Raw genomic sequence first — 111,217 nt, forward strand, 5'->3', positions numbered from 1 at the left:
ACCCAGAACACGATCCGCCATCCCGAATCTCCCTGCTTCGACCATCATCACAGAATCACCAATCGGCTTCTATGCAAAGGTCTCCTTGTGGGAGAAGGTGGATCGGCGCGCAGCGCCGAGACGGTTGAGGGGTGCTGGACGGATCGCCGTCGGTGCCAAGCTGGAGCACCCCTCATCCGACCGCTTCGCGGCCACCTTCTCCCACAAGTGGAGAAGGGGGAGCCTAGCCACTTGCCATCGGCCCTACCCTTGGTGTAGCCAGTTTCTACAACTCGAACGTCTTGAAAGGAGGGCTGCGTGTTATTTTCTCACCACCGTCAGCGCGGCCCTGTCCCTGCCCTGCGAGCTTGCTTGCAGGGCTGACCAGAGACGGTCCGGGTTTTTCTTCCCGCTTCGATTTTTTTGGTCCGCCCTTCGTGGTGCTGCAACGCTGAGCCTGATGGCCAGCCTGCGCACCGTCAAAGTGCATTGAACCGGAATTCACTCCGGACAGACCAGAGAAATCGACATGGCCCTGATCAGCCTCAAGTCTCTCGGCGTCACCATGAGTGCGCCGCTCTTGTCCAACCTCGACCTCACCATCGGCACCGGCGACCGGCTCGGCATCGTCGCCGCCAATGGTCGGGGCAAATCCACTTTGCTGAAGTGCCTGACCGGCGAGATCGAAGCCACCACAGGCGACATCACCCGCACGCGCGGCCTGCGCGTCGGTTATGTCGAGCAGGTCGTCCCCGCAGCCTTGGCCGGACGTAGCTTTCATGAGGTGGTGGCCGACGCCTTGCCGGCCGAGCAGGCCGAAAGCGAGCAATGGCGCGTTGACGTGGTTCTCGACTCGCTCGACGTGCCGCAGCCGATGCGAGCGCGGCCGATGCGGGCCTTGAGCGGCGGCTGGCAAAGGCTGGCGCTGATCGCCCGCGTCTGGGTCACCGACCCGGACGTCCTGCTTCTCGACGAGCCGACCAATCACCTCGATCTCGGCAAGATCAGCCAGATCGAGACCTGGCTGAACGCGCTGCCACGTGAGGTGCCGCTGGTGATTGCCAGCCACGACCGCGCTTTTCTCGATGCTACGACCAACCGGACGCTGTTCCTGCGCCCCGAACAGTCGCCGGTATTCTCGCTGCCCTATTCACGAGCCAGGGACGCATTGAGCGAAGTCGATGCCTCGACCGAGCGCAAATTCCAGCGCGACATGAAAGTGGCGCAGCAGCTGCGCCGGCAGGCCGCCAAGCTCAACAATATCGGCATCAATTCCGGCAGCGACCTTTTGACGGTCAAGACCAAGCAGCTCAACCAGCGGGCAGAGCGTCTGGAAGAAGCGGCAGCGCCGGCACACCGCGAAAGATCGGCGGGCGCGATCAAGCTCGCCAATCGCGGCAGCCATGCCAAGGTGCTGATCACGCTCGACGATTTGGTGGTCGGAACACCTGACGGCACGGCTCTGTTCAGCACCGGCAAGCGCCACATCTGCCAAGGCGACCGCATCGTCCTGCTCGGCCGTAACGGCGTCGGCAAGTCACGGCTGATCGGCCTGATCCGGAACGCCATCGTCGAGCCGGAAACGGCGGCGCGAAGCCTGAAGGTGACGCCGTCGACGGTGCTCGGCTATAGCGACCAGGCATTGTCGGGCATCGGCGGCGACGACACGCCGCTGGCGATGCTCTCGCGCAGATTCGATGTCGGCGAGCAGCGCGCCCGCTCGCTGCTGGCGGGCGCCGGCGTCAGCATCGACATGCAGGAGCGCAGGATCGGCGTGCTGTCGGGCGGACAGAAGGCACGGCTGATGATGCTGGCGCTGAGGCTCGCCAATCCCAATTTCTATTTACTCGACGAGCCGACCAATCATCTCGATATCGATGGTCAGGAAGCACTGGAAGCGGAATTGCTGGAACATCAGGCGAGCTGCCTGCTTGCCTCGCACGACCGCTCCTTCATCCGCGCGGTTGGCAACCGCTTCTGGCTGATCGAGAAACGGCGATTGACCGAGATCGACAGCCCGGAGGAGTTCTTCCGGGAGGTTGCCGAAGCCGGCGGCTGAAGGCTTGCGGAAAAAAATTCCGGCGCTCTGTCGGATGATGATCGCATGCCACGTCCTTGGGTTGCCGACACGGTGATGCCGGCGCCAATCGAGGAGAAAGCATCATGTCTATTCTGTCATCCATAGGTCACGCCGTGACGCGTTACTCGGCGGCTCGCGCCCGCTATCGCAGCGAACGCGCCATCCTTTCATTGCCGATCGAGCTGCGCAAAGATATTGGCTGGCCGGAAATCGTCGTCGACGCGCAAAACAGCCCGCGGATTCGCATCGAAGGTTGAAAGGTGGCAGTTGGCCGTCGCGGCAGGCGCCATTTCGAATCCAAAAAACCATCGGCCGTGTAGGATCGTCGCCGTTCCGTTCGTCCTGTGGTTCGCAAAGGCAAACCAGACGCAAAGAGGAGCATGACATGAATGACCAGCCGCAGACCCAGCCCGCCGCCAAAGTGCTTGGCGGATTGACGCCCTACCTTCAGCTGGACGGCGCTTTCAAAGCCGCAGAATTTTACCAAAAGGCCTTCGGTGCCGAGCAGGTCTTTGCCTATCCGCCGGACGAACAGGGCCGTACCATGCATATCCATCTCCACATCAACGGTTCGACCCTGATGCTATCCGACTTCTATCCCGAGCATGGAATGGCCGCTGTGAAGCCGCAGGGCTACACCATGCAGCTCCATCTCGGCAGCGACGACATCGACGCCTGGTGGCAGCGGGCCATCGAGGCGGGCTGCGAGGAAGTCGTGCCGTTGCAGGTGATGTTCTGGGGCGACCGCTGGGGCAATATGCGTGATCCGTTCGGCGTCGAATGGGCAATGAACGCACCGGTGAAAGCAGCTTAGCATTCCACACAGGCTGTGTCTGAAATCACCTCTCCCGCTCCAGAGGGAGAGGAAAGCGATCGCATGGAGGAAATCAGATGTCCTATGTCGACGGTTTCGTACTTGCCGTACCGAAGGCAAAGCTCGATGCTTACAAGAAGCTGGCGGAAACGGGCGGCGCCGTCTGGAAGGAGCACGGTGCTCTTGCCTACGTCGAATGCGTCGGCGACGACGTTCCTTATGGCGAGCTCACCTCGTTCCCGCGCGCCGTACAGGCCAAGGACGACGAGGTCGTCATCTTCTCATGGGTGGTCTACGAATCGCGCCAGAGCCGCGACGCGGTGATGGCCAAGGTGATGGCCGACCCGCGCCTCAAGTCGGACTGGGAGACCATGCCGTTCGACGGCAAGCGCATGATCTTTGGCGGTTTTCAGCCCTTCATCGAGCTGTAGGCGCCCCTCGATCAAGTTTGTCGTGCAGCGGCTTCAGCCGGTCGCCATAGCGCTTCCACAGGTCGACCGAGCCCTGATACATCGGCTGGCGCACTTGCGCCGCCGACGCCGTTCGCACCGGCCGGTCGGTCTGGTGGAACGACAGCACGGCGTCGTCCCACGGCAGGCCGAGATGGGCGATCAGCGCCCGCGACTGGCCTTCCTGGTCGGCGACGAAATCCTCGTAGCGAACGTCGTGCACGACATCAGGCAGCACGGCGTGCCAGTGCGCCATGATGTCGGTGTACAGATTGTGGAAATCGGCGAGCTCGTCGAGATCGTAGCCGTAGCGATGGCTGTCGCCTCGGAAGTGCACCTTGTAGATCGACAGGCAGGTCGCCGCCGCATCGCGCGCGCAATGGATGATCTTGGCCTTCGGCAGCATCAAATGGATGAAGCCCACCAAGAGGAAATTGCCGGGCATCTTGTCGGTGACGTGCCGAGAACCCGGATAGCGGGCGTGCAGCATGTCGAGATAGGCCTGGCCGGCCTCGGCATAGGCCTTGTCGGGCATGTCGGCGATGCCCCAGGGAAAGCCGCCCTTCATGCTGAGCGGAAACTGCTTGCCGACCGCCGTCTTCAATATGCTGAGCTCGCCGGCGCCATAGACCTGCGGATGGCTGGCGATGATCTGCTCGACCAGCGTGGTGCCGGAACGCGGCATGCCGACGACGAAGATCGGCGTGTCGTCGGCTATCCCGCTCGGCCTGTGCCTTTCAAAAAAGGCCTTGTCGAACACCGCCTTCATCGCCTCGAACTCGCCGCGCGTCTTGCCGGCGTCGTAGTCGATGCCCTGGCGGCGGATCGCGTTGCCTTCGGCGAAATAGTCGAAGGCGCGGCCATAATCCCTGAGGTCGTCATTGGCCTTGCCGAGGCCGAAGGAAAGCTGCATGCGCGCCAGGCTGCCTTGCGGCGCCTTGGCGTGCTCCGCCTCCATGCGGGCAAGCTCGGCGTCGCGCTCCTTCTGGCGCTTGACCTGGGTAAGCATCAGCCAGGTCCTCGCCATGCCGGGGTCCACAGCCAGCGCCTGCCTGAAAAGATCCGCAGCCTCGTCGAGATTGCCCTTTTCCATCAGCCCGACACCCAGGCCGTGCAAAAGATCGGCATCCTTCGGCCGGATCGTCAGCGCCTCGCGAAAGACAGCCAGTGCCTCATCCAGCCGGCCCGCTTCCTGCAGCGTTTCGGCAAGCCCGACGCGGGCGCGGACATGGAACGGGTTACGGCCGATCGTGCCGCGATAAATATCCTCGGCGCCTTCGAATTGGCCGAGCTGCTTCAGCGACGAGCCGAGATTGTCACGCGCCGCCAGCTGGTCCGGCCGAATCGCCACCACCTTGCGGAAGAGATCGGCGGCGGCCGCGACCCGGCCGAGGTCGCGCAGCACGGTGCCGAGATTGTTGAGGAAATCCGGATTGTTCGGTTGCAGACGCACCGATTGTTCGATCAGCGCCAGCCCCTCGGCGCTGCGCCCGGTCTGGTGCAGCAGAAGCCCGAGGAAATGCGCAGCAGCCGGGTGGTTGGCCTTTTGCGCCAGCACCTGTCGGTAAAGCGCCTCGGCTTCCTGCCGGCGCCCGGCCTGGTGCAGCTGCAGCGCCTGCTGCACGTGCTGGTCGAGCCCCAGCGGCGGCTGTCCGCCTGAGCCGTAACGTGCGCCTGCCGGTTGTCTCGGATCTCTGTTGATGGGAAACCTGCCGTGTTGTCCGCCTGCCGCGATCTAGGCCATCGCTGCGGCGCGTGCAAGAGCAGACGGCGGTCGCTAGGAAGCAAAACTTCGAACCCGGGGGAGCCTACCGAAAGTCGGCCGGCGTCAGCACATACATGTTCCTGCGGCCGTGCGAGTAGGCTTGGCGCGCAATCTCGTGGATCGACGAACGCTTGGCGTCGAAGGCGCTGAGAAATTCGGCCTCGGCTCCGCTTGCTGCCGGGTTTGCCGCCGAAAGTGCCGCGACCTCGACAAAGAACGGGACTTCGAGCATGCCGTCATGGCCGACGAAACGAATGCGCTTGGCCGCCGCGTCATAGGAGCGGCTGGGATTGGGAAAATTGAGCGTCATGGCTTGCGCGTCAAATCAGGCGGTTGCTTTCGGCAAGCTGGCGCGCCCGCCGCGCCGTGCCGTCGGTGTCGGCAATCCTTCGCCTTGCCGCCTCGTCGCTTCTTATCGTGAGACGCGGCGACAAGACCTTTATCGGCTTTGCGACAGGACTGACTGCAACTGTCGGGACATCCGGTGTTCTTGCGGAGTTCATGACTCTCTTCCTTCCATTGCTAGATAAATACAAATGCCGGAGGAATTTTTTCGGAAGTTCTTCAAACAATTTTTGAGGTGCACCGGGACCGTATCATCGTTCTGCGGATAACTATAGAAAAGTAATTTTGACGTTGGTAGGGGTAAGAGGCCGAAAACTTCTTGAATAAGCCGTATTTTCAGACTATTGGTATGAAACCGTTTTGGGCCATGCTTGGCCCCGCGGTGTCAGGGATTCTCGGCCCGCCAAACTTATCCAAATCGCCGACACCTGGTACCGCAATGCAGGCTCCGCTTCCGGGGCAGGCCGGAAAGAAACTTCAAGGCACGAGAACTTCAAGGCACAAGCGAGAACTTCGAGGCACAAGAATGTCTGCTCGCACCACCCATTCCATAGCGCATTTCGCGGCACCTTTCGTGCTTGGCGGGCTGGATGGCGTGCAGCCGGCCGGCGACTATGACATCGACCACGACGAAGAACTGATCGACGGCATGTCCTGGCCTGCCTGGCGCCGCGTCGCCACTTTCATCCATCTGCCGGCAAGGACAGTGAAAAGCGCGACCAGCCAGCTTGTCGCCATTGACCATGCCGAGCTCGACGCAGCGCTTCGGCACGACCAGGAGAATGTCACATGATCCGCTTCCAGCAGAATGCGCGGCGCACGGACACGCCGGCGCATATCTTCACCGTCGGCCAGACCGTCCGCATGAAGAGCCGCACCGGCCTTGCCCAAAAGACCGCGGAGCTGTTCCAGATCAAGAGCCGGCTGCCGGTCAAGGACGGCTCGCCGCAATATCGCATCCGCAGCGATCAGGAGACCTATGAGCGGGTCACCACGGAAGACAATCTCGAACCGGTCGACAACCCGGCCAACTGACCGATAGCACTATCCACATTTACCACCCACGCACGACGGATCAGAAATGGCCAAGGGTCAACAGCGCAGCAACCGCGAGACACGCAAGCCCAAGAAGGACAAGGTGGCTGCAAAGCCGGCCTCGCCCTTCGGCTCCGCGGTCAAGCAGGCGGACACCGGTATGAAACCCAAGTCCAAGGGCTAGAGGTTGGATCGCACGACAATCTGCTGGAGTCGTGCTTGAACTTTGTCATCGAGTTCTACCGCTCGCGCGATGCCGACGAAGCGACGCTCGATCGAGTGTCGCTGGAGGCGCCCAACCTGCGCGCCGGGCAAGCCCATATTAGGCTACAAGTAGAGCTGCGGCTGTCTTTTGCCTTTCTTTAGTCGGGCCAAAGGGCTGGGCTGCGTGATTGCCGCGAGATGATCTCACAGCCATGTCGCAAATCGCTAACGCCTGCCTCGAGATTGTTGAAGAGCGCAATATGGTGTTAGGTCACCGTAGAGATTGATTCCCATGGAAGAAAAATGCCATGAACATAAGCGTCGCCACATTGGAAGGCATGCTTCCAAATGAATTAATGAATCTCGTAAAAAACGACTCCAGCTACATCACTCATTCAATAAACTCAGCAAACCGTTTCACCGATTGGTTTCGTCAATCTGGCATACCTTTCTTCAAAGGCTACACTGACCATTCTGAAAAACATTCCCTTGAAGTTTTTGGTGCGGCAATTGATTTTGTTGGCCCATTAGCATACAAGATAATATCCGTGGAAGATATCTCTGTACTTATGACATCGTGCTATTGCCATGACTGCGGCATGCATATAACCGAGTCTCAGTTCCTCACACTGATAGACCCTGGCCATACCCAAAGGTACAATGAAATTGATTCAACAAATTGGCCGGACCAATGGCGCGATTTCTTCCAAGAGGCAAAGAGATTTAACCAAGATACCCTATTAGGAATATTCGGAGACACAGAATATATACCAGATATGCCTAAGACGGTTATTGATTTCACTGACAGGCATAGACTATTGGTTGGCGAATTCCTTCGAAGGAACCATCCTCGATTGGCGCACGATATAGCTGTGGGCCTGGACAAAAAACTCGGGCTCCCGACGCTCCTTGAAGGCTTTAACGAGAGAATTAGGGATCTGATTGGCTTCATAGCCAGAAGCCATGGCGAAAGCCTTCGATCTAATTTCGACTATATCGAAAAAGAATACAACCTTCGCGATTTCAATAGAATACATATTATATTTCTGATGGGACTTTTGAGGCTTGCTGACTACGCTCAGATACAAGCAACCAGAGCTCCACAACTTAAGGCAAAAATCCATACTATAGGCAGTCCGATATCACAACGCGAATGGCGAGTGCATCAAAGCATTATCAATATCACCCGTACTCACGACGACCCAGAGGCCATATTGGTTGAAGGCAGGCCCTCCCGGGTCACGGACTACCTCCGAGTGAAAGAATGGCTGGTCGATCTACAAGGCGAAATGGATCGAACATGGGCCGTTTTCGGAGAAGTGTATGGAAGGCAGACGACCTCCGGGCTATCCGAGCTTCAGCTATCGATCAGGCGTGTCAGAAGCAACATCCTAGAGAAATTCTCATCCGAATTATTCGTCCCCGAGCGGATCGCATTCAAGGTATCCGAACCGGAAATGCTATCTCTTTTACTCGCCCCGCTTTATGGGGATCACCCCGGTTATGGCATTCGCGAGCTCGTTCAAAACGCAAGGGATGCGGTTTTGGAAGCGAAGGCCGTGGAGGCACCACACTTAAAAAGCGCGCCAGGCAGAGTGGATATATTTATTGAGAAAGACGGCGATCTTGCGAAAGTACGCATCACAGACAACGGAATAGGCATGAGCCTTGACGTCATTACAAATTATTTCCTCAATGCCGGGGCCTCGTACCGCTCATCCTATGCTTGGCAGAATGTGCATCTTGATGATAGCGGGCGGTCTCTAGTAGCCCGAAGTGGTAGATTCGGGGTCGGCGCGCTCGCAGCGTTTTTGATCGGACCTCAGATATCGGTTCAGACAAAACACTGGGCATCCTCGACGGACGAAGGCCTCTCATTTTCGTGTAAACTACACGATAAAGAGATACAGGTAGAAAAAATTAGGTGTAATTTCGGAACAGAGGTAGAGATAGAAGCAAACGTAGATGTATTTGATAAAATCGTCAAGCTTCTTGAAGACATAAAAGGGTACTATCAGTTCGGCGAAAATGTTATAGTTGACTTCCATGTATTGGAAATAGACGAAGACGACGTCGTTATAAGCGGTAACAGGCGGGAGACTGCAGCAACAATTGGCACATTCAATACAAGAAAGTTCATCTCAGTCTCCTGGGGGCGGGCAAAATCATTAGTAGATGCAGTTAATTTTGTGAATGGGATTGCAATTAGCCCGATCTCGGATCGTCATCAAGCAGGCGGCCTGGATAGTCTATACGAGTCTCAGCCTTTGTTCAATCAGTTATCGTTTGATCATATATATTACAATAACGAGGCAAATATGGCTAGATCATTTAGATACTGGCTTAGCATCGAAGATAGGGACGCTTTTTCTCCTTTAAACCTGTCGAGGACAAAGTTCAACGCGGTAGACGAGGAGATAACTTCTCATATAAATGGCCGTCTGTTTTCATATTTCAGCGAATATGTTGACAAAAATCAAAAACAGATTTCGAAAATGATGGAGCTAAAGATGGATGAAGGACCGCTGCTTTACATCAGTCGCGGCTGCTTCATATATCGAGGAAATAGATTCCTACCCTTTGACGTTGACTTGGCAAAGAGGGCAGGCATACGGCGCTTTTTTGACGTCGGAGCCATGTACAATTCGGGAGAGAATTTAAACGAGAAATTTCCGAATGAATGTTTCACCATCCGGCAACGTCCAGACAAATCGCCAACAGCTTTATCCTGGACTTTAAGACAAAGGACAGGGCTGCTGAAAGGTGGCTATACCTACATGGCAATGTTGGTAGAAAAAAATGTTGCAGATGGCCTGAGAAACCACTCAACCGCCACTCGTTGGATGAATAATCTGATGGATAGATCCGAAATATTAGATCGCAACGGGACCGCAACTAGGTTAGTAGAGTTCGGAACGCGTCAGGATGAGGATTACAATCTTTATCGGAAACTTCTTGAACTTTCTAAATCCGAGACGATCGAAATGGCTTGCTCGTCGAACTCTGACTATTATTCAAATCAGTTTCGTAGACAACGATCTGCAGGTGTTTTTGTAGATGCATGGGAAGCTGAACAAGGTTTGTTCTAGTTATACGAACCTCCGAGTGCAACCATCCGGGCCGCGATAGAGCACGAGCTCAAGGGGCCCAGCACGGCCCACCATCAGCGGCGTGACAGTCGATAGCAGGCTTGCCCATGCGGCTGCAGTCGACGACTTCGGCACAGGTTATTCCAGCCTGTCCCATCTCGAGGGGCTGTCGCTCGATGCGCTGAAGATCGATAAGTCGTTCATCGACACCGATCGCCAAGGATTCCGCCGCCAGTTCCGTCACGCTGCATATTATCAATAAAATTAAAACGCTGAAGCTGAAGATCATTGCAGAGGCGGTGGAGAGCCAGACACAGGCGGACTATCTGACTTCATCGCGCCGCATGGCGATGCTGCCCGCGTAAGGCAGAACATGGAGCACGATCTCCCCGCAGCTCCTCAGCAGGGCCCGTCATCGACGACGCGATAATCCGCCGCGCGGGCTTCGCATTCGTTGGGGAATGTGCGCAGTTCGCCATGGCGACGGGCACAGACTGGGCGGTATTCGCGGGTGCAGAATGTCTGCTCCTCACCGCCACCACCACCGCCGCGGCACTCGCCCTCGCGAATGATGCGGTATCCGGCCCGTTCGGCAAGGCAGGCATTGGCGAAGGTCTGGCGGTCGCCGCCGCGCCGGGCACAGACCGGGTCATATTGCCTAGTGCAGAATTGCGGCCCCGGCCGTGGCGGGCGCGGCCCCGGCCCCTCATCATCCACTACGACGGTGCAGGCTGCGAGAATTACCGACAGGAACAGGATGGAAAAACCCTGCCGCGGAAAGATTGCCGCAAGAAACCGCATGAATGTTCCCTCCCTCGAAACTCCTGCCTGCACAAATGGTGCCTGGGTCAGGCCGATCCTCGTCATTCCGCTGCCAGATGCAACCCCTGTTTGCAACTGGCGAGCCAGGGCGGTATGGCGGCGCAAGCCAAGACAGCACCTGCCCCGCTTGCTGGACCATGCCTGGGTGAAGTCTGGCCGATGACCGCGCAGAGAACCGGGACTATCGGTGCGATGCGTCGGGATGCGCCTGTTGGGGCCGCCCGCGGCTGTGTCTTGCAAGCATCACGTTTCCGTGCGATAAATTTTGTGTTCGGGCATTTGCGACCCGGAGAGCGGAACGTTTTGGACGACCTTTCCCCGATACTGTGAATCTCTGACAGCCCCGTTTTCGGCGGGGGGTTTTACCATGCGCCAATGCATGACTGCCGAAGCAACCACCGGGACTTGCCCACGGCGCCAGGCGGCGGGCGGAACCACCAAGACTGACACGGGTGAAGGAGTTTCCCCAATGGCCCAGACCGGCACCGTTAAATTCTTCAACGCTACCAAAGGCTTCGGCTTCATCACGCCCGATGGCGGCGCCAAGGATGTGTTCGTCCACATCTCGGCGATCGAGGCTTCCGGGCTGCGCACGCTCGTCGACGGTCAGAAGGTCACCTTCGATGTCGAGCCCGACCGTATGGGCAAGGGTCCGAAAGCGGTCAATCTCCGCGCTGCCTGAAACCACAGCGTGCCGCGCGTCCTTTCGGGGTGAGGATGCTGCAAGGCTTTTGGAGTGAACTTGAATTCTGTAAAGGCGCGGCGGTTTTCGTCGCGCCTTTTGTGTTCCGGGATGCTTGCCCGCACCCGCAAAACTTTCTCTTGCCGATGGCACTAAAATAAAGGACAAATTTCCGTCCGGGCATTTGCCGGCCCGAGACTGGACTTGTGGGATCAAAGGAGCTTCCCATGCCGCAGACCGGCACCGTCAAATTCTTCAATCACGCCAAGGGCTTCGGCTTCATCACGCCGGACGACGGGGCAAAGGATGTCTTCGTCCATATTTCGGCCGTGCAGGCGTCGGGTCTTCCCGGTCTTGAGGATGGGCAGAAAGTGACATTCGACACCGAGCCGGACAAGCGCGGCAAGGGTCCGAAAGCCGTCAACCTGTCGATCGGCTGAACCACCCCCGGACAGAATGGACGTGGGCCGGTCTGGCCTGCGGTGTTTGCCGCACGCTTGAACCGCCCAGTTAGATGAACCGCCTGGTCAAATTTCGTTCAGCCCCCGTTCAGCCACGGTCGCATATTAATCTTCGTTAAAGCCGGACCGCATCCCCCGAAAACGACCCGGGCCGGCACGAAGGAGACCGACATGAACCGAATTTTCAAGACTGCCATCCTGTCCGCCGCGGTCGTTGCGACCACGCTTGCGACCTTGCCCGCGGCCAATGCCGACGAATGGCGCCATCACCGCCGTCACCACGGCCACGGCGACGCCGTTGCGGCCGGCGTGCTCGGCCTTGCGGCCGGTGCCCTGATCGGCGGTGCGCTCGCCAGCCCGCAGCCCCGCTATTACGACCCGGCCTATGATGATGAATACTACAGGCCTGCCCCGGTGCGCCGTTATTACGTGCAGCCGCGAGTGGCCTACGCCGAAAGCTATGCGGAGCCGTGGACCCGCGGCTGGTACGAATACTGCTCGGACCGCTACCGGAGCTTCAACGCCCGTACCGGCACGTTCACCGGCTATGATGGCGAACAGCATTTCTGCACCGCCAATTAGCGGAGGCAGTTTCCCGTCGGAAAAAAGCGCGGTCGCACAGGCCGCGCTTTTTGTTTCCGGCAAGCGGTTTCAGACCAGAAAAGGATTGCTTCGCCGCTCCTCACCAAAACGGCCGCCGGGACCATGGCCGCAGATAAAGCCGATGTCGTCGCCCAACGGCAAAAGCTTCTCCTTGATCGAGGCGATCAGCGCGGCGTGGTTGCCGCCCGGCAGATCGGTGCGGCCGACCGAACCGCGGAACAGCACGTCGCCGACATGGGCGAACTTCGCAACCCGGCTATAGTAGACGACGTGGCCGGGTGCATGGCCCGGACAATGGAGCACCTCGAACTCGTGTGAGCCGAACGAAACGGTCTCGCCTTCGGCAAGGAACCGGTCGGGGACACAGTTGCGCACGGGATCGGTGATGCCGTAGCGCTTTGCCTGGTTCTCGAGATTGGCGAGCAGCGGCCGGTCGGCGGCATGCGGACCGATGATCTCGATACCGAGCGCCTCCTTCAGTTCCATGGCCCCGCCGGCATGGTCGATATGGCCATGTGTAATCCAGATCGCGCCGGCAGTGATCGCATTGTCCTCGAGCGCCGCCAGCACCTTGTCGATGTCACCGCCCGGATCGACGACAACGCCTTGTCTGTCGTCCATGTCGAAGAGGATGGTGCAGTTCTGCTGGAACGGCGTGACCGGCACGATGCCGGCGTTGAGCTGACCCATATTCGTCCTTTCACGCTGTCGGAGTGCTGCGCGTCCCCTCGAACGCGTCAGGAGAGCTCCAACCTTGAACCAGGCCCTGATGTAGAGACACACGCGAACGGCGTCCACCGCTCCCACAAACGGCAAACGAAATGGGCGGCCGAAGCCGCCCATTTGAAAACCTGAAATGTCGAAGCTTATTTCTTCATCGCGTTCATGACCGCACCGATGATGCCGGTCAAGATGGCGCCGCCACCGGCACCGCCAACGATATTTGAAATGTTCAACGCGCTGCCGGCCCCTGCCGCCGTGGCGGCTGCTGCCGGATCGACCGCGCCACCCAGCAGACTGTTGAGGATGGCCGCACCGCCGACGCCGCCGACAGCGCCACCCAGGATTTTGGTAAGCTGCCCCATCGCCGCCGTCTTGATAGCCGCGCCAACCGCCTGACCACCGATGATACCCGTAATCACCTGAATAATGATCGGAAGAAGCGTGTTCATATCCATATTTCCAGTCCCTCCATAGCTGCCAGCCTCCCGGGCCGACCCCATCATGAGACGCCGAATTGTGTGAAAGTCAAATGCAGAAGCGCTTAAATAAAAGGGGCGGCCCGAAAACCGCCCTTACTAGTTAAAAAAGCTGTGACTTTCGTTATTCTGCAGCGATTGCGTGCTTGGGCTGAACGGCCGCAGAATAGTCATTCATCAGCGTCTTGGCGATTTCGCCGACCTCGAATCGGTATGGACCGATCTCCGAAACCGGTGTCACCTCGGCTGCCGTCCCGGTGAGGAAGCACTGCTGGAAGCCTTCAAGCTCCTCCGGCATGATGGCGCGCTCGATCACCTCCAAACCGCGGTCCTTGGCAAGGTCGATGACCGTGCGGCGGGTGATGCCGTCGAGGAAGCAATCAGGCTTGGGCGTATGGATCTTGCCGTCCTTGACGAAGAAGATGTTGGCGCCTGTCGCTTCCGCCACCTGGCCACGCCAGTCGAGCATCATGGCGTCGGCATAGCCCTTGGCCTCGGCGGCATGCTTGGACATGGTGCAGATCATATAGAGGCCGGCCGCCTTCGATTTCGACGGTGCGGTGCGCGGGTCGGGGCGGTGCCATTCGGCCATGTCGAGCCGGATGCCCTTGAGCTTCTGCGCCGGGTCGAAATAGCTTGGCCACTGCCAGATGGCGATGGCGCAGTTGATCCGGCTGTTCTGTGCGGAAACGCCCATCTGTTCGCTGCCGCGCCACGCGATCGGCCGGACATAGGCGTCCTGGAAACCTTGCTTCTTCAACAGCGTGCGGCAGGCGTCGTCGATCTCGGCGACCGAGTAGGGTATCTTGAAGCCAAGCAGGCGCGCCGATTCATGCAGGCGTTCGGTGTGGTCGGTCAGCTTGAAAATTTCGCCGCCATAAGCGCGCTCGCCCTCGAATACCGCGCTGGCGTAGTGCAGCCCGTGGGTCAAGACGTGGATCTTGGCGTCGGCCCATTTGACGAATTCGCCGTTCATCCAGATAAAGCCGTCCAGTTGGTCGAAGGGAACGGATGCCATGGTAACCTCCCGCGGGCGGCAGCCCGCACATCATTGTGTCGTTGCGTGTTTCGCCTCGGCCGCTGCGGGCGGCCATTGTCTCAAAGCTAGGCGGATATTTAAGGTCTGGCAAACTCAGGAAGTTCCGGAAAAAACGGCTTCGCTTGCCTTTTCGTTCGCAATCCGCCGAAAAGCTTGCCAAAAATTACCATCGCGCGGAAAATACGTCAATAGTGCTGACATAATTTCCTGCTTCACACGGAGAAAAGATGACGAGCCACGCAGCCGCAGAACCGATCAGGACGGCCATCACCGACGAGGACGGCATCGATTTCGCCATCATCGAGTTGTTTTTCTTCGCCTATCGCGACTTTACCTCCGATCCGGACCAGATCCTGGCCGAATACGGTTTTGGCCGTGCCCATCACCGGGTTCTGCATTTCGTCAATCGCCGGCCCGGTCTGACGGTCGCCGAGCTCCTCGACGTGCTCAAGATCACCAAGCAGAGCCTGGCGCGCGTGCTCAAGCAACTGATCGACACCGACCATATCGTGCAATTGCAGGGCCCTCGCGACCGCCGCCAGCGCGAACTCTACCCGACGGCCAAGGGCCGTGCCCTGGCGCTGGCGCTGGCGCGGCCACAGTCGCGCCGCATCCATGCTGCATTGGAAGATTCCGGAGCCACCGAACGCGCCGTTATCGAACGGTTCCTTGAAGCGATGGTCAATCCGGAACTAAGGGCGCAGATCGACATTGTGCCCGCAAAGATGTCAGGGAAAAACCATGGAGACCATTGAGAGGGTTGATCATCCGACAGCACCGGAAGACGACGCGCCGCATCTGCTGGTGGTCGACGACGACACCCGTATCCGCAATCTTCTGAAACAGTATCTGACCGAAAACGGCTTTCGCGTCACCGTCGCCGGAAATTCCGGCGAGGCGCGCCGCAAGCTCGCCGGCCTCGACTTCGATCTGATCGTGCTCGACGTCATGATGCCGGGTGAAAGTGGCGTCGACCTCACCAAGGCGCTGCGGGCGGAGAAAAACGTGCCGATCCTGATGCTCACCGCACTGTCCGAAACCGACAGCCGGATCACCGGGCTCGAGGCCGGCGCCGACGACTATCTGCCTAAACCGTTCGACCCGCGCGAGCTGATCCTGCGTATCAACAATATCCTGCGCCGCGGCGGCCCCGCGACAACGCCTAAGGTCGAACAGCTGGTCTTTGGCCCCTATACGTTCCAGATCGCCAGGCGTGAGCTGAAGCGCGGCGGCGAGGCGCTCAAGCTGACCGACCGCGAGCAGGAAATCCTGGCGATCTTCGCTGCGCGTGCCGGCGAAACGATACCGCGGCATGAGCTTGTCGGCGATGAATCCGAGGTCGGCGAGCGCACGATCGACGTCCAGATCAATCGGCTCCGCCGCAAGATCGAACGCGATCCGTCCAATCCGGTCTGGCTGCAGACAGTGCGCGGTATTGGGTATCGGCTCAGCGTGGAATAGAATGTCGCCGACAGCGGTCCTTTGCCGGGCCGCCGGTGAGCGAAAGACGAATGGCGACCACGCAACTCGAACGGCCGGGAGATGGCGGCTTGAGCGCTCGTGCGACGCGGGCGCTCAAGGCCGTGCCGCGCGCCTGGAACCGTTTCTGGCGCCTGGTGTCGCTTTACATGCCGAAGCGGCTCTATGCCCGCTCGCTGATCATCGTCATCGCGCCGATGATCATGCTGCAGTCGGTCGTCGCCTTTGTCTTCATGGAGCGCCACTGGCAGACCGTGACGCAGCGCCTGTCGCAGGCCACGGTGCGCGACATCGCCGCCATCATCGACCTGATAGAGACCTATCCTCACGACGCCGACTACGCCAACGTCATCCGCATCGCCCAGGATCGCATGCAGCTGAAAGTCGACCTCCTACCGCCCGACCCGCTGCCGCCTCCCGGGCCAAAGCCGTTCTTCTCGATCCTCGACGAGATCCTTTCGTCCGAGATCACCCGCCAGATCAACCGTCCGTTCTGGATCGATACGGTCGGCAATTCCAATATCGTCGAGGTCCGCGTCCAGCTCGAGAACAAGGTGCTGCGCGTCTTCGTGCGCCGCAGCCAGGCCTATGCATCGAACACCCATATTTTCCTGATCTGGATGGTCGGCACCTCGCTGGTGCTGCTGATGATCGCCATTCCCTTCCTGCGCAACCAGATCCGGCCGATTCTGACGCTGGCCGAGGCGGCCGAGAGCTTCGGCAAGGGCCGGCCGATGCCGCGCGATTTTCGCCCGCGCGGAGCCGAGGAAGTCCGCCGCGCCGGCTTTGCCTTCATACAGATGCGCGAACGCATCGAACGCCAGCTCGAGCAGCGTACCGCCATGCTGAGCGGCGTCAGCCACGATCTGAGGACCATCCTCACCCGCTTCAAACTGCAATTGGCGCTTGCCGGGACCAAGGCGGCCGATACCCAGGCACTCGACCAGGACATCGACGACATGCAGTCGATGCTGGAAGGCTACCTTGCCTTTGCACGCGGCGAAGCTTCGGAAGACGCCGGCCAGTTCGATCTCGAAGCCTTCTTCGACAAGCTTCGCGAGGAGGCCGCGCTGCGCAAGCGCAAGCTATCGACCGTGCTTGTCGGCGATCCGCATGTGCATGTGCGCCCCAATGCCTTTGCCCGGCTGCTGTCCAACGTCGTCGGCAATGCATTCCGCTATGCCAAGACGGTGGAGATCAATGCCAATCATGGTCGCGGTTCGCTGCTCGTCACCATCGACGATGACGGCCCGGGCATTCCGCCCGAAAAGCGGGAGGATGTATTCAAGCCGTTCGTGCGGCTGGACGAGGCCCGCAACCTCGACGCCAGCGGCACCGGCCTTGGCCTCTCCATCGCACGTGACATTGCCCGCAGCCATGGCGGCGACATCGTCCTCGAACGCAGCCCGCTCGGCGGCCTTCGGGCGGTGATCAAGGTCCCCGCTTGACAGCAGCGACACCCGGCCTTCATCGGCCCGTCATGAAACCATGGTGAAGAGCGCCAATGAAGCGCGCAATCCTGATTGATTCGGCCCTGCGGCCTCATTTCGACCCCGCACCTGCCCGGGTGCGCTGGTGCGACGCCAGAGCTGCGGCGTGGTCGCCGCTCAGGCGTCGCGGCGAGGCAATGAAGCTTGCCGCCAAGGGACCGCCATGCGCATCCTGATGGTCACCGACGCCTGGCGCCCGCAAGTCAACGGCGTCGTCCACACGCTGGAGCGCCTCTCGGAGACCCTGAAATCCTTCGATATCGAGACGGACTTCCTGACGCCGAATATCTTTCGCACCCTGCCTCTGCCGACCTATCCCGATATCAGGCTGGCGCTGACGACGCCGCACCGCGTGGCGCAGCTGATCGAGGCACGCAAGGTGGACCACATCCATATCGTCACCGAAGGACCGCTCGGCATTATGGCCCGGCGCTACTGCCGCAACGCCGGCCGCCCGTTCACGACCAGCTATCACACACGTTTTCCGGAATATCTGAGCGCGCGCCTGCCGGTGCCTGAAGCATGGGCCTATCGCTGGCTGCGTGATTTCCACAATTCAGGACAGGGCACGCTGGTTGCCACCCAGTCGCTTGCCGACGATCTTGCGGCGCGCGGCTTCACCAAGCTCCGGCCGTGGACGCGCGGCGTCGACACCGATCATTTTCGGCCGGACAAAAGAAAGGACCTGGGATTTCCCGGACCGATCTTCCTCTGCGTCGGCCGCGTCGCGATCGAAAAGAACCTGCCGGCCTTCCTCGACCTCGACCTGCCCGGCAGCAAGTTGGTCGTAGGCGAAGGGCCGGAATTGGCGAAGCTGAAGGTCAGATATCCCGATGCCCATTTCCTCGGCCATCGTCCGAACGACGAACTAGCCGAGATCTACGCCTCGGCCGATGTTTTCGTCTTCCCCAGCCGTACCGACACGTTCGGCAACGTCATCATCGAGGCGCTGGCCAGCGGCACGCCGGTCGCAGCCTATCCCGTCACCGGACCGATCGACATCGTCGGCGACGGCATCGGCGGCGCGGTATCGGACGACCTGCGGCAAGCAGCGCTCGCCGCCCTTCACATCGACCGCGCCGAGGCGCGGCAACGCGCGATGCGCTACAGCTGGAAGGCCTGCGCGGAAATGTTCATGGAAACGGTCGAAGAGGCGCTGGGTACCAGGCGTAAACTGGCTGCGTGAGCAACAGCGCAGCTAGAACAATCTGCCTCCGTCCGGCACCTTGCGCTCGATCGCGCCAAGCACCACCGCGCCCTCTTCATCGGGAAAGCCGAGCGTCAGCACTTCCGACATGAATGGCCCGATCTGACGCGGCGGGAAATTGACCACAGCGAACACCTGCCGGCCGATCAGGGTTTCGGGCGTATAATATTTCGTGATCTGGGCCGAGGATTTCTTCACCCCGATCACGGGACCGAAATCGATTTTCAATTTGATCGCCGGCTTGCGCGCCTCGGGAAAAGGCTCGGCCTCGACGATCGTGCCGGCGCGGATGTCGATGCGGTCGAAATCGGCAAAGCTGATCTCGGGTTTTCGCGCGTTGCTCGAAACCATCGACGGTCAGGCGTTTCCGTAGGTTTCGAACAGCACGCCGGCCAACGCATCCTTGGCCGAAGTTCCTGACCAGACGACGAACTGGAACGCCTGGAAATAGCATTCGCAGGCCTCCAGCGCCGACGACAGCAGCACCTCGACCTGCTGGCTCGACGGCTCGACCCCACCGGCCAGCAGCAGCGACTGGCGGAACATGATGGCGCCTTCCTGCTCCCAGAGGTCGAAATGGCCAAATAGCATCTGCTCGTTGATCAGCGAAAGCAGCCGCATCACCTCGAGCGCACGCGCCTCCGGGACCTTGATGTCGAAGGCGCAGGCCAGGTGCAGCGCCTCATAGTCCTCCATCCAGGAGAATGAAACGTGGTAGTCGGTCCAGCTTCCGGCAACAGAGATCGAGATCTCGTCGTCGCCGGCCCGCTCGAAGGACCAATCGTTGTTGTGCGCCACCTGCTCGATAACATCCACCGGATGGATTTCGCGGGAGAATTCGAGTTCGAGAAGTTCCATGAAATGCTTCCTGTCGTTCTGGGAGCGCCACCACACGCTCCGCGGGAGAGGCACACTCGAACAATTCTGCCTAGAACTCGGACGGCCAGGACTTCGTCAACGCAAAGACCCCGGACCGGACCCCACCGCCCGGCGCATGACCCTGCTCCGAATCATGCAACAAATTCAGTCTATTGATCGGGAGTCGCGTGACCAGCCAAATTTTTCGCACTGCGTCATTCGCATGTGGAAAGGCGCTGTCACAAAGATTCACGCAGTACCGGTAAGCGATTCACGACAAAGCGCTTTTTGCGATCCGGCTTTGTGGAAAAGTTTAACGATTTATTTCTTGTTATTTTTTTGCACGCGGCTTTGCCGCAGCCGCAGGCGCTGGTTGACCGGTCAATTCGGCAAGCCTGGCCTCGAGCGCCTCGATGCGAGCGGCGAGGCGGGTGTTTTCTTCCCTGGCCTTCGCCGCCATGTCGCGAGCGGCCTCGAATTCCTCGCGCTGCACCACGTCCATGGAGTTGAGTATGCGCTCGGCCTGGCCCCTGAAGGCGGTCTCCACCTCGCGCCGCACGCCTTGCGCGGCACCGGCTGCATCGGTCATCAGCTTGGCGAATTCATCGAGAATGCGGTTCGGTCCGGTCGCCATGGCAAATCCTCGCTTGGTCGAATTGACGTAGTGGCGCACGATTCGGAATGCAAGCATATGCTTGCCTTGACCCCGCCAAAAGCCTGCCGCATGGTCCGCGCCCGAACCTGATTGGGAACCCGGAGACCCTGTTGAGCGAATATTTGCTGCCGCTGGCCGCCCTGCCCTTTCCCAACATCGACCCGGTCATCGTCCGGATCGGACCGCTGGCGGTGCATTGGTACGGCGTCGGCTACATCGTCGGCATTCTGTTCGCCTGGTGGTATGCCAAGCGCCTCGTCACCAACCCAAAACTGTGGCCCGACGGCACCCTGCCGATGAAGCCCGTCGACCTCGATGACTTCATCGTCTGGGCAGCCATCGGTGTGGTGCTCGGCGGACGCACCGGCTACGTGCTGTTCTACGACCTGCCGCGCTACATTGCCAATCCGTTCGATATCGTCGCCGTCTGGCAGGGCGGGATGTCGTTTCATGGCGGCCTGATCGGCGTCATTCTCGCAATGACGCTGTTTTCCCGGTCTCGTGGCATCCGCACATGGTCGCTGTTCGACGTGGTTGCCGCCGGCGTGCCGGTGGGGCTTGGCCTCGTTCGCCTGGCAAACTTCATCAATTCCGAACTATGGGGCCGGCCGACCGACGTTCCATGGGCATTCGAATTCCCCAATGGCGGCCCATTTGCACGCCATCCGAGCCAGATCTACGAGGCGCTCCTCGAAGGGCTGGTGTTGTTCCTTGTCCTGCGCTTCCTCACCCATTCGCGGCTCAAGCTGAAGACGCCGCGCTTCGTCGGCGGCGCCTTCATCGCCGGCTATGGCGCCTCGCGCATCTTCGTCGAATTCTTTCGCGAGCCCGACCAGCAGCTTGGCTACCTCCTTGGCACGAGCTGGCTGTCCATGGGAATGGTGCTGTCACTGCCGATGGTGCTGGCCGGCATCTGGGCGATGGCTACAGCCAAGCCGGTGACAAAACCGCAGCCGGCATGACGCGGCTGAAGACCCGCATCGCCGAGCTGATCGGTGCCGTGGGACCGATCCCCATCAGCGAATACATGGCGCTCTGCCTGTTCGATCCGCAAGACGGCTATTATACGACACGTGAGCCGTTCGGCGCCGCCGGCGACTTCGTCACCGCGCCGGAGGTCAGCCAGATGTTTGGCGAGCTGGTCGCCATCTGGCTCTATCAGGCGTGGCTGGCGATCGACCGGCCGACGCCGGTCGCCATCGCCGAAATAGGCCCCGGCCGCGGCACGCTGATGAGAGATATGCTGCGCACGCTTTCGCGGCTCGATCCGACGCTTACCGCCAGCGCATCGTTCGCCTTGATCGAGACCAGTCTGCGGTTGACCGAGGTCCAGAAACGAACGCTTGCCGGGACGTCGGCCACCATCGCCTGGCATGAGGCCGTCGACACACTACCGCAGGGGCCGCTTCTGATTGTTGGTAACGAGCTGTTTGACGCGGTGCCCATCCGCCAGTTCGTCCGCGCTGGGGCCGGCTGGCGCGAGCGGATGATCGGTCTCGACGATGCGAACCGGCTGCGCTTTTTCGTCGGCGCCGGCTCGCTTGACCCGATGCTGCTGCCGGAGGGTGCCGAGAATGCGCCGCAAGGTGCCATCGTCGAGATGGCGCCAGCCCGCGCCGCCCTGATGGCGGCCATCGCCGGGCGACTTGCCGGATTTGGCGGCGCCGGCCTGTTTCTCGACTACGGTCACCTCCAGCCCGGGATCGGCGACACCTTGCAGGCCTTGCGCAAGCACGGTCATGAGGACGTGCTGGCCAATCCGGGGCAGGCCGATCTCACAGCCCATGTCGATTTCGCTGCCCTCGCGGCAACCGTTCGGGCACACAGCCTCGATGCCCACCTCTCAACGCAAGGTGAATTCCTGCTCAAGATGGGGCTTCTCGAACGAGCTGGCCGGCTCGGCGCCAATGCCGATGAGGCAGCTCGCGAAAAGATCGCGGCCGACGTCGAGCGCCTCGCCGGCCCGCTGGCCATGGGCGAACTCTTCAAGGTGCTTGCCGTCCTCCCTGCCGGCATTGCCGTTCCGCCGTTTCCAAGCACGGATTGACTTTTCGCTGCCGCCTCTCTCACTCTCCCGTCTCCGACTAGCGCCCGACATCAACTGCGCCAGCCTTCAACTGACCAGCCTTCAACTGCGCCCCTTCAACTCGCTTGACGAAATCGCCCATACGGACAACAAAGCCGCCATGCTGAATCAGACCAAACCGGATCCCGTTCGGTCGCCCTTGCTGGAAACGGCGCAAGGCATCCGCCACGGCTACTTCACGCGAGTCGGCGGCATTTCCAGCGGCATCTACCGGGGCCTCAACATCGGCACCGGCTCGAACGACGACCAGACGCTGGTGCGCGAGAATCGCCGCCGGGTCGCCGAATGGATGGGCGTGCCTGCAAACCATCTGCTGACCGCTCACCAGGTTCATTCGCCGGACGTCGTCATTGCCAGGGAGCCTTTTGCCGGCGAGCGGCCCAAGGCCGACGCCATTGTCACCGACCGGCCGGGCATTGCCGTCGGTGCCTCGACCGCCGACTGCGGACCGGTCCTCTTCGCCGACGCCGAGGCGCGTATTATCGGCGCCGCCCATGCCGGCTGGAAAGGCGCTTTCACCGGAGTGCTGGAAAACACCATCGCGGCAATGGAAAGCCTCGGCGCCAGGCGCGACCGCATCGTCGCAGTGCTCGGTCCTTCGATCGGCCGACGGAATTACGAAGTCGGACCGGAATTCGTCGCCCGTTTCGTCGACGCCGATGCCGGCAATGCTCGCTATTTCGCGCCCTCCGCAAATGCCGGACATGCGATGTTCGATCTCAACCGCTACACGGTCGACCGGCTGACCAAGGCTGGCGTCAACGCCGAAGGACTTGGCCGCTGCACCTATGCCGAGGAAGAGCTTTTCTACTCCTATCGGCGCAGCACGCATCGCAACGAGCCCGACTACGGGCGACAGGTTTCGGCAATCGTTTTGGAGGCTGACTGATGGCGCTGCATTTCGAACGCTCGGAATTCGACGCGCGGCGCGATCGACTGATGATCGAGATCGCCGAAAAGAAGCTCGACGCCGTCCTGCTGTTTGCCCAGGAAAGCATGTATTGGCTAACCGGCTACGACACCTTCGGCTTCTGCTTTTTCCAGTGCCTGGTGGTCAAGGCCGACGGCTCGATGGTGCTGCTGACGCGTTCGGCCGACTTGCGCCAGGCGCGCCACACCTCGATCATCGACAACATCGTTTTGTGGACGGACCGCAACGGCGCCAATCCGGCGGTAGATCTGCGCAATCTGCTCAATGAGCTTGACCTGCTCGGCGCCCGGATCGGCGTCGAATACGACACCCACGGCCTGACCGCCTATAATGGCCGGCGCCTCGACGAGCAGTTGCAGACCTTCGGGCAGATCGCGGATGCCTCCGGCATTGTCAGCCGGCTACGGCTGTTCAAGAGCCCGGCAGAAATCGCCAAGGCGGAAAAAGCCGCAAATCTGGCCGACGACGCGCTGGACGCAGCACTGCCGCTGATCAAGCAGGGCGGCGATGAGGCGCTGATCCTCGCCGCCATGCAAGGTGCGATCTTTGCCGGCGGCGGCGATTATCCGGCCAACGAGTTCATCATCGGCTCCGGAGTCGACGCCCTGCTTTGCCGCTACAAGGCCGGTCGCCGCAAGCTCACCAAGAACGACCAGCTGACGCTCGAATGGGCCGGTGTCTTCCACCACTACCATGCGGCAATGATGCGCACGGTGTTGACCGGCAAGGTATCGAAACGCCACCAGGAATTGTTCGATGCCGCCCGCGCCGCGCTACTTGCAGTCGAGAAGGCGATGACGCCCGGTAATACGTTCGGCGACGTGTTCGACGCCCATGCCCGCACCCTCGAAGCCCACAATTTGACCAAGCACCGGCTCAATGCCTGCGGATATTCGCTCGGCGCCCGCTTCACCCCTTCCTGGATGGATATGCCGATGTTCTATCAGGGTAATCCCGAACCGATTGCGCCGAACATGACGCTGTTCGCCCATATGATCATCATGGACTCCGAAACCGAAACCGCGATGACGCTTGGCCGCACCTATCTGACCACCGAATCCCAGCCGAAGCCGCTGTCCCGCCATGATCTCGACTTGATCGTGCAGTGAATCCATAATGGAAAGAGTGTGAGGGGCGTTCGTCGCCAAGGAGTTTTCAGGCTAATGAGACGATCGCATGTGACGACCGTGTCATTGCTCGTGGCGCTGGCACTGGCGGCCTGCACCAATGCGAAGGACGTTCTCGAACCCTCGGCCATTGCCCCGCAATCGACGCAATCGCTCTCCGGAGCCGGAGGTGCCGCGACGCCCCCCGCAACTCCGGCTCAGCCTGCCGGCACTGCGCAAACTGCAGATACAGCGCAGCCTTCCGCTGCAGCAGCCGTGCCGCCCGCCCAAAGCGCGGCTGCCATTGCGCGGACCCGGCTGCAGGTGGCGCCGATCGTCGGCGCCTCGGTAGAAGCCGCGACACCGCTGACCGCCGAGCTTCAGACACGCGCCAGGCAGCGCGGCATCACCTTGGCCGGCAGCACCGACCAGACCCCAACACATGTGCTCAAGGGCTATTTCTCGACCATGACGGAAGGCAAGGACACTACCGTCATCTATGTCTGGGACATCTATGACCCGGCCGGCAACCGGCTGCATCGCATCAACGGCCAGCAGAAGGCGCCGTCTGTTGGCGGCGGCGAAGGCTGGACGGCGGTCGCCCCGGCGACCATGCAGGCAATTGCCGACCAGACAATCGACCAGTTCGCCACCTGGCTTGGCGGCGGCGCCGGCTGACCTGGAGCATAATTCCGAAAGTGAAATCCGGTTTTCGGAAAAGATCATACTCAGACTGAAAGATAGAGCTATCCCGATTCCGTCGGCATCGAAGTGGACCTATCGCCGCATCGTCAAGCCGTAAGCGTTTATTGAGATTAGCCGGCGGATTCCCGTTCACGACGCTTGCAATACCGGCGCGGGCCGCTAAAAGCCCGACTAAGAGGCTGGAGTGCTATCGGAGTCTCTCAATCCTTCGCCAGGAACGGTGCATGAAGCTCTTCGCGGGCAATTCCAACAGGGTGCTGGCCGAATCAGTCGCCCGCTACCTCAACATTCCGCTGGGCAAGGCCAGCGTCAGGCGCTTCGCCGACCAGGAAATCTTCGTCGAGATCCAGGAGAATGTGCGCGGCGAGGACGTCTTCATCCTGCAGTCCACCTCGTTCCCGACCAACGATCATCTGATGGAACTGCTCATCATGATCGATGCCTTCATGCGCTCTTCGGCCAAGCGCATCACTGCGGTTATTCCTTATTTCGGCTATGCCAGGCAGGATCGCCGTGCCTCGGGCCGCACACCGATCTCGGCCAAGCTGGTCGCCAACATGATCACGAGGGCGGGCGTCAACCGGGTGCTGACCCTGGATCTCCATGCCGGCCAGATTCAAGGCTTCTTCGACATCCCGACCGACAATCTGTTTTCCGTGCCGGTCATGGCCCGCGACGTAAAGGCGAAATACAAGCAGCTTGCCAACGTCATGGTGGTGTCGCCGGATGTCGGCGGCGTGGTCCGCGCCCGCGCGCTCGCCAAGCGCATCGACGCCCAGCTTGCCATCGTCGACAAGCGCCGCGAGCGCCCCGGCGAATCGGAAGTCATGAACGTCATCGGTGACGTGCGCGGCAAGGATTGCCTGTTGATCGACGACATCATCGATTCGGGCGGCACGCTGTGCAATGCGGCCGATGCGCTGCTTGCCGACGGCGCCACCAGTGTCACTGCCTATACTACCCATGGCGTTTTGTCCGGCGGCGCCATCGCCCGCATCGGCGCCTCGAAACTGCAGGAACTGGTCATCACCGATTCCATCCAGCCGACCCAGGCAGTGCTGGACGCCGCCAATATCCGCGTCATCTCCATCGCCGAATTGATGGGCGAGGCGATCTCGCGCACGGCGACCGAGGAATCGGTGTCGAGCCTGTTCGATTAATGCGTGTCGCGCAAAGTGCAGCGGTTTTGCGATAACGACATGCATAAAAGCAAGAACCCAAAGCGCGTCGCATGAGGCCGGTCGAACGCGACGCCCTTCAGGGCTGCGACTCAGGCCGAGCCGGACCGCTTATTCGCCGCACACCTTCGCCAGCATCACGGGCGCCCCGCATGTAACCGCGTGGCGAGGCTCCCAGCATGCGCTTGAACATGGTGATGAACGCCGGCACGCTGTCATAGCCGAGATCGAGCGCCACCCTCGTGATCGGCTCGCCGTCGGCCAGCCGTGGCAGCGCCGCGAACAGACAGGCCTGCTGACGCCAGGTCGACAGCGACAATCCGGTCTGGCGGTGGAACGCGCGGGTGAAAGAGCGGCGGCTCATGCCAACGATAGCGGCCCACTCGTCGATCGTCGCATGCGGTGACGGTGCCGAGACGAAGCGCCGGCATAGCGTCGCCAGCCTTGCATCGGACGGGAACGGAAGGCCGAGCGGCCGTTCCGGCAGGTTCGGGATTTCGTGCAGCAGGAGCTTCATGATCAGTCCGCCCCGCCCCTCCAGCTCGGCGCCTTGCGGCAGGTTTTCCGATTCCACGATCAGGCTGTGCATCAGGTCGGTGATGCCGACGACACGCAACCCGTCCGGCAGGCCGGGAATGGCCTCCGGCATCACATAGACGGACCGCATGCTGACGTCGCCCAGCATCTCGACGGAATGTTCGGTGCCGGCGGGGATCCACATCGCGTGGTCCGGAGGCACCATCCAGCGCCCATGCCGCGTCGTCACCAGCACGACACCGACCAGCGCGTGCAGCAACTGGCTGCGGCTATGATGGTGCCGTGGCACATGGTAGCCGTCCGGATATTCGGTCGGCAGCGCCACTGCCGGCCCTACGGCCTGCTCCAGCCATTGCCAGCGACGCTCATGCAACAGCCCGAGATCGGTGTCGCCCGCTCTGAACATTTCCCTGCCATGCGGCATCAGCTATGGCCCACTTGCGAAACTATTGGACCAAACCACGAAAGAAGTCGCGTGACAAGCAACGTATAAGGCTGCGGCCTATAAGACCGCCTGCGGGAGCGCCCGCCAAAAAGACCACGGAGCCTGCCTTGACCGATACCACAGCAACCGCCGACGCCAAGCCGGCAGCGGCCAGCCACATTTCAGCTCAGGCGACGGCCTTCACCGTCATCCTGGCGGTGAGCTTCTGCCATTGCATCAACGACATCATGCAGTCGCTGCTGTCGGCGATCTATCCGCTGCTGAAGGACAATTACGGTCTCGATTTCTGGCAGATCGGCCTTTTGACTTTCACCTTCCAGGTGACGGCATCCTTGCTGCAGCCGGTGATCGGCATGATTACCGACAAGCGGCCGATGCCTTATTCGCTGCCCTACGGCATGGCTTCTTCGCTGATCGGGCTGGTCGTGCTGGCCTATGCCGGACATTACTCGCTGCTCCTCATCGGCGCCTCGCTGATCGGCATCGGCTCGGCGATCTTCCACCCGGAATCCTCGCGCATCGCCCGCTTCGCCTCCGGTGGCCGGTTCGGTCTTGCGCAGTCGCTGTTCCAAGTCGGCGGCAATTTCGGCCAGGCGATGGGGCCGCTGCTGGCAGCCTTCATCGTCGTGCCCTTCGGCCAGACTAGCATTGCCTGGTTCGCCGGGGGCTCGCTGATCGGCATCATCGTGCTTTGGCAGGTCGGCGGCTGGTACAGCCGCCTGCATGCCGCACAGGGCACCCGCAAGGCGGCAGGTTTCGTCTCGCCCTTCCCGCGCCGCAAGGTCCTGGGCGCGCTGGCGGTGCTGACCTTGCTGGTATTGACCAAGAACGCCTACATCGCCAGCCTGTCCAGCTACTACACCTTCTATGCCATCCATAAATTCGGCGTTTCGGTGCAGATGTCGCAGGTCATGCTGTTCCTGTTCCTCGGCGCCTCGGCCCTGGGCATCCTGCTCGGCGGCCCGTTCGGCGACCGCTACGGACAGAAGGCGATGATCTGGTTCTCGATCGTCGGCGTGCTGCCCTTCACGCTGGCCCTGCCCTATGCCAATTTCGAGTGGACGATGGTTCTCACCGTGCTGATCGGCCTGATCCTGTCCTCGGCCTTCTCGAACATCGTCGTCTTCGCCCAGGAACTGGTGCCCGGCCGCGTCGGCATGATCGCCGGCATCTTCTTCGGCTTCGCCTTCGGCATGGGCGGCATCGCCGCCGCCGTGCTTGGCGTCGTCGCCGACATGAAAGGCATCGATTTCGTCTTCCAGGTCTGCTCGTATTTGCCGCTGCTCGGGCTACTGACGGTCCTCCTGCCTAACATGAAGGAAGCGAGGAAGATGGAGGCGGCGGCCAGCTAAAAATCAGTTCATCTTTCGGAATTGATACGAGTGCGCGACAGTTGCCGCGCCCTCGATGATTCTTTCATCATACGCCGGGTGAAAAGCCTGTTAGAGAGGGTCACCCCTGAAGGCAAAATTTTGGTCAGCAACGCCTTCAAGTTGAACATACCGGGCTCAACCCTGATGCTGCGCAGCGCTCCGCGCCAGGAAAGGCAATTCGCTTATGTCCAGACTAAAAGGCAAGGCCGCATTGATTACCGGCGGCACCAGCGGCATCGGCCTGGTGACGGCGCGACGTTTCATCGAGGAAGGTGCGCGCGTCGCTATCACCGGAACAAATGCGAGCCGTCTCGAGGAGGCGCGCACCATCCTCGGCAGTGATGTGCTTGTCATTGCCGCCGACGCCGGAGATGCTGCTGCCCAGAACGACATAGCGCGGCGGATCGAGGAAACCTTCGGCAAGCTCGACGCTCTCTTCCTCAATGCCGGTATCGCCGACCTGCGCCCGCTTGGCGACTGGACCGAGGCCGCGTTTGACAGGAGCATCGACGTCGACCTCAAGGGGCCGTACTTCCTGGTCAAGGCGCTCGTTCCGCTGTTTTCGAACCCGTCGTCGATCATCCTCAGCGGCTCGGTCAACGCGCATATGGGAATGGCTGGAACGCACGTCTATGCGCTGGCCAAGGCCGGCATGATTTCGCTCGCCCGGACGCTCTCGGGCGAACTGATAGAACGCGGTATTCGCGCCAATGTGATCAGCCCGGGTCCGATCGACACTCCGCTCAACGACAAACTTGGGCTGGACCCCGAAGCGGCGAAGGCGCGTGCGAAAGCTGTGGTCGGCCTGGTGCCTGCCCGTCGTTTCGGAACCGCCGAGGAAATTGCCAACGCGGTGGTTTTTCTTGCTTCGGACGAATGCCCGTTCATGGTCGGTGCGGAAATGCTGATCGATGGCGGCTTGAGCATCGCCTGACATCGGCACGACCTGACACGAGATCACCCGCAGATGGCGGGTTTTTTGTTACGTTCTGAAAGGCCTTACGCCCTGAAGAAGGCCAGCATGTCGGTGTTTATAACATCGGCATGGGTGGTCGCCATGCTATGGGGGAAACCCTTGTAGACCTGTCGCCTGCCATGACTTGCACCCTTTCCCGCCTTCGGCTATAGAGCCGCCACCCGCGTAGACACCCTTGGAGGCAACGCGGCGGAAGGCTGCCTTCCCTTGTGATCCCGAACAAAGGTCCGCTTGCTTATGCGGCTGCCGGCTTTCGGATATGCAGGCCCGGCGGCTTTCGACGTTTACGGCCCAGCCACGCTGACCGTGAGCGCTCCAGAACAACGCGAAAGGAAATGCCATGAGCCACGATACTTACGAGCTCAAGGCCGAAGCGCGCGAACAGGTCGGTAAGGGGTCCGCCCGTGCAGTTCGCCGCAACGGTAAAGTGCCTGCAGTGATTTACGGCGACAAGCAGCCTCCCCTGGCGATTGCGCTGACCTATAAGGACATCTACTACAAGATCCATGGCGGCGGGTTTCTGACCACGGTCGCCACGATCGATGTCGACGGCAACAAGATCCAGGTTCTGCCCAAGGATTTCCAGCTCGACCCGGTCAAGGATTTCCCTGTCCATGTCGATTTCCTGCGCATCGGCAAGGATACCGAAGTCAATGTCGACGTGCCCGTGCACTTCATCAATGAAGACAAGTCGCCCGGTATCAAGCGCGGCGGCGTGCTCAACATCGTGCGCCACGAGGTCGAGTTCCACTGCCCGGCCAATGCGATCCCGGATTTCATCACCATCGATCTCACCGGTACCGATATCGGCGATTCGATCCACATTTCGGCCATCACCTTGCCGGCCGGCGTCAAGCCGGTGATCTCCGACCGCGACTTCACCATCGCGACCATTGCCGGCTCCTCGGCGATGAAGCCGGAGGCCGCGGAAGAGACGACTGAAGCGGCTGAGCCCGAAGCGGCCCCTGCCGCCGAAGAGAAGTAACCCCTTCCCGCCCGGAGGCGACGATGCTTGTCTTTGCAGGCCTCGGCAATCCGGGCGCGAAATACGCCAACAACCGGCACAATGTCGGCTTCATGGCGGCGGACGCGATCGCCCGCCGCCATTCCTTTTCGCCCTGGTCGAAGAAATTCCAGGGTCTGATCGCCGAAGGCACGCTTGCCGGCGAAAAGGTGATCCTGATCAAGCCGCAGACCTTCATGAACCTGTCCGGCCAGTCGGTCGGCGAAGCCTTGCGCTTCTACAAGCTCGGCCCTTCGGCGCTGACTGCCTTTTATGACGAGATCGACCTTGCCGCCGGCAAGGTGCGGGTCAAGGTCGGTGGCGGTTCCGGCGGCCACAACGGCATCCGCTCGCTCGACCAGCACGTCGGCAAGGATTTTCGCCGTGTGCGCATCGGCGTCGGCCATCCCGGCGTCAAGGAAATGGTGCACGGCCATGTGCTTGGCGATTTCGCCAAGGGCGACCGCGAATGGCTGGACGTGCTGCTCGACGCAATCGCCGATGGTGCCGGATTGCTTGCCAAGGGCGACGACAATTCGTTCATGAACCGCGTGACGCTGGCGCTGCGCGACAAGCTCACGCCGACGGACGACGACGATCGCCCGCCGCCCAAGGCGCCAAAGGCGCAAAGCCACGTCCGCCAGGCGCGGCCGCAGCAGCCGGCGGCCAAGCTGCCCGAAACCGGCCCGATGGCGGCCATGCTGAAGAAGCTTTTTGGCGGCAAGGACTGAGCCATGGATCTGGATGACATTCAGGAATTGGTCCGTCTCATCAGACAGAAGTATGTTGATTATTTCGTCGCCGCTGCCGGCGAACTTGCTCGCAACAGCCAAGGATCGCATGCGACCGAAATCAAGTTTTCGAACGTCGATTCCTTCTATCGAAATTTCATCGCGGTTGATTTCGTCAGTAATGACGGACAGCCAAATCCGCAATTCATCAACAGCGATTCCTATGTGAAATTCTCTCCGGATATTCACGCCGGGATGGGTGGAATGGATGTCCTCATCTCACCTTTCAGGTGGGATGAGGTTCATTTTAAATTCCCTATAAATGAGCTCGACGGCGATCTCTTCGACGAATGGTTTCGCGGCTGGTTCGATATCGATGGCGAGCGTGAAACATCGGAGACCGTCGGAAACGTCATTCACAGTGCGCAATTGCTCGACGGGCAACTGACCATCGATTTCGGAACCGCTGAGGTCGACGCGTTCTGGCATCTTCTGCAAATACTGAGCAGGTCCGGCGTTCGTTCGTTGGCGATAGGCACCGATGACATCGCGCAGCGTCTGAATTGAATTGCGCCTTGACGATCATCGGCGCTTTCGCCCATAGCCCTGATCAAATTTCGATTTCCCGATAGGACCAGACAAAAATGGGTTTCAAATGCGGCATCGTTGGCTTGCCCAATGTCGGCAAGTCGACGCTCTTCAATGCGTTGACCAGGACGGCGGCGGCGCAGGCCGCCAATTATCCGTTCTGCACCATCGAACCGAATACCGGAGAGGTGGCGGTGCCCGACCCGCGCCTGCAGAAGATCGCCGCGATCGGCAAGTCGAAGGAGATCATCCCGACCCGCATCTCGTTCGTCGACATTGCCGGCCTAGTGCGTGGCGCCTCCAAAGGCGAAGGGCTTGGCAACCAATTCCTCGCCAACATCCGTGAGGTCGACGCCATCGTCCATGTGCTGCGCTGCTTCGAGGATGACGACATTACCCATGTCGAGGGCCGCATCGATCCTGTCGCTGATGCCGAGACCGTCGAAACCGAATTGATGCTTGCCGACCTCGACAGCATTGAGCGCCGCATCGTGCAGATCCGCAAGCGTGCCGCCGGCAAGGACAAGGAAGCAGCGACCGTACTTCCGATGATGGAAGCGGCGCTTGAACTGCTGCAGGCCGGCAAGCCCGCCCGCATCCTGCTCAACGGCATCTCGGCTGAGGATCTGCGCATCCTGCAGGGGCTGAATCTCTTGACCTCACACCCGGTGCTTTACGTCTGCAACGTCGCGGAAGCCGATGCCGCCACCGGCAACGCGCATACCAGGGCGGTCGAGAAGATGGCCGCCGCGCAAGGTGCCCGCACCGTTGTGATTTCCGCGGCGATCGAGGCCGAGGTCGCCCAGCTCTCGGACGAAGAGGAAATGGAATTCCTGGCAACGCTCGGTTTGGACGAACCCGGCCTGAACAAGGTCATCCGCGCCGGCTACGAGCTGCTCCAGCTCATCACCTACTTTACCGTTGGCCCCAAGGAGACACGCGCCTGGACCGTGCACAAGGGCGCCAAGGCGCCGCAGGCGGCAGGCGTCATCCACACCGATTTCGAGCGCGGCTTCATCCGCGCCCAGACCATCGCCTATGACGACTTCGTCAGGCTGGGCGGCGAAGTCGCGGCCAAGGAGGCCGGCAAGGCGCGCGACGAAGGCAAGGAGTATATCGTCCAGGACGGCGACATCATGCTGTTCAAGTTCAACACCTGAACCGGCGAGGAAGCCCAATGGTCACCATTGCCGTCGCTCGATGACAAACTTCAAAGCAGGGTCGCAGTGCCTCTTGCGCTGCTTGACGGGCCATCGTGCGGGGTCTAAGGGGCCTCTGCACCGGCCTCGCGCCTCGCCTGCCCGCGTCCGTGCGATGTGACTGACGCGCCCCCTCCAAACGAACGCTCTTTGGCAACAGCAAGGGAGACCCGGCGATGATCAAGGCCTTCGTCGTCGACAATGATCGCCTGCGCCTGGTCGACGATCTCCTGCAAAACAGCGACACTGTCGTCTGGGTCGACCTCTTCAACCCGACAAAGGAAGAAGAGACGACAATCGAGACCTGGCTCGGCGTCGCCGTTCCGACCCGCGAAGAGATGGAAGAGATCGAGATCTCGAGCCGTCTCTACGTCGAGGACGGCGCCTACTTCATGACCGCCATTCTGCCGGCGCAGACCGAGGTGAACGATCCGTTGATGTCGCCGGTTACCTTCGTGCTCGCCGGCAGCAGGCTGATAACCGTGCGGTACCACGAACCGAAGGCGTTCAAGACCTTTCCGCTGCGCGCCGAAAAGGTGGCGACCGGTTGCACCAGCGGTGACACCATCCTGATCGGACTGCTGGAGGCGATCGTCGACCGCCTCGCCGACATTCTGGAGCGCGCCGGCCGCGACGTCGAGGCGATCTCGCGCGACATCTTCGAGGCACGCTCGACCAAGGTTTCCAAGCGCAACCGCGACTTCCAGGAGCTGTTGAAAGGCATTGGCCGCAAGGAGGACCTCGCCTCCTCGATCCGCGACAGCCTGATCTCGCTGCAGCGCCTTGCCGGCTTTCTCGCCCATGCCTCCACGCAAAGCAGGATGAGCAAGGACACCCGCGCTCGCATCAAGACCTTGTCGCGCGACGTGCTGTCGCTCGCCGACCACGCCACGTTCCTGTCGCAGAAGATCAGCTTCCTGCTCGACGCGACGCTCGGCATGATCTCGATCGAGCAGAACGCCATCATCAAGATCTTCTCCGTCGCCGCTGTCATCTTCCTGCCGCCGACGCTTGTCGCTTCGATCTACGGCATGAATTTCGACATCATCCCTGAGCTCAAATGGCACTTTGGCTATCCCTTCGCCATCGGCATGATGGTGCTTTCGGCAATCCTGCCCTTCTGGTATTTCCGCCGCCGCGGCTGGCTATAGGGTCGTCAATACCGCGCTGCGGCTTGGGCGCAGCGGGCTGGCGCAATAGAAATTGCTTGACCAAATGCCACGCTGCCTGCATCCGGGACCCGGACCCGTAGCGATCGTACAATCCTGAACAGGATTTCCAGACCATGACCGCAAAGACCTGGGCTTATGAGGATTTTGTCGAGGGCGCTTCGCTCGACCTCGGCACCAAGCTGGTAAGTGCCGCCGAAATCATAGAATTCGCCGGTGAATTCGATGCCCAGCCGATGCATCTCGACGAGGCCGCGGGCCAGGCCAGCATTCTCGGCGGGCTGGCGGCTTCGGGTTGGCACACCTGCGCCATGTTCATGCGCATGCTGTGCGATGCCTTCCTGCTCGACTCGACCTCCCAGGGCGCGCCGGGCGTCGACCAGGTCAAATGGAAACGGCCAGTCCTGGCCGGCGACCTGTTGACCGGCAGCACCACCGTCCTTGCCAAGCGACTGTCCAGATCGAAACCCCGCCTTGGCTTGGTGACCATGCGCAGCGAGTTGTTCAACCAGCGCGGCGACGGTGTTTTCGAGCTCGAAAACACCGTCATGTTCCTCACCCGCGAGGGCCGTGCGTGAGCCTCGACGAATTCTTCTGCATCGGTATCACCGTCACGCTCGGTTCACATCGATTCGAACCGGAGGCGATCAAGGCGTTCGCCCGCAAATACGACCCGCAGATATTCCATATCGACGAAGAGGCGGCGAGGAACAGCATATTCGGCGGGCTCTGCGCCTCGGGCTGGCACACCGCCGCCACCTGGATGAAATTGAACCTCGAGGCTGGCATAGAGGCAGAGGTCGCCCGCTGGCCCGGTCCTGGGCCGGTGCCGGAATTCGGCCCCTCGCCCGGCTTCAAGAATCTCAAATGGCCCAAACCTGTCTATGCCGGGGAAACCGTGACTTTCACCCGCACCGCGCTGGCCCATCGCCCCATCGCCTCGCGACCGGGCTGGCGGCTGCTGACGCTCCGCTCAGAGGCCTTCGATTCGACCGGCGACAAGGTCATCGAATTCGAAAGTGCCGTGCTGGTGAAGGTGGAGTGAGCGGAGTTCTTTCCCTCTCCCACAGGGGAGAAGGAAGAAACGCTCAATGCCCCTCAAACCCGATCAGCGTCCTCACCGGTACGCCGAGCGCCTCTAACCTCTCTCGGCCGCCAAGGTCCGGCAGGTCGATGACGAAGCAGGCGGCGAGGATATCGGCGCCGATCTGCCGCAATAGCTTGACGGCCGCCTCGGCCGTGCCGCCGGTGGCGATCAAATCGTCGACGAGGATTACCTTCTCGCCTGGAGAAACACCGTCCTTGTGCATCTCCATCTCGTCCAGCCCGTATTCCAGGCTGTAGGCGACGCGCACCGTCTCGTAAGGCAACTTGCCCTTCTTGCGGATCGGCACGAAGCCGGCCGAGAGCTGGTGGGCGATGGCGCCGCCGAGGATGAAGCCGCGCGCCTCGATGCCGGCGATCTTGTCGATCTTGAGGCCGGCATAGGGATGCACCAGCTCGTCGATGGCGCGGCGGAAGGCCCGCGCATTGCCGAGCAGCGTGGTGATGTCGCGAAACAGGATGCCCGGCTTGGGATAATCCGGAATGGTGCGGATCGCGGCAAGCAGCGTCTCTTCGAGCGAGGATTTCATCAAGCGGCTCTCCGGGCTATTCAGATTCGGGTGAAGACGTGAAAGGAATGGGCCAATCGTAACCCGGTGCCGCCAAGTCCGGCTACCGCCATGTGGCGCCTGACGGAAAATTGTCCGGCAATGGGACCTGCTCAGCGTCGGCTGCGATGAATCGACATGCCTGCAATGAAAAGGGCGCCTTTCGACGCCCTCGCATTCTCGTATATCGCAGGGCTCAGTGCGCCACGCCGGCCCACACCTTGCGTTTTGTCAGGTAGACCAGCGCACCGAACAGCAGCAGAAAGACCAGCACGCGAAAGCCGGTCTTCTTGCGGTCCTCGAGGTGCGGCTCGGCCGCCCACATCAGGAAGGCCGACACGTCGCGCGAATACTGGTCGACCGTCTGCGGCGCGCCGTCATCATAGGTAACCTGGCCGTCGGAGAGCGGCTTCGGCATCTTCAGCGACACGCCGGACAGGAAGTACGGATTGTAGTGCGTGCCTTCCGGTATGACCATGCCCGCCGGCGGCTGCTGGTCGTAGCCGGTCAGCAGCGAGTGGATGTAGTCGGGACCGCCCTGGGCATATTGCGTGAAGATGTCGAAGACGAAGCGCGGGAAGCCCCGTTCAACGCCGCGCGCCTTGGCCAGCAGCGACATGTCGGGCGGTGCTGCGCCGCCATTGGCCGCCGCCGCCGCTTCCGCATTGGGGAACGGCGCCGGGAAATGGTCGGACGGCTTGCCGGGGCGATCGAACATGTCGCCGGCATCGTTCGGGCCGTCGTGGATCGTGTATTCGGCCGCCAGCGTCTTGATCTGCGCATCCGAATAGCCAAGGCCTTCCAGCGTGCGGAACGCCACCAAATTCATCGAATGACAGGCCGAGCAGACTTCCTTGTAGACCTTCAGCCCGCGCTGCAGCTGGGCCTTGTCGTAGGTGCCGAACGGCCCGGCGAAGCTCCAGTCCATTTCCTTTGGTTCGTGTATCGGGAAATGCGTCGGCGCCGCCTCGTTGTGCGCCTCTTCCTGGGCGCGTGCTCCAGTGCCTGTGGCCCCAATGCCCGCGGCCACAAGGCCAAGCAGCGCCAGCGAGGTGAGAATCTTCTTCATGCAAATCCCCTTGAGATTCTCTGACGCGCTGTCATCGTCTCGAGCATGATCTTGTCCGAAAACCGGTTTCCACTTTTCGGGATCATGCTCAGCCTTTGGTTTCCGGCGCGGCCGTGGCGCCGGCGGGATGTCCACCGCCACCCTTGTTCTTCCCGAGCACCGCCTCGGTGATCGAATTCGGCAGCCGCCGCGGCGTCTCGATCAGCCCAAGTACCGGCAGCGCTACCAGGAAGAAGGCGAAGTAGAACAGCGTCGCCATCTGCGCCATGAACACATAGCTGCCCTCGGCCGGCTGCGAGCCCAGCCAGCCGAGCAGGATGGCGTCGGCCACGAACAGCCAGAAGAACAGCTTGTACCAGGGCCGGTAGACTGCCGAGCGCACCTTCGAGGTGTCGAGCCACGGCACCAGGAACAGCATAACAATCGCGCCGAACATGCAGAGCACGCCGCCGAGCTTGGAGTTGATGGGCCCGATATTGAAGGTGATCGCGCGCAGGATCGCGTAGAACGGCAGGAAGTACCATTCCGGCACAATGTGGGCCGGCGTCTTCAGGGGGTTGGCAACGGTGTAATTGTCCGGATGGCCGAGATAGTTCGGCAGATAAAAAACGAAATAGGCGAAGACGAACAGGAACACGATCATGCCGAACCCATCCTTGATGGTCGCGTAAGGCGTGAAGGCGAGCGTGTCGGTCTTCGATTTGACCTCGATGCCGGTCGGATTGTTCTGGCCGACGACGTGAAGCGCCCAGATGTGCAGCACGACGACGCCGGCGATCATGAACGGCAATAGATAATGCAGCGCAAAGAAACGGTTCAGCGTCGGATTGTCGACCGCGAAGCCGCCGAGCAAAAGCTGCTGGATCCAGTCGCCGACCAGCGGGATGGCGGTGAAGAAGCCGGTGATGACGGTGGCGCCCCAGAAGCTCATCTGGCCCCAGGGCAGCACATAGCCCATGAACCCGGTCGCCATCATCAAGAGGTAGATGATGCAGCCGAGGATCCACAGCAGCTCGCGCGGCGCCTTGTAGGAGCCGTAGTAGAGCCCGCGGAAGATATGGATGTAGACGGCGATGAAGAAGAACGACGCGCCGTTCGAATGCAGGTAGCGCAGCAGCCAGCCGGAATTGACGTCGCGCATGATCTTCTCGACTGAATCGAAGGCGAGAGTGCTGTCGGCCGCGTAGTGCATGGCCAGCACGATGCCGGTCAGGATCTGCGCCGCCAGCATGAGCGCGAGGATGCCGCCGAAGGTCCAGGCGTAATTCAGATTGCGCGGCACCGGATAGGCGATGAAGCTGTCATAGACCAGCCGCGGCAGCGGCATGCGCGAATCGAACCAGCGTCCGATGCCGGTCTTGGGCGTATAGGTCGAGTGTCCCTCGCTCATGGAAAATATCCCTTGCCTCAGCCGATACGGATCTTGGTGTCGGAAATGAACTGGAACACCGGCACCGCCATGTTCTCGGGCGCCGGCCCCTTCCGGATGCGGCCGGCGGTATCGTATACGGAACCGTGGCACGGGCAGAACCAGCCGCCGAAATCGCCTTCCTGGCCTAGCGGGATGCAGCCGAGATGGGTGCAGACCTGGACCATCACCATCCAGGCTTCCTTGCCCGGCGTGGTGCGGTTGGCGTCGGTTGCCGGGGCGTCGGCCGGCAAATTGGCGTTGCGGGCGATTGGATCCTTGAGCTCGGCGAGATTGACCGCCTCGCCGTCCTTCATCTCTTGCTCGGTGCGGTTGCGCACGACCACCGGCTTGCCCCGCCACTTCACAACGAGCGACATTCCTGGCGTCAGCGAAGATACGTCGACCTCAACCGAGGCAAGGGCCAGCGTCGAGGCATCCGGACGCATCTGATCGATGAACGGCCAGGCGACAGCGCCCGCGCCGACCACCGCCGCCATGCCAGTGGCGACGTAGAGAAAATCACGACGGTTGGGATCCTGGGTGTCGGTTGCGCTCACGGGTGCCTGATCCTTTCGCCTTTTCCGTGCCGGCGGCCGAGCCTTGTTCCCCGCTCAATCGCGCCGGCCCGACTGCGCATGGCGAACAGGCTAGCGAATTCCTCCGGCATTTGGGACTTGGGTTTATGCGTGAAGCCTGTTTTTGTCCAGACGGGTGAAGGCACAAGGGCAGATTGTCGCGGGGGCGTAATTCGCACGGCGGAACGATTGGAAAACAGCAGCAAAACCAAATGGCTGCGTTCGCCTCGACAGCTGGCGCTGGCCCGGTTTATCCTCGGCCTATGGCGCATGTCATAGACCGCGACAAATGGGCCGAAGCGCCCGACCGCTGGCAGGGCGAGCTGCAAGGCGGAGCTTACGGCTCCCGCAGCTGCCTGATCTTCAACTACCTGCCCGAGATCGGCGGCGGCCCCAGGCTGCACAGCCATCCCTATTGCGAGATTTTTATCATCCGGACCGGCACCGGCCTGTTCACCGTCGGCGACCGGCAGATCGAGGCCACCGCCGGCCAGATCCTGGTCGTACCGCCGGACACGCCGCAGAAATTCACCAATCTCGGGCCAGGCCCGCTGGAAACCACCGACATACACGAGAACGGCAGCTTCATCACCGAGTGGCTGGAATAACGCTTCCCAAACCAGTTCCGGTTCGGATCATGCGCTAGCGCCGAGCCTGGCCAGCACGGCCTTGGGAATGTTGTATTCCCGGATCACCGCGTCGTGCTTGCGCAGGCCGCAGAGTTCGCGCTGGATGAAATACCCGTGCACCGCTTCGGCTGCATCCCTGAGCAGCCGGGCACGGTCGACACTGTCGCAATTCTCGCGCAGCCTCGTCAATGTTTCCTCGACGCGCCGGCCGGCGCGGCCGAGCGCTGCCGCCTTTTCACCGAGGATTTCATGGCCAAGCAGGTCCAACGCGCTCTCCTGCGCGCCGGACCGTCCGAAATTCGATGGCATTCTCACCGCCATGATTTCACTCCGCTTTATAGAAAACTACTCCGCCGGCCGGGTCTCGGCCAGCGCGCTCTCCTCGTTGAACAGGAAGCCGCCGGACTGCCGCTTCCACAGCCTGGCATAGAGCCCGTCGAGCCCGACCAGCTCGTCATGCGTGCCTTGCTCGACGATGCGGCCCTCGTCGAGCACCACCAGCCGGTCGAGTGCCGCAATGGTCGACAGCCGATGCGCGATGGCGATGACCGTCTTGCCTTCCATCAGCCTTGCCAGATTTTCCTGGATCGCCGCCTCGATGTCGGAATCGAGCGCCGAGGTCGCCTCATCGAGCACCAGGATCGGTGCATCCTTGAGGAAGACGCGGGCGATCGCCACGCGCTGGCGCTGGCCGCCGGAGAGCTTGACGCCGCGCTCGCCGACATAGGCCTCGTAGCCGATACGATCGCGATTGTCGCGCAGGCCGAGGATGAACTCGTGGGCCTCGGCCTTCTTCGCTGCCGCGACCACCTCGGCGTCGGTCGCTTCCGGCATGCCGAGCTTGATGTTGTCGCGCAGCGAGCGGTGGAAAAGTGCCGTATCCTGGCTGACGACGCCGATATTGGCGCGCAGCGAATTCTGCGTGACCCTGGAGACGTCCTGCCCGTCAATGGTGATCTTGCCGCTCTCGAGGTCGTAGAGGCGCAGGATCAGATTGACCAAGGTCGTCTTGCCGGCGCCGGACGGGCCGACCAGGCCGACCTTTTCGCCCGGCCGCACGACGAGGTCGATGCCGTCGAGCACGCCGGACCCCTTGCCGTAGTGGAACTCGACATTGCTGACGTCGATACGCCCGCCGCCGACGACAATCTCTTTCGCGTCCGGCGCATCGGTCAGGCCGAGCGGCTGTGAGATCAGCGCCTTGGAGTTTTCCAGCACGCCGAGGTTCCGCAAGATGCCGTTGAGCTGCATCATCAGCCGGCCGAGCAGCATGTTCAGCCGCAGCACCAAAGACAGCGTGAAAGCCACGGCGCCGACTGTGATCGAACCCTCGACCCAGAGATAAACGGCAAAGCAGGCGATCGCCGTGATCATAATGCCCGACAGCATCGTCAGTGCCATGCGCACGCCGGTCAGCCTGCGGGTGAACGGGCGCAGCGCGTCGAGATAGATGTCGAAGCCGTTCCTGATGTAGCGGTCGTCGCCATCGGCCGAGAACAGTTTCAGCGTCTGGACGTTCGAATAGGAATCGACAAGGCGGCCGGTGATCATCGAGCCGGCTTCGGCGGTGGCTTCGGCATGCTTGCGGATCGCCGGCAAATAGCGCCTGGCCAGCAAGCCGAAGGCGGTAATCCAGATCACCACCAGCACCGCCAGCCGGAGATCGAGCCCGGCGACCAGCGCCAGCGTCGTTACCGTATAGACGACCATGAACCAGACGACCTCGATGAAGCTTTCCATCAGATCGCCGGTCGCCTGTCCCGCCTGCCAGACCTTGGTCGCGATACGTCCGGCAAAGTCGTTCTGGAAGAAGGCGTAGGATTGGCGCGAGACATGGCGATGCGCCTGCCAGCGCACCAGATTATAGAAACCCGGCGTGATCGTCTGCTCGTCGACCAGCGCCGACAGGCCGACGACGATGGTGCGGATGACCAGCACCACCGCGATCATGAAGACAAGTTCCGGGCCGGCGGCAGTCCACAACGTGTGCCAGCTGCGTTCGCCGGGAAGCTCGTCGAGGATGTCGACCAGCCGCCCGACGAAATAGAACAGTCCGGCTTCGACTAACGGCGCGATGCCGCCGATCAGCAGCATGGCGAAGAAGGCGATCTTCGCCTGCCCGACATAATGCCAGAGAAAACCCCTGACGCCGGCAGGTGGCCGAAGGTCCGCAGGCTCCCGGAATGGATAGACCCAGTTCTCGAACCAGCGGTAGATGGCAGTCATTCGGCGGCTTCACCCTTGACGAGTGCATCGTTGGCGGCTGCATCGTTGACAGAGGGGCCGTCGTCGAGCAGGAAGCCGCCCGACTGGCGCTGCCAGAGCTGGGCGTAGAGCCCGCCGCTGGCAACCAGTTCCTCATGCGAACCTTCCTCGATGACGCGGCCCTTGTCCATGACGACGAGCCGGTCCATGGCCGCGATCGTCGACAGCCGGTGCGCAATGGCGATGACGGTCTTGCCTTGCATCAGTCTGTAGAGGTTCTCCTGGATGGCCGCCTCGGCCTCGGAATCGAGGGCGGAGGTCGCTTCGTCGAGGATAAGGATTGGTGCGTCCTTCAGCATAACACGGGCTATGGCGATGCGTTGCCGCTGGCCGCCGGACAATTTGACGCCGCGATCACCGACATGCGCGTCGAAACCCTTTCGACCGTTAGAATCCGACAATCCGGCGATGAAATCCAGCGCCTCGGCGCGCCGCGCCGCCTCGATCAGCATCTGGTCACTGGCGTCCGGCCGGCCATAGAGGATATTCTCGCGCACCGAGCGATGCAGCAGCGAGGTGTCCTGCGTGACCATGCCGATCTGGGCGCGCAGCGAGTCCTGCGTCACCGCCGCAATGTCCTGGCCGTCGATCAGGACCTTGCCGCTTTCGAGGTCATAGAAGCGCAACAGAAGATTGACCAGCGTCGACTTGCCGGCACCCGAACGGCCGACGATGCCGACCTTCTCGCCCGGCTTCACCGTCAGCGACAGGCTTTCGATCACGCCCTTCTGCTTGCCATAGTGGAAGCGGATGTCCTCAAAACGGATCTCGCCCTTGGTCACGGCGATATCCTTGGCGCCAGGCCGGTCTTCGACGAGGCGCGGCAGCGAGATCGAGGCGATGCCGTCCTGCACCGTGCCGATATTCTCGAACAGCGTGGACATCTCCCACATGATCCATTGCGACATGCCCCAGAGCCGAAGCACGAGGCCGATGACCAGGGCGACGGCGCCGATCGTCACGGCTTGGCCGAGCCACAGCCATAGCGAGATTGCGGTGACCGAAAACAACAGCAGCGAATTCAGGACGTAGAGCAGGCCGTAGAGCTGTGTCACCAGCCGCATCGACCGGTAGACTGTATCGAGAAAGCCGGCCATACCGTCCTTGGCGAAGGATGCCTCGCGCCGCGCATGCGAGAACAGCTTGACCGTCTGGATGTTGGAGTAGCTGTCGACGACACGGCCGGTCATGGTTGAGCGCGCATTGGCCTGCTCCTCGCCGACCTTGCCCAGCCGCGGGATGAAATAGCGCAACAGCAGGACATATCCGGCAAGCCAGACGGCAAGCGGCGCAGCCAGCCGCCAGTCTGCCGAGCCGACAATGAACAGCATGCCGAGAAAATAGACGACGATATAGTTGAGCACATCGATGAGCTTGATGACGCACTCGCGCACCGCGAGCGCGGTCTGCATCAGCTTGGTCGCGATGCGCCCGGCAAACTCGTCCTGATAGAAGCTCATCGACTGCTTGAGCAGGTAACGATGCACCTGCCAGCGGATACGCATCGGATAATTACCCATCAGCGTCTGCTGGTTGAGCAGCGAATGGAACCAGACCGTCGCCGGCAGCGCGAAAACCACGATGAATGCCATGCCGACCAGCTTCAAGCCTTCGGTCTGCAGGAACGTCTCGCGATTCTGTCCGGACAGCCAGTCGACGATCCGGCCCATGAAGCCGAACATCCACACCTCGGCAAGGGCGATGGCCGTCACCAGTACCGCATCGAGAGCGATGTAGGGCCACGCGCCGCGCGTATAATGCACGCAGAAGGCGATCAGTGTCCGCGGCGGCTCGACCGGCTCCTTGGCAGGGAACGGATCGAGCCTTTTTTCAAACCAGCTAAACATAGAGATGCTCACAATACTGTTTCCGCTCACGCGGCACGCGAACGGACGAGGTGCCCAGACCGCATGGCGTCAAGGACCGGCGATACGGAATCGTCCGCCTCGCCGGTCCTGCTTCGCGCTATATAGGTTGTCGCGGGCCCTTCGCCGACAGTCTCGTTTGACGATGCTGACGACGTTTTGACGATCCGGATTTTCGCGCCGGTTTTTGCACCAGGCCGGATCAGCCTGATGATCCGGCGCACCAGCGACGGCCGGCTATAGTCCGGAACGGCGCGCGAGAAATCGACGTCCGGCAGCATGCCGCGATGCGGACGCCGGCGGGTCTCGGCGTGAACCGCCGACGAGTAGGTCTCGCCGATCAAAAGCGCCCAGGTCGCAGTCTTGCGCTCGTGCAGGCTTCTTGAGCCGGGTATTCTACAGGGATCGAACATCGGTCCGTTCTCCAGTTGAAGATGCAGGTAGAAGGGTGAACCAACCCAGGCCGCGGGCACGCGCGGCGCGGCAAAGGTGGCATCGGTCGAAGCGTGTTCAGGTGGGGCGTTCAGCCCCTTCCACAGCTTGAAAAACATCGCAGGATTCCTTCAAAGGCCGAAAAGGTTTCGGCGGGAATCGGTGCGATTGAAGTCTAGAAGGTCAGGAGAATCGTCGTACCGAAACCGCCGTCGGGCTGGTAAGCCCACGAGAGGGGTGGTGGATGTGCATGGCCATCATGAATTACCCCTCCATCGGTTCGGGTTGACAATGCTGGCCGTATAACCGACTTCGCAGAAAATGACCACCCGCCAGTCCAGGAATTTCCAAAACCGCGAGAGCTCTGTGGCTGATCTGCCACTTATTAGAAAGACGCGGAAATGAACGACCGTCTCCGCATCGCGCTCTACCAGCCTGATATCGCCGGCAACACCGGGACAATCCTGCGCTTCGCCGCTTGCCTCGGTCTCGGCGTCGACATCATCGAACCGGCGGGCTTCCCGCTCGGTGACCGGGCGCTGAAACGGGCCGGCATGGACTACCTCGAAATGGCGGCGCTCACCCGGCATGTCGACTGGCACGCCTTCGAGGACTGGCGCAAGCTTGCCAAGCGGCGGCTGGTGCTGCTGTCGACCAAAGCAGCTGCCGCCTACACGGATTTCGCCTTTGCCGGCGACGACATTCTCTTGTTCGGCCGTGAATCCGCAGGCGTGCCGGACGCCGTTCATGAGGCGGCGGATGCGCGACTGATCATCCCGATGCAGCCCGGCGCGCGCAGCATCAACGTCGCGCTTTCCGTTGCGATGGTGGCGGCCGAGGCGATCCGGCAGCTCCGCTAGGATGTGTACGCGATCGCCGGCCGCAGCGACCAAGGCGTCGTCCTCACGCAACACTGCGTCCTCTCCGGTCATTCTCATCCAGACGCCCATCGCCTTCTCCTGCCGTTTGCATCTTCGAGGCTTCTTCGCTACAAGCTCAACTTAACTTGAGGTCAAGCGGAAAATCGGAGATGGCTGCGGCAACGGAATTAACAGTCGGCCAGGTGGCGATGCGCAGCGGCGTGGCGGTGTCGGCGCTGCATTTCTACGAAGCGCGCGGGCTGATCCGCAGCCACCGCACATCAGGCAACCAGCGGCGTTACGGCCGCGACGTGCTGCGACGGGTGGCGATCATCAAGGTAGCGCAGGAGGTCGGCATTTCGCTGGCCGAGATCGGCACAGCCCTTCGATCATTGCCTGAAGGCCGGACGCCGACGCGCGAGGATTGGAACCTGCTTTCGACGGCTTGGCGCGACGACCTCGACCAGAAAATTAGTCAGCTCAAGAAGCTGCGCGACGGGCTGAGCGACTGCATCGGCTGCGGCTGCATGTCGATCGACAAATGTCCGCTGCGGAATAAGAACGACAGGCTGGCAAGGGACGGCGCGGGCGCCCGCAGGCTGGTCGTGCGTTGAAGCCATGACGGGTCTGGACGGGTTCAGCGAACTTATCCTGTCCGTTAGTCACTATACAGTCTTGTGAAGTTCATGTGCCCGTGCTTGATACGCCCCTGCAACTAACCTTGGGGGGCAGAATTGAAATTTGCATACAAGACTTACGCCGCGTTGCTTGGCGCCATTGTGTTGGCTGGATGCATGCCGAGCGAAGGTGAATGGAATACGGCAAGGACTTTGGTTCAGGGCAGTCCTGCCATGTATAAGAAAGTGCTTACGGAATGCATCAGGCATTCGGAGCAATCGCCTCTCAGTTCGAAGCAGGAAGCTGGCAAGATCATGAATGTCAGCGCAGCCGCGGCGCCACGTGTCTGGTGCGGAAGAACCGTGCGGGCCTTCGCGAATGGGCGCCTGACGTATGCCGAGATGAAAAGAGCGCATCTTGGAACGGGCGACAGAAGCGTGTTTATCAAGATCGTTCAGGGCAGATGAACTAGCCCTGATACGTTCAGCCTCGAGACCGGAGCGTTAATCCGCCGCCGGCAGCCGCCTGATGGTGAATTCGATGACGTCGCCCGGCCGCTCGAACCAGCTTTCGATCTCGGTCCAATAGGCCTGCTTAGGAAAGCGCTCGAACCATTCCTTCGCCTTGAGACGAGCATCGGTGCGCGGCAGCACGAAGGTCTCGCGCAGGAAGCCGTCGCGCGGCATGCGCGCGTTCTCGGCGCGCGAACGGTCGAGCCTCTTCTTCAGACCATCCAGCGGCGGTCTTGCCGGGGTGCGCACGAAAGAACTCCATTCACACTTGACCCTTGCACCCAAGAGATTAGGGATCGCGGCCGGAAAAGACGAGTCATTTGTCGGGCGCGCCCGCAACCGGAGACAGGATTTGCAACGACCCGAGATACCGGCGGGGCTGCCAGCCGACATCGAACAGAAGAAGACGAAGGCACGGCTGTGGTTCGAGACGTTGCGCGAGCGCATCTGTGCCAGCTTCGAGCAGATCGAGCAGGACCTGCAGGGGCCGCAGGCTAGCTGGTCGCCCGGCCGCTTCGAAAAGACGCCGTGGCAACGCGATGCCGGCAAGGGCGGCGGCGGTATCATGTCGATGATGCACGGCCGCGTCTTCGAGAAGGTCGGCGTCCACACCTCGACCGTCCACGGCGAGTTCTCGCCCGAATTCAGGAAGCAGATGCCGGGCGCCGAAGAGGACCCCTCCTTCTGGGCAAGCGGCATTTCGCTGATCGCCCATCCGTGGAACCCCAACGTGCCGGCCGTGCATATGAACACGCGCATGGTCGTCACGTCGCGCCAGTGGTTCGGTGGCGGCGCCGACCTGACACCGGTGCTCGACCGCCGCCGCAGCCAGGACGACCCCGACACGATCGCCTTCCACAGAGCGATGCAATTTGCCTGCGAGAAGAACGCGGCGATCGCCGACTACGTGAAATTCAAAGCCTGGTGCGACGAGTACTTCTACCTGCCGCACCGCGACGAGCCACGCGGTACCGGCGGTATCTTCTTCGACTGGCTGCATTCGGATGAGGACAAAGGCGGCTGGGACGCCGATTTCAACTTCGTCCAGGACGTCGGGCGATCTTTTCTCGTCGTCTACGGACATCTGGTGCGCGCCAACTTCAATGACAACTGGACCGATGGCGACCGTGACGAGCAGCTCATCCGCCGCGGCCGTTATGTCGAATTCAACTTGCTTCACGATCGCGGCACCATCTTCGGGCTGAAGACCGGCGGCAATGTCGCCTCGATTCTGTCCAGCCTGCCGCCAGAAGCGAAATGGCCGTAAAATCTCGGTGAGCACGACGTGAGCCGCAATCGGGTCCAAATCCCCAGAATTTGACGGCGAATGTGGCGCAAGGCGCGCCAGAAAATATCTTTTTCGTCTAATATGCCATTGTAAAGATTGGGCTATTTGTCGCGTCGGGCCGGGAAACGCCGGCGGTTCTTTACTCCCGAGAACCGCGACCCGACGTGACCGGACGGCCCATGATTGAATGGGGCACCTTTCCCAAGCGGTGCCCGCATTTTCCAGGAGAGCATGCCATGCGCAAGCTTATTATGACCGCAGCCGCCGCTGCCGTTCTCGCCTCTGGTACTGCCGCATTCGCTGCGGTCAAGCACACCACCGGCACGATCAAAAGCTTTGATGGAACGGCGATGAGCCTAGTTCTGGATAACGGAGCCACCTTTACGTTGCCCCAGACCTTCAAGGATCCTGGCCTGAAGGTCGGCGAAAAGGTCCGCGTCACGTGGGATATGAGCGGCAAGGATAAAATTGCCGAGGCAGTCAAGATCGTGAAGTGATGTCCTGCCCGCTGGAGCAAGACGAGGTCTTACTCCTGGGTAGCGTAAGAGGGCGGAGCAGCGATGCTCCGCCTTTTCGCAACAACCCGATCACTAGAGGGTCGCGTGTCGGCTTGGACGCACGGCACTCTAAGGCAACCAAAACCGTTCGATCGTGTTATGCTTAGCTGGCCAGCGTGTAGCCCGGATACCGTACGCGGTTTCCGGATCGCGCAATCAAAGGTCTGGAGCTTCCGTGTCAGTGCGCTGTGCGGCGCTCCAAGGAGGAGATGAGGAGAAGCCGATGAAGGAATTCCATTGCGGGTCGCTCGTACCCGGCTGCGAGTGGCACACACGCGCCGAGGAGGAGGCTGAGGTCATGCGCCGTGCCGTCGAGCATCTGCGCGAGACGCACGGCGAGACGGTGATCCGCGAGACGATGATCGAAGCGATCCGCTCGCGCATCGAAAAGGTCCGCGACGCAGCGTGACAGTCAGGATTCGAGTGCCTCCGCGGCGCGCTTGAGCAGTGCGCCGCGATCAAGCGCAAAACCGGACTCGACCCATTCCTTTTCGAGATTCTTCAACGTTGCACCAAGCTTCGGCCCCGGTGATGCGCCAAGCGTCGTCAGATCGGCGCCCTTGACCGGAAAAACAGGGTTTTGCCATTTTGCAGCGAAGGCAAGCAGGCGCGAGAAGCCGCCGGCTTCGAGCAGTGCGTCATTGTCCTCGATCGCGCGGGCTCGAGCGGAAGCGAGCAACAGCCGCAACCGATCGACAAAGCCTTGGCGGTCGCCAAAATAGAGCCTTTTCGCCAACTCTCCTTCGGTCGTTTTCGGATCGACGGCAGCTGTGATCGCCCAATTCCGCAGCCGGCTTGCTTCGCTCACGGAAAGCCTCAATCTCTCGGCAAGCGTTTTCATGCGCGCGGCATCCGGCGGCACGATGGCTTCCAGCCTGAGCAGCGGGTCCGGCGCCCAGGCCAGATCCTTCTCGGTCTTGGTCAGCCCGTGGATGGCATCGATGCCCCATTTCTCGCTTTCCGGCAAAACGGCGGTCAGAACGCCGGCCTGGCGCATCCACAGCAGCGCCCGCGACGGATCCGGCGCCGACAGCAATTTCTTCAATTCCCACCAGACGCGCTCGACCGAAAGCTGGTCGAGCCCCTGCTTCAGCCGGGCACAAGCCTTCAACCCTTCGGCATCCGGCCTGCCGTCGCCATACCATGCGAAGAAACGGAAGAAACGCAGGATGCGCAGATAATCCTCGCGGATACGCGCTTCCGGATCGCCGATGAATCGCAGCCTCCGCGCTTCGATATCGGCGATACCGCCGACCAGATCGACGACCGTTCCATCGGCCTCGGCATAGAGTGCATTGATAGTGAAATCACGCCGCTCAGCGTCGGCTTTCCAGTCGCGGCCGAACGACACTTTGGCGCGCCGGCCGTCGGTTTCGATATCGGCACGGAGCGTGGTGACCTCATAGGCCTTGCCGTGGCCGACCGCGGTGACTGTGCCATGCTCGATGCCGGTCGGTACCGTCTTGAAGCCTGCCGCCTCGGCGCGCCGGATGGTTTCCTCGGGCACCGTGGTGGTGGCGATGTCGATGTCGGCGACCGGCTGGCCGATGAGCGCGTTGCGCACCGCACCGCCGGCGATACGCGCCTCCTCGCCGCCATCAGTCAGAGCGGCGAGCAGGCGCTGCAGGTGGTGTTCGCCGAGCCACCCGGCCTTGCCCGCGATCGACACTGGATCGCTCACGAATAGAGCCTTTCATAAAGCGTACGGATGATGCCCGCGGTGACGCCCCAGATGCGCTGGCCGCCATAGGGCATCTCGTAATAGAACCATTCGAGGTCGTTCCACATGCGACTGTCTCTGGTGTGGTTGGCGGGGTCCATCAGAAAGCCCAGCGGCACCTCGAAGACGGCATCGACTTCGTCGGAATTCAGCGTCAGGCTGAAACCGGGCCGTACAATCCCGAGCACCGGGGCGATGCGATAGCCGCTGCCGGAAACGTAGTCCGGCAGACGGCCGATGATCTCGATGTAATCACTATCGAGACCGATCTCCTCGGATGTCTCGCGCAACGCCGCCGTTTCCGGGCTCGCATCGGTTGGATCGATGGTACCACCGGGGAAAGCCACCTGCCCCGAATGGTTGCGCAGCTTTTCCGCCCGCCTGGTCAAAAGGACCGTGGCTTCATGGCCATGATCGACCACCGGGATGAGCACGGCGGCATCGCGCAGCGCCTTGGCCAGCTTCAGCCTGGGATGGCCCGGATTGAAGCGGTGGTCGCCAAAATCGTCGCCGGCATGCGCCAGCGGCTGTGCCGCGACGCGCTGGCGAAACCCGGCAGCGGAAAACGGCAACGGCATCACCTGATCCATCATAGGCGGTCCATCATGCGCTCAGCCGTTTCAGTTTCTCAGCCGGCATGATTGGATAGACCTCGCCTTTGGAACGGACGGCAAACATCGTCTTGCCACCGATGTCGATCTCTTCGCCGTGCTCGACCAATTCGTACATCACCGGCCGTGCCACCAGCGCCTCCAGCCGCCCGCGCACCAGCACATAAGGCTTCAGGCCACCTGTCTCGTCCTCATCGACGAAGCGCAGCGGGTGTCCCGCCCCAGCCTCTACCACGTCGCCGACATTGGTGCGAAAGGTGACGATTTGTCCGTCGCCGGCGCCCGACACGTCCATCTCGACGGCAATGAAGGGCGCGTCGGCGACGCGGATGCCGACCTTTTCCACCGGCGTCACCAGGTAGGTTCTACCGTCCGCGTCCTTGCGCAGCACTGAGGAAAAAAGCTGCACCAGCGGCATCCGGCCGATCGGCGTTCCCAGATAGAACCAGGTGCCGTCCTGCTTGATTTCCATGTCGAGATCGCCGCAAAATGCCGGATTCCAGCGTTCCACCGGCGCCGGCCCCTTGCCAGCGCGCGTCGCGCGCGAGACCAGCGCCTCCAGCCCGCGCGCCTCGGTCGCGGCCGTCAGCCTCTCTTCACGATGGTCGGCGGCTTCCGTCATGGTCACGAAATAGTCACTGTTGTTCCGCTTGTCAGCCTAAGTCTGTGATTTAAGTTCATTGCAGGCGCCATGCGAGGCCGAATCGCGGCATTCTCTGCGGCACCAAGGTGCCAAGCGGAATTTCCAACCAGAAGGATCGATGCTGCATGAGCGTTATGATCAAGGAAAGCCCGATCAGCGAAAAGGACATGGTGGCGCAGGCCGAGAAAGCGCTGGCCGACATTTCGAGGGTCCGTGACGGCGTCGGCCGGGTCATTTTCGGCCAGGAAAGCGTCGTCGAGCGCACGCTCGTCGCATTGCTGGCGGGCGGCCATGCACTGCTGGTCGGCGTGCCCGGCCTCGCCAAGACCAAGCTGGTCGAAACGCTGGGCATCGTGCTCGGCCTCGATTCGCGCCGCATCCAGTTCACGCCCGACCTGATGCCATCGGACATTCTCGGCTCCGAGGTGATGGAGCAGGATGAATTCGGCAAGCGCTCCTTCCGCTTCATTTCCGGGCCGATCTTTGCGCAACTGCTGATGGCCGACGAGATCAACCGCGCCTCGCCACGCACCCAGTCGGCGCTGCTGCAGTCGATGCAGGAATACCACGTCACCATTGCCGGCGTGCGCCATGATCTGCCGTCACCGTTCCACGTCCTGGCGACGCAGAACCCGCTGGAGCAGGAAGGCACCTATCCGCTGCCGGAAGCGCAGCTCGACCGCTTCCTGATACAGGTCGATATCCTCTACCCCGAGATCGAGGCGGAGCGCCGCATCCTGCTGGAAACCACCGGTATCGAGGATGCCAAGGCTGAAAACGTGCTGCAGCCGGCGCGGCTGAAGGACATCCAGACGCTCATCCGCCGTATGCCGGTGCCGGAAAGCGTCGTCGAGGCGATCCTCAAGCTGGTGCGCTCAGCGCGCCCCGGCCAGGGCAACGCCGATACCGACAAGTACGTCGCCTGGGGCCCAGGCCCGCGCGCCAGCCAGGCGCTGACGCTGTGCACCCGCGCCCGCGCCCTCTATGACGGCCGGCTGGCGCCGTCGGTCGACGACGTCCGCGCGCTCGCCGAGCCGGTGCTGCAGCACCGCATGGCGCTGACCTTCGCCGCCCGCGCCGAGGGCACCACGGTTCGCGATGTTGTGGCGAAGCTCGCGAAAGGGATTTGATGGCGCGCATCGGTGAAGCGCAGGCACCGGCAGCGACGCGCGATGCGCTCGCCAGAGGCCGGTTGCGGGCTTCGTTGGTGCCCGACCTGCTGGTCGAGGCGCGCCGCATCGTCAACACGGTAATTGCCGGCTGGCATGGCCGCCGCAAGCGCGGTATCGGCGAGAATTTCTGGCAGTTCCGGCCCTATGTCGAAGGCGATTCCTCGCGCATTGACTGGCGCCGTTCCGCCCGCGACGATCACACCTATGTCCGCGACCGTGAATGGGAGGCCGCCCACACGGTGTGGCTTTGGGCCGATCCCTCGCCTTCCATGCTCTACAAATCGACCGGAGCCAGCGTTTCCAAGGAATCGCGCGCCCTGGTGCTGGCGCTGGCCATGGCCGAGCTTTTGTCGCGCAGCGGCGAGCGCATTGCCTGGCCGGGCCTGACCGACCCGTTCACCGCCCGCAATGGCGCCGAGCGCATCGCGGCGCAACTGATGCACGCCGCCGACCTGCCGGCAAAGCCCGACCTATCCGGCATTCGCCGGTTCTGCGACATCGTCCTCGTCAGCGATTTCCTCGACCCGGTCGAGGACACCATGGCGTGGCTGGACGTGCTCGCCCGCCACGGCGTGCGCGCCCATCTGGTCGAGGTCGCCGATCCGGCCGAGGAAAGCTTCCCCTATGCCGGGCGCACCGAATTCACCGATCCTGAGACCGGCGACAAGCTGACCGCCGGCCGCGCCGAAATGCTGGGCGAGGAATATCGCCTGCTTTATGCCGCCCGCCGCCAGGAACTGGCCGCCTGGTGCAAACGGCTTGGCTGGAGCTTTACCGTCAATCATACCGATCGCCTTGCCTCCGAGGCGCTGGTGCGCATCCACATGGCGATGACCGCCGAGGGCAGCTTTGCCGGGAGGGCCCGCGCATGAGTTGGCTGCCGCTCTCCTTCGGGGCGCCGATGGTGCTGTGGGGCCTGCTGGCGCTGCCGGTGATCTGGTGGCTTCTGCGGCTGACCCCGCCCAGGCCGCAAGCCGAGGTGTTTCCGCCGCTCAGGATTCTCGCCCGCGTGCTGAGGCGCGAAGAAACGCCGCAGCAGAGCCCTTGGTGGCTGACGCTGCTTAAGCTGCTGATGGCCGCGCTTGTCGTGGCAGCACTTGCCGAACCGGTCTTCAATCCGCGCGAAAAGCTGCCGGCCGAGGGCGCTGCCCTGGCGCTGGTGATCGACAATGACTGGGCAAGTGCCGCCGACTGGGGCAAGCGCGTCGCCACCGCCGAGCGGCTGATCGCCGATGCCAATTCGAACGGCGTGCCGGTGCTCATCGCTTTCACCGCCGAGAAGCCGAATGCCGAGATCGGTCCCTTCGATGCCGCTGCCGCGCTCGACCGGCTGCGCGCGGCAAAGCCGCGGCCGATCCCGACCGACCGCCCCGCCGTCTATGCCCGCGTCGCTTCAGCCTTGGAGTCGCTGCCTGGCGCCAGCGTCGCGGTGCTCGCCGATGGTCTGGCGGCGCAAGGCGACGAAGCCGCGTTCAACACGCTGTTGTCGAAGAACGCAGCACGCGTTGTCTGGGCCGTCTCCGACCGGCTGTCGCTGACCGGCCTGACCGGCGCCGACAACCAGGTCGACGGCTTCGCCCTGACCGCCATCCGCGCGCCCGGCGACCCGGCGCCTGCACAGGTCACGGCCGGCGCTTTCGACGACAAGGGCCGCCGCATCGCCGACGCGACGCTGACCTTTGCCCCGGGCGGATCCACCGCCACCGGCACGATGGCCGTGCCGTTCGAACTGCGCAACGACTTCGCCTACGTCGCGCTCGACGGCGAGCGCCAGGCCGGTGCCGTCCGCGTGCTCGATGAGAGCTCAAAACGCCGCCGCGTCGGGCTGTTGTCGCAGGCCGAGGCCGACCAGGCGCAACCGCTGCTGTCGCCGCTCTACTACATCCGCCGCGCCCTGCAGCCGTTCGCCGATCTGGTCGAGCCGTCGAGCGTCGATCTCGCCGACGCGATCCCGCAACTGCTCGACCAGAAGCCGGCGATGATCGTCATGGCCGATGTCGGCACCATTCCGGAACAAGCGCGGCAAAGGCTGGTTGACTGGGTCGACAAGGGCGGCACGCTGGTGCGTTTTGCCGGTTCGCGGCTGGCCGCTGCCGGCAATGACGACGACCTGCTGCCAGTTCGGCTGCGCACGGGCGAACGATCGCTTGGCGGCGCGCTGTCATGGACGGCGCCGCAGCCGGTCACCGAATTCCCGAAAACCGGTCCCTTCGCCGACCTCGCGCCGCCCACCGAGGTCACCGTCACCAGGCAGGTCCTAGCCGAACCGACGCCCGACATCGTCGAGCGCACCTGGGCTACGCTTGCCGACGGTACGCCGCTGGTGACCGGGATGAAGAAGGACAAGGGTACCCTCGTGCTGTTCCACGTCACCCCCGAGGCGACGTGGTCCAACCTGCCGATCTCCGGCAGCTTCGTCGAGATGCTGCGGCGCATCGTGCAATTGTCGCGCAACCAGGGCGCGGCTGTCGCCAATGCCGAGGCCGCCGCCACGTCGCTGGCACCCTATCGTATGATCGCCGCCGACGGCACGCTGGTGCCGCCGACGCCGGATGCCAGGCCGCTGGTGCCCGGCGCCGGCCCGCTGCCGGTGACGCTGGAAAATCCGCCCGGCCTCTACGGCTCCGAGACAGGAGTGTTCGCTCACAATCTGCTCGGCGGCGACAGCGCATTCACGCCGCTGGCCCGGCCTGAAATCACGGTGCCGGTCACCACCATCCAGTATGCCTTCGACGAGCAGCACAACCTCAAAGGTCCGCTTGTCACGGCCGCCCTGGTGCTGATGGTGCTCGACACGCTTGCCGTATTCTGGATGGGCGGCCTGTTGTCGCGCCGGCCGCGCCGTGCCGGCGCTGCGGCGACGGCAGCCGTCCTGCTGATTGCGCTCGGCGCCTTGATTGGCCACGCGGACGTCGCGCGCGCCGACGACGCCAAACCGGGAGATACGGAGGCCATCGGGGACATTTCAAAGACCCGGATCGCCTACGTGCTGACCGGCGAGCCGGGTGTCGATTCGATCAGCCGCGCCGGGCTCGAAGGCCTGACCCGCTTTCTTATCGAAAAAACCGCGCTCGAACCCGGAGCACCGGCCGGCGTCGACATCTCGAAGGACGAACTGTCCTTCTACCCGCTGATCTACTGGCCGATCGATCCCTCGGCCCCGACGCCGAGCGAGGCCGCCATCGCCCGCATCGACGCCTACATGCAGCAGGGCGGAACGGTCTTGTTCGACACCCGCGACCAGTTCGCCAATGGCATTGGTGCGGATTCGACCAGCCCGGCGACGGAGCGGCTGCGCGACATCCTCGGCAACCTCAACGTGCCACCGCTGGAGCCGGTGCCGTCGGACCACGTGCTGACCAAATCCTTCTACATTCTTCCGGAGTTTCCTGGCCGTTTTGCCGGCAGCCCGCTTTGGGTCGAGGCATCGCTCGAAGCCAGCAACACCGAGAACCGCCCGGTGCGCACCGGCGACGGCGTTTCGCCGATCATGATCACCGCCAATGATTTCGCCGGCGCTTGGGCCGTCGACGAGAATGGCGACCCGCTATTGCCGACGGTGCCTTCGGATCCGATGCAGCGCATCTATGCGCTGCGTGCCGGCGTCAACATCATGATGTACATGCTGACCGGCAACTACAAATCCGATCAGGTGCACGTCCCGGTGCTGCTCGAACGGCTGGGGCAATAGACCATGAACTGGTCGCTCTCCTTCGAACCGCTCATCACCTGGCCACTGCTCGCAGTGGTTCTGGTACCGCTGCTGCTGCTGGCGCTGGTCGGCCTTTGGTTTCGCCAGCGCGGCGCGGTCTTCCGCCTGGCAGCCCTGATTGCCCTGGCTGCGGCGCTGCTCAATCCGGTGTTCCTCGACGAAGAACGTGAGCCGCTGAAAAGCATCGTCGCCGTCGTCGTCGACCGCAGCCAGAGCCAGGATATCGACGACCGCACCAAGCAGACAGACGCGGCGTTGGCCGGGCTTCAGCAGCGTCTCGGCCGCTTCAAGCAGTTCGACGTCCGTGTCGTCGAGGCCGGCAAGTCCGAAGCCGCCGACGAGCGCACCGAGACGCGGTTGTTTTCCGCGCTCGAAAATGCTTTCCGCGACGTGCCGCCGTCGCGCATCGGCGGCGCCATCATGATCACCGATGGCGAGGTCCATGACGCGCCGCCCGGCGCGCCCGACTTCAATGCCCCGCTGCATGCGCTGATTACCGGCAACGACCATGAGAAGGACCGCCGCATCCGCTTCGAGAATGCGCCGCGCTTCGGCCTCGTCGGCAAGCCGCTCGACATGACCTATCGCGTCATCGCCACCAACAACGAAACCGGCCCGGTCGATGTCCGCGTATCGGTCAATGGCGAGCAGGTATCGGTCGAGCACGCCAACATCGGCCAGGCGATGCCGCTGCAAGTGACCATTCCCAGCGCCGGGCGCAACATTGTCGAACTCGCCATCAACCACGAGCCGGGCGAACTCACCGACACCAACAACCGCGCCATCGCGCTGATCGATGGCATTCGCGAAAATCTGCGCGTACTGCTCGTTTCCGGCGAACCGCATGCCGGCGAGCGCACCTGGCGCAATTTGCTGAAATCCGACGCTTCGGTGGACCTCGTGCACTTCACCATCCTGCGCCCGCCGGAAAAGCAGGACGGCACGCCGATCAACGAATTGTCGCTGATCGCCTTCCCGACGCGCGAGCTGTTCGTCGAGAAGATCAAGGATTTCGACCTGATCATCTTCGACCGCTATCAGCACCGCGACGTGCTGCCGATCCTCTATTACGACTACATCTCCGAGTATGTCGAAAAGGGCGGCGCGCTGCTGATCGCGGCAGGCCCCGAATATGCCGGCGAAAGCTCGATCGCCCGCACGCCGCTGATGTCGGCGCTGCCGGCAATGCCGACCGGCGAGGTCATCGACAAGGCCTTCTATCCGCGCCTCACCGATACCGGCCAGCGTCATCCGGTAACGCGCGGGCTCGACGGCTCCGCGACCGAGCCGCCGCACTGGAGCCGCTGGTTCCGCACCATCGGCGTTGAGAACCCCGAGGGCGAGGTGGTGATGAAGGGCGCCGACAACCGGCCGCTGCTGCTGCTCGATCGCAAGGGCGAAGGCCGCGTCGGCATGCTTCTGTCCGACCAGGGCTGGCTGTGGGCGCGCGGCTTCGAGGGCGGCGGCCCCCATGTCCAGCTCTACCGGCGTATCGCCCACTGGCTGATGAAGGAGCCCGAACTCGAGGAAGAGCGGCTGACCGCCGACGGCCGGGGCATGGTGCTTGAAATCCGCCGCCAGACGATGAGCGACGACCCCGGCCCGGCGCAAGTCATCACGCCGTCCGGCAAGGCACTGATCGTCAGGCTCGAGAAATCCGAACCAGGCGTCTTCCTCGGTAGCGTCGAGACCAGCGAAATCGGTCTCTATCAGGTCGGCAATGGCGACCTGACGGCATTGGCCCATGTCGGGCCGGTCAACGCCCCGGAATTCACCGACGTCGTCTCCACCGAGAACCGGCTCAAACCACCGGCTGAGGCAACCGGCGGCAGCGTTCGCCGGCTGGCGCCGGCCTCGGCACTTGGCACTCTCACCAGCACGGTCACGCTGCCCTCGATCGTTCCGGTCCGTTCCTCGGGCGCTGCCTCCGGCGATGACTGGATCGGCCTGCGCACCACCGACGACAGCGTACTCAAGGCCGTCTCGCGCGTGCCGCTGTTCGGCGGCTTCTTGGGGCTCGGCCTGCTGCTTCTGGCGATGGGCTCGATGTGGTACCGCGAAGGGCGGTAACGCGGTTTATCCTTCTCCCCTTGTGGGAGAAGGTGGATTGGCGCGCAGCGCCAAGACGGTTGAGGGGTGCTGGACGGAGTGCCGTCCTTGCCAAGGTGGAACACCCCTCATCCGACCGAGCTTCGCTCGGCCACCTTCTCTCACATGGGGAGAAGGAAGAACGCGAACCGCCCTACTCCTCCGGCTCCGTCGTGAACATCAGCGGGTAACCCTTGGCCTTGCCGGCATCGGTTGCCCGCGCCGCCTTGGTCTCGGCGACATCCCTGGTGAAGACGGCGACAACGCAGACGCCGCGCCGGTGAGCGGTGATCATTATTCTATGCGCCTGGTCTTCGCTGAGCTTGAACTCGGCCTTCAGCACCGTCACGACAAACTCGCGCGGAGTGAAATCGTCATTGACCAGGATGACCTTGTAGAGCTTCGGCCGTTCGACTTTCGGCTTCGTGCTGGTACGGGGTTTTGTCGTGATTTCAGGCATTGGACCGGCAATTGCGTACGACAGCTTTGCGGTCATTTTGACATGGGCAAAAGCGGTCGTCCATTCAACCGCGCGCGATCGGCTTCCCGGCAGGCGCAGTTCAAAAGTCTGTGCCTATGTGGGAACTGCCGTCTGGCGTTCAACGGGGGGTGTGGGCCGGGACTGGCCCTACTGTCTGCACGCAACAAAAAAGACGACCGCTCCAGGCAAATCGCAACTGGAGCGGTCTTCTCATAGGGTAGAAAGATGTCGCTTGATCAGGCCTTGGGAGCTGCCTTGACCGCGTGCTTCTTGTGCTTCTTGACGGTCTTCTTGGCAGCGACCTTCTTCACGGCCTTGGCCGGCGCAGCGGTCGTCGTTGTCGTCGCAGCCGGGGTGGTGGTCGCGGCATTGGCGCTGCTGGCGCCGAGAACCGGCATCGAGACGGCCAGCGCGATGGCGAGACCGAGGGCGGAGAGGAGGGACTTTTTCATGGCTTCACTTCCTTTTTGTGCAGATCGGATTGAGTGTCACTGAACGGGATCGATCGGTGTCACTCCAAGCAGCTTCAAAGCGTTCGCGAGCATCCGGATTCCCTGTGCCTGTTTCTTGTTGGCGCAGAACCGGTTTCCCTTTCTTTGAAGTGCTTTCGCAGCGGTGACCTGCGTTGCCGCGGCATGGGTTTCGAGGGCTTCGTCAAACTGCCGGTTCAGATCGATGCAACGCTCGCTGCGGGTGGTCGCCACCTTTGCATCGGCCGCCTTTGCATTGGCCACCTTCGCATCGGCCAGTTTTGCGTCGGCATGTTCGACCGCGGCCGTGACGAGCGAAATGGAAAGCAACGCACCCATCAGACTGATCGAGAACCTTTGCATTCGTCTGTCCGTAATCCCGTAACGCGTGTCGCAGCCGATGACCTGACCGCCACGGCACCACTTATGCCTTTGATTTTTTTCGGCAGTTTTTCCGGATTGTAGAATTTTGTTTCTGGATTGTTTCTGGGCAGCCCGGATCGGGCCGCCGATCTCCACTGGCCAACTTATGGCCTGAATTCTATCGTCTGGCTGACGGCCGAAGCAGCGCTTGGGCGATCCACAAATGACAGGTTCCCTGTGAAATCCGACCCCCACATACTGATCGTCGACGACGACAAGGGCATTCGCGACCTCCTTCAGGAATTTTTCCAGAAGCGAGGGCTGCATACATCGATCGCCGCCGACGGCACCGAGATGGAGACCATCCTGCGCCGCGCCCAGGTCGACCTGATCGTCCTGGACGTCATGCTGCCCGGCAAGAGCGGGCTGGAGCTCTGCCGCGAGTTGCGCGCCAATTATTCGACGCCGATCATCATGCTGACCGCGGTTACCGAAACTACCGACCGCGTGGTTGGGCTGGAGATGGGCGCCGACGACTACGTGCCGAAACCCTTCGATCCGCGCGAGCTGCTCGCACGCATTCGTGCCGTCTTGAGACGCAATGGCGCCGCCGAACCGCGACGCGCCGCCTCGCGGCAGATCTACCATTTCGCCGGCTGGACGATGGACTGTTCGCGCCGCCGGCTGATGGCGCCCGGCGACGTCAGGATCGAGCTGACGATGGCCGAATTCAATCTCCTGCAGACCTTCGTCAAGAGCGCGCAGCGCGTACTGAGCCGCGAGCAGCTGATCGAGCTGTCCGGCGGCGACAGCGGCTACAGCTTCGACCGCAGCGTCGACATTCTGGTCAGTCGGCTGCGGCGCAAGATGGAGGACGACCCGAAAACGCCGAAGCTGATCTTGACCGTGCGCAGCGGCGGCTACCAGTTCCTGCCTGAGACGACCTCCGAATGAGACGCATCCTGCCGCAAACGCTGCCGGTCTGGGTGCTGCTCATCGTCATCGCCGGCCTGCTGATCAGCCAGATCGCGACCCTTTACATCGTTTCGCGCGACCGTGCCGCCGCCAATGACGTCGTCGATCTCTATCGGCTGAACGACCGCGCCTTCTCGCTGGTGCAGCTGATGCATGATGCTAAGCCGGAACAGCGCAAGGCGACGGCCTCCGGCCTGTTCAACGCCACTTATGCGCTCACCGTCTCCGACACGCCCGCCGTTACTTCGTCGATAGCCGGCGACGACGAGCTGGCCGAATTGGAAGACATATTGGTCGGTCGGCTATCGAAGTTCGGCATCACCGACGCGCGGGTCCGCCGCGACCCGGCAACGCACGAAGCCGACGCTCCCGGTGGGACGGTCGCCGGTCCCGATATCGGCCAGGTCGAGCGCGACCTGCTGGTGCTGGCGGCCGATTTCGCCCAGAGCGACAAGCTGACCGCTTCGCTTCGCTTTGCCGACGGCCAATGGCTGAACTTCACCGAGCCGAACACACCGGCCGGACCGATACTGAGCTTCGATAGCGTGCCGCTCTATGCCTTGATCGCCGGGCTGGTGGTGGCTTCCTCGATCTGGTCGTTGCGCCGGCTGACGGCGCCCTACCGGATGATGGAGACCGCGGTGAAGCGGATCGGCGAGGACCTGAAAAGCCCGCCAATCGCCGAGAGCGGCAGCCGCGAGGTGCGTACCGCGGCAAAGGCGGTCAATGCCATGCAGGCGAGGCTGCGCGCCTACGTCGAGGACCGCGAGCATCTTGCGGCCGCACTGGCGCACGACCTGCGCACGCCGCTGACCAGGATGCGGCTGCGCCTCGAACTGCTGAGGAATTCGTCCGTGCGCGCCGCACTGGCGCACGACCTCGCCGACATCGAAGGCATTGCCAGCTCGGTCATCGACTTCGCCACTTTCGAGGTGACCGAGGAGAAGAGCGAGAGGATCGATTTCTGGTCGCTGGTAGAATCGATCGCCGACGACTTCGACGAGGTCTCCTTCGACAATGAGGACGCGCGCTCGCGCGGCCTGATCTGCGTCGCGCGGCCGGTCGCGCTACGGCGCTGTGTCACCAACCTCGTCCAGAACGCGGTGACCTATGGCAAGAGGGCGCATCTCAGCCTGCGTCAATCAGGCAAGACAATCACGCTGGCGATCCATGACGAGGGTCCGGGCATACCGCAAGCCGAGCTCGACGCCGTGTTCGACTCGTTCGTGCGCCTGGAACAGTCGCGCAACCGTCAGACCGGCGGCCTCGGCCTCGGCTTGACCATCGCCCGCAACATCGCCCGTAGCGCCGGCGGCGAAGTCAGCCTGTCCAACCATCCCGATGGCGGCCTGATGACGGAGCTGCGCCTGCCGCTGGCGGTTTAGCTTGCGGTATCGGGCTAAGCCGGCGTTCCTTCGCGCCCCCTCTGTTCTGCTGGACACCTCCTCCACAGGTGGGGAGATTGGCCGTCGTCGCCGATTTCGCCAATTACAAACGTTGGAATGTGAGAGCCGTCCGCGAAACCGCCGATCTCCCCCCAAGTGGGAGAGATGTCCGACAGGACAGAGGGGGGCGCGACAGAACTCGGCGTTTGGTCTTGGTTCTCTCCCCAAGGAGAAAAACTATCTTCGCAGGACCGCGCTCAGCACATCCCTGACGCCAATGGCGCCGACGAAGCGCGACTGGTCGTCGAACAGCGCCACCGGTGCGGTCTGCGAGCGATGCATGGCCAGCATCACGGTCTTCAGCGAGGTGCCGGGATTGGCCCAGAATACCTGAGCCGTCTCCTCCGGCTGGGCTTCGACATCGGCGCAGGACACCCAGACCGCCGGCTTGCCGTCGCGCTCGGCCGCCGCCACCAGCCCATGCTCGTCGATCTTGAAACGCGTCGTCCTGCGCCGGTCGAGCCACACCCAGCCGTTCTCGCCGTGTTCGAGGTCGCGGCGGTCGCGCATGACGTTCCACGCAGTCAGCACCGAGAGCGGGTTCACATTGGCGATGAAGTCGCGGACATAGTCGTTGGCGGGCCGCAGCACGATGTCTTCCGGCGCGCCGGTTTGCACGATGCGCCCGCCTTCCATGATGGTGATATGGGTGCCGATCTTCAGCGCCTCCTCGAGGTCGTGGCTGACGAAGATGATGGTCTTCTTCAGCTCGGCCTGGAGCTGCAGCAACTCGTCCTGCAGCTTGGTCCGGATCAGCGGATCGAGCGCCGAGAACGGCTCGTCCATGAGCAGGATCGGCGCCTCGGTGGCAAAGGCGCGCGCCAGGCCGACGCGCTGCTGCATGCCGCCGGAAAGCTCATGCGCATATTTCTTCGACCACTGGTCGAGATGAACCAGCTTCAGTTGCCTGTTCACCCGCTCCTTGCGCTCGGCTTCGGGTACGCCGGCGAGCTCGAGGCCAAGGCCGACATTCTCCTCCACCGTGCGCCACGGCAGCAGGCCGAACTGCTGGAACACCATCGCCACCTGCTTCTGCCGCAGCCGCCGAAGCGTCGCCTCGTCGCAGGTGACGACGTCGACCGTACCGTCGCCGTCCTTGACCAGCACCTGGCCGCGCGAGACGACGTTCAGCCGGTTGACGGCTCTGAGCAGCGTCGATTTGCCGGAGCCGGAAAGCCCCATCAGCACCGAGATCTCGCCCTCGTTCACGGTGAGGCTGGCGCCGGCGCAGCCCAGCACATTGCCGGTCTGTTCGAGGATCTCGGCTCGGGTGGCACCACTGTCGATCAGCGCCAGCGAGCCTGCCTGGTCGGCGCCGAAGACGATGTCGACATTCCTGAAATCGACGGCGACGGTCATTTCTTGCCTCCCACGCCGATGCGCGTCATCCGGTCGAGCACGATGGCGAGCACGACGATCGCCAGCCCTGCCTCAAGCCCGAGGTCGATCCTGCGCGAACCAAGCGCCCGGTTGATTTCCGTACCGAGGCCGCCGGCGCCGATCAGGGCGGCGAACACCACCATCGACAGCGACAGCATGATCGACTGGGTCAGCCCAGCCATGATGGTCGGCAGCGCCGAAGGCAGCTCGACCTTCCACAGCAGCTGGCGCTTGGTGGCGCCGAACGCCTCGCCCGCCTCGACGATCGATTTCGGCACCGAGGTGACGCCGAGATGGGTGAGCCGAACCGAGGTCGGGATGACGAAGATGATGGTGACGATCAGGCCGGGCGCGTTGCCGAGGCCGAACAGGGTCAGCACCGGGATCAGGTAGACGAAGGTCGGCAATGTCTGCATCAGGTCGAGCACCGGCAGCATGACGCGATACACCTTCGGCTTGTGCGCGGCCCAGATGCCGAGCGGCACGCCGATGGCCATCGACACGGCGGCGGCGGCGACCACCAGCACCAGCGTCTCCACCGTCTGCTTCCACAGGTTCTGGTTGAGGATGAACAGCAATCCGATGAATACCGCCAAAGCCAGGCCTTTCGAGCGCTGCAGGAAATAGGCGAGCAGAGCGATCAGCGCGATCAGCAGAACCGGCGGCAGCAACAGCAGCCCGTCGACGATGCCGTCGAGCAGGAAGTTGAGGCTGTTGGAAAAAGCCCTGAAGATGGTGTCGAAATTGTCGGTGAGAAAGCCGAAAAACGCCTTCCCCCATGCCCCGATGGGAATCTTGTAACTGACCAGGAATTTGGAGATCGGATCCATCTAGCCCCTCTTCTGCCGGCGCCGTCCTTCGCCGGACGGTCATCTTGTCACAGGATATGAAAAAGGGCAGCCATTTCTACCGTGGCTGCCCCTTGTCTCGTCATACCAGATGGTCGGGTCAGCTTCCGAGCGCCGTTTTTACCGCAGCCGCCGCATCGCCGCCGTCGAAGGTGGTGACGCCGGCGATCCAGGGAGCGACCGCGTCCGGGTGCTTCTTCAGCCAGTCGGTCGCGACCGTATTGGCATCGCCGCCCTTCAGGATCGCGTCCATCATCTCGCCTTCCATGTCCAGGTTGAACTTCAGATTGGCGATGAACTTGCCGGCGTTCGGGCATTCGCTCATGTAGCCCTTGCGTACATTGGTATGCACGGTGGCAGCACCAAAGCCGCTATCTCCCATCCCCTCGAGATAGGTGATCTTCATGGCGCCCATCACCGGATGCGGCGTCCAGCCGAGGAAGGCGATCCATTCATTGTTCTTCATCGACTGGTCGGCCTGGGTGAGCATGCCGGCCTCGGAAGATTCGACCAGTTCGAAGCCTTCGAGATTGGTCTTCGGATCCTTGATCATGTCGAGGATGATCCGGTTGCCGTCATTGCCGGCTTCAATGCCGTAGATCTTGCCGTCAAACTTGTCCTTGAACTTGCCGAGATCGGTCAGCGTCTTGACACCGGCATCGGCGACATAGGTTGGCACGACAATGCCGTAGCCGGCACCGCTGAGATTTTCGCTGACGGTCTCGACCGAGCCTTCGGCGGCATAGTCTTTGATGTCGTTGGTCATCGACGGCATCCAGTTTCCGAGAAACACGTCGAGGTCTTTGTTCTTCAGCGACGCATAGGTCACTGGCACCGAAAGCTGGATCACCTGCGGCTCGTAGCCGAGCGCGGTGAGCAGCACCGAGGCTATGCCTGTGGTCGCCTGTATGTCGGTCCAGCCGACATCGGACAGACGCACCGTTTTGCAGCTTTCCGGATCGCCGGCGAAGGCCCCAGTCGTGGATAGAAAAACCGCCAGGCCGAGGCCGGCGACGAATGAACTCATACGCGACATGAAAATTCTCCCATTTCAGTTCTCGGTGAAGCGAAGCGACGGTTTTATCTCCGCCTTTGTTCCGTCAGCCAAACATCATTCTGCTGCGGTTTCAAGCACTAAGGCAATCACGAACAACGGCGCAGGCTGGCCGATCAGCGACACGCCCGCCGCTTTCCGGATGGAAGTCGCCTTTTCCCGGTGGAATGTAGGCGCTCCCCCTCCCCGCTTTGTTGCAACTCGGCTTAAAAGGACGGCATGGCCAAGCTGTACTTCCATTATGCGACGATGAATGCCGGCAAGACGACGATGCTGTTGCAGGCCTCTTATAATTACCGCGAGCGCGGCATGACGACGATGCTGTTCATCGCCGGCCACTACCGCAAGGGCGATACCGGGCTGATCTCGTCGCGCATCGGCCTGGAGACGGAAGCCGAGATGTTCCGCGACGGCGACGACCTGTTCGCCCGGGTCGCCGAGCATCACGACCACGCCACGGTCCATTGCGTCTTCGTCGATGAGGCGCAGTTCCTCGAAGAGGAGCAAGTCTGGCAACTCGCCCGCATCGCCGACCGGCTGAACATCCCGGTCATGTGCTACGGCCTGCGCACCGATTTCCAGGGCAAGCTGTTTTCCGGATCGCGCACCCTGCTGGCAATCGCCGACGACCTGCGCGAGGTGCGCACCATCTGCCGTTGCGGCCGCAAGGCGACGATGGTGGTGCGCCTCGGCGCCGACGGCAAGGTGGCGAAACAGGGCGAACAGGTGGCGATCGGCAAGGATGTCTATGTCTCGCTCTGCCGCCGCCATTGGGAAGAAGAAATGGGCCGCGCCGTGCCCGACGATTTCATAGGCTTCACCAGAACCTGACCAGCGCTATTGCTTTCATCCGACCTCCCGGCCGACATTCGTTCGCCAATCGCGCCATCGTGCGGCGCTTGTTTAAGGCCTGCTTCCTATTTCAGAACCTCTCAGCCAGAGCCGTCGGGGAGTTCCCATGCTTCGAGCCATTTCGTCTGCCGCTGCTTTCCTCATCGCCGGCGCTCTTGCCGCGCATGCCGACGGCGATGCCGCTCTCGGCAAGAAAGTCTTCAACAGATGCGTGGCCTGTCATGAGGCAACGAGCGACCACGACAAGGTCGGCCCGCATCTGCTGGGTGTCGTCGGCCGCACCGCCGGCACCGCGGACAGTTATCTCAGCCGCTACTCGCAGGGGATGAAGGACGCCGGCGCCGCCGGCCTGGTCTGGGACGAAGCAAACCTCGCCGAATACCTGCGCGCGCCGCGGCAGAAGGTCCCCGGCAACAAAATGGCCTTCTCCGGCCTGACCAGCGACGACGACATCGCCAATGTCATCGCCTACCTCAAGGCCGATCCCAAGCCCTGAGCGTCGCTCCCGACCTAAAGTCCAGCCGCGGTTGAAGCGGTGTCTGACCGGACGGCAGTTACACCGTAATCATTGCCTGACTATCCTGCGGTCGGCCTCCTGAAATTCTTTTGTTTTCCTGTAATCCCATGGCTTCCGTCTTTCATTCGCCAAACCCGGCACATATATTCGCGGCGGTTTGCGAAACGAAACCGATGCCGAAGCGGGAGGCCCCAATGGCGACATTGCAGAATTTCGATGCCGAGATTGCCAAGACCAAGCAGGTCGTAGAGGACATGCGCACCAAGATCGAGCAGTCCGGTACTGTGCTCGACACGCTCGCCACCGCCGACAAGAAGATCGGCGACGCCAATTTCGACATCGAGAATGCCCGCATTGAGGATGTGCTGAAGCAGCAGAAGGTGATGGAAGGCAATATCGCCGACCTGATTATCGGCCTCGAGGACGCCACCAACGTCTTCGGCGCCGAATTCGAGAGCATGAAGAACTACACCGGCTGGGAAAATTTCGTCGGTGTCTTCTCCAGCCAGCGCAAGCAGCGCCTGCGCACCGACCGCGTCCGCAACATGTCGCTGGCCGGCAATCTGCAGGAGCTGCTGGCGAAATCCGACACCATCGTCGGCATCCTCAAGGCGCAGAAGCAGGTTCTCGACACGCGCTACAAGACCTCCGAGGCCAGCCTGTCGCAGGTGATCGAGCGCCGCAAGACCACCATGTCCAATCTCGAGACCGTGCAGAAGCGCATCGAGGAGCTCAACCCGATGCTGCTCGACATCGAGAACAAGATCGCCGCCTCGACCAGCCAGAAGGTGCGCACGCAGCTGGAAGGCGAACGCTCGAAACTGGCCACGGAATACAACGAGAAGCAGGCCAAGGAGCAGGAATTGCTGGCCGAAAGCCAGACGCTGGAGCGCTACACCTCGATTTTCCAGACCTTCGTCGATTCGCTCAACAACCAGATCGCGGCGCAATCGACGCTGATCAACAAGCTGACCATCGATACCGAGCAGCGCATCGTTCTGTACAAGGCGCTGGAAGATTCGCTGAAGACCGCCGCCCAACAGGATGTCGCCCACAAGATCAACACGCTGGGCAGCCAGGTCGACAACACCGCCGAAGAGACCATGGCCGGCATTGGTGCCGCCTCGCAAAAGCACATCGGCGATCTGCTTGAAATGCACGAGAAGAACATGGTCGCCACCGCCGACATCCAGCGCCGCAAGAAGCTCGCCGACGATGCCTTCGCCCGCCGCTTCGACGATGTGATGAAGAAGCACAATTCGGCAAATTACGTGCAGTCGTAATTGCTGCACGTGCACTGCTCCCAGGGGCTGGCAGCATGACCCCCGAAAACGAAGCTGCGGCGCGCTATTTCTCGGCGATCGCGGCGGCACTTGGCGGCCTCGAAGTGTTCATGCGCGACGATCGCTCGCCGCTCTACCGGCACGGCATCGTCGCCAAGGTCGTCGCCGAATATATTGCGCGGCTCGACAAGTCGTTCTCGTGCTGGCGCAACCGGCTGGGCTTCACCGAGACATTCCGCATCTCGCGCGCCGAAAGCGGTTTCCCGGTCTTCCAGAACCTGCTGGAGCTGGAAAACGACCGACTCCAGGCCGATGCGCGCCTCGCCAATCTCCCGCTGGCCGATGAGCTGCGCGAGGAAATGGCGGACTTCATCCTGCGCCACAAGGAATTTCCCGAAGCGCTGCAGAAGTCGATGGCCGAGCGGCTTTACCTCGAGGACGTCAAGAGCGAGACCACCTTCGGCCCGTTCACGCTGGCCCAGACGGTCAAGGTGTCGGTCAATCCGAAGACGTTGCGCCCCTATTATCTGGTCCACTGGGCCTGCTTCGACGGCAGCGCCAACCTGCCGCTTGTGTATATGGTGACGGTCGAGGATTCCTCGGACGACATGATCCGGCAGCTTGTCGACTCCAGTGGCAAACTTAATGAGAGGGTCGACATTCCGCTGCCGGTCGACGGCTTGCTCAATCCCGAGCTTGCCCACCGTTTCGACGATTTCACCGAGAAGAATTCCGCCTACGCGCTGTCGCCGGCGACCATCGCGGTCAACCTCGACAAGGATTTCGAGCCGCTGCATCCCAAGCAACTGCGTCGCGTCGTGCTCGGCCCGTTCTATTCTGCAGGGATTACCGACAACAATTCGACGGTGAGCGAAGTGCTGGCCAAGGTGCGCAAGCCGGAAAACGCCTGGCTGCTGACCTGGACCATCCAGGAGGTCTTTTCCAAGGCCGAAAAGCCAGGCCGCAAGGGGCTGTTTTCGAGCGAAAAGACGACGCAGGAATTCTTCATCAATACCGACGATCTCGAAGCCGCGCGGCAAGGCGTGTCGAGCTATGAGAACCATGCGCTGATTCCGCACGAGGCCTATCAGGCGCTCTATGCCGCCGGCGAGGCGCAGAAGATCTTTTCGGGCTACAAGGTCCACATCCTGTCCAAAGGGCAGGTCATCAGCGACGTATGACCGTCAAATCGCGGAGCATCCTCCATGGACACCGGCCTGACCACCATCCCGGAAGCGGCAATTGAAAAGCACCGTGCCACTGCGCAAAGTTTCATCACTCGCATCGTCGTGCTGGAGGACCCATCGCGCGAGTCCGGCACCGCGCTTGCCGGCACCAACCGCCGCTTCGTCTCTACCGTCTCGGTCGGCTCGGTGCGCCGCACGCGCGAGGTCGAGCTCTCCAAAACCGTCGCCGCCGTCCATTCCGACGACCAGTTGCTGACTATCCCGCAGCACACGCTGTTGTTTCGCGCCCGGCGCGGCACAGCGATAGCGCTGGCCATATCGGATGTCTTCGCCGAGGGCTCGGACCTCGAAAGTCTGCAGGCGAAAAACGCCCGCGCGCCGCTCGAAGGCGATGAAGCTGCCACCTTCAAGAAGCTGCTGTCGGCCTCTGCCTACATCTCCGCCTTCAGCCTTGCCTCCTATTTGTTCCAGCTGATCGACAGCGACGGCGAGGCGCCGAACGACACGCCCGAGCCGGACTTTCTGTTCGACACGCCCCAGGATGCGGTGAAGTCGATCGTGGCCGGGCTCGACAGGGCGATAGCAGGTTCGAAGGACGATGCCGACCTGATGACCCGCGCCCGCGCCTTTGCCCGTGTCGCCATCGACGGGCTGTTGGCGCGAAAGGGCCGCTTCGACGGCATCGGCCCGTTCGAGAACGCGCATATCCGCATCGACGTCGACGATTTTACCCTTGACGGCTTCGACGTCGCGCCGGGTAAGCGGGCAAAGCCGCTGGTGATGACCTTCAAAAAACCGGAAGAGGTCGTCGGCAACCACATCGCCAAATACCAGTCGGTCAAGCTTGCCAAGATGCTGATGGCCTATGACTTCGAGCGCGAGCTGAACCCGTTCGTCGAGCTCGGCGGCTTCCTGTTCACTTTTATCGGCGATGGCGCGCCCGGCACCGGCAAGACAACCTTGATCCAGATGATCGCCGGTCTTCTCAATGGTTATTGCCAGGTCGCCGGCTATCCCTTCGCCTACGAGAATTTCGGCGTCGACCAGATCTCGTCCTACCAGGGCAAGTCCGGCCAGAACTGCCGCCAGTTCGTCAACAATGTGCTGAACCCGCGCGTCATCGGCTTCGGCACCATCGACGATATCGACCAGGTGGCGGCACGCCGGTCCGACGACCGCGCCTCGGCCGGCCAGCAGGAAATCACCGGCGTCCTGATGGACGCCTTTGGAGGTGCGGCGACCGTGGTGCGCGGCAACTGCTCGTTCGGCATGTTCTCCAACTATCCCGAAAACGTCGACGACGCGCTACGCCAGCGCGCCGGCGCGCGCTGGCTGGTCGATGGCCCGCAGAGCCGCGACGACTACATCGACATCTTCGTTCTGCTCGCCGGCAAGAACCACAAGATCCCTCTCGGCGACCACAAGCTCTATGCGGCGCAAGAGATCCAGCGCGCGGTGACGGAAGCTTACGAGGAACATGAGAAGCCACAGGAAGACGGGTTGATGAAGGTCTATGAGCGCTACATGAAGGAGAATGGCGCGCCAAAGACGATGGCCGACATCGGCACTTATCTGCATATGATCAAGGATGCCGAGCCGCGCTTTACCGGCCGCGCCATCAAGAACGTTACCGATGCCATCAAGATGCGCGCCATGGACATCGAATTGCCGGACGAGTGGTTCGAAAAGCCGGAAGCCTTCATGCACAAGGGTTACGACGACAAGAAAGCGATGATCGAGGAGCTGCGCGGGCCATTCTCGATGGACATGGTCATGCAGGAGATCAACCGCTACGCGGATTCCGAGTTCCGCTATTCCGACAAGTCCGATGATGCGGCGGTGACCAAGATGATCCGCGACACCCGTCTGCGGGAGCGTGCCGTGCGCGAGATCGAGGAGTTGAAGAAAAAGGGGCTGTGGAATGCGTGAGATGCGCCGACGCCCCCTTCTCCCCTTGTGGGAGAAGGTGTCGCCGAAGGCGACGGATGAGGGGTATTCGTCAAGCTGGAACACCCCTCATCCGACCGAGCTTCGCTTGGCCACCTTCTCCCACAAGGGGAGAAGGAGCGTTCGCGCCCCTCATCCGCCCTTCGGGCACCTTCTCCCCGTGAACGGGGAGAAGGAATAATGGCCAAGAAACCCGATCTGTTGCGCGACAACGAACTGATCTACGGCCGGCTGCTGACGATCGACGAGCCGCACCTGATCCAGCGCTACAACAAGGCGATGGTCGCGTTCGGCTTGAAGCCGACCAAGCTGAAAAGCTTCGAGATCGACCGCACCGGCTTTTCGCCGCAGGTCGCCGAGGAATGCGGCGACTACAGCTACCTCGATCCGAACGAGGTCAACCGCCGCTTCATCATCCTGACGCCGTCGCAGATCGACCTGCCGGTGGTGCACACGGCGTTCTCCAACACTTCGCTGCTGATGTACGAGTTCATGTCCAAGAACCAGCGCGCCATCGATGCGCTGACGATCAAGGACGTCATCTACGGCGAGATCGAGGATTCGGTCCCCAAGGTCGACGACATCGAGGACCTGCTGTCGATCAATCAGGTCGAGTTCAAGGTGTTGTCGGCGGAGGATGTGCTCGGCAAGGCCGCCGAACTCGGCAAGCTGGTCGACCGGCTGAAGCAGGAGCCGGATGCCTGGCGCGACAACGCCATGCTGGCCCACATGGTCGAGCTGGCGAAGATCTGCGGCGACATCCGCGAGAATGCGCTGGTGCCGGACCAGGTGATCTTCCGCCACAATGCCTATTGGACCAGCCATTTCGGCGGACTTTATGTGTTCGTCGATCCCGACGTGACGACGGTGATCAGCGACCCGGCAGCGCCCGGTTTCCGCCGCTCGCGGCCATGGCAGGTGAGTTACCTTTCGATCCACGATGCCGACAAGGTATTCAAGTTCCTCGCCTCGACCGGCCGCATCGAGCTGCCGCGCGCCTCATGGATCGAAACCTCCGGTTATCTCGAGCATCGCGCCGAAATGGTGGTGCGCGCGCTGATCCGCGACGCCGATCCCGACCGCAATCTGACCGACGTCGACAAGGTCTGGCTGCAGACCTGGATCCACGGCCATACCGATCTGATCACCAGGGACGGCAATTTTCCCTTCCTCAACGCCGCCAAGCGCGAGATCGCCCAGCTCGGCCATCTCAAGATAGAGGACGTGTTCCCGCAGCAGCGCTTCCTGGTCATCCGCGCCAAGCCGGACCATCCCGACGCCTGGCTGACCAACCAGCTGATCTCGGACTTCGTGCCGCAGGACTTCGTTTCGCGTTACGTCTTCAACAAGCCGGGCTTCTACAGGGACTATGAAGGCTTCAGCGACGCCTGGCGATCGCATGTTGTGGACGTTCTGAAAACCACATATCTGAAGGACAAGGTGGCGTTTCGCACACGCCTCTACGGCTTGACTGACTGAGGGGTGACATCGCCATGCTTGATCCGATCGTGAATTTCTTCACCCGGATTTTCCAGTGGATTGGCCGCGGCATCGGCCTGCTCATCGGCGCGATCCTGTGGCCGTTCCTGTGGGCGGGGCGCTGGTACACGCAACGCGGCTGGATCCTGAAGGCGGTGCTCGGCCTGGCTGTGCTCGTGCTGATCGGTCTCTATGTCAACTTCTTCTACGCCACCCAGTGGTGGAACAATTTCGACCCGAATTACGTCGACAAATACACGTTCGAAAAACGCAACAGCTCCGCCGGTGAACAGGTTTCCGCGGGCGCCGGCACCGACACGGCCAAGACCTGCGGAAATTCAGCCATTGCCCAGGTCGCTGCCGACCTGACCGACTTCAACGTCAACCAGAATGCCTGGGTGTCGTCGATGATCCTCTACAAGCTCGGCCTGTTCGGCATCGACTGGGACCACACGCCGTTCATGGACAACAAGGCTTCGTTCCAGCGCGGCATCAACCAGGCGGTGCGGCGCACGGCGACCGAACTTGCCGATAATCTCGGCCGCGTCCGCACCACTTCGCAGATCGACGCCGACCTGCAGGACGCCCGCGGCAATCTGCAGTTTGATGAGGAAACCTGGTACTTCGGCTTGAACCCGTTCGGTCCCAAGACGCCGACGCCGAGCTACTATCGCGACGCAGTGCGCAAGCTGCGTTCCTTCAACGCCCGCCTCGCAGCCTGCCAGGCGACGTTCGATGCCCGCGCCGACAATCTCAAGCAGTATATCGACCGCATCTCGTCCGACATCGGTTCGACCTCGGCGATCCTCAAGGAGCGTGCCGAAAACCACAATAATGGCTGGTTCGACACTCGCGCCGACGACCGCTTCTGGTTCGCCTATGGCCAGCTCTATGCCTATTACGGGCTGATGAAGGGCGCACAGGCCGACTTCGAGGACGTCATCAAGGAAAAGCACCTGCAGAACCTGTGGGATACGATGGACGCGCAGTTCGTCTCGGCGCTGCGCATCCAGCCCTTCATCATCGCCAATGGCCGCGAGGACGGCTGGCTGTTGCCGACACATCTGACGACGATGGGTTTTTACATACTCAGGGTGCGCTCGAACATGGTCGAGATCAGCAACGTGCTGACGCAGTAGCGGATCGTCCCGCACAGCCGGCGCTGGTGAATTTGCGCCGTTGCTTCTGTCGCTTTTCGCGTATTACGCGGCTGTTTTGAGACGGCGGAACCGCGCCTGCTCTGGCTTCTATACGGCGCGGCAACCGGCGCGAAAAGAACCTGTAGCAGGGCAGCCGGCCGCAGAGGCATTTTCTTCGTAGGAAACATAGTTGCATGAAAGTTGACGCCGCGGCAGCGACAGGGGTAGAACATGCCCGCGCCTGCAATGCCGGGCTATTCTTGCGACCACACTAGTCAAATCCGTCCAATTCAGAGGGAAGTCGTCCATGGCCGAAGTGAAGTCCGACATCGAGATCGCGCGCGGCGCCAGGAAGAAGCAGATCCAGGAGATCGGCCAGAAGATCGGCATTCCGAGCGAACATCTTCTGCCCTACGGCCACGACAAGGCGAAGATCTCGGCCGAGTTCATCAAGTCGGTGAAGGGCAACAAGGATGGCAAGCTGATCCTCGTCACCGCCATCAACCCGACACCGGCCGGCGAAGGCAAGACGACGACGACGGTGGGCTTGGGCGATGGCCTCAACCGCATCGGCAAGAAGGCCATCGTCTGCATCCGCGAGGCTTCGCTCGGACCGAATTTCGGCGTCAAGGGCGGTGCCGCCGGCGGCGGCTACGCGCAGGTCGTGCCGATGGAGGACATGAACCTCCACTTCACCGGCGATTTCCATGCCATCACCACCGCGCATAATCTGCTGTCGGCGCTGATCGACAACCACATCTATTGGGGCAACGAGCTCGGCATCGACACCCGCCGTGTCGTCTGGCGCCGCGTCATGGACATGAACGACCGGTCGCTGCGCGAGATCATCTGTTCGCTCGGCGGCGTCGCCAACGGTTTCCCGCGCGAGGCCGGTTTCGACATCACAGTCGCCTCGGAAGTCATGGCCATCCTGTGCCTGTCGACCGACCTGAAGGACCTGGAAAAGCGCCTCGGCGACATCATCGTCGCCTATCGTCGCGACAAGTCGGCCGTCCATGCGCGCGACCTCAAGGCCGACGGCGCCATGGCCGTACTCTTGAAGGATGCCATGCAGCCCAATCTCGTGCAGACGCTGGAGAACAACCCGGCCTTCGTGCATGGCGGCCCCTTCGCCAACATCGCGCATGGCTGCAACTCCGTCGTTGCCACGACGACGGCGCTGAAGCTTGCCGACTACGTCGTCACCGAAGCCGGTTTCGGCGCCGATCTCGGTGCCGAAAAGTTCTTCGACATCAAATGCCGCAAGGCCGGCCTGAGGCCCGCCGCGGCGGTCATCGTCGCCACGGTTCGCGCCATGAAGATGAACGGCGGCGTCAAGAAGGAGGACCTCGGCAAGGAGAACGTCGAGGCGGTCAAGAAGGGATGTGCGAATCTCGGCCGCCACATCGAGAACATCCGCCAGTTCGGTGTGCCGGCAGTGGTCGCCATCAACCATTTCTACTCCGATACCGAGGCCGAGGTCCAGGCGATGAAGGACTACGTCGCCTCGATGGGCGAAGAGGCGATCCTGTGCAAGCACTGGGCTCAGGGATCGGCCGGCATCGAGGAACTGGCCAAAAGAGTCGTGGCGTTGGCCGAATCCGGCGCGTCGCAATTCGCCCCGCTCTATCCCGACGCCATGCCGCTGTTCGAGAAGATCAACACCATCGTCCAGCGCATCTATCGCGGTTCCGAAGCGATCGCCGACAAATCGGTGCGCGACCAACTCCATGCCTGGGAGCACGCCGGCTACGGTCATTTGCCGGTCTGCATGGCCAAGACGCAATATTCCTTCTCCACCGATCCGAATCTGCGCGGCGCGCCGACCGGCCACACCGTGCCGGTGCGCGAGGTCAGGCTGTCTGCCGGCGCCGGCTTCGTCGTCATCATCTGCGGCGAGGTGATGACCATGCCCGGCCTGCCCAAAGCGCCATCCTCGGAAAAGATTTTCCTGAATGAAATGGGCCAGATCGAAGGCCTGTTTTAGGGATAATCAATGCTCGAACGGCAAAGGGCGCCGCAACGCTGCGGCGCCCTTTTTGGCGACTTCGCGACGAGCTCGTCCCTAAGCCGCGCTTCGCGCCAGCGCGCGCTGGTTGGAGGCATAGGGTGTGTCGTGCTGGGGTACCACGCCGGTCTTCAGGCAATCGATCCACTCGGCGGTTTTGAGAACGGCCGCGAAGCGCGACTGCAATACGACCGTCACGACGCGATGGATTTCCTCCCCCGAAGCGTAGCCGGCGCTGTTGGCGTACGGCAACGATCCCGTTGCGTCCGACAGGAACTCGACCTCAAAACCCATATGCACGGCGTGGATGACCGTCGACAGGTCGCAATTATGCGTCATGTAGCCGATGACTGTGATCGTATCGATAGAGTTGGCGCGCAGCCACTCCTCGAGGTCCGTGCCGGTGAAGGCGCTGGGCAAGTTCTTTTCGATGTAGTGGTCGCGGTTTCGCCTGGCGATTTCCGGGTGCAACTCGGCGCCATGGCTGCCCTTGGCGAACACCGGTGAGGTTTCCGGCGCCAACTGTTTGATGACCACCACCTTGACGCCTGCCTCGGTGGCCGCATCCATCGCTCGCGCCACATTGACGACGCTATCGCGGAAGGGCGGATGCTGGATGGCGAGGTTGCCGCCGTCATAGTCGTTTTGAACATCGATGACGATGAGGGCGCGGCGTGGAGCTTTGCCTTTGGCTGGTTGCGACATGGGGTTTTCCTTTCCCGTTGGACATTGACGGGTGCACGATAAGCTCGGCACCGGATTGCAAGAAGTGTCCCGATTGACATTATTCGAAAGAATTGGGACAATCGGCCTCACCCGTTGCTGGAGCTCCCATGACCGATCCTGCCGTTGCCGCCATCGCCTTCGATGGCATCAGCCCGTTTCATCTCTCCGTGCCGTGTCTCGTGTTCGGCGCGGATCGCACGGAGCTCGGCCTGCCGCGCTTCGACTTCCGGGTCTGCGCGATTGAGGACGGGCCGATCCGCACCGATGCCGGGCTGACCATCAGCGTCCCGCACCGGCTTTCCGCGCTCGATGACGCCGACATCGTCATCGTGCCAAGCTGGAAGGATCTCGGGAGCTCGCCTCCAGCCGCATTGATCGACGCGTTGCTTGGCGCGCACGAGCGCGGCGCGCTGATCGTCGGACTGTGCTTGGGAACGTTCGCTGTTGCGGCGACCGGACTGCTTTCGGGGCGGCGAGCGGCGACGCACTGGGCCTACGCGGATCAGCTGCAGGAACTCTATCCCGACATTCTCGTCGAACCGGAAGTGCTCTACATCGACAATGGCGATGTCGTGACATCCGCCGGTGTCGCCGCCGGGCTCGACTGCTGCCTGCACGTCGTACGGGCTCGTTACGGCGCGGAGGCGGCACTTCGCCTTGCCCGGCAGATCGTGCTTTCTCCGCACAGGCAGGGCGGGCAGGCGCAATTCATCGAACGTCCCATCGCCAGGACCGGCAATGCGGACCGCTTCACCCAGGCTCTCGAAACGGTGCGCAAAACCCTGGGTGGTCCGCACAGTCTGGACAGCGTTGCCGGTCTCGCCGGCCTCACCCGCCGGACGTTCACGCGCCGTTTCCAGAAAACGATCGGCACCAGTTTCGGCGACTGGCTGACCGACCAGCGTGTCCAGCTGGCGCAGCAGCTGCTGGAAGCAACGGAAAAATCGATGGACACGGTTGCCTTCGAGGCCGGCTTCGGCAGCGCTACCTCGCTGCGCCAGCACTTCGCAGCGCGCCTCAGAACCTCGCCGGCGCAGTACCGGCGCGAATTCTCGAGGAGTGCTCAGGAGCAGCGCGTGGCGCACATGCCGAGGTGAAATTCGGCTCGCGCTCGATTCCAGGGCAATCGCTTCAGTGCCGACGTTGGACTGCCAGCTGGCCCGAGTAGGCTATCTTTTCTCTCGAAGCGATTGCCCTGCTCTCGATCCTGTTCGTGCTTGAAAGGCTCTGCGTCATCTGTCATATATTAAAGCGACAGATGACGCGAAGAGGGCTCGCCGTGGCGATGGCATTGGAAAAGGCTGCGCCAGCAGCAAAAAACAATGAACTTCAGAAGGTGGCGAGATTGCTAGGCGGCAGCCGCATTCTGGCAAGGCGCCTCAGCAGCGCTTTGGATGCCCACGAGTTGCTTCTGCACGGCCTGCCGGCGTCAGCGCTGGACCATCTTATCGGGCAACTCGTCTTCATCCAGAAGACCGATTCGCTGGAGAAGGCCGTCGGCATGAGTCTGCGCACCTATCAGCGCCGCAAGGATGCTCCTTCCAAGCCTCTCAGTCAGGACCAGAGCGGACGCACCTGGAAGTTCGCGGAGATCCTGTCGAAAGCTACCGACGTGTTCGGTTCGCAGGCGGAGGCAGAGCAATGGCTGGAGCGCCCGGCGATTGGGCTCGACCAGCGTCGTCCAATCGACCTTCTAGCGACGCCGGCGGGGATCGAGCTTGTAGAAGACTATCTGGAACGGCTTGAATATGGCGTTTATGCATGACGCCGCTGCCGGCGGCGCTTGGTGGCTCCGACCTCATCGGATGGCGCCTCGATCAAGCCGCGTTTGCGCCTACATGGGATAGTGGCGAGGGCGCATGCAGGGTGGGCGGACGCTGGAACAGCAAGGGCGTGCGCGCCGTCTACTGCTCGATCGATCCGTCGACTGCGATCCTCGAAGTTGCGGTCCATAAGGGCTTCAGGGCGCTCGACACGATAGCGCATGTCATGACGGCAGCGATCGTCAGCGATGTCGCGGATGTGCATATCGTCGACCCCGCCGCCGTGCCCAACCCCAACTGGTTGCGCCCGGGCATTCCGAGCTCCGGGCAACAGGCGTTTGGCGACGATCTTCTGCAACGGCACCGGTTCGTGGTAATTCCGAGCGCCGTATCGCAGCATAGCTGGAACCTGATCTTCGACGCGAGCCTCGCCAGAGGGGCATACGCCATGAAGACCCAGGGGGCGTTTGCGCTCGACACACGGTTGCATCCACCTCCGGCCAAATGACACAGCCGCCCATGTCCATCAGAACGAGGACATGACCGGCGACAGAAGCACGGTGCTCAGCTGTTGCTGATTATCCGTGCCGGATTGCCAACCACCGTGGTGTTCGCCGCGACGTCGCGCGTAACCACAGAACCGGCGCCGACGATAGCGCCATCGCCGATCCTGACTCCGCCGAGGATGACGGTACTGCCGCCGATCCAGGCATTGTCGCCGATCTCGACCGGCTTGGCGATCTCCAGCCCTGCCCGTCGCCCGGCAGCCTCCTTGTGGTGCTCGGCGCAATAGATCTGCACATTCGGGCCGAGCAGCGTTCCCTTGCCGATGCGCACTGGCGCCGTATCGAGAATGATGCAGCCGGCATTGAGAAAAACGCGGTCGCCGAGAAAGATGTTGAAGCCATAAGCGCAGTGGAACTGCGCCTCGATCCGGGCGCCCTCGCCCGCAGCGCCGAGCAGCGTCCGCAATTCAGGCCCGATGTCGCGACGCTGCCGGGGCGGCAGGCTGTTGTGCTCGAACACCGCGTCTCGCGCCGTGATGCGCAACGCCTCCAGTTCCGGATCGAGGCAGCAATACCACTCGCCCGCCGCCATTTTCGTGCGTTCGCTTTCGGCCATGGCCGCAACTCCAGTCTCAATCTTTGCCAAAGCACAAGTGCTGCAAATACGGAAGCGCCGGCGGCGACACCACCTCTGGTCAAATACCGGACCTATGGTAGCTTGCTCTCTCGGACCTGTCCCAAGCCGGCCATCGAGGGGATCAATCATGCTGTACATTTTTGCACTCCTGATTGGCATCGTTGCCGGGCTTCGCGCCATGACCGCGCCCGCCGCCGTCGCCTGGGGCGCCTGGCTTGGCTGGTTGCCGGTCGCGGACACGTGGGCGAGCTTCATGGGCCACTGGATCGCCGTCGGCATCTTCACCATCCTGGCCATCGCCGAACTGGTCACCGACCAGCTGCCCTCGGCGCCGAGCCGCAAGGTCCCGCAGCAATTCGGCACGCGTATCGTCTTGGGCGCTTTCACCGGCGCGGTGATCGGAGCGACCGGCGGCGCCACCATCGGCGGCCTGATCGCCGGCGCCATCGGCGCGGTGATCGGCACGCTGGGCGGCGCCGAGGCGCGTAAACGCCTGGCCGCCGCCTTCGGCAAGGACCCGCCCGCCGCCTTCATCGAGGACGCGGTGGCGATCGTCGGCGGGCTTCTGATCGTGGCGGCGGCGGCATGACGGCAAAGACATTCGACGCCATCATCGTCGGTGCCGGGCAGGCCGGGCCACCGCTCGCCGGCAGGCTGAATGCGGCCGGCATGAGCGTGGCGCTGATCGAGCGAAAGCTGGTCGGCGGCACTTGCGTCAACACCGGCTGCACGCCGACCAAAACGATGGTGGCAAGCGCCTATGCCACGCATCTCGCCCGCTCCGCCGCGGATTACGGGGTGACGCTATCCGGTCCCGTCGGCGTAAACTACAAGGCGATCAAGGCGCGCAAGGACAAGGTCTCCAACGACGCCCGCGGCAATCTCGAAGACTGGATTGCCGGCATGGACAAATGCACGCTCTATCGCGGCCATGCGCGCTTCGTAAGCGCCAACACGGTGCGCGTCGGCGACGATCTGCTGAGCGCCGAAAAGATATTCCTCAACACCGGCGGGCGCGCCTCGGTGCCCGACCTGCCCGGCATCGACGGCATTTCTTACCTGACCAATTCCTCGATGATGGATCTCGACGTGCTGCCGCGCCATCTCATCGTTGTCGGCGGCAGCTACGTCTCGCTCGAATTCGCGCAGATGTTCCGCCGCTTCGGTTCCGAAGTCACGGTCATCGAAAAAAGCCCGCGTCTGATCGGTCGCGAGGACGAGGATGTCTCGGACGCCATTTTGTCGATCCTCGAAAACGAAGCCATTGCCGTCCATCTCGGCGCCGACGACATCCGCTTCGCCAGGCGAGGCAACGAAATCGCCGTGACCTTCTCGCCAGGCAAGGCGGCTGCGGTCGGCTCGCATGTGCTGCTGGCGCTCGGCCGCACGCCAAACACCGACGATCTCGGCCTCGACAAAGCCGGCGTCGAGGTCGACAAACGCGGCTTCATCGTCGTCGACGACCAGTTGCGCACGAGCGTGCCCGGCATCTGGGCGATGGGCGACTGCAACGGCAAGGGCGCCTTCACCCACACCTCGTACAACGATTACGAGATCGTCGCCGCCAACCTGCTCGACAATGATCCGCGCAAGGTCAGCGACCGCATCGAGGCCTATGCGCTCTATATCGACCCACCACTCGGCCGCTGCGGCATGACCGAAGCCGCGGTAAGGAAATCCGGCCGCCGCGCCCTAGTCGGCCAGCGGCCAATGACCCGCGTCAGCCGTGCAGTCGAAAAAGGTGAGACGCAAGGCTTCATGAAGATCCTGGTCGATGCCGACACCAGGGAGATCCTCGGCTGTTCGGTGCTCGGCCCGGGCGGCGACGAGGCGGTGCACTGCGTGCTCGACCTGATGTATGCCAAAGCGCCGGTCAGCACGCTGGCGCGCGCCGTGCACATCCACCCGAACGTCTCGGAGCTTCTGCCGACCATCGCCCAGGAACTCAAGCCGCTGGTGTGACGGCCGGGTAGAATCGTGCGCCCATGGCGGCGCCGGCTGGACCAATCGACAGCCCAGCGGCAAAAGGGCATGTGTTCCGCCTCTTCTCCCGGAGGCATCCCATGCAGAAGTCCATCGAACGCGTCGCCGGCGACAGCGAAGGCGTTTCCTACGAATTCCCCGTCTTCCGCTTCGCCGGAACGGACAAGACGGCGCCTTCCGTCTATCTGCAGGCGGCACTTCATGCCGGCGAATTGCCGGGCGTCGTCGCCATCGACACGCTGATGCCGAGGCTCAGCAAGGCGGAAGCCGAAGGCCGCATCACCGGCAACATGACCATCGTGCCCTGGGCTAATCCGATCGGCCGCGCGCAATATCTTTACGGCGACCATCAGGGCCGCTTTCATCTGGGCACGCGCACCAATTTCAATCGCGGCTTTCCGCGGCTCGCCGCGCCCGACCTCACGCTGCTGCCGGCGCACGGCACAGTCGACCAGCGGCTGAAAACGCGGCTGCTGCAGCTCTCCATCGGCCACGACATCGTGCTCGACCTGCATTGCGACGATGAGGGCCTCGCCTATCTTTACGTCCACACCAGCCTGTGGCCGGCCATGGCGGATTGTGCAGCGGCCATGGGCGTCGATGCGGTGATGCTGTGGGACGAAGACCCCGACGGCACCTTCGAAGGCGCCTCGATCATGCCGTATCAGAACGTTCCCGCCGACGTCGCGTGCCTCGACCGGCGCGTCGCCACCACCGTCGAATATCGCGGCATACTCGATGTCGACGGCGCCCTCGCCGGCGCCGATGCCGAAGGGCTCTACCGGCTGCTGGTGGCGCGCGGCGTCATCCAGGACCAGGCGCTGCCCGCGCCTGGCAGCTTCGTTGGGCTCGTCGCGCCGCTCGAAAACATCGAGATGATGCCGGCGCCCCGCTCGGGCGCGATCCTTTACGACGTGAAACCGGGCGACCGCGTCACCAAGGGTGCGCGCCTTGCCACCATCGTCCACGCGCCCGGCGAGCCCGACGGCCGCACGGAAGTGTTGGCGCCGCAGGCGGGCCTCATCCTGACGCGGCGTTCCCGCCGCATCATCCGCGCCGGCGAAGACCTCTTGAAGCTGGTCGGCGACGGGACGAGCGCCGATGCAAGGTCGGGAACGCTGGAGGACTGACGCACCCCGCCAGGCTACCCCGAAATCGCCTGTCGCGCCTTGGCCTCCAGCCATTCGGCCATCTGCCGGTACGGCACCGGACCATGGCTCACGCGGGCGACGCCGAGTTCGGCAAGCCTCTGGCGCGGCGGCACATGCGCCAGGGCAATGATGTTGACCGGCAATGCCGTTGCCTCGCAGAGCGACTCGATCAGGCCTTCATCGGCAAGCCCCGGCGCAAAGAAGCCATGCGCTCCGGCCCTTTCGTAGGCGTGCGCCCGCTCGATCGCCTGATCGAGAAGAGCCTTGTCGTGCGCATTCGGTTTAGTCTTCAGGAAAATGTCGGTTCGGGTGTTAATGAAGGCCGGAATACCCGACGTCTTCACCGCCGCTGCAGCCGCTTCGATCCGCCTCACCTGTATGGCGATGTCGTGCAGCCCACTGCCGCCGACGATCTGATCCTCGAAATTAAAGCCGACGGCTCCAGCCTGCACGGCGAGCGTCACGCTGCGGGCGACAACCTCCGGAGCGACCCCGTAACCCCCCTCGAGGTCCATGGTTACCGGCACATCCACCGCCGCAACGATGCGTTTGATGTTTTCGAGCGCCAGTTCCAACGGGATTTTCTCGCCATCGGCGAATCCGAAAGCGGCCGCGACCGGCCAGCTTCCGGTGGCGATGGCCTTGGCCCCTGCTTTCTCGATGATCTTGGCGGAGCCTGGGTCCCAGGCGTTGTAGAGGACAATCGGGTTTCCCTTGACATGGAGGGAATGGAACGTCCGTGCGCGGTCGAACTGCTGGGTCATTTGATGTTTTCCCGTCTTCCTGCTGTTTGATGCAGAGTCTAGGCAGGACTGCCGGTCTTGGCCATGTGCCATGGGTTGCGAAAGCGGCAGCCACCCCACAGACTTTCAAACCTGTTGCGCATACCGCTTTTCGCGGCTATGGATTTCGCCATGAATATGCGTTCGATCAAGACCATTTGGTGGTGGGCTCGCTGACAGCGGCCTGTTCGAACGCGTTCGCGTGACAATAGAGGGTGGCCGCAGCGGAATGTCCGGGCGGCCATTTGTTTTTTCAAGCCATTCCCGGGTCCGTTGCCCCAAAGACGCTGATGGAGACGGCAATGACGACGAAAATTCTGGAGAATGGCGCCGAGCGCTTGGTCACGGCGGGTGGCGTGGCGATTACCCGCCAGCGCCATGACCGGCCTTACGAGGGGGCGATCGACGGCTATGTCGATGGGCTGAATTCGCGCCGCGGCGCCGTGTTTTCCTCGAATTACGAATATCCCGGCCGCTATACGCGCTGGGACACCGCCATCATCGATCCGCCGGTGGTGATCTCGGCACGCGGCCGCGCCATGCGCATCGAGGCGCTGAACCGTCGCGGCGAGGTGCTTTTGCCGGTGATCGGCACGGTGCTTGCCGGCCTTGACGACGTAACGATCGCCGAGACGTCCAACAAACTCATCCGCCTCGAGGTCGCCAAGCCCGATCGTATCTTCACTGAAGAGGAACGCAGCCGCGTTCCCTCCGTCTTCACCGTGCTGCGCGCCATCACGGCTTTGTTCAAGACCGAGGAAGACGCCAATCTCGGCCTCTATGGCGCCTTCGGCTACGACCTCGCCTTCCAGTTCGATCCGGTCGACTACAAGCTCGAGCGCAAGCCAAGCCAGCGCGATCTCGTGCTGTTCCTGCCCGACGAGATCCTCGTCGTCGACCACTATTCGACCAAGGCCTGGACCGACCGCTACGACTATTCCGGCGATGGCTTCTCGACCGAAGGCCTGCCGCGCGACGAAATCGTCGAGCCGTTCAGGACCGCCGACCGCATCCCGCCGCGCGGCGACCACGAGCCCGGCGAATATGCCAAGCTGGTGCGCAAGGCGATGAAGAGCTTCGAGCGCGGCGACCTGTTCGAAGTGGTGCCGGGGCAGATGTTCTACGAACGCTGCGAAACCCAGCCCTCCGAGATTTCCCGCAAGCTGAAGAGCATCAACCCTTCGCCCTATTCCTTCTTCATCAATCTCGGCGAGGGCGAATATCTGATCGGCGCCTCGCCGGAAATGTTCGTGCGCGTCAACGGCCGTCGCGTCGAGACCTGCCCGATCTCCGGCACCATCAAGCGCGGTGACGACGCCATCTCCGACAGCGAGCAGATCCTGAAGCTGCTCAATTCGAAGAAGGACGAATCCGAACTCACCATGTGCTCGGACGTCGACCGCAACGACAAGTCGAGGGTCTGCGAGCCGGGCTCGGTGCGCGTCATCGGCCGCCGCCAGATCGAAATGTACTCCCGCCTGATCCACACCGTCGACCACATCGAGGGGCGGCTGCGCGAAGGCATGGACGCCTTCGACGCCTTTCTGTCGCATGCCTGGGCGGTCACCGTCACCGGCGCGCCGAAATTATGGGCCATGCGCTTCATCGAGCAGAACGAGAAGAGCCCGCGCGCCTGGTATGGCGGGGCGATCGGCATGGTCAATTTCAACGGTGACATGAACACCGGCCTGACGCTTCGCACCATTCGCATCAAGGACGGCATCGCCGAGGTGCGCGCCGGCGCCACGCTGCTCTTCGACAGCATTCCCGAGGAAGAAGAAGCCGAAACCGAACTGAAGGCATCCGCCATGCTCTCCGCCATCCGCGACGCCAAATCAGGCAATGCCGCCAGCACCGAACGCAGCACCGCGCGTGTCGGCGACGGCGTCAACATCCTGCTGGTCGACCACGAGGACAGTTTCGTCCATACGCTCGCCAACTATTTCCGCCAGACCGGAGCCAACGTCTCGACGGTGCGCACGCCGGTGCCGGACGAGATCTTCGACCGGCTGAAGCCAAACCTGGTCGTGCTGTCGCCTGGCCCCGGCACGCCGAAGGACTTCGACTGCGCCGCCACCATCAAGCGGGCCCGTGCGCGCGACCTGCCGATCTTCGGCGTCTGCCTCGGGCTGCAGGCGCTGGCCGAGGCCTATGGCGGCGAGCTGCGCCAACTGCACATCCCGATGCATGGCAAGCCGTCGCGCATCCGCGTGTCGAAGCCGGGCATCATCTTCTCCGGCCTGCCCAAGGAGGTGACGGTCGGCCGCTATCATTCGATCTTTGCAGATCCGGTGCGGCTGCCCGATGGTTTTGTCGTCACCGCCGAGACCGAGGACGGCATCATCATGGCCTTCGAGCACCGCAAGGAGCCGATCGCCGCAGTGCAGTTCCACCCGGAATCGATCATGACGCTCGGCCACAATGCCGGCATGCGCATCATCGAGAACATCGTCGCGCACCTGCCGCGCAAGGCCAAGGAAAAGGCCGCTTAATTCGAGGGCTCAGTGTTGGGATCTTTTCCCCAGTGACCGCGGCGGAAATCAAAGCCGCCGCCAGGCAGAAGGTCGCCAGCCTCGCCTTCTGGTCGATCGTCGTCGCCTGCGTCGTGCTCGGCCTGAAGCTGGTGGCCTGGTACGTCACCGGTTCGGTCGCGCTTTATTCGGACGCGCTGGAATCGATCGTCAACGTCATTGCCTCTGCCGCCGCCTATTGGGCGATCCAGGTCAGCTACAAGCCAGCCGACCAGGACCATCCGTTCGGCCACCACAAGGCCGAGTATTTCTCGGCCGTCCTCGAAGGCGTGCTGATCGTGCTTGCCGCCTTGCTGATCCTCAATGAGGTCTGGTGGTCCTGGCAGCATCCCGCCCTGCTGGAACAGCCATGGACCGGCCTTGCCGTCAATGGCGTCGCAACGGTCATCAACGCTGTCTGGGCTCTGACGCTGATCCGCACCGGCCGACGCGAAAAATCGCCGGCTCTCGTTGCCGACGGCAGGCACATCATGACCGACGTGGCGACCTCGGTCGGTGTGTTCATCGGCCTGGTCGGCGCCGTACTGACCGGCTGGCAGGTTCTCGATCCAGCTCTTGCGGTGATCGTGGCGCTGAACATTCTGTGGCAGGGCTGGCACGTCATCGGCTCGTCGATGAACGGGCTGATGGACCGCGCCGTCGACACCCAGGAACATATCCGCATACGCGACATCATCTCGGCCAATTGCAAGGGCGCGCTCGAGGTCCACGACCTGAAGACGCGCATCGCCGGCCGCGCCACCTTCATCGAGTTCCACCTGGTCGTCGACGCCGACATGTCGGTCGGCGCCAGCCACGTCATCTGCGACCGCATCGAAGACGCGCTGCAGGCCGAAATCCCTTCCGTGCGGGTCATCATCCATGTCGAACCCGACGACGAAGCGAAACTGCCCAAAGGCACGACGGCCGTGCCGTTCGCGTGAGGTGGCGTCGCGGAGAAAAATCGCTCAGTGGTGATCCTTCGCGCCCCCCTCTGTCCTGCCGGACATCTCCCCCTCAACGGGGGAGATTGGATGTCGCTTTGGCTTTCGCCAATCTTCAAAGAAGAACGCTGTCGGTGAAGCTGCCGATCTCCCCCCTTGAGGGGGAGATGTCCGGCAGGACAGAGGGGGGCGCGAAGGATCGCTGCAGCTCTCATTCCGAGCCGCTGCACGCCATGGATTCCAGGGCCTGATCCGACGAACTTTCCAACGCTGCCTCCGCGAAATCGTCGTCAACCGGACCTATCACTCTGTCCAGCCAAGCCCAATCCTGGGCAAGAGGCTCGAATATGACGCTCTGGCCGTGGCGGCGGATCAAAACCTCTTCGGTGTCGAAACGGTACTCCTTCGGCAAGCGCACCGCCTGCGAGCGGCCGGACCAAAACCCCTTTGTCTTGCGCATTGCATCCACCTCCTCGTCACATTCGGCTAATTTCGAACCGGGGATCCGAACTACGATCAAGGCCCGCAGGCAGCCTGCGGCATCGGCTCCAGCCGGTAGACCTTGTCGTCGGACATTGTGTCGCCCTCCGCCGAACACAGATCGATGATCGGCAGGCCGCTGTTCGGGTTGGCCAGCATCATCGTGCCGTTGGCGCCGCGGCGAAGGAAGACCTCCCTTTGCGCGATATCGCAGGACGCAGCACCCGTCTTCGCGCTCGCCGCGCAGCGCCACTGGTCGCCCTCGCCCTGACAGTTATAGACCTGCGTGACCTTGGCCGATTTCTGCCGCGTGGTAACCGAAACGGCGATATCGGCGCCGCTTGGCCAATTGGCCGGATCGCCCTCCTTGGCGAAAGACGCCAGCTCGACCGGTCCGCGGAACACCCTGATCGACTGGGTCAGCTGGTCTGGATGCGAGCCGAGATGCGCGGCATCGTAGTCGCGTCCGTAGCAGAAGGGCTGGTCCGGCTTCAGCCGCTCGCGCAATGGCGCGCCAAGGGCCGGGTCGATCGGGTCGATGCGCGCGAACTCCGCCTTGCAGGTGGCGGCCGGCATCGGGTCGAGCCTGAAGCCGTTGTCGTCCTTGCCCAGCGCCTGCCTTTCGTACTCCGCCTTGCCGAGCTCGTCTTCCGACCCGGCGTCGAGATAGAGATCGGGCTGCACGTCCGAGACGATCAGCCGGCCTTTGTCGTCGACCTTCAGCGAAGCCATGGTGCGATCGCAGTCCATGCCGCAGCGGATCGGGCCGGACTTGCCGTCCTCCGACTCATGACTGCACCAGCCGCCGAGCCATTCCGGCGCCTCGGCGCCGCGCACCGTCGTCGCCATGAAGCCATTGTAGGAGGAATCGATGCCGGTGCTTGGCTCCTCGTTTGGTCGGCTGACCGGATCGCGGCCGTAATAGAAGAAGATGCGCGCCACCTTCTGCTGCGGATGCGACTTGAGATGCGCGGCGTCGTAGACGCGGCCGAAGCACGCGTCCTTGCCGTCGGGGCTGAGCTCGGTGAGTTTGAGCGTGTCGTCCGCGAAAGCAGCACCGGCGACGGCGGCAAGCAAGGCAACCCCAACTCCGGCGCCCATCACGGTCCTTGATATCATGCTGGCTCCCCCTGCCCCGACAAGACGTGGCTTCAATTTATGCTAGGATCGAGGTCGAGGCCACGCAAATTGCGCCGGCCGGCCAAATGGGAGATGAAGCCATGCGACGCCGCGATATTTTCCGCGTCGGTCTTGCCGGAGCCGCCGGGCTTTTCGGGCTGCGCCCCACCAAGGCGGCAGCCATTGAAGTCAAGGCCGTCGAAGAGGAAAGGCAAAAGGTCGCCTATCACCTCAGCGATCTCGACAAGGTCAATTTCGTGCTCGGCAACATCAAGAACCACTTCGAAGGCACCGACGGCAAAGTCGACATCGCGCTTGTCGTGCACGGCCCGGCACTTGCCGCCTTCAAGTCGAAGGGTATATCGGCCGCCATTTCCGGGCGGTTCGCCGGCCTTGTCCAGGATGGGCTCAGCCCGCACGCTTGCGCCAACACCATGCACGGCATGGATATCGGCCTGGCCGACCTGCTCGACGGCTTCCATGCAGCCGACAGGGGCGGCGTCGTCAAGCTCGCCGAATTGCAACGCCAGGGCTACGCCTATCTCAGGCCATAGGGCAATTCCAGGAAAAGTGTGAAACGGTTTGCCGTCCGGAATTGCGTCAAGACAAAGAGGGAGCGGTTCGCCGTTTCCGTGAAACGGTGAACCGCCCTAAACTTTTACGGACTTGAACGCGAGGACTGCGAGGGCCTACGAAGAGCAGGCAGAGTCCCCGGAGGAATAGACGTGCCAGCCACCACCACCCTTGTCAGCCCCTCTCTCGTCATCCCCGACCTTGCCGGAAAGGCGGTCCTGGTCACCGGCGCCTCGACCGGCATCGGCGCGGCGCTCGCACTCGCCTACGCCGCGCAGAAATGCCGCGTCGCACTGCATTACAATTCGAGCCGCGCGGCTGCCGAAAACCTGGCCGCGACCATTCGCAACGGCGGCGGCGACGTGTTCCTCGCCCAGGGCGATTTCTCGATTCCCGCCGATGTCGAGCGCGTCGTCGAGGACAGTGCGCAACATTTCGGCCGGCTCGACGGCCTCGTCAACAATGCCGGCGGCATGCTCGGCCGCGTGGCCTATGCCGAGCAGACCGAGGCGCATTACGACGCGGTGATGGACCTCAACGCGCGTTCCGTGCTGACAGCTTCGCGCAAGGCAATCCCATGGCTGAAGCGGCAGGGTGGCTTCATCGTCAACACCTCCTCGATCGCCGCGCGCAACGGCGCCGGCGGCGGCGCCGGCCTGTACGGCTCGGCCAAGGCCTTCGTCTCCAACGTCACGCGCGGCATGGCCAAGGAGCTGATCGGTTTCAACATCCGCGTCAACGCGGTGGCGCCCGGCACGATCGCGACACCTTTCCACGAGCGCTACTCGACCGACGACCAGATGAAGGGCATGATCGCCACCATCCCGCAGGGCCGCGCCGGCACCGCCGAGGACTGCGTTGGCGCCTATCTGTTCCTCTCCTCCGATCTGTTGAGCGGCTACATCACCGGCCAGGTGATCGAGGTGAATGGCGGGCAGTTGATGCCGTAGACGGCGAACTGCATACTCCTGGTTGCGTCATCTCAACGGAGCAAAGCGAATGTACGGACTGATCGGCAAGATGCGGGCGATGCGCGGCCAGCGTGACGCAATGATGGATATCCTGCTCGCCAGCACCGGCGCCATGCCCGGCTGCCTGAACTACATCATCGCCACCGACCCGGCCGATGCCGACGCGATCTGGGTGACCGAAGTGTGGACCGACGCCGAAAGCCACAAGGCTTCGCTGCAGCTGCCCGAAGTCCAGGCGGCAATCGCCAAGGCACGGCCGATCATCGCCGGCTTCGAGTTCCAGGTGGAGACGCATCCTGTTGGCGGGTTCGGGTTGCCGGCGGTGAAGGCGGGATAGAGGGAGAGGCCTATGGGACAGTGCCCCCCTCTGGCCTGCCGGCCATCTCCCCCTCAAGTGGGGAGATTGGCAGCTTCGCCGACAGCGCTCTTTTTTGGAGATTGGCGAAGGCCGACGTGACATCCAATCTCCCCACTAGAGGGGGAGATGTCCGGCAGGACAGAGGGGGGCGCGAAGGATCGCTGCGGATGGTTGGTGCCATTACCACCCAAGCCCTTTTCCGCGCAAAAAGGGTTCGCATTTTTTCGCCACCGGTCTAAGAGCCCATCTATGGATTCTTCCCCGAACCCGCCGGCCATCGAGCATCTGGCGCGGATCCACAGGGCCTGGCAGTGGCCGGTCCTGGTGGTGGTCTCGGTGCTGTTTGCCGGCGCGCTGGAACTCGCCGCCCTGCCCGCCGCGCTCTTGATCGGACCGATGCTGGCGGCCATCGCTGCCGGCACCAACGGCGCCACGGTGCGCGTGCCGCGGGTTCTGTTCGGCTCAGCCCAGGCGGTCGTCGGCTGCCTCGTCGCCAGTTCCATCTCGGCCGATATCTTTCCCGTCTTCTACAAGGAATGGCCGCTGTTCCTTGGCGTCGTGATGGCGACGGTCGCGGCATCCAGCCTGCTCGGCTGGCTGATCAGCCGCTGGCGCATCCTGCCCGGCACCACCGCGGTCTGGGGCTCGTCGCCGGGCGCCGCTACCGCCATGGTGCTGATGGCCGGTGCCTTCGGCGCCGACCAGCGCCTCGTCGCCTTCATGCTTTATTTGCGCGTCATCTGCGTCTCGATGACGGCAGCCCTGGTGGCCAAGCTTTGGGTCGACACCTCAGGCATCGAGGTGCCGGCCATCGTCTGGTTCCCGCCGGTCGACCCGCAAGGCTTGGCCGCAACATTCGGCGTGGCGCTGGTCGGCGGCCTCGCCGGAAAGCTTTTCCGGCTGCCGTCGCCGTTTTTCCTCGGCACCTTCATTTTCGGCACCGTGATCCATCTCGGGCTCGGCGTGACCATGCAGTTGCCACCCTGGCTGCTTGCCTTGAGCTATACGATGATCGGCTGGAGCATCGGCCTGAATTTCACCAGGGCCATTTTGCGCCACGCGGCCCGCGCGCTGCCGCAGATCGTCGGCTCGATTATTGCCCTGATCGTCTTTTGCGGCGGCCTCGCCTTCCTGATCAGCCGCCTGCTCGGCATCGATCCGCTGACCGCCTATCTGGCAACCAGCCCCGGCGGCATGGACAGCGTCGCCATCATCGCCGCCGCCGCGCAGCATGTCGACATCTCCTTCGTCATGGCGCTGCAATCGGCACGCTTCCTGATCGTGCTTCTGGTCGGCCCAAGCGTGGCGCGGCTGGTGGCGAGAAGCCTCAAACCATAGCAGCTTGCCTCTCCCTGATTGGCAGCTGGTTTTCCTGAAACCGGTCGCACTTTGCTGTCGCCGACCGTATCGGGCCAGCACCCGCACGAGCTCAAAAAATAACTTGACTCAAATACTCAGATTTGAGAGCCCCTTCCGTCAATGTACGGAAGAGTGGAGACGAGTTGATGCGGAAACGGACGATGACATGGCTCCTGGGGATATCACTGCCGGGCAGCATGGCCCTGCTCGGCCTGTCCGGGCCGGCTCACGCCCAGGACCAGGGCGGCGTCACCGTTCTCAACAAGATCGAGGTCGATGCCGAGAGCGACGAGATCCTCGTGCAGGACGGCTACGTCGCCAAGAAGGACCGCATCGGCACCAAGACCGACACGCCGATGGTCAAGATTCCGCAAGCCGTTTCGGTTGTGACGCAAAAGCAGATCGAGGACCAGAAGCCACGCGCGCTGAACGAATCGCTCGGCTATGTCGCAAGCGCCAATCCGAACAGCTTCGGCTTCGACACCCGCTATGATGCCTTCTTCCTGCGCGGCTTCCAGGCCTTTTACAACGGTATGTTCCGCGACGGGCTGCGCCAGTACAACGGCCCCTCGGCCTGGTTCAAGACCGAGCCCTACGGCATCGAGGGCATCACCATCCTGAAGGGTCCGGCCTCCTCGCTTTACGGCATCAGCGGTCCGGGCGGCATCGTCAATCTGGTCACCAAGCGCCCCAAGGAAGAACAGTTCCGCGAAGTCGAAATGCTGCTCGGCGCACACAATCGCTTCCAGGCCGCACTCGACGCTTCCGGCCCGGTGAACGAAGATGGCAGCGTCCTCTATCGCTTCACCAGCCTCGGCCGCACCAGCGACACCGACCTGGTCGGTTATCCCGACGACAAGATCTATCTGGCGCCGGCAGTCACCTTCAAGCCGGATGAGGACACCAAGCTGACCATCCTCGGCGAATATTCGAAATCCGTCACCGGCGCCACCGCTGCATTTTACAATTCGGGCGGCGCTCTGACGCACCTCTATGAGGGCGATCCCGCCTGGAACGACTTCGACCAGACCCAGGGCCGCATCGGCTACGAATTCGAGCACCGTTTCAACGACGTGCTGACGGTCCGGCAGAACCTTCGCTACAGCGCCGTCGACGCCGACATCGAATATAGCGGTCATTACCCGGCCGGCGTGGATCTGAAACGCTATTGGGGCCACTACACCGAGACCATGAAGAACTTCGTCGTCGACAACATGGCGCAGTTCGAATTCGATACCGGCCAGGTCAGGCATACGGCGGTAGCCGGCATCGATTACGCCTGGTCGAACTATGACGCCGGCAACGGTATCTCCTACGTTTCCGTCGACGACATCAAGGCCGCTCCGGTTCCTTACTCTGGCGGGCAGGAGATGAACCAGCTCGGCGCCTACCTGCATGACCAGATGGAGTGGAACGATTTCACCCTGTTCGCCAGCGGTCGCTACGACTGGGCCGATACCACCTCGACCGCCGCCGACTTCACCAAGTCCAAGCAGGACGACAGTGCCCTTTCCGGCCGGCTCGGCCTGTCCTACCAGACCGAATGGGGCATCACGCCCTATGTCAACTATTCGACGTCGTTCTCGCCCAATATCGGCTTCGTCTATGACGATGTCAGCAGCCCCATCGGTCGCGTCGCCCGTCCGACCATCGCGACGCAAAAGGAAATCGGCGTCAAATACGAGTTTGCCGATTACAACGCCGCCGTCAGCGCCGCTCTGTTCGACATCGACCAGAAGGATGGCGTCGTCTTCGACGCCTCGACCGGCATCAACAAGCAGCGCCAGCTCGACCTGAACTCGCGCGGCGTCGAACTGGAAGCCAGCGCCTCGCTCGACAACGGCCTCAGCATACTCGCCTCTTACACCTATCTGCGCGTGAAAATCGAACGCGGCGCCACGGGAACCGCAGGCAAGGAACTGTCGGCGACGCCAAATCACATCCTGTCGCTCTGGGCGCAGTACCAGTTCGAGGACGGCACGCTGCAGGGGCTCGGGCTGGGCAGCGGCGTTCGCGTTGCCGGCTCGAGCTATGGCGACGACACCAACACCTTCAAGAACGACGCGCGCGCCTTCGTCGACGCCTCGCTCTCCTACGATTTCGGCTACCGCAATCCCAAACTCGAGGGCGTGAAGCTGCAGGTCAACGCCAAGAACCTGTTCGACACTCAAAAATCCATCTGCTCGGCCGGCTATTGCTACCGCGACGAGGGCCGCTCGCTGTTCGCCAGCCTGCGCTACCGCTTCTGATGTCGATCGCCGTTTCCAGCCGGGCATCGACGCCTGTCGCGATCGTCCTGGCGATCGGCGGGCTCTACGTCGCGCAGAGCGTAATCGGCGGCATCACCTGGGCGGGCCTGCCGGCGGTGATGCGCGACCAGGGCCTGCCGCTCGACCGGATCGGCCTGGTTTCGCTGATCGCGCTGCCATGGGCGCTCAAGTTTCTATGGGCGCCGGCCGTCGAGCGCTATCGGCTGCCGCCGGTCGGCAAGAACCGCACCGGCACGATCGTCGCCGCCGGTGGGCTCGTGTCCATCGCCGGGCTGTGGGCCGTCGGCGCGCTCGGCCCGGAGGCCTGGTGGCCTGTCCTGGCCTGCCTGACCATCGTCGCCTTCGCCGCCTCGACGGTCGACATTGCCTGCGATGGTTTCGCCGTGCAGAGCCTGGCCAGGGAAAACCACGGCTGGGGCAATGCCGCGCAGGTCGGCGGCGCCTACCTCGGCTCGGCCATCGGCGCCGGCCTGTTTCTGCTTCTGGTCGACGCTTATGGCTGGCGCATCGCCGTTTGGGCGATGGCCTTGCTGCTCCTGCCGCTCGGTCTGCCCTTCCTGCTCGGCGCGGCCAGCCGCGCGCGCGAGGAGACGCGCGAGCATGTTCCCAGCCTCCTCGACGCGCTGAAGCGTCCCGAAATTCGGCGCGGCCTGGCAGCGTCGGCCATCTATGTCCTGGCCCAGAAGGCGGCACTCGCCATGCTCGGACCATTCCTGATCGACGCAGGGCTAGACCTCTCGATGGTCGGACTTGTCAACGGCGTCGGCAGCATGTTCGTCGGCCTGGCTGCCGCACTCGCCGGCGGCGCTCTCGTCAAATGGTTCGGCCCGCGCAACGTGCTCGTCCTGGCGCTTTTCCTGCAGGCCGGATCGCTGTTCTTCTTTTCGGTCTTCGATTTTCTTGGTGGCTTCTCGACCACCGCTTTGATGGCCATCGCGGTGCTCAGCTCGTCCGGCTTCATGGCTCTCGGTTTCGTCGCGCTTTACGCGCAGTTCATGCGCTGGTCAGATCCAAGACAGGCGGGCGTCGACTTCACGCTGTTCCAGTGCATGGACGCACTGATGAGCATGGCCGGCGGGATCGCGGCCGGCTACGCCGCGCAGTATTTCGGCTATGGCGCGTTCTTCGCCGGCGCTGGCCTCGTCGCGCTGCTGGCGGCCCCGGCGATCGCCTTCTTATCCGACCGCCGCTGACCCCGCCGCCCTCGTGCAGCAGGGGAATCGCATATGGAAGTTTGGGGCATTTGCCAGGCCGCGTACCCCCACCCCTAACCCCTCCCCACAAGGGGGAGGGGGACGATGCCGCTGCTGTTTCGGCTAGAATCGTCGAAGTTTGCCGCTGAGTGGCGCTGCCGCAAAAGTTCCCCTCCCCCTTGTGGGGAGGGGTTAGGGGTGGGGGTCTTCTTCGCAAGAATCCATATGCGATCCTCTGCCCCCGAGGGACGGTGCACTATTCTTCGCCACCGTCCGCCGCTTGCGCCCCGCGGCGCCAGTAGGCGGTGACCAGGTGCCGGTCGCGCGGCACACCCCATTCCTTGCGGACGATCCTGCGGATCTCGCGGAAATCGCCGAACTCGCATCCGGCCCAGACATAGAGATTGTCGGCAAGCGCGGTCCGGCTCCGCTGCCGCAGCACCGCCGGTAACAGGCTGGCTGTGCCAGCCTCGCGCCCATGCCGATAGAGCCAGGTGACAGCGACGGTCTCGCCTGCGGCCAGCGCGATCCGGTCGTCCGGGCCGTCGACCTCGATGAACGCTTCGGCGCGGGTTGACGGCGAAAGCTGCTCCAGCATCCTGCCGATCGCCGGAAGCGCGGTGTCGTCGCCGAGCAGCAGCAGGTTTTGCGCCTCGGGCACGCCGCCGCCACCGGGTCCGATCATGGCGATTACCTCGCCGGCAACCGCCTTTTCGGCGAAAGCGGCCGCCGGCGTATCCATACCGGGGTGGAGGACGAAATCGACATCCAGCCAGCCACTTGCGGCATCCAGCGCCCGGATCGTGTAGACCCGCACGACGAGCGCGTCCTCGCCCGACGGCCAGACCATCAGGCCGTCGGCGCCCATCGACGGCCACACCGGCAGCCTGCCGCGCGGCGGCAGCAGCAGCCGCACATGCAGGCCGCCACGGCCAAAGCGGCCGAGATCGTTGCCGGTGAAGCGGACGCGCTGCATATGCGGAGAAATCCGCGTCGAGGACAGCACCGTGATCTCGCGGAAGAACACCGGCGTAGCGGCATCGCTGCCGTCGCCCTGCCAGGCGATGCCCCTGGTCGTGCCGAGATGTTGCGAAAAATGGCCGGCGACCGCCATCTTCATGTAGGACAGGCAGGTCTGGTCCTCGGCCGCGACGCTGATCAGCACGCTGTCGTCACCGAGCGTCGCCTTCAACGAGCCGTAGTGCGTGCGAAATTCCCAATGATCGGCAAGGCCGGTATCGATCTCGGATTCGCCGTGCTCGGCGCGCAGCCTGTCCATCACCGACCGGATGGCGGCACCGCTGATCCGGGTTTGCGCACTCAATTGCTCCATCGCTCAGCCTTTCGGTGCCATTTGAACCGCCATACGGCGTCCTCGCCACGCCGGAATGCCACAGCCGGCCTGGCGTTTCCACTAAAAGATGATAAACAGAGTCATGTTTTTTGCATCAAGCCAATGAGTCCCGCGCGAGCAACGGCGGCCGTGTCGGCGAGGTGGCCTAAAGAGCCTTCAAAATATCCTTCAGCTGATCACCAGGCTTGAGATGCGGTCGCCGTCCAGGGTGAACGCCATGTCGCCCTCGCCGTCGAAGCCGTTGCCTGTGACGGCAATGCGGACGTGATAGGTCTCGCCCGCCGGTTCGATACGAATGATGCTAAGTTTGGACTGCACGCCGATATTGTCCGACTGGTTCCAGCGCGCAATCTGCTCGCGGCCCTTGAACGACCGGCCCCAGTCGCTCAGGAAGGCATCGGGCGTGAACGTCTCGAGGAAAGCTTTGGTGTCGCCGGCATTGGTGGCTTCGACAAAGCGGCGGATGGCATCGGGCGTAGTCATTTCCTTCCCCCAGGTGGCCTAATCCAGCCGGTGCATCAGATCGTCGTCCAGCCAGCGGGCGAAGAAATAGACCAGTTGCTTGTGCCACCACGGCCAGTCATGGGCGACATCGCCGCCCCAATAGTCGACCCAGGCCGGAATCGACTTGTCACGCAGGATCTGTTCCAGCGCCTGCGTATCGGCCAGCATCCGTTCCTCCCAGGCACCCTGCCCGCAACAGAAGATCAGCCGCAGCGCCTTCAGCCTGACAAGCAGCCCCGGATCGACGATACCCGGCAGGTAGTCGAGCGGCGAGTTGAAGAAAATCTGTCCGTCGAGCGCGCTGCCGAAGAAGTCGTGGGTCGAGTAAACCCCCGACAGCGCGATGACGCCGCTGGCCAGTTCCGGAAAGCGGAAGACGAAATTCGACGAATGGTAGCCGCCCATCGAGCAGCCGCAAAACAGCGGCTTCAGCGTACGCCCGCCATTGGCCTCGGCTGCGACAGACAGGAGTTCCGGCAGCGCCTCGTCGCGCACATAGCGGAAATACGCTTCATGCCGGGCGATGCGATGGGCCGGCTCGGCATGGCGGTCGAAGAAGGATTCCGCATCGATGCCGTCCAGCGTGAACAACTGGATGCGACCGGTGTCGACGAACTCGGCGAGAGCCGAGACCGCGCCGGAATCCTCGAATTGGTAGAACCGCCCTTGCGAAGTCGGGAACACAACCACGGGTCGGCCGGCATGGCCGTAGCGCTTGTATTCCATGTCGCGGCCGAGGTTGCGGCCAAAACCCTTGTGGTAGGAAACGTCCATCGCCTCACGCCTTTTCCGCATGGATGTAGTCGACCGCCCGGCGCAGCGCCTTCGGGTCCTTGGAGCGCAACTGATAGGCGTAGTTTCCCATGGCGCGGCTGAAAACCTCCTCGATGGCGTGATGATGGACGATCATGTCGCCATGGGCGGCCAGCACGTCGGCATGGCTGTGCACATAGTTGAGATGCCGCTTGCGGCTGGCATAGGCGGTGAAATACTTGCCCCTGTAAGGGCCGCCGGCGGCGTCCTTGACCACCATGTCGGCCCAGGCGGCATAGACATCGATATCGAAGGTGTAATTGATGGCATCGGTCATCCAGGCGCCAGGCGGCCGCATGTTGACCTCCAGCGCGATGACCCGGTCGTCCCTGGTTTCGAACAGCTCGATGTGGAAGAAGCGCTCGCGCACGTCGAACGCCTTGAGGATTTTCCTGCCGGCCTCCTCGACCGCCCGGCTGATCTCGGGAAAACAGACATAGCTCATATGGCGGTCGCGGTTGACCACCTCCATGACGCTCTGGTCGTAGCGGTGGCTGGCGGCCAGCACCACCTCGCCGTCGCGGTTGACCAGCCCGTCATAGGTCACCACCAGTCCTTCGATGAATTGCTCCATGACGAAGCTGACGCCTTCCGGCTTGTCCCTGAAGAAGCTGTCGAGTTCGCCGGCGTTGGAGATTTTGAAAGTGTTCGAGGCGCCGGAGCCGGAATCCGGCTTCACCACCACGGGATAGCCGACGCGGCGGATGAAGGTCATGGCGCCGGCGCGGTCGGAGCACTTGCGTTGCGGGATGGTTTCGACGCCGCTCTTGCGGAAGAACGCCCGCATGCGGCTCTTGCGTTTCAAATTCTTGACGAAGTCGAGCTTGGTGCCGAAGATGTTGAAGTCGGTGCGGATATTGGCTTCCAGCTCCAGCCAATGCTCGTTGAGCGATTCGAACCGGTCGACGCGGCCCCATTTGTGGATGAAATGGCCGATCGCCCGGAACACCGGCTCGTACTCCTCCATGTCGTCGATGCGGTAATATTCCGAAAGGGCTGCCTTCAATTTGCCGTCCAGCGCATCGAACGGGGCGTCGCCAATGCCGAGCACAGTGGCGCCGGCCTTCTTCAGCCGGTCGCAGAAATCGGCGCCATTGGCTGGAAAATGCGGCGAGAAGAACACGAAGTTCATGGACGATCCCTCCCGGCGGCGAGCCATCGCACCCCCGCCGACAATCGACTCTGGCGCATTTGCCGGGCTCGGGGAAGAGCAACTGGATCAGGTGAGCGGCTGGGCCCGCGAAAGGTGACGCCAAAACCGCAAAATAAAAAACCCGCCTCGACAGCGGGTCCTCGGCGCCAGTCAGCACCATACCCAAATTAGTAGCATAGCTGCCGGCACAAAGCAAGAACAAAGTTGCTGTAATCAGGAAAAATCGCTTCATGTCGGCGCCGCGCCTTCATTGCAGCTTGGGTTCCTCGCCCCACGAAATGGGGATAGGTGGCTCGGCGAAGCCGAGACGGAGAGGGGACTGCGCCCTGCGAAGGCCCCCTCTCCGGCCGCGGAGCCTGTCCTTGGGCTTGCCGAAGGCAAGACCCGTGGACAGCCACCTCTCCCCCGTTTCGCGACGGCGAGGAACGCAAGTCTTGAGGCTGGATCGGCAGCTTCTGCGACAGCGAGGCTCCCACTTGCCTCGCTTTGCCCGCTCCTGTATGAAATCCGCCATGAGCCCGCGCGCCACCTCTTTTGCGTCCCGTCAGACCGGCATTGCCGGCCAGACCGTTCGCGCGCTTGCCTCCACCCTGCTGCTTCTCGGCCTTATCGGCGATCGCCGGGTTCGCTGAAGGAGCGCCCGGCGGTCGAATTCGCCGCTCACGCGCACGCTCCTTGGCCAGTCACAAATTGGCACGTCACATCAAGCGAACGAAATTCTGGTAAAGGCGCCGCTCGCCACCAATCCGCCTGAAGCTGGATTCGCGAGCCGCCGGGAGAAAAGACGATGAACGCACGAGAAGATATCCGTCTGAATGTAGAGGAAACCGCCAAGCCCGCGAAGGGCATGCCGGACGCCGCCCGCAAATACCAGCCCTATCCGACCGTCGGTCTTGCCGATCGCACCTGGCCTTCGAAAGTGATCGACAAGGCGCCGATCTGGTGCTCGGTCGACCTGCGCGACGGCAACCAGGCGCTGATCGATCCGATGGGCCAGGAACGCAAGGCGCGCATGTTCGCCCTGCTGCTCGACATGGGCTTCAAGGAGATCGAGATCGGCTTCCCGTCGGCCTCGCAGACCGACTTCGATTTCGCCCGCTGGTGCATCGAACAGGGCAACGTGCCCGCCGACGTCTCGCTGCAGGTGCTGGTGCAGTGCCGGCCGGAACTGATCACCCGCACTTTCGAGGCGCTGAAGGGCGCCACCAACCCGATCGTCCATTTCTACAACTCGACCAGCGAATTGCAGCGCCGCGTCGTCTTCGAGAAGGACGTCGCCGGCATCAAGCGCATCGCCACCGATGCGGCCAAGATGATCACCGACATGGCGGCCAAGGCCGGCGGCGGCTACCGTTTCGAATATTCGCCGGAGAGCTTTACCGGCACCGAGCTCGAAGTGGCGCTGGAGATCTGCAACGCCGTCACCGAGATCGTCAAGCCGACGGCGGAGAACAAGCTGATCATCAACCTGCCCTCCACGGTCGAGATGTCGACGCCCAACATCTATGCCGACCGCATCGAATGGATGTGCCGCAATCTCGACGAACGCGAGAACCTGTTGATCTCGCTGCATCCGCACAATGACCGCGGCACCGGCATCGCCACCACCGAACTCGGCCTGATGGCGGGCGCCGACCGCGTCGAAGGCACCCTGTTCGGCAACGGCGAGCGCACTGGCAATGTCGACATCGTCACGCTGGCGCTCAACATGTACACGCAAGGCGTCGATCCCGGGCTCGACTGCTCCGACATCAACCGCATGAAGGACGTCTACGAATACTCCAACCAGCTGAAGATCCCCGAGCGCCATCCCTATGTCGGCGAGCTCGTCTACACCGCCTTTTCCGGCTCGCACCAGGACGCCATCAACAAGGGCATGAAGGCGCTGCGCAAGGCCAACACGCCGCACTGGGAGGTGCCCTATCTGCCGATCGACCCGGCCGATGTCGGCCGCAGCTATGAAGCCATCATCCGCATCAACTCGCAGTCCGGCAAGGGCGGCATCGCCTATGTGCTGCATGCGGATTACGGCCTCAACCTGCCGCGCAACCTGCAGATCGAGTTCAGCCAGGCCATCCAGGCGATCACCGATGCCGAAGGCAAGGAGGTGCCGGCCAGGCGCATCTACGAGCGCTTTCTCGACACCTATGTCGACCAGCCCGGCGCGCGGCTGAAGTTCCTCGACCACCACACCTATCCCGACGCCGAGGTCAAGGGCCGGCGCGTGGTCGAAGCGGTGATCCTCGACAAAGGCAAGGAGGTGACCATATCAGGCACCGGCACCGGCCCGATCGACGGCTTCGTCGATGCGCTGTCGCGCCATGTCGGGGTGCCGATGTCGGTGCTGGATTATTCCGAGCATTCCATGCAGCGCGGCTCGAATGCCTCGGCCATTTCCTATGTCGAGATGGAACATCCGGGCGGCAAGCTGTTCGGCGCCGGCATCAACACCAACATCGTCGCCGCCTCGCTCGAAGCCGTGGTTTCGGCGGCCAACCGCATCGTCGGCCGAAAGGGCGGCTAGCCGAGACCGCCAGGCCCGCGCATCAGCCCACCGGAAATTTTATCCGGTGGGTACGCTATCGCACCATAAGCAGATGCTTGTATGGCGGCGCCAGCGCGATATGATTGTACCTCAACCTGTGCCGAATTCGAAGGGATCGACACTTGCAGCATACCACGCCTGCCGCCCCCGCAGTGCGCGAAACGTTGGAGCGATTGCTTGCCAGCGAAACGTTCGGACGATCCGAGCGCGCGCGCAAGCTGCTCCGCTACCTCGTCGAGCGCGAGCAGGCAGGCGAAGCCGATAGGCTCAAGGGCTTCTCCATAGCGATGGACGTTTTCGGCAAGGACGGCGATTTCGACCCGTCGACCGATGCGGTGGTGCGGGTGCAGGCCGGCAGGCTGCGCGAGCTTCTGCAGCAGTATTTCGCCAATGAGGGCGTTGCCGATCCGGTCCGCATCGCCATTCCGCGCGGCGGCTATGTTCCGTCCTACGAGCTCAACGCCATTCGCTTGCCGGCAGAGGCTGAGGCAGAGAGCAAGCCGCAGCCGGCGACAGAGGAGGCGGCGACCGCCCCGCTCGGCTCGCCGGAAGATGCCCGCAACCGGGCACATCCGGCTGCATTGCTGAGCGTTCCAGCCGTCGCCCCTGCTGCACCTTCGCTGCAGCGGCATTTGCAGTTCTTCTGGCTGGCGATCGCGCTGGTCATTCTCATGCTGGGTGTGCTGATCCTTCGCCAGGGCAGCGTGGTATTGCTGACCGGCGGCGACACGGCGGTCGAGACCGCTGTGGCGACCGGCAGCATAGCAGCGCCTCCGGTTGAAAACCTCCCCCAGGTCTACATCGCCATCAAGGCCGACAGCGACCTGGCTCGCCGTGTCGCCGCATCGCTGCGCGCCGGCCTCAGCGGCTTCGATACCATCAATTTCATCGGCCGTGATGCCGACAGCCCGCCCGATCCAGTAACCGACGCCGCCAGCTTCGTATTCGATGTCCTGCCCGGGCCGCGTAGCGGCGACATCATGCTCGAGCTGCAAAGCGTGGCGACCGGCCGCGTGCTGCTCTCACGCAACCTGACCGCCGGCGACAGCGCGAACACCGCCATCGAGGACCAGATCTCCGGCATTTTGAGCTCGGCTCTTCCCGCCTCGGGCACGATCTACAACTACATCGAGCAGAGCGGCATCCAGACCGGGCTGACGGCGTGTCTGGTGCTCAACGGCAAATATTATCTCGACCAGAACGCCCAGACGCACGGAGCCGCTTACCGCTGCCTCGAAGATCTTGCCAACCGGGAGGCAAAGTCGTCGCTCGTCTATTCGGAACTCGCTTCCTTGCATCTCGAAGCGGTCACCGACCACTATCCCTACCCCGCCGACGCGACGATCGACAAAGCGATGACGTTTGCCCATCGCGCCATCCAGATGGGCCCGACCAGCCCCTACGCGCACCGCGCCCTTGGTTATCTCAATTCGCGCATGGGCGATTCCGCGGAATCGATCCGCTGGATGCGCAAGGCCTATGAGCTCAATCCCTACGATCTCGCAATGGCCGCCGCCTATGGCTACGGGCTGGTTTTCGCCGGCAGGTACAGCGAGGGCACCCCGATCATCGCTCACGCGGTGGACATCGCCAGCGCCCATCCGACATGGTGGGATTACGGGCTGTTCGCCGGAGAGTTCATGATGGGCGACATTCACAAGGCCACGCTCGCCAGCGACGGCTTGCGAACGACGGAAATGAAATCGCATTATCTGGCGGCGCGGCTGATCGGCGCCAAGGCTGCCGGCCGCGAGAAGCTGGCGAGCAGGCTGCTGCAGGAACTGACCGCCAAATTCCCGAAATTCGCAGCCGATCCGCGCGCAACTTTCGTCGAACGAAGATATCCCGCCGATCTGACCAACCGGCTGGTGGAAGCCCTGCGCGCCGCCGGCCTTGGCGGCGCCAGCTGACGTCTCCCGGCGCGTGCACGACGTCAGGTGATCGCGAAGATTTTACTGGCCATCCGGACGGCCAAAGCGCAATTCAGACACAATTTGAACCGGCCAATCTGATCCCACATAGGTCTGATCCCGCATAAGACTGATCTCCGCATAAGTCTGACCTCCCGCAAAGACTGATCCGCATAAGACCGCCCCCGGCATCCTGACTGATCCCGGCACCAAGCCATAAAGTTTGCATGACCCCATCCCTTTACGCTGCCGAACGGGGCACCGGCCCGACAACGATCGCCTTCCTGCATGGTTTCGGTGGCTGCCACGACGACTGGCGCGACGTGGCCGAGTCTCTGGCGCCCGGCGCGCGGACCCTGGCCTATGATCTGCCGGGACATGGGCTGTCGCTCGATTTTCCGGGCGGCGGTCCGGCCAGGATTGCAGCCAGTGCCGTCCTTGCCGATCTTTCCGCTCGCGGGATAAAGCGGGCTCATCTCGTCGGTCATTCGATGGGCGGCGCCGTGGCCGCCCTGATGGCATTGAGCGAGCCTGAAAAGATGGCCTCGCTGACGCTGCTGTCGCCGGGCGGTTTTGGTCCTGAGATCAATGGTCCGCTGCTGCGTCGCTACGCCGCCGCTGCCGGCACGGATGAAATCCGCGCCTGTCTTGCCGCCATGTCGGGACCGCAAAGCCGGCCCTTGCAGCATAGGGTCGATCTCGTCAACGAGATGCGCCGGCGTCCCGGCCAGTCGCGGACACTTGTCGAGTTCGCAGCCGCCATGACCAGGGATGATCGGCAAGGCGTCATTCAGCGCGAACGGCTGGAAACGCTGAACATGCCGGTCATGGTGGTTTGGGGAACCGACGACGCGGTGCTGCCCGTCAGCCAGGCGGACGGCGTGCCGAAGCATTTTCATCTGCACCACGTGCTGGAAGCCGGCCATATGCTGGTCGAGGAAGCGCCCGGCCTGGTCGTCGAGGCTGTCCGTCGCAATATGCGACGCCGCAGCAGGCGGCTTCGTCCGGGATTCGCCGCTGCGGCGAGCTGATCGGTCTTCGCGCAGGCACGGCGGCGGCGCTGGTGCTGCTCCAGCGAACCCTTGCCCGCTCATCGATCTCGCAAGTGCATTTTGGCGGCGGCTGTGTTAATTCGGTGTTAACCAAACCCCGCGAGGCAACGCCGATGAAGGACGCAGGCGAGAACATCACCCAGATCGATCAGTCGCGAAAACTGTCCGATGCCATTCGCGACGTCAAGAACGCCTTCGCCGACCGCGATGACGTCGTCGTCGAGATGCGCGAAGCGCATCGCATGCGGCTCGATCTGCTTGCCGCCGAACTCGCGCCGGTCTTCGGCGACGTACCCACCGACATGGACAGTTTCGACTTCGCCGTCTCGTCCGGCCTGCAACCACGGCTGTGGATCGACGCGGTCAGCCATGTCGCCATGGGACGCGACCGCCGCACCTACCGCTTTCTCAAGGACACGCGCATCGGCCGCGTCGTGCTCGCCGAGTCGACCGAGATGAAGGTCGTTGCCGATCAGGTGACGCGCTATGTCGCCGAGCGCGTCGTCGAACGCCAGAGGATGATGGAAGGCGGCATCGAGCAGGCCGTCGCCGGCCTGAAACGCGCCCTGGTGGCGGAGGCTGAGCCGCCGCTGCATGTCCCTGCGCGCAGCAACGGCTGGTCGGCGTTCTTCTCGGGCCTCGGCCTGATCGCCGCCGGCGCCCTGGTCGGCCTGGCGATTTCGCTCGTGCTGTTCTGGGACCGCATCGTCGCGATGAAAATCAGCTTTTAAAGCATTTGCAGCCAAGTGATGTCACTTGGCGTCGCAGAGTGCGGCTGACGACCGGCGAGACGCTCCCATCTGAGTTCACCGCGCCCCGGCAAGCGTGGCCTCGGCCCCCACGCCAAGCTCCATTGTCTGCAGGTCGCTGGGCGGCAATGCCGGCCCGGTCAGGCCGCGGCGCGTCAGCCTGATCCGCCAATTGTCCTTTTCACCGTCGATGTCGAGCAGATTGTATTGCGCCGGCGCATGCGAACTGCCGGGCGCCTGCCCCGCGGCGGCGACCCCGACCACCGGAATTTTGATCTTGCGGGCGCCGATGAAGAACAGCGACGGCACATGCGAATGGCCGTGCAGCACAAGCTCGGCGCCGTGCCGGTGAAGAACCTTGTGGAAGCGCGAGATGCCGAACAGCCGCTTGTTCTGCGAAACGGCGCCGCGCACCGGCGGGTGGTGGATCATGATCACCCGGAACAGGCCCTGCTTGCCCGTGGCGTCGAGGATGCCGCGCAGCCTTTCCGCCTGGCCTTCCAGAAAGAAGCCGTTGGCCATGAAGGGAGCCGTGGCGCGCGCCGTGGAGACGCCGATCAACGCAACATCGCCGCGCACGCGCAGATACGGAAAGGTGTTGCGGTCGACCGGCGTATTGACGCCGTCGCCGGTCATCCACGCCGCCCAGGACCGGCAGGTCTTGTCGAAGGCGCCCGGCACATAGGCGTCATGGTTTCCCGGCACGACCGACACGTCATTGGGCGAGCCCAGCGTCTCCAGCCAGTGCTTGGCCATCTCGAGCTCACCGTCGAGCGCCAGATTGACCAGGTCACCGGTGATGGTGAGATGGTCCGGCCCGCTGGCCTTCATGTCGGCGACGATCGTGTCGATGACGGCATCGTGCATGTAGCGGCGGCGGTTGCGCTGCCAATTGACGTAACCGACCACGCGCTTGGAGGCGAGATCGCGATAGGTTACATCGGGAAGCGGCCCCAGATGGACATCGGAAATATGCGCGAGCCTGAACATCTTTTCTTCATAGGCGAGGCGCGCGCGGCTTTCCACTCACGGTTTCGCGGACGATGACGACGCCGGATCCGGAGCAAGCCCTGCGTCAGACCGGCTGGCCGGGCTTCAGGGCAAGGCTGTTTCACCTGTACTTCGTACTGCGGCGGCCGATGACGCTCGGCGTGCGCGGCTTGATCCACGACCGCCGCTCCAATTCGGTCTTCCTCATCCGCCACACCTATGTCCCGGGCTGGCACCTGCCCGGCGGTGGCGTCGAGTTGGGCGAGACGATGATCGAAGCGCTGACACGCGAAGTCTTCGAGGAAGGCAACATCGCGCTGACCGGACCGCCGGTGCTGAAATCCCTGCATTTCAACCGCCGCGCCAGCCGCCGCGACCATGTCGGCCTCTATCTGGTCGAGGAGTTCGACCAGCCAAGCCCTAAGCTGCCCGACCGCGAGATCGCCGAAGCCGGCTTCTTCTCGCTCGACCGCTTGCCGGTGGGCACGACACCGGCAACTTTGCGGCGGATTGCCGAGGTTTTTGATGGCGCGGCGATATCGCCCTACTGGTAGATCACGCCGCCTTCCTGAACCTGTCGCGGTCATGCAGCGCGCCATAGTCGAGCTCAGGCCCGACCGGCACGATGCGTGTCGGGTTGATCGTCTCGTGGCTGCCGTAATAATGCGACTTGATGTGGTGCAAATTCACCGTGCCGGCGACGCCCGGCACCTGGTAGAGATCGCGCAGGTAATTCGACAGGTTCGGATAGTCGGCGATGCGGCGCAGATTGCACTTGAAATGGCCGACATAGACCGGGTCGAAGCGGACCAGCGTCGTGAACAGCCGCCAGTCCGCCTCGGTGATGCGGCTGTCGACGAGATAGCGCTGCCTTGACAGACGGTTTTCCAGCATGTCGAGCGTCGAGAACAATTCGCCGAACGCCTCCTCGTAGGCCGCCTGCGTGGTGGCGAAGCCGGCACGGTAAACGCCGTTGTTGACCGCGGGATAGACCAGCGCATTGATCGCATCGATCTCGCCGCGCAACGGTTGCGGATAAAAATCGAGCTTGGCATCGCCCCATTCGTCGAAGGCCGAATTGAGCATCCGGATGATCTCGGAGGATTCGTTGGAGACGATGGTCTGCTCGCGTTTGTCCCACAGCACGGGAACGGTGACCCGGCCCGAATAGCCGGGATCGGCCCTGGTGTAGATCTGGTGCAGGAAATCGAGGCCGTAGAGCGTGTCGCCGGTGGCGCCGTCCTCGGCCAGGAACGTCCAGCCGTCGTCGCCCATGAAATGATGGACGACCGAGACGGAAATCACGTCCTCGAGTTTTTTGAGCACGCGAAAGATCAACGTCCGATGCGCCCACGGGCAGGCGAGCGAGACATAGAGGTGGTAGCGGCCGGGCTCGGCCTTGAAGCCGCGTTTTCGCCCTTCGGCCGGCGCGCCGTCGCGGGTCACCCAGTCGCGCCACTGCGACTGCGCGCGCACGAATTTGCCGCCGCTCTCCCCGCTATCATACCGGCGGTCCTGCCATTGGCCTTCGACTAGCAATCCCATGCAATATCCTTTCGCGTTCCTGCTCGATGTAGGGCACCAAGCGGCGCCGCGGAAATCCCCGATGCTGAACAGATCGTCAACGGCTGCGTCGTCGAGTGCGGTCGGCTGCGCCGGCCGATTGCGGCGGCTGAAAATTGGTGCTAGCGGACATCCGCATGTTCGACTTTGCCATGATCCGGTTCGACCGACGACGAAAGAGCGCCCGCGCCTGATGAAGCGCTGACTGGCGAACGCTGCCGCTTGCAGCAAACCTTTCCTCGTATACCGGAACGCAAAGACCATGAGCCTTGCCGACTTGAAATACCTGGCCGACATGAAATACCTGCCGGAAACTCCGGCGCACGATCCTGAAATCGAAGCCATCAATGACGAGGCCTTCGGGCCGGGCCGTTTCGTGCTTGCCGCCTACAAGATCCGCCAAGGTGGCCCGCATGAGCGGGCTTTGTCCTTCGTGGCTGTCGATGGCGCAATCGTCGTCGCCTCGGTACGGATGACGCGCATCGCCGCCGGTGCCGGCCGCGCGCTGATGCTCGGGCCGCTCGCTGTGCGGCCGGCCTTCAAAAATCTCGGCATCGGCCGCCGGCTGGTGGCAATCGCGCTGGAAGCCGCCGCCAAGGCCGGCGCGCCGGCGGTGATGCTGGTCGGCGACGAACCCTACTACGGCCCGCTCGGCTTCAGGAGGCTGCCGCGCGGGCAGATCTCGATGCCGCGTCCGGTCGACCCCGATCGGCTTTTGGCGCACGAGATCGTGCCGGGCGCGTTGGCGAGGCTGGCGGGCGAGGTTTGCCACGCCGACCAGGCAAGGATTGCCGCGCACATCGCCGCGATGGCATGACCGTGCCGGCGCTGTCGCACGGTGGCTTGGCGGCATAGTCTGGACACGGAGGAGGACGTCGAGATGAACCCGAACGGCCAGATTGCGATCGTCACCGGTGGCGGCTCCGGCCTTGGCGAGGCGACGGCGCGCGCTCTTGCCGCCGGCGGCGCCAGGGTTGCCGTCCTCGATCTCGGTATCGAGCGTGCGGCCAAGGTGGTGGCCGACATCGGCGGCATCGCCGTCCGATGTGATGTGAGCGACGCCGAGAGCGGTGCCGTCGCAGTCGCGGAAGCGGCAGAGACGCTCGGCGCACCGCGCATCCTGGTCAATTGCGCCGGCATCGTTGTCGGCATGAAGACGATCGGCAAGGACGGACCGCATCCGCTCGATCAATACCGCAAGTTGATCGAGGTCAATCTGATCGGCACCTTCAACATGATCCGCCTGGTCGCCGACCGGACCGCCAGGCTCGAGCCGCTGCAGGGCGGCGAGCGCGGTGTCATCGTCAACACCGCGTCGGTCGCGGCCTATGACGGCCAGATCGGCCAGGCCGCCTATTCAGCGTCCAAGGCCGGCGTCGTCGGCATGACGCTGCCGGTGGCGCGCGATCTCGCCCGCTCCGGCATTCGCGTCTGCACCATCGCACCCGGCATCTTCAGGACGCCGATGATGGCCGGCATGCCGCAGGAGGTGCAGGATTCGCTCGGCGCCGCTGTGCCCTTCCCTTCCCGTTTGGGCGAGCCTTCGGAATACGCGGCACTTGCCTTGCACATCATCGAGAACCAGATGCTCAACGGCGAGACCATTCGCCTCGACGGCGCCATCCGCATGGCGCCGAAATAAACGCGACGGTGGTGCTTTGGACAAACCAAAAAAGGACGTGATCCGCGCGACCGATCCCGAGGCGATCAGGCTGGCAAAGACGCTGATCCGCAGCGCCCGTTTCGGCGCGTTGGCAGTGCTCGAACCAGGAACCGGTTCGCCGCTGGCCAGCCGGGTCGGCGTCGCCACAGACATCGACGGCACGCCATTGATCCTGGTATCGATGCTGTCCGCCCATACCGGCGCCATCCTTGCCGACCCGCGCTGCTCGTTGCTCGTCGGCGAACCCGGCAAGGGCGATCCGCTGGCGCATCCGCGATTGACGCTCGTCTGCCGCGCCGTGCGGCTCGAACGCGGATCGAACGAACACGCCCGCGCCGAGCGGCGCTACCTCAACCGCAACCCCAAGGCAAAACTCTATGCCGGGCTCGGCGACTTCTCGATCTTCCGGCTCGAACCGGAGCGCGCCAGCCTGAACGGCGGCTTCGGCAAGGCCTATCTGCTCGACCGCACCGATCTGGTCGCGACGGGAGCGATCGTCGAAGAGCTTGCCGCCGGGGAGCAATCGGCGGTCGACCACATGAACGCCGACCATCTCGATGCGATTGCCCTCTACGCAAGTCATTTCGGCGGGGCCGAGAGTGACGGCTGGATCGTCACCGGGTTCGACGCCGACGGGATGGATCTCATATCGGGCGACAATGTCTGTCGGGTTTTCTTCCCCGAGCCGCTGAGAGCGGCGCGCGACCTCAGGCCTGTCCTGGTCGACATGGCCAAGGCTGCCCGATCGGCAAATTAATCACAGCCGCGCGGTTAATCGGCTTGCATGGAAAGCAAGCCTTGAGATTTGAGCGAAATGTTCTACCTTTGCGAGTGACGCTGAATCGCTGGCGTGCATCTATAGGGAAAGTCTATGGAATCCGACGCTATTGCCCCCATAGCGGCGGATGAGCAAGAAGGCATGGGGGATCTATGGTCTCGAACAAACTAGTCGCCAACGCCGGAACCGCGGCTGCGTTTCTGACGCTGATGGGCAACGAAAAACGTTTGTTGATCATGAGCTATCTGGCCGAGGGCGAGATGTCGGTCGGCGCCATAGCCGAGAAGGTGTCGCTCAGCCAATCCGCCCTGTCACAGCATCTGGCCAAGCTGAGGGCTTCCGACCTTGTCGAGACCCGCCGCGACCGGCAAATGATCTATTATTCCTGCAAGTCCGCGGCGGTGCGCGAATTGCTGCACATGCTGGACGGCATTTTCGGCGAAGGTGAACTGTCGCAGATGGCTCACCGGCTGCGTCGCGCCGGGACCTGAGCGGCCGGAGCGGAGAACGCCCCGCGAAATCCGCTTTGCTGCCAAGTCCGCCTTGCTGCCAAGTCCGCTTTGCTGCCAAGTCAGGCTTGCTATTGAACGCGCTCGTCCGCGGCCTGCGCAATCTCGTCCTTGAACTCGACATTCGTGCCCGGCTGCACCATGGAGGCAAGGTCTTCGGCATCCCAATTGGTCAACCGGATGCAGCCATGCGAAAAGGTCGTGCCGATCTTGCCCGGTTCGGGTGCGCCGTGGATGCCGTAGCTTTCGATGGAGAGATCGATCCAGACTGATCCCACGGGATTGTTCGGCCCGGCAGCGATGGTGAAGGGCCGCTTGGTCTTGACCCCCTTGAAAGCGAAGTCCGGATCGTAGTGATAGGTAGGGTTGTGCACCACGCGCCTGACCTCCGCCATGCCGCTTGGCGCCGGCTTCTCCTCGCTCCCAATCGAGGCGGGGTAGACCGCCAGCCATTTGCCGGCACGGTCGAGCACACGCACCAAGCGGGCGCCCTTGTCGACCTCGACGGCGGCAACGCCGGCGGGAGGGTCGCCCCTGCTGACATCAGGCACAACCAACGTCCTGCCTGGTTTCCTGAGGCTGGTGCCCGGATTGAGCATTCGCAGCAATTGTTCGCTGACGTGGAAGCGCTCGGCCAACCTCTCCACCGCATTGCGGTAGCCAAGCCGCCGCAAGCGGGCCATCCTCTCCAAGCGAGCCGGAATACGCCTGGTGAAAGGTCCGCGCACATCCTTGCGCACCACCTCATAGGTCACCAGCACCGGCTTGGCGGAGGTTGCGATGAGTTTGCTCCAGGTTTGTGGACTGAGCTTGCCATCGGGCGGAAGTCCGTTTGCCGCCTGAAACGCGGCGACGGCTTTGGCGAAGTTCTGGGAAAGGCGACCGTCGATGAGGCCCGGCGAGAAGCGGGCGCGATCCAG

Annotated in this window: 117 protein-coding genes and 1 pseudogene (1 of these 118 cut by a window edge); 76 read left to right on the top strand and 42 right to left on the bottom strand. The window is 62.5% G+C overall.

Going from position 1 to position 111,217, the window contains the following annotated elements; all coding sequences use genetic code 11:
- Window positions 1-508 precede the first annotated feature (508 nt).
- The 4 genes from NKJ23_RS15225 to NKJ23_RS15240 all read left to right on the top strand — a co-directional run bounded on the left by NKJ23_RS15225 (window position 509) and on the right by NKJ23_RS15240 (window position 3,304).
- Complete coding sequence (locus tag NKJ23_RS15225; RefSeq protein WP_352680814.1) at window positions 509-2,038, top strand: ABC-F family ATP-binding cassette domain-containing protein; 1,530 nt, start codon at window positions 509-511, stop codon at window positions 2,036-2,038.
- A gap of 104 nt (window positions 2,039-2,142) precedes the next feature.
- Window positions 2,143-2,316 (top strand): hypothetical protein, encoded by a 174-nt coding sequence (locus NKJ23_RS15230; RefSeq protein WP_023719167.1) that lies wholly within the window; start codon window positions 2,143-2,145, stop codon window positions 2,314-2,316.
- 128 nt (window positions 2,317-2,444) lie between these two features.
- Window positions 2,445-2,873 (top strand): VOC family protein, encoded by a 429-nt coding sequence (locus NKJ23_RS15235; protein WP_352469762.1) that lies wholly within the window; start codon window positions 2,445-2,447, stop codon window positions 2,871-2,873.
- Window positions 2,874-2,950: 77 nt separating this feature from the next.
- The gene (locus NKJ23_RS15240) at window positions 2,951-3,304 is read left to right on the top strand and encodes a DUF1428 domain-containing protein (protein ID WP_023678403.1); all 354 of its coding nucleotides are present in this window, start codon (window positions 2,951-2,953) and stop codon (window positions 3,302-3,304) included.
- Here NKJ23_RS15240 and NKJ23_RS15245 read toward each other — a convergent pair.
- The 3 genes from NKJ23_RS15245 to NKJ23_RS15255 form a co-directional block, all read right to left on the bottom strand.
- On the bottom strand, window positions 3,291-4,946 hold the full coding sequence (locus NKJ23_RS15245) for a tetratricopeptide repeat-containing sulfotransferase family protein (RefSeq protein WP_023678404.1): 1,656 nt from the start codon (window positions 4,944-4,946) through the stop codon (window positions 3,291-3,293). The two genes, NKJ23_RS15240 and NKJ23_RS15245, sit on opposite strands and share 14 nt — an antisense overlap.
- Window positions 4,947-5,130: 184 nt before the next feature.
- Window positions 5,131-5,397, bottom strand: a complete 267-nt coding sequence (locus NKJ23_RS15250; protein ID WP_023678405.1) for a DUF1488 family protein — start codon at window positions 5,395-5,397, stop codon at window positions 5,131-5,133.
- Between the two features lie 10 nt (window positions 5,398-5,407).
- Entirely contained in the window at window positions 5,408-5,590 is a 183-nt protein-coding gene (locus tag NKJ23_RS15255) for a hypothetical protein (protein WP_023678406.1), read from the bottom strand.
- Window positions 5,591-5,958: 368 nt separating this feature from the next.
- On the opposite strand from NKJ23_RS15255, the gene NKJ23_RS15260 reads away from it, so the two are divergent.
- The 6 genes from NKJ23_RS15260 to NKJ23_RS15285 all read left to right on the top strand — a co-directional run bounded on the left by NKJ23_RS15260 (window position 5,959) and on the right by NKJ23_RS15285 (window position 10,022).
- Window positions 5,959-6,225: a hypothetical protein gene (locus tag NKJ23_RS15260; RefSeq protein ID WP_023678407.1), complete on the top strand. Its 267-nt coding sequence runs from the start codon at window positions 5,959-5,961 to the stop codon at window positions 6,223-6,225.
- Complete coding sequence (locus NKJ23_RS15265; protein WP_023678408.1) at window positions 6,222-6,467, top strand: hypothetical protein; 246 nt, start codon at window positions 6,222-6,224, stop codon at window positions 6,465-6,467. Before NKJ23_RS15260 ends, NKJ23_RS15265 begins: the two co-directional genes overlap by 4 nt.
- A 46-nt stretch (window positions 6,468-6,513) precedes the next feature.
- Window positions 6,514-6,651 carry a hypothetical protein gene (locus NKJ23_RS15270; RefSeq protein ID WP_352680816.1) on the top strand — a complete coding sequence of 46 codons (138 nt, stop codon included), beginning with the start codon at window positions 6,514-6,516 and terminating at the stop codon, window positions 6,649-6,651.
- 35 nt (window positions 6,652-6,686) lie between these two features.
- Window positions 6,687-6,833, top strand: coding sequence for a hypothetical protein (locus NKJ23_RS15275; RefSeq protein ID WP_352680818.1), 147 nt, complete (start codon window positions 6,687-6,689; stop codon window positions 6,831-6,833).
- Window positions 6,834-6,979: 146 nt separating this feature from the next.
- A complete protein-coding gene (locus tag NKJ23_RS15280) occupies window positions 6,980-9,760 on the top strand; it encodes an HD domain-containing protein (protein WP_352680820.1) in 2,781 nt (926 codons plus the stop codon).
- An 82-nt stretch (window positions 9,761-9,842) separates the two neighbouring features.
- Window positions 9,843-10,022 carry an EAL domain-containing protein gene (locus NKJ23_RS15285; protein ID WP_502902539.1) on the top strand — a complete coding sequence of 60 codons (180 nt, stop codon included), beginning with the start codon at window positions 9,843-9,845 and terminating at the stop codon, window positions 10,020-10,022.
- A gap of 137 nt (window positions 10,023-10,159) precedes the next feature.
- On the opposite strand, the gene NKJ23_RS15290 is transcribed toward NKJ23_RS15285, so the two are convergent.
- The gene (locus NKJ23_RS15290) at window positions 10,160-10,561 is read right to left on the bottom strand and encodes a Kazal-type serine protease inhibitor family protein (protein WP_352680822.1); all 402 of its coding nucleotides are present in this window, start codon (window positions 10,559-10,561) and stop codon (window positions 10,160-10,162) included.
- 490 nt (window positions 10,562-11,051) lie between these two features.
- On the opposite strand from NKJ23_RS15290, the gene NKJ23_RS15295 reads away from it, so the two are divergent.
- The 3 genes from NKJ23_RS15295 to NKJ23_RS15305 all read left to right on the top strand — a co-directional run bounded on the left by NKJ23_RS15295 (window position 11,052) and on the right by NKJ23_RS15305 (window position 12,307).
- A complete protein-coding gene (locus NKJ23_RS15295; protein ID WP_006202520.1) occupies window positions 11,052-11,264 on the top strand; it encodes a cold-shock protein in 213 nt (70 codons plus the stop codon).
- Window positions 11,265-11,491: 227 nt separating this feature from the next.
- Window positions 11,492-11,704: a cold-shock protein gene (locus NKJ23_RS15300; RefSeq protein WP_006202521.1), complete on the top strand. Its 213-nt coding sequence runs from the start codon at window positions 11,492-11,494 to the stop codon at window positions 11,702-11,704.
- A 192-nt stretch (window positions 11,705-11,896) separates the two neighbouring features.
- Window positions 11,897-12,307 (top strand): BA14K family protein, encoded by a 411-nt coding sequence (locus tag NKJ23_RS15305; protein WP_023678410.1) that lies wholly within the window; start codon window positions 11,897-11,899, stop codon window positions 12,305-12,307.
- Window positions 12,308-12,376: 69 nt separating this feature from the next.
- On the opposite strand, the gene NKJ23_RS15310 is transcribed toward NKJ23_RS15305, so the two are convergent.
- From NKJ23_RS15310 to NKJ23_RS15320, 3 genes are all read right to left on the bottom strand, one after another.
- Entirely contained in the window at window positions 12,377-13,018 is a 642-nt protein-coding gene (locus NKJ23_RS15310; protein WP_352680824.1) for an MBL fold metallo-hydrolase, read from the bottom strand.
- Window positions 13,019-13,194: 176 nt separating this feature from the next.
- Window positions 13,195-13,506 (bottom strand): hypothetical protein, encoded by a 312-nt coding sequence (locus NKJ23_RS15315; protein ID WP_352615707.1) that lies wholly within the window; start codon window positions 13,504-13,506, stop codon window positions 13,195-13,197.
- 145 nt (window positions 13,507-13,651) lie between these two features.
- Complete coding sequence (locus NKJ23_RS15320) at window positions 13,652-14,545, bottom strand: branched-chain amino acid aminotransferase (protein ID WP_352680826.1); 894 nt, start codon at window positions 14,543-14,545, stop codon at window positions 13,652-13,654.
- 248 nt (window positions 14,546-14,793) lie between these two features.
- Here NKJ23_RS15320 and NKJ23_RS15325 point away from each other — a divergent pair, with 248 nt between their 5' ends.
- The 4 genes from NKJ23_RS15325 (at window position 14,794) to NKJ23_RS15340 (ending at window position 18,721) form a co-directional block, all read left to right on the top strand.
- A complete protein-coding gene (locus tag NKJ23_RS15325) occupies window positions 14,794-15,321 on the top strand; it encodes a MarR family winged helix-turn-helix transcriptional regulator (protein ID WP_023678414.1) in 528 nt (175 codons plus the stop codon).
- Window positions 15,308-16,027 carry a response regulator gene (locus tag NKJ23_RS15330; RefSeq protein WP_023678415.1) on the top strand — a complete coding sequence of 240 codons (720 nt, stop codon included), beginning with the start codon at window positions 15,308-15,310 and terminating at the stop codon, window positions 16,025-16,027. Before NKJ23_RS15325 ends, NKJ23_RS15330 begins: the two co-directional genes overlap by 14 nt.
- Before the next feature lie 50 nt (window positions 16,028-16,077).
- A complete protein-coding gene (locus NKJ23_RS15335; RefSeq protein ID WP_023678416.1) occupies window positions 16,078-17,493 on the top strand; it encodes an ATP-binding protein in 1,416 nt (471 codons plus the stop codon).
- Between the two features lie 205 nt (window positions 17,494-17,698).
- Window positions 17,699-18,721: a glycosyltransferase family 4 protein gene (locus tag NKJ23_RS15340; protein WP_352680828.1), complete on the top strand. Its 1,023-nt coding sequence runs from the start codon at window positions 17,699-17,701 to the stop codon at window positions 18,719-18,721.
- 12 nt (window positions 18,722-18,733) lie between these two features.
- On the opposite strand, the gene NKJ23_RS15345 is transcribed toward NKJ23_RS15340, so the two are convergent.
- The 3 genes from NKJ23_RS15345 to NKJ23_RS15355 all read right to left on the bottom strand — a co-directional run bounded on the left by NKJ23_RS15345 (window position 18,734) and on the right by NKJ23_RS15355 (window position 20,234).
- Entirely contained in the window at window positions 18,734-19,093 is a 360-nt protein-coding gene (locus NKJ23_RS15345; protein WP_023678419.1) for a tRNA-binding protein, read from the bottom strand.
- A gap of 6 nt (window positions 19,094-19,099) precedes the next feature.
- A complete protein-coding gene (locus NKJ23_RS15350; protein ID WP_023678420.1) occupies window positions 19,100-19,600 on the bottom strand; it encodes a type III secretion system chaperone family protein in 501 nt (166 codons plus the stop codon).
- A gap of 331 nt (window positions 19,601-19,931) precedes the next feature.
- Window positions 19,932-20,234, bottom strand: coding sequence for an accessory factor UbiK family protein (locus tag NKJ23_RS15355; RefSeq protein ID WP_352681125.1), 303 nt, complete (start codon window positions 20,232-20,234; stop codon window positions 19,932-19,934).
- A gap of 131 nt (window positions 20,235-20,365) precedes the next feature.
- On the opposite strand from NKJ23_RS15355, the gene lgt reads away from it, so the two are divergent.
- The 6 genes from lgt (at window position 20,366) to NKJ23_RS15385 (ending at window position 26,243) form a co-directional block, all read left to right on the top strand.
- The gene (lgt, locus tag NKJ23_RS15360) at window positions 20,366-21,217 is read left to right on the top strand and encodes a prolipoprotein diacylglyceryl transferase (protein WP_352680831.1); all 852 of its coding nucleotides are present in this window, start codon (window positions 20,366-20,368) and stop codon (window positions 21,215-21,217) included.
- Window positions 21,214-22,302 (top strand): class I SAM-dependent methyltransferase, encoded by a 1,089-nt coding sequence (locus tag NKJ23_RS15365; protein ID WP_352680832.1) that lies wholly within the window; start codon window positions 21,214-21,216, stop codon window positions 22,300-22,302. The genes lgt and NKJ23_RS15365 overlap by 4 nt, the downstream gene beginning before the upstream one ends.
- A 139-nt stretch (window positions 22,303-22,441) precedes the next feature.
- The gene (pgeF, locus tag NKJ23_RS15370; protein ID WP_352680834.1) at window positions 22,442-23,230 is read left to right on the top strand and encodes a peptidoglycan editing factor PgeF; all 789 of its coding nucleotides are present in this window, start codon (window positions 22,442-22,444) and stop codon (window positions 23,228-23,230) included.
- Window positions 23,230-24,381 carry a M24 family metallopeptidase gene (locus NKJ23_RS15375; protein ID WP_023678425.1) on the top strand — a complete coding sequence of 384 codons (1,152 nt, stop codon included), beginning with the start codon at window positions 23,230-23,232 and terminating at the stop codon, window positions 24,379-24,381. The genes pgeF and NKJ23_RS15375 overlap by 1 nt, the downstream gene beginning before the upstream one ends.
- A 54-nt stretch (window positions 24,382-24,435) precedes the next feature.
- The gene (locus NKJ23_RS15380) at window positions 24,436-25,056 is read left to right on the top strand and encodes a hypothetical protein (protein ID WP_352680836.1); all 621 of its coding nucleotides are present in this window, start codon (window positions 24,436-24,438) and stop codon (window positions 25,054-25,056) included.
- Window positions 25,057-25,307: 251 nt separating this feature from the next.
- Window positions 25,308-26,243: a ribose-phosphate pyrophosphokinase gene (locus tag NKJ23_RS15385; RefSeq protein ID WP_023678427.1), complete on the top strand. Its 936-nt coding sequence runs from the start codon at window positions 25,308-25,310 to the stop codon at window positions 26,241-26,243.
- A gap of 97 nt (window positions 26,244-26,340) precedes the next feature.
- On the opposite strand, the gene NKJ23_RS15390 is transcribed toward NKJ23_RS15385, so the two are convergent.
- Window positions 26,341-27,222 carry an AraC family transcriptional regulator gene (locus NKJ23_RS15390; protein WP_352680838.1) on the bottom strand — a complete coding sequence of 294 codons (882 nt, stop codon included), beginning with the start codon at window positions 27,220-27,222 and terminating at the stop codon, window positions 26,341-26,343.
- A 128-nt stretch (window positions 27,223-27,350) separates the two neighbouring features.
- On the opposite strand from NKJ23_RS15390, the gene NKJ23_RS15395 reads away from it, so the two are divergent.
- Both NKJ23_RS15395 and NKJ23_RS15400 read left to right on the top strand, forming a co-directional pair.
- Entirely contained in the window at window positions 27,351-28,595 is a 1,245-nt protein-coding gene (locus NKJ23_RS15395) for an MFS transporter (RefSeq protein WP_352680840.1), read from the top strand.
- A gap of 205 nt (window positions 28,596-28,800) precedes the next feature.
- The gene (locus tag NKJ23_RS15400) at window positions 28,801-29,550 is read left to right on the top strand and encodes an SDR family oxidoreductase (protein ID WP_352456918.1); all 750 of its coding nucleotides are present in this window, start codon (window positions 28,801-28,803) and stop codon (window positions 29,548-29,550) included.
- A gap of 65 nt (window positions 29,551-29,615) precedes the next feature.
- Here NKJ23_RS15400 and NKJ23_RS15405 read toward each other — a convergent pair.
- Window positions 29,616-29,711 (bottom strand): annotated as a pseudogene (locus NKJ23_RS15405) (alpha/beta fold hydrolase); the annotation flags it as partial.
- A gap of 221 nt (window positions 29,712-29,932) precedes the next feature.
- Here NKJ23_RS15405 and NKJ23_RS15410 point away from each other — a divergent pair.
- The 7 genes from NKJ23_RS15410 to NKJ23_RS15440 all read left to right on the top strand — a co-directional run bounded on the left by NKJ23_RS15410 (window position 29,933) and on the right by NKJ23_RS15440 (window position 35,327).
- Entirely contained in the window at window positions 29,933-30,577 is a 645-nt protein-coding gene (locus tag NKJ23_RS15410; protein WP_023678438.1) for a 50S ribosomal protein L25/general stress protein Ctc, read from the top strand.
- 23 nt (window positions 30,578-30,600) lie between these two features.
- Window positions 30,601-31,326, top strand: coding sequence for an aminoacyl-tRNA hydrolase (gene pth, locus NKJ23_RS15415; protein ID WP_352680842.1), 726 nt, complete (start codon window positions 30,601-30,603; stop codon window positions 31,324-31,326).
- Between the two features lie 3 nt (window positions 31,327-31,329).
- A complete protein-coding gene (locus NKJ23_RS15420) occupies window positions 31,330-31,893 on the top strand; it encodes a hypothetical protein (protein WP_352645069.1) in 564 nt (187 codons plus the stop codon).
- 77 nt (window positions 31,894-31,970) lie between these two features.
- Window positions 31,971-33,074 (top strand): redox-regulated ATPase YchF, encoded by a 1,104-nt coding sequence (gene ychF / locus NKJ23_RS15425; RefSeq protein WP_352680844.1) that lies wholly within the window; start codon window positions 31,971-31,973, stop codon window positions 33,072-33,074.
- 215 nt (window positions 33,075-33,289) lie between these two features.
- The gene (gene corA, locus NKJ23_RS15430) at window positions 33,290-34,264 is read left to right on the top strand and encodes a magnesium/cobalt transporter CorA (RefSeq protein WP_352680846.1); all 975 of its coding nucleotides are present in this window, start codon (window positions 33,290-33,292) and stop codon (window positions 34,262-34,264) included.
- Between the two features lie 134 nt (window positions 34,265-34,398).
- A complete protein-coding gene (locus tag NKJ23_RS15435) occupies window positions 34,399-34,860 on the top strand; it encodes a MaoC family dehydratase (protein WP_352680848.1) in 462 nt (153 codons plus the stop codon).
- Window positions 34,857-35,327 (top strand): MaoC family dehydratase, encoded by a 471-nt coding sequence (locus tag NKJ23_RS15440; RefSeq protein ID WP_023678444.1) that lies wholly within the window; start codon window positions 34,857-34,859, stop codon window positions 35,325-35,327. The genes NKJ23_RS15435 and NKJ23_RS15440 overlap by 4 nt, the downstream gene beginning before the upstream one ends.
- 43 nt (window positions 35,328-35,370) lie before the next feature.
- Here the strand turns inward: NKJ23_RS15440 and NKJ23_RS15445 are convergent, their stop codons facing one another.
- The 4 genes from NKJ23_RS15445 to petA form a co-directional block, all read right to left on the bottom strand.
- On the bottom strand, window positions 35,371-35,916 hold the full coding sequence (locus NKJ23_RS15445; RefSeq protein ID WP_254819181.1) for an adenine phosphoribosyltransferase: 546 nt from the start codon (window positions 35,914-35,916) through the stop codon (window positions 35,371-35,373).
- A 214-nt stretch (window positions 35,917-36,130) separates the two neighbouring features.
- Complete coding sequence (locus NKJ23_RS15450; RefSeq protein WP_023679477.1) at window positions 36,131-37,003, bottom strand: cytochrome c1; 873 nt, start codon at window positions 37,001-37,003, stop codon at window positions 36,131-36,133.
- A gap of 88 nt (window positions 37,004-37,091) precedes the next feature.
- A complete protein-coding gene (locus tag NKJ23_RS15455) occupies window positions 37,092-38,393 on the bottom strand; it encodes a cytochrome b (RefSeq protein WP_352450515.1) in 1,302 nt (433 codons plus the stop codon).
- A 17-nt stretch (window positions 38,394-38,410) separates the two neighbouring features.
- Window positions 38,411-38,971, bottom strand: coding sequence for a ubiquinol-cytochrome c reductase iron-sulfur subunit (petA, locus tag NKJ23_RS15460; RefSeq protein ID WP_023719206.1), 561 nt, complete (start codon window positions 38,969-38,971; stop codon window positions 38,411-38,413).
- 281 nt (window positions 38,972-39,252) lie between these two features.
- Between petA and NKJ23_RS15465 the strand changes: the two genes are divergently transcribed.
- The gene (locus NKJ23_RS15465) at window positions 39,253-39,597 is read left to right on the top strand and encodes a cupin domain-containing protein (RefSeq protein WP_352680850.1); all 345 of its coding nucleotides are present in this window, start codon (window positions 39,253-39,255) and stop codon (window positions 39,595-39,597) included.
- 27 nt (window positions 39,598-39,624) lie between these two features.
- On the opposite strand, the gene NKJ23_RS15470 is transcribed toward NKJ23_RS15465, so the two are convergent.
- Genes NKJ23_RS15470 through NKJ23_RS15485 form a run of 4 tightly spaced genes read right to left on the bottom strand, consistent with a single transcriptional unit; the run spans window position 39,625 to window position 44,299 of the window.
- A complete protein-coding gene (locus tag NKJ23_RS15470; protein ID WP_023679480.1) occupies window positions 39,625-39,939 on the bottom strand; it encodes a DUF6665 family protein in 315 nt (104 codons plus the stop codon).
- A gap of 24 nt (window positions 39,940-39,963) precedes the next feature.
- Entirely contained in the window at window positions 39,964-41,844 is a 1,881-nt protein-coding gene (locus tag NKJ23_RS15475; RefSeq protein WP_352680852.1) for an ABC transporter ATP-binding protein, read from the bottom strand.
- On the bottom strand, window positions 41,841-43,730 hold the full coding sequence (locus NKJ23_RS15480) for an ABC transporter ATP-binding protein (protein WP_352615537.1): 1,890 nt from the start codon (window positions 43,728-43,730) through the stop codon (window positions 41,841-41,843). The genes NKJ23_RS15475 and NKJ23_RS15480 overlap by 4 nt, the downstream gene beginning before the upstream one ends.
- A gap of 26 nt (window positions 43,731-43,756) precedes the next feature.
- Window positions 43,757-44,299, bottom strand: a complete 543-nt coding sequence (locus NKJ23_RS15485; protein ID WP_352680854.1) for a hypothetical protein — start codon at window positions 44,297-44,299, stop codon at window positions 43,757-43,759.
- A gap of 282 nt (window positions 44,300-44,581) precedes the next feature.
- Between NKJ23_RS15485 and NKJ23_RS15490 the strand changes: the two genes are divergently transcribed.
- From NKJ23_RS15490 to NKJ23_RS15500, 3 genes are all read left to right on the top strand, one after another.
- The gene (locus NKJ23_RS15490) at window positions 44,582-45,040 is read left to right on the top strand and encodes a tRNA (cytidine(34)-2'-O)-methyltransferase (RefSeq protein ID WP_352450521.1); all 459 of its coding nucleotides are present in this window, start codon (window positions 44,582-44,584) and stop codon (window positions 45,038-45,040) included.
- Window positions 45,041-45,210: 170 nt separating this feature from the next.
- Window positions 45,211-45,654: a redox-sensitive transcriptional activator SoxR gene (gene soxR, locus NKJ23_RS15495; protein WP_023679485.1), complete on the top strand. Its 444-nt coding sequence runs from the start codon at window positions 45,211-45,213 to the stop codon at window positions 45,652-45,654.
- A 120-nt stretch (window positions 45,655-45,774) separates the two neighbouring features.
- A complete protein-coding gene (locus NKJ23_RS15500) occupies window positions 45,775-46,125 on the top strand; it encodes a hypothetical protein (RefSeq protein WP_156937440.1) in 351 nt (116 codons plus the stop codon).
- Window positions 46,126-46,161: 36 nt separating this feature from the next.
- Here NKJ23_RS15500 and NKJ23_RS15505 read toward each other — a convergent pair whose 3' ends face one another.
- Window positions 46,162-46,419, bottom strand: coding sequence for a hypothetical protein (locus NKJ23_RS15505; RefSeq protein WP_352680856.1), 258 nt, complete (start codon window positions 46,417-46,419; stop codon window positions 46,162-46,164).
- 103 nt (window positions 46,420-46,522) lie between these two features.
- Between NKJ23_RS15505 and hemF the strand changes: the two genes are divergently transcribed.
- The 3 genes from hemF (at window position 46,523) to NKJ23_RS15520 (ending at window position 48,424) form a co-directional block, all read left to right on the top strand.
- Window positions 46,523-47,437 carry an oxygen-dependent coproporphyrinogen oxidase gene (hemF, locus tag NKJ23_RS15510; protein ID WP_023679488.1) on the top strand — a complete coding sequence of 305 codons (915 nt, stop codon included), beginning with the start codon at window positions 46,523-46,525 and terminating at the stop codon, window positions 47,435-47,437.
- Between the two features lie 257 nt (window positions 47,438-47,694).
- Window positions 47,695-47,955 carry a DUF1344 domain-containing protein gene (locus NKJ23_RS15515; RefSeq protein ID WP_023679489.1) on the top strand — a complete coding sequence of 87 codons (261 nt, stop codon included), beginning with the start codon at window positions 47,695-47,697 and terminating at the stop codon, window positions 47,953-47,955.
- Window positions 47,956-48,238: 283 nt separating this feature from the next.
- Entirely contained in the window at window positions 48,239-48,424 is a 186-nt protein-coding gene (locus tag NKJ23_RS15520; protein ID WP_023679490.1) for a DUF1059 domain-containing protein, read from the top strand.
- 3 nt (window positions 48,425-48,427) lie between these two features.
- Here NKJ23_RS15520 and NKJ23_RS15525 read toward each other — a convergent pair whose 3' ends face one another.
- From NKJ23_RS15525 to NKJ23_RS15535, 3 genes are read right to left on the bottom strand one after another with little or no spacing between them, the layout of a single operon-like run.
- Window positions 48,428-49,696: a CCA tRNA nucleotidyltransferase gene (locus NKJ23_RS15525; RefSeq protein WP_352568017.1), complete on the bottom strand. Its 1,269-nt coding sequence runs from the start codon at window positions 49,694-49,696 to the stop codon at window positions 48,428-48,430.
- Window positions 49,693-50,325 carry a CoA pyrophosphatase gene (locus tag NKJ23_RS15530; RefSeq protein ID WP_023679492.1) on the bottom strand — a complete coding sequence of 211 codons (633 nt, stop codon included), beginning with the start codon at window positions 50,323-50,325 and terminating at the stop codon, window positions 49,693-49,695. The genes NKJ23_RS15525 and NKJ23_RS15530 overlap by 4 nt, the downstream gene beginning before the upstream one ends.
- A gap of 13 nt (window positions 50,326-50,338) precedes the next feature.
- A complete protein-coding gene (locus tag NKJ23_RS15535) occupies window positions 50,339-50,968 on the bottom strand; it encodes a DUF1285 domain-containing protein (protein WP_023679493.1) in 630 nt (209 codons plus the stop codon).
- Window positions 50,969-51,114: 146 nt separating this feature from the next.
- Here NKJ23_RS15535 and NKJ23_RS15540 point away from each other — a divergent pair, with 146 nt between their 5' ends.
- The 4 genes from NKJ23_RS15540 to NKJ23_RS15555 are packed head-to-tail and all read left to right on the top strand — an operon-like array spanning window position 51,115 to window position 57,943.
- Complete coding sequence (locus tag NKJ23_RS15540) at window positions 51,115-52,119, top strand: AAA family ATPase (RefSeq protein ID WP_023679494.1); 1,005 nt, start codon at window positions 51,115-51,117, stop codon at window positions 52,117-52,119.
- Complete coding sequence (locus tag NKJ23_RS15545; protein ID WP_352568018.1) at window positions 52,119-53,033, top strand: DUF58 domain-containing protein; 915 nt, start codon at window positions 52,119-52,121, stop codon at window positions 53,031-53,033. Before NKJ23_RS15540 ends, NKJ23_RS15545 begins: the two co-directional genes overlap by 1 nt.
- On the top strand, window positions 53,030-55,852 hold the full coding sequence (locus NKJ23_RS15550) for a DUF4159 domain-containing protein (RefSeq protein ID WP_352680859.1): 2,823 nt from the start codon (window positions 53,030-53,032) through the stop codon (window positions 55,850-55,852). Before NKJ23_RS15545 ends, NKJ23_RS15550 begins: the two co-directional genes overlap by 4 nt.
- Before the next feature lie 3 nt (window positions 55,853-55,855).
- The gene (locus NKJ23_RS15555; protein WP_352680861.1) at window positions 55,856-57,943 is read left to right on the top strand and encodes a hypothetical protein; all 2,088 of its coding nucleotides are present in this window, start codon (window positions 55,856-55,858) and stop codon (window positions 57,941-57,943) included.
- Between the two features lie 172 nt (window positions 57,944-58,115).
- On the opposite strand, the gene clpS is transcribed toward NKJ23_RS15555, so the two are convergent.
- The 3 genes from clpS to NKJ23_RS15570 all read right to left on the bottom strand — a co-directional run bounded on the left by clpS (window position 58,116) and on the right by NKJ23_RS15570 (window position 59,275).
- A complete protein-coding gene (gene clpS, locus NKJ23_RS15560; RefSeq protein ID WP_023679498.1) occupies window positions 58,116-58,421 on the bottom strand; it encodes an ATP-dependent Clp protease adapter ClpS in 306 nt (101 codons plus the stop codon).
- A 257-nt stretch (window positions 58,422-58,678) separates the two neighbouring features.
- Window positions 58,679-58,894 (bottom strand): hypothetical protein, encoded by a 216-nt coding sequence (locus NKJ23_RS15565; protein ID WP_352450529.1) that lies wholly within the window; start codon window positions 58,892-58,894, stop codon window positions 58,679-58,681.
- Window positions 58,895-58,930: 36 nt separating this feature from the next.
- Window positions 58,931-59,275 (bottom strand): hypothetical protein, encoded by a 345-nt coding sequence (locus NKJ23_RS15570; RefSeq protein WP_023679500.1) that lies wholly within the window; start codon window positions 59,273-59,275, stop codon window positions 58,931-58,933.
- 237 nt (window positions 59,276-59,512) lie between these two features.
- Here NKJ23_RS15570 and NKJ23_RS15575 point away from each other — a divergent pair, with 237 nt between their 5' ends.
- On the top strand, window positions 59,513-60,229 hold the full coding sequence (locus tag NKJ23_RS15575) for a response regulator (protein WP_352568020.1): 717 nt from the start codon (window positions 59,513-59,515) through the stop codon (window positions 60,227-60,229).
- Window positions 60,226-61,635 (top strand): ATP-binding protein, encoded by a 1,410-nt coding sequence (locus tag NKJ23_RS15580; protein ID WP_352680863.1) that lies wholly within the window; start codon window positions 60,226-60,228, stop codon window positions 61,633-61,635. The genes NKJ23_RS15575 and NKJ23_RS15580 overlap by 4 nt, the downstream gene beginning before the upstream one ends.
- Before the next feature lie 237 nt (window positions 61,636-61,872).
- Here NKJ23_RS15580 and choV read toward each other — a convergent pair whose 3' ends face one another.
- The 3 genes from choV to NKJ23_RS15595 all read right to left on the bottom strand — a co-directional run bounded on the left by choV (window position 61,873) and on the right by NKJ23_RS15595 (window position 64,959).
- Window positions 61,873-63,054 carry a choline ABC transporter ATP-binding protein gene (choV, locus tag NKJ23_RS15585; RefSeq protein WP_023679503.1) on the bottom strand — a complete coding sequence of 394 codons (1,182 nt, stop codon included), beginning with the start codon at window positions 63,052-63,054 and terminating at the stop codon, window positions 61,873-61,875.
- Entirely contained in the window at window positions 63,051-63,905 is an 855-nt protein-coding gene (choW, locus tag NKJ23_RS15590) for a choline ABC transporter permease subunit (protein ID WP_254819158.1), read from the bottom strand. The genes choV and choW overlap by 4 nt, the downstream gene beginning before the upstream one ends.
- Before the next feature lie 118 nt (window positions 63,906-64,023).
- Window positions 64,024-64,959: a choline ABC transporter substrate-binding protein gene (locus tag NKJ23_RS15595; protein WP_352575760.1), complete on the bottom strand. Its 936-nt coding sequence runs from the start codon at window positions 64,957-64,959 to the stop codon at window positions 64,024-64,026.
- Between the two features lie 237 nt (window positions 64,960-65,196).
- Here NKJ23_RS15595 and NKJ23_RS15600 point away from each other — a divergent pair, with 237 nt between their 5' ends.
- From NKJ23_RS15600 to NKJ23_RS15635, 8 genes are all read left to right on the top strand, one after another.
- A complete protein-coding gene (locus NKJ23_RS15600; RefSeq protein ID WP_352680866.1) occupies window positions 65,197-65,808 on the top strand; it encodes a thymidine kinase in 612 nt (203 codons plus the stop codon).
- Window positions 65,809-65,935: 127 nt separating this feature from the next.
- Complete coding sequence (locus NKJ23_RS15605; protein ID WP_352450535.1) at window positions 65,936-66,325, top strand: c-type cytochrome; 390 nt, start codon at window positions 65,936-65,938, stop codon at window positions 66,323-66,325.
- 215 nt (window positions 66,326-66,540) lie between these two features.
- Window positions 66,541-67,629, top strand: a complete 1,089-nt coding sequence (locus NKJ23_RS15610; protein WP_352680869.1) for a hypothetical protein — start codon at window positions 66,541-66,543, stop codon at window positions 67,627-67,629.
- A gap of 35 nt (window positions 67,630-67,664) precedes the next feature.
- Window positions 67,665-68,810 carry a hypothetical protein gene (locus tag NKJ23_RS15615; protein ID WP_352565770.1) on the top strand — a complete coding sequence of 382 codons (1,146 nt, stop codon included), beginning with the start codon at window positions 67,665-67,667 and terminating at the stop codon, window positions 68,808-68,810.
- A 24-nt stretch (window positions 68,811-68,834) separates the two neighbouring features.
- Window positions 68,835-70,745: an AAA family ATPase gene (locus NKJ23_RS15620; protein WP_352680872.1), complete on the top strand. Its 1,911-nt coding sequence runs from the start codon at window positions 68,835-68,837 to the stop codon at window positions 70,743-70,745.
- 198 nt (window positions 70,746-70,943) lie between these two features.
- Window positions 70,944-72,242, top strand: a complete 1,299-nt coding sequence (locus NKJ23_RS15625; RefSeq protein WP_352680874.1) for a DUF6638 family protein — start codon at window positions 70,944-70,946, stop codon at window positions 72,240-72,242.
- A 14-nt stretch (window positions 72,243-72,256) separates the two neighbouring features.
- Window positions 72,257-73,381 carry a DUF2333 family protein gene (locus NKJ23_RS15630; protein WP_023679513.1) on the top strand — a complete coding sequence of 375 codons (1,125 nt, stop codon included), beginning with the start codon at window positions 72,257-72,259 and terminating at the stop codon, window positions 73,379-73,381.
- Window positions 73,382-73,688: 307 nt separating this feature from the next.
- On the top strand, window positions 73,689-75,368 hold the full coding sequence (locus NKJ23_RS15635) for a formate--tetrahydrofolate ligase (protein WP_352680876.1): 1,680 nt from the start codon (window positions 73,689-73,691) through the stop codon (window positions 75,366-75,368).
- Between the two features lie 78 nt (window positions 75,369-75,446).
- On the opposite strand, the gene NKJ23_RS15640 is transcribed toward NKJ23_RS15635, so the two are convergent.
- Window positions 75,447-76,094 carry a cysteine hydrolase family protein gene (locus tag NKJ23_RS15640; RefSeq protein WP_352568024.1) on the bottom strand — a complete coding sequence of 216 codons (648 nt, stop codon included), beginning with the start codon at window positions 76,092-76,094 and terminating at the stop codon, window positions 75,447-75,449.
- A gap of 128 nt (window positions 76,095-76,222) precedes the next feature.
- On the opposite strand from NKJ23_RS15640, the gene NKJ23_RS15645 reads away from it, so the two are divergent.
- The 3 genes from NKJ23_RS15645 (at window position 76,223) to NKJ23_RS15655 (ending at window position 78,386) form a co-directional block, all read left to right on the top strand.
- Entirely contained in the window at window positions 76,223-77,212 is a 990-nt protein-coding gene (locus NKJ23_RS15645; RefSeq protein WP_352680878.1) for a helix-turn-helix domain-containing protein, read from the top strand.
- A 188-nt stretch (window positions 77,213-77,400) separates the two neighbouring features.
- Window positions 77,401-77,880, top strand: coding sequence for a type II RES/Xre toxin-antitoxin system antitoxin (gene parS / locus NKJ23_RS15650; protein ID WP_502901439.1), 480 nt, complete (start codon window positions 77,401-77,403; stop codon window positions 77,878-77,880).
- Window positions 77,877-78,386 carry an RES family NAD+ phosphorylase gene (locus NKJ23_RS15655; protein ID WP_352680885.1) on the top strand — a complete coding sequence of 170 codons (510 nt, stop codon included), beginning with the start codon at window positions 77,877-77,879 and terminating at the stop codon, window positions 78,384-78,386. The genes parS and NKJ23_RS15655 overlap by 4 nt, the downstream gene beginning before the upstream one ends.
- 56 nt (window positions 78,387-78,442) lie before the next feature.
- Here NKJ23_RS15655 and NKJ23_RS15660 read toward each other — a convergent pair whose 3' ends face one another.
- The gene (locus NKJ23_RS15660) at window positions 78,443-79,000 is read right to left on the bottom strand and encodes a sugar O-acetyltransferase (RefSeq protein ID WP_352680887.1); all 558 of its coding nucleotides are present in this window, start codon (window positions 78,998-79,000) and stop codon (window positions 78,443-78,445) included.
- A 148-nt stretch (window positions 79,001-79,148) separates the two neighbouring features.
- On the opposite strand from NKJ23_RS15660, the gene NKJ23_RS15665 reads away from it, so the two are divergent.
- The 3 genes from NKJ23_RS15665 to NKJ23_RS15675 all read left to right on the top strand — a co-directional run bounded on the left by NKJ23_RS15665 (window position 79,149) and on the right by NKJ23_RS15675 (window position 82,134).
- Window positions 79,149-79,610, top strand: a complete 462-nt coding sequence (locus tag NKJ23_RS15665; protein ID WP_352680889.1) for a DUF4126 domain-containing protein — start codon at window positions 79,149-79,151, stop codon at window positions 79,608-79,610.
- Window positions 79,607-80,983, top strand: coding sequence for an FAD-containing oxidoreductase (locus tag NKJ23_RS15670; RefSeq protein WP_352680891.1), 1,377 nt, complete (start codon window positions 79,607-79,609; stop codon window positions 80,981-80,983). The genes NKJ23_RS15665 and NKJ23_RS15670 overlap by 4 nt, the downstream gene beginning before the upstream one ends.
- A 101-nt stretch (window positions 80,984-81,084) precedes the next feature.
- Window positions 81,085-82,134: a M14 family metallopeptidase gene (locus NKJ23_RS15675; protein WP_352680893.1), complete on the top strand. Its 1,050-nt coding sequence runs from the start codon at window positions 81,085-81,087 to the stop codon at window positions 82,132-82,134.
- Between the two features lie 14 nt (window positions 82,135-82,148).
- On the opposite strand, the gene NKJ23_RS15680 is transcribed toward NKJ23_RS15675, so the two are convergent.
- The gene (locus tag NKJ23_RS15680) at window positions 82,149-82,919 is read right to left on the bottom strand and encodes an isocitrate lyase/PEP mutase family protein (RefSeq protein ID WP_352680896.1); all 771 of its coding nucleotides are present in this window, start codon (window positions 82,917-82,919) and stop codon (window positions 82,149-82,151) included.
- A gap of 320 nt (window positions 82,920-83,239) precedes the next feature.
- On the opposite strand from NKJ23_RS15680, the gene NKJ23_RS15685 reads away from it, so the two are divergent.
- Both NKJ23_RS15685 and NKJ23_RS15690 read left to right on the top strand, forming a co-directional pair.
- Entirely contained in the window at window positions 83,240-85,429 is a 2,190-nt protein-coding gene (locus NKJ23_RS15685) for an anthranilate synthase (RefSeq protein WP_352680898.1), read from the top strand.
- Window positions 85,430-85,461: 32 nt separating this feature from the next.
- Window positions 85,462-86,391 (top strand): cation diffusion facilitator family transporter, encoded by a 930-nt coding sequence (locus NKJ23_RS15690; RefSeq protein ID WP_023679526.1) that lies wholly within the window; start codon window positions 85,462-85,464, stop codon window positions 86,389-86,391.
- Window positions 86,392-86,602: 211 nt separating this feature from the next.
- On the opposite strand, the gene NKJ23_RS15695 is transcribed toward NKJ23_RS15690, so the two are convergent.
- Entirely contained in the window at window positions 86,603-86,851 is a 249-nt protein-coding gene (locus NKJ23_RS15695; protein ID WP_352680900.1) for an antitoxin, read from the bottom strand.
- 56 nt (window positions 86,852-86,907) lie between these two features.
- On the bottom strand, window positions 86,908-87,990 hold the full coding sequence (locus NKJ23_RS15700) for a hypothetical protein (RefSeq protein ID WP_352680902.1): 1,083 nt from the start codon (window positions 87,988-87,990) through the stop codon (window positions 86,908-86,910).
- A gap of 101 nt (window positions 87,991-88,091) precedes the next feature.
- Here NKJ23_RS15700 and NKJ23_RS15705 point away from each other — a divergent pair, with 101 nt between their 5' ends.
- The 6 genes from NKJ23_RS15705 (at window position 88,092) to NKJ23_RS15730 (ending at window position 94,714) form a co-directional block, all read left to right on the top strand.
- Window positions 88,092-88,544 (top strand): DsrE family protein, encoded by a 453-nt coding sequence (locus NKJ23_RS15705; protein WP_352450551.1) that lies wholly within the window; start codon window positions 88,092-88,094, stop codon window positions 88,542-88,544.
- Between the two features lie 171 nt (window positions 88,545-88,715).
- Complete coding sequence (locus tag NKJ23_RS15710) at window positions 88,716-89,513, top strand: SDR family NAD(P)-dependent oxidoreductase (RefSeq protein WP_352450552.1); 798 nt, start codon at window positions 88,716-88,718, stop codon at window positions 89,511-89,513.
- Window positions 89,514-89,562: 49 nt separating this feature from the next.
- Complete coding sequence (locus NKJ23_RS15715) at window positions 89,563-89,871, top strand: putative quinol monooxygenase (protein ID WP_352450553.1); 309 nt, start codon at window positions 89,563-89,565, stop codon at window positions 89,869-89,871.
- A 270-nt stretch (window positions 89,872-90,141) separates the two neighbouring features.
- Window positions 90,142-91,230: an AbrB family transcriptional regulator gene (locus NKJ23_RS15720; protein ID WP_352450554.1), complete on the top strand. Its 1,089-nt coding sequence runs from the start codon at window positions 90,142-90,144 to the stop codon at window positions 91,228-91,230.
- Window positions 91,231-91,412: 182 nt separating this feature from the next.
- On the top strand, window positions 91,413-93,500 hold the full coding sequence (locus NKJ23_RS15725) for a TonB-dependent siderophore receptor (protein WP_352680905.1): 2,088 nt from the start codon (window positions 91,413-91,415) through the stop codon (window positions 93,498-93,500).
- Window positions 93,500-94,714 carry an MFS transporter gene (locus NKJ23_RS15730; protein WP_352680908.1) on the top strand — a complete coding sequence of 405 codons (1,215 nt, stop codon included), beginning with the start codon at window positions 93,500-93,502 and terminating at the stop codon, window positions 94,712-94,714. The genes NKJ23_RS15725 and NKJ23_RS15730 overlap by 1 nt, the downstream gene beginning before the upstream one ends.
- 256 nt (window positions 94,715-94,970) lie before the next feature.
- Here NKJ23_RS15730 and NKJ23_RS15735 read toward each other — a convergent pair whose 3' ends face one another.
- From NKJ23_RS15735 to NKJ23_RS15750, 4 genes are all read right to left on the bottom strand, one after another.
- Entirely contained in the window at window positions 94,971-96,047 is a 1,077-nt protein-coding gene (locus NKJ23_RS15735; RefSeq protein WP_352680910.1) for a siderophore-interacting protein, read from the bottom strand.
- Window positions 96,048-96,236: 189 nt separating this feature from the next.
- Entirely contained in the window at window positions 96,237-96,551 is a 315-nt protein-coding gene (locus NKJ23_RS15740; RefSeq protein ID WP_352456430.1) for a nuclear transport factor 2 family protein, read from the bottom strand.
- An 18-nt stretch (window positions 96,552-96,569) separates the two neighbouring features.
- Complete coding sequence (locus NKJ23_RS15745) at window positions 96,570-97,346, bottom strand: esterase family protein (protein WP_352680912.1); 777 nt, start codon at window positions 97,344-97,346, stop codon at window positions 96,570-96,572.
- Window positions 97,347-97,350: 4 nt separating this feature from the next.
- Window positions 97,351-98,517: an ATP-grasp domain-containing protein gene (locus NKJ23_RS15750; protein WP_352680913.1), complete on the bottom strand. Its 1,167-nt coding sequence runs from the start codon at window positions 98,515-98,517 to the stop codon at window positions 97,351-97,353.
- An 808-nt stretch (window positions 98,518-99,325) separates the two neighbouring features.
- Here NKJ23_RS15750 and leuA point away from each other — a divergent pair.
- The 4 genes from leuA (at window position 99,326) to NKJ23_RS15770 (ending at window position 104,776) form a co-directional block, all read left to right on the top strand.
- On the top strand, window positions 99,326-101,062 hold the full coding sequence (gene leuA / locus NKJ23_RS15755; protein ID WP_352680915.1) for a 2-isopropylmalate synthase: 1,737 nt from the start codon (window positions 99,326-99,328) through the stop codon (window positions 101,060-101,062).
- Between the two features lie 143 nt (window positions 101,063-101,205).
- A complete protein-coding gene (locus NKJ23_RS15760) occupies window positions 101,206-102,993 on the top strand; it encodes a tetratricopeptide repeat protein (protein ID WP_352680918.1) in 1,788 nt (595 codons plus the stop codon).
- 227 nt (window positions 102,994-103,220) lie between these two features.
- A complete protein-coding gene (locus tag NKJ23_RS15765; RefSeq protein ID WP_352680920.1) occupies window positions 103,221-104,024 on the top strand; it encodes an alpha/beta fold hydrolase in 804 nt (267 codons plus the stop codon).
- A gap of 134 nt (window positions 104,025-104,158) precedes the next feature.
- Window positions 104,159-104,776 (top strand): hypothetical protein, encoded by a 618-nt coding sequence (locus NKJ23_RS15770; protein WP_352452908.1) that lies wholly within the window; start codon window positions 104,159-104,161, stop codon window positions 104,774-104,776.
- A gap of 75 nt (window positions 104,777-104,851) precedes the next feature.
- Here NKJ23_RS15770 and NKJ23_RS15775 read toward each other — a convergent pair whose 3' ends face one another.
- On the bottom strand, window positions 104,852-105,784 hold the full coding sequence (locus tag NKJ23_RS15775) for a metallophosphoesterase family protein (protein WP_352452937.1): 933 nt from the start codon (window positions 105,782-105,784) through the stop codon (window positions 104,852-104,854).
- Window positions 105,785-105,837: 53 nt separating this feature from the next.
- Between NKJ23_RS15775 and NKJ23_RS15780 the strand changes: the two genes are divergently transcribed.
- Window positions 105,838-106,338: an NUDIX domain-containing protein gene (locus NKJ23_RS15780; RefSeq protein WP_352452909.1), complete on the top strand. Its 501-nt coding sequence runs from the start codon at window positions 105,838-105,840 to the stop codon at window positions 106,336-106,338.
- Window position 106,339: 1 nt separating this feature from the next.
- Here the strand turns inward: NKJ23_RS15780 and NKJ23_RS15785 are convergent, their stop codons facing one another.
- Window positions 106,340-107,329 carry a glutathione S-transferase family protein gene (locus NKJ23_RS15785; RefSeq protein WP_352680923.1) on the bottom strand — a complete coding sequence of 330 codons (990 nt, stop codon included), beginning with the start codon at window positions 107,327-107,329 and terminating at the stop codon, window positions 106,340-106,342.
- A gap of 280 nt (window positions 107,330-107,609) precedes the next feature.
- On the opposite strand from NKJ23_RS15785, the gene NKJ23_RS15790 reads away from it, so the two are divergent.
- From NKJ23_RS15790 to NKJ23_RS15805, 4 genes are all read left to right on the top strand, one after another.
- Entirely contained in the window at window positions 107,610-108,164 is a 555-nt protein-coding gene (locus NKJ23_RS15790) for a GNAT family N-acetyltransferase (RefSeq protein ID WP_352680925.1), read from the top strand.
- A 63-nt stretch (window positions 108,165-108,227) separates the two neighbouring features.
- On the top strand, window positions 108,228-108,989 hold the full coding sequence (locus NKJ23_RS15795; protein ID WP_352680927.1) for an SDR family NAD(P)-dependent oxidoreductase: 762 nt from the start codon (window positions 108,228-108,230) through the stop codon (window positions 108,987-108,989).
- Between the two features lie 16 nt (window positions 108,990-109,005).
- Window positions 109,006-109,767: a HugZ family pyridoxamine 5'-phosphate oxidase gene (locus NKJ23_RS15800; protein ID WP_352680929.1), complete on the top strand. Its 762-nt coding sequence runs from the start codon at window positions 109,006-109,008 to the stop codon at window positions 109,765-109,767.
- A gap of 173 nt (window positions 109,768-109,940) precedes the next feature.
- Complete coding sequence (locus tag NKJ23_RS15805; protein WP_023679553.1) at window positions 109,941-110,279, top strand: ArsR/SmtB family transcription factor; 339 nt, start codon at window positions 109,941-109,943, stop codon at window positions 110,277-110,279.
- Window positions 110,280-110,368: 89 nt separating this feature from the next.
- On the opposite strand, the gene NKJ23_RS15810 is transcribed toward NKJ23_RS15805, so the two are convergent.
- Window positions 110,369-111,217: the 3' portion of a L,D-transpeptidase gene (locus NKJ23_RS15810; RefSeq protein ID WP_352680932.1), read on the bottom strand. The gene runs 156 nt beyond the window's last position; 849 of the gene's 1,005 nt are visible here — the last part of the coding sequence; the start codon falls outside the window, past its right edge — the gene reads right to left on this strand; its stop codon occupies window positions 110,369-110,371.

The sequence above is a fragment of the Mesorhizobium sp. M0184 genome (genome assembly GCF_040322215.1).
Taxonomy (GTDB): domain Bacteria; phylum Pseudomonadota; class Alphaproteobacteria; order Rhizobiales; family Rhizobiaceae; genus Mesorhizobium.

Coding starts and splice junctions, on each gene's coding strand:
- NKJ23_RS15225 (WP_352680814.1), top strand. CDS start 509: ATGGCCCTGATCAGCCTCAAGTCTCTCGGCGTCACCATGAGTGCGCCG.
- NKJ23_RS15230 (WP_023719167.1), top strand. CDS start 2,143: ATGTCTATTCTGTCATCCATAGGTCACGCCGTGACGCGTTACTCGGCG.
- NKJ23_RS15235 (WP_352469762.1), top strand. CDS start 2,445: ATGAATGACCAGCCGCAGACCCAGCCCGCCGCCAAAGTGCTTGGCGGA.
- NKJ23_RS15240 (WP_023678403.1), top strand. CDS start 2,951: ATGTCCTATGTCGACGGTTTCGTACTTGCCGTACCGAAGGCAAAGCTC.
- NKJ23_RS15250 (WP_023678405.1), bottom strand. CDS start 5,397: ATGACGCTCAATTTTCCCAATCCCAGCCGCTCCTATGACGCGGCGGCC.
- NKJ23_RS15255 (WP_023678406.1), bottom strand. CDS start 5,590: ATGAACTCCGCAAGAACACCGGATGTCCCGACAGTTGCAGTCAGTCCT.
- NKJ23_RS15260 (WP_023678407.1), top strand. CDS start 5,959: ATGTCTGCTCGCACCACCCATTCCATAGCGCATTTCGCGGCACCTTTC.
- NKJ23_RS15265 (WP_023678408.1), top strand. CDS start 6,222: ATGATCCGCTTCCAGCAGAATGCGCGGCGCACGGACACGCCGGCGCAT.
- NKJ23_RS15270 (WP_352680816.1), top strand. CDS start 6,514: ATGGCCAAGGGTCAACAGCGCAGCAACCGCGAGACACGCAAGCCCAAG.
- NKJ23_RS15280 (WP_352680820.1), top strand. CDS start 6,980: ATGAACATAAGCGTCGCCACATTGGAAGGCATGCTTCCAAATGAATTA.
- NKJ23_RS15290 (WP_352680822.1), bottom strand. CDS start 10,561: ATGCGGTTTCTTGCGGCAATCTTTCCGCGGCAGGGTTTTTCCATCCTG.
- NKJ23_RS15295 (WP_006202520.1), top strand. CDS start 11,052: ATGGCCCAGACCGGCACCGTTAAATTCTTCAACGCTACCAAAGGCTTC.
- NKJ23_RS15300 (WP_006202521.1), top strand. CDS start 11,492: ATGCCGCAGACCGGCACCGTCAAATTCTTCAATCACGCCAAGGGCTTC.
- NKJ23_RS15305 (WP_023678410.1), top strand. CDS start 11,897: ATGAACCGAATTTTCAAGACTGCCATCCTGTCCGCCGCGGTCGTTGCG.
- NKJ23_RS15310 (WP_352680824.1), bottom strand. CDS start 13,018: ATGGGTCAGCTCAACGCCGGCATCGTGCCGGTCACGCCGTTCCAGCAG.
- NKJ23_RS15315 (WP_352615707.1), bottom strand. CDS start 13,506: ATGGATATGAACACGCTTCTTCCGATCATTATTCAGGTGATTACGGGT.
- NKJ23_RS15320 (WP_352680826.1), bottom strand. CDS start 14,545: ATGGCATCCGTTCCCTTCGACCAACTGGACGGCTTTATCTGGATGAAC.
- NKJ23_RS15325 (WP_023678414.1), top strand. CDS start 14,794: ATGACGAGCCACGCAGCCGCAGAACCGATCAGGACGGCCATCACCGAC.
- NKJ23_RS15330 (WP_023678415.1), top strand. CDS start 15,308: ATGGAGACCATTGAGAGGGTTGATCATCCGACAGCACCGGAAGACGAC.
- NKJ23_RS15335 (WP_023678416.1), top strand. CDS start 16,078: ATGGCGACCACGCAACTCGAACGGCCGGGAGATGGCGGCTTGAGCGCT.
- NKJ23_RS15340 (WP_352680828.1), top strand. CDS start 17,699: ATGCGCATCCTGATGGTCACCGACGCCTGGCGCCCGCAAGTCAACGGC.
- NKJ23_RS15345 (WP_023678419.1), bottom strand. CDS start 19,093: ATGGTTTCGAGCAACGCGCGAAAACCCGAGATCAGCTTTGCCGATTTC.
- NKJ23_RS15350 (WP_023678420.1), bottom strand. CDS start 19,600: ATGGAACTTCTCGAACTCGAATTCTCCCGCGAAATCCATCCGGTGGAT.
- NKJ23_RS15355 (WP_352681125.1), bottom strand. CDS start 20,234: ATGGCGACCGGACCGAACCGCATTCTCGATGAATTCGCCAAGCTGATG.
- NKJ23_RS15365 (WP_352680832.1), top strand. CDS start 21,214: ATGACGCGGCTGAAGACCCGCATCGCCGAGCTGATCGGTGCCGTGGGA.
- pgeF (WP_352680834.1), top strand. CDS start 22,442: ATGCTGAATCAGACCAAACCGGATCCCGTTCGGTCGCCCTTGCTGGAA.
- NKJ23_RS15375 (WP_023678425.1), top strand. CDS start 23,230: ATGGCGCTGCATTTCGAACGCTCGGAATTCGACGCGCGGCGCGATCGA.
- NKJ23_RS15380 (WP_352680836.1), top strand. CDS start 24,436: ATGAGACGATCGCATGTGACGACCGTGTCATTGCTCGTGGCGCTGGCA.
- NKJ23_RS15385 (WP_023678427.1), top strand. CDS start 25,308: ATGAAGCTCTTCGCGGGCAATTCCAACAGGGTGCTGGCCGAATCAGTC.
- NKJ23_RS15390 (WP_352680838.1), bottom strand. CDS start 27,222: ATGCCGCATGGCAGGGAAATGTTCAGAGCGGGCGACACCGATCTCGGG.
- NKJ23_RS15400 (WP_352456918.1), top strand. CDS start 28,801: ATGTCCAGACTAAAAGGCAAGGCCGCATTGATTACCGGCGGCACCAGC.
- NKJ23_RS15410 (WP_023678438.1), top strand. CDS start 29,933: ATGAGCCACGATACTTACGAGCTCAAGGCCGAAGCGCGCGAACAGGTC.
- pth (WP_352680842.1), top strand. CDS start 30,601: ATGCTTGTCTTTGCAGGCCTCGGCAATCCGGGCGCGAAATACGCCAAC.
- NKJ23_RS15420 (WP_352645069.1), top strand. CDS start 31,330: ATGGATCTGGATGACATTCAGGAATTGGTCCGTCTCATCAGACAGAAG.
- ychF (WP_352680844.1), top strand. CDS start 31,971: ATGGGTTTCAAATGCGGCATCGTTGGCTTGCCCAATGTCGGCAAGTCG.
- corA (WP_352680846.1), top strand. CDS start 33,290: ATGATCAAGGCCTTCGTCGTCGACAATGATCGCCTGCGCCTGGTCGAC.
- NKJ23_RS15435 (WP_352680848.1), top strand. CDS start 34,399: ATGACCGCAAAGACCTGGGCTTATGAGGATTTTGTCGAGGGCGCTTCG.
- NKJ23_RS15445 (WP_254819181.1), bottom strand. CDS start 35,916: ATGAAATCCTCGCTCGAAGAGACGCTGCTTGCCGCGATCCGCACCATT.
- NKJ23_RS15450 (WP_023679477.1), bottom strand. CDS start 37,003: ATGAAGAAGATTCTCACCTCGCTGGCGCTGCTTGGCCTTGTGGCCGCG.
- NKJ23_RS15455 (WP_352450515.1), bottom strand. CDS start 38,393: ATGAGCGAGGGACACTCGACCTATACGCCCAAGACCGGCATCGGACGC.
- NKJ23_RS15465 (WP_352680850.1), top strand. CDS start 39,253: ATGGCGCATGTCATAGACCGCGACAAATGGGCCGAAGCGCCCGACCGC.
- NKJ23_RS15470 (WP_023679480.1), bottom strand. CDS start 39,939: ATGGCGGTGAGAATGCCATCGAATTTCGGACGGTCCGGCGCGCAGGAG.
- NKJ23_RS15475 (WP_352680852.1), bottom strand. CDS start 41,844: ATGACTGCCATCTACCGCTGGTTCGAGAACTGGGTCTATCCATTCCGG.
- NKJ23_RS15480 (WP_352615537.1), bottom strand. CDS start 43,730: ATGTTTAGCTGGTTTGAAAAAAGGCTCGATCCGTTCCCTGCCAAGGAG.
- NKJ23_RS15485 (WP_352680854.1), bottom strand. CDS start 44,299: ATGTTTTTCAAGCTGTGGAAGGGGCTGAACGCCCCACCTGAACACGCT.
- NKJ23_RS15490 (WP_352450521.1), top strand. CDS start 44,582: ATGAACGACCGTCTCCGCATCGCGCTCTACCAGCCTGATATCGCCGGC.
- soxR (WP_023679485.1), top strand. CDS start 45,211: ATGGCTGCGGCAACGGAATTAACAGTCGGCCAGGTGGCGATGCGCAGC.
- NKJ23_RS15515 (WP_023679489.1), top strand. CDS start 47,695: ATGCGCAAGCTTATTATGACCGCAGCCGCCGCTGCCGTTCTCGCCTCT.
- NKJ23_RS15520 (WP_023679490.1), top strand. CDS start 48,239: ATGAAGGAATTCCATTGCGGGTCGCTCGTACCCGGCTGCGAGTGGCAC.
- NKJ23_RS15530 (WP_023679492.1), bottom strand. CDS start 50,325: ATGGATCAGGTGATGCCGTTGCCGTTTTCCGCTGCCGGGTTTCGCCAG.
- NKJ23_RS15535 (WP_023679493.1), bottom strand. CDS start 50,968: ATGACGGAAGCCGCCGACCATCGTGAAGAGAGGCTGACGGCCGCGACC.
- NKJ23_RS15540 (WP_023679494.1), top strand. CDS start 51,115: ATGAGCGTTATGATCAAGGAAAGCCCGATCAGCGAAAAGGACATGGTG.
- NKJ23_RS15545 (WP_352568018.1), top strand. CDS start 52,119: ATGGCGCGCATCGGTGAAGCGCAGGCACCGGCAGCGACGCGCGATGCG.
- NKJ23_RS15550 (WP_352680859.1), top strand. CDS start 53,030: ATGAGTTGGCTGCCGCTCTCCTTCGGGGCGCCGATGGTGCTGTGGGGC.
- NKJ23_RS15555 (WP_352680861.1), top strand. CDS start 55,856: ATGAACTGGTCGCTCTCCTTCGAACCGCTCATCACCTGGCCACTGCTC.
- clpS (WP_023679498.1), bottom strand. CDS start 58,421: ATGCCTGAAATCACGACAAAACCCCGTACCAGCACGAAGCCGAAAGTC.
- NKJ23_RS15565 (WP_352450529.1), bottom strand. CDS start 58,894: ATGAAAAAGTCCCTCCTCTCCGCCCTCGGTCTCGCCATCGCGCTGGCC.
- NKJ23_RS15570 (WP_023679500.1), bottom strand. CDS start 59,275: ATGCAAAGGTTCTCGATCAGTCTGATGGGTGCGTTGCTTTCCATTTCG.
- NKJ23_RS15580 (WP_352680863.1), top strand. CDS start 60,226: ATGAGACGCATCCTGCCGCAAACGCTGCCGGTCTGGGTGCTGCTCATC.
- choV (WP_023679503.1), bottom strand. CDS start 63,054: ATGACCGTCGCCGTCGATTTCAGGAATGTCGACATCGTCTTCGGCGCC.
- choW (WP_254819158.1), bottom strand. CDS start 63,905: ATGGATCCGATCTCCAAATTCCTGGTCAGTTACAAGATTCCCATCGGG.
- NKJ23_RS15595 (WP_352575760.1), bottom strand. CDS start 64,959: ATGTCGCGTATGAGTTCATTCGTCGCCGGCCTCGGCCTGGCGGTTTTT.
- NKJ23_RS15600 (WP_352680866.1), top strand. CDS start 65,197: ATGGCCAAGCTGTACTTCCATTATGCGACGATGAATGCCGGCAAGACG.
- NKJ23_RS15605 (WP_352450535.1), top strand. CDS start 65,936: ATGCTTCGAGCCATTTCGTCTGCCGCTGCTTTCCTCATCGCCGGCGCT.
- NKJ23_RS15610 (WP_352680869.1), top strand. CDS start 66,541: ATGGCGACATTGCAGAATTTCGATGCCGAGATTGCCAAGACCAAGCAG.
- NKJ23_RS15615 (WP_352565770.1), top strand. CDS start 67,665: ATGACCCCCGAAAACGAAGCTGCGGCGCGCTATTTCTCGGCGATCGCG.
- NKJ23_RS15620 (WP_352680872.1), top strand. CDS start 68,835: ATGGACACCGGCCTGACCACCATCCCGGAAGCGGCAATTGAAAAGCAC.
- NKJ23_RS15625 (WP_352680874.1), top strand. CDS start 70,944: ATGGCCAAGAAACCCGATCTGTTGCGCGACAACGAACTGATCTACGGC.
- NKJ23_RS15630 (WP_023679513.1), top strand. CDS start 72,257: ATGCTTGATCCGATCGTGAATTTCTTCACCCGGATTTTCCAGTGGATT.
- NKJ23_RS15635 (WP_352680876.1), top strand. CDS start 73,689: ATGGCCGAAGTGAAGTCCGACATCGAGATCGCGCGCGGCGCCAGGAAG.
- NKJ23_RS15640 (WP_352568024.1), bottom strand. CDS start 76,094: ATGTCGCAACCAGCCAAAGGCAAAGCTCCACGCCGCGCCCTCATCGTC.
- NKJ23_RS15645 (WP_352680878.1), top strand. CDS start 76,223: ATGACCGATCCTGCCGTTGCCGCCATCGCCTTCGATGGCATCAGCCCG.
- parS (WP_502901439.1), top strand. CDS start 77,401: ATGGCATTGGAAAAGGCTGCGCCAGCAGCAAAAAACAATGAACTTCAG.
- NKJ23_RS15655 (WP_352680885.1), top strand. CDS start 77,877: ATGACGCCGCTGCCGGCGGCGCTTGGTGGCTCCGACCTCATCGGATGG.
- NKJ23_RS15660 (WP_352680887.1), bottom strand. CDS start 79,000: ATGGCCGAAAGCGAACGCACGAAAATGGCGGCGGGCGAGTGGTATTGC.
- NKJ23_RS15665 (WP_352680889.1), top strand. CDS start 79,149: ATGCTGTACATTTTTGCACTCCTGATTGGCATCGTTGCCGGGCTTCGC.
- NKJ23_RS15670 (WP_352680891.1), top strand. CDS start 79,607: ATGACGGCAAAGACATTCGACGCCATCATCGTCGGTGCCGGGCAGGCC.
- NKJ23_RS15675 (WP_352680893.1), top strand. CDS start 81,085: ATGCAGAAGTCCATCGAACGCGTCGCCGGCGACAGCGAAGGCGTTTCC.
- NKJ23_RS15680 (WP_352680896.1), bottom strand. CDS start 82,919: ATGACCCAGCAGTTCGACCGCGCACGGACGTTCCATTCCCTCCATGTC.
- NKJ23_RS15685 (WP_352680898.1), top strand. CDS start 83,240: ATGACGACGAAAATTCTGGAGAATGGCGCCGAGCGCTTGGTCACGGCG.
- NKJ23_RS15695 (WP_352680900.1), bottom strand. CDS start 86,851: ATGCGCAAGACAAAGGGGTTTTGGTCCGGCCGCTCGCAGGCGGTGCGC.
- NKJ23_RS15700 (WP_352680902.1), bottom strand. CDS start 87,990: ATGATATCAAGGACCGTGATGGGCGCCGGAGTTGGGGTTGCCTTGCTT.
- NKJ23_RS15705 (WP_352450551.1), top strand. CDS start 88,092: ATGCGACGCCGCGATATTTTCCGCGTCGGTCTTGCCGGAGCCGCCGGG.
- NKJ23_RS15715 (WP_352450553.1), top strand. CDS start 89,563: ATGTACGGACTGATCGGCAAGATGCGGGCGATGCGCGGCCAGCGTGAC.
- NKJ23_RS15720 (WP_352450554.1), top strand. CDS start 90,142: ATGGATTCTTCCCCGAACCCGCCGGCCATCGAGCATCTGGCGCGGATC.
- NKJ23_RS15725 (WP_352680905.1), top strand. CDS start 91,413: ATGACATGGCTCCTGGGGATATCACTGCCGGGCAGCATGGCCCTGCTC.
- NKJ23_RS15730 (WP_352680908.1), top strand. CDS start 93,500: ATGTCGATCGCCGTTTCCAGCCGGGCATCGACGCCTGTCGCGATCGTC.
- NKJ23_RS15735 (WP_352680910.1), bottom strand. CDS start 96,047: ATGGAGCAATTGAGTGCGCAAACCCGGATCAGCGGTGCCGCCATCCGG.
- NKJ23_RS15740 (WP_352456430.1), bottom strand. CDS start 96,551: ATGACTACGCCCGATGCCATCCGCCGCTTTGTCGAAGCCACCAATGCC.
- NKJ23_RS15745 (WP_352680912.1), bottom strand. CDS start 97,346: ATGGACGTTTCCTACCACAAGGGTTTTGGCCGCAACCTCGGCCGCGAC.
- NKJ23_RS15750 (WP_352680913.1), bottom strand. CDS start 98,517: ATGAACTTCGTGTTCTTCTCGCCGCATTTTCCAGCCAATGGCGCCGAT.
- leuA (WP_352680915.1), top strand. CDS start 99,326: ATGAACGCACGAGAAGATATCCGTCTGAATGTAGAGGAAACCGCCAAG.
- NKJ23_RS15765 (WP_352680920.1), top strand. CDS start 103,221: ATGACCCCATCCCTTTACGCTGCCGAACGGGGCACCGGCCCGACAACG.
- NKJ23_RS15770 (WP_352452908.1), top strand. CDS start 104,159: ATGAAGGACGCAGGCGAGAACATCACCCAGATCGATCAGTCGCGAAAA.
- NKJ23_RS15775 (WP_352452937.1), bottom strand. CDS start 105,784: ATGTTCAGGCTCGCGCATATTTCCGATGTCCATCTGGGGCCGCTTCCC.
- NKJ23_RS15780 (WP_352452909.1), top strand. CDS start 105,838: ATGACGACGCCGGATCCGGAGCAAGCCCTGCGTCAGACCGGCTGGCCG.
- NKJ23_RS15785 (WP_352680923.1), bottom strand. CDS start 107,329: ATGGGATTGCTAGTCGAAGGCCAATGGCAGGACCGCCGGTATGATAGC.
- NKJ23_RS15790 (WP_352680925.1), top strand. CDS start 107,610: ATGAGCCTTGCCGACTTGAAATACCTGGCCGACATGAAATACCTGCCG.
- NKJ23_RS15795 (WP_352680927.1), top strand. CDS start 108,228: ATGAACCCGAACGGCCAGATTGCGATCGTCACCGGTGGCGGCTCCGGC.
- NKJ23_RS15805 (WP_023679553.1), top strand. CDS start 109,941: ATGGTCTCGAACAAACTAGTCGCCAACGCCGGAACCGCGGCTGCGTTT.